The sequence below is a fragment of the Streptomyces sp. NPDC001100 genome (assembly GCF_053598575.1).
Window position 1 is genome coordinate 1 of the sequence record NZ_JBSFKO010000002.1, and the last position, 112,507, is coordinate 112,507.

Consider the following 112,507-nt stretch of genomic DNA (forward strand, 5'->3'; position numbering starts at 1 on the left):
GAAGTTGCCGAGGGAGTAGAAGACCGGGCGGCCCCGGTAGACCTCGATGCCGCGGCTGCGGCTGACCCCGGCCCTGTTCCGCCGGGCGGCCCGAAGTGGCCTTGCGCGCGGGGGCGTTGGACCGGGGGGCGGCCTGCCGCGGGGCGGGCGCCTTGGTCCGGGGGGCGGTGGTCTGCCGTGCGGCGGGTGCCGCGGGCCGGGGAGCGGCCGGCGCGACAGGCCGCGGGGCGGGCTGTACGACGGCCTGTGCCCGCGGTGCCGGCGCCTCCTGCCGCACGGGTGCGGACGGCAGTCCGCCGCCGAAGCCCTGATGCGGGGAGTACGCCGTCTGCCCGACGGGGGCCTGGTATCCGGCCGGTGCGGGATGGCCGACGGGGGCGGCCGTGCCGTCGTCCGGCGCCGGGCGTGCCGGCTGCGTGGACTTGGGTCCCCGTACCCATGACTGCGGGACCGGCTGTGGTGCCGAAGGAGTGCCCATGATGTTTTTCCCGCCCCCTCTTGACTCGTGCTTCCGCTGCTCTGGCTCATCCGGGTTTCCACTGTTTTGAACTTCTTCGCCCCCGGGCCCGTTTCGATCTACCGGGTCTGTCGGACAGCACAACGGGCCATGTGGCCACAGCGGTTCAAGACGAGTCGAAGAAGGCGGAGGACGCGGATGGGTGCGGCAGAGAGCGAGGACGGCGCGGGCTCGAAGGCCGTCATGTACGGCGTGGCCGGTGCCGGCGTGGGCGGCTGCGTGATGATCCCGCTCGCCGTGGCGGGCGCCGTGCCGTTGATCATCATCTTCGGCGGGCTCGGGGTCCTGCTGGCCCCGCTCATCGCGCTGATCCTGCTCTTCGGAGGAGGCGGCGGCAGCGCCGACGACTACAGCAGCGACAACGACACCGCGAACCAGATGATGGTCGTCCTCCAGGGCGACGGGAAGGGCGAGCTGGACACCGCCACCGTCCCCGCGGACCTGGCGGACCCCATCCAGAAGGCCGGCGAGCAGTGCGACGCGATCGGCCCGATCGTGATCGCCTCCCAGCTGGAGAAGGCGTCCGGCTTCAACTCGACCCTGGTCGGCCCGCACGGCGAGACGGGCATCTCACAGCTGACGCCGGACATCTTCGGCAAGTACGGCAAGGACGACGACAACAACGGCAAGACGCAGGCCACGGACAACAAGGACTCGATCCTGGCCCTGGGCCGCTACATGTGCGATCTGGCGGGCCAGGGACAGACGTTGCTCGACAACGGCACGGTCGTGAAGACCACCGACAAGGACGGCAACACCACCAACAGCGTCCTGGACCTCGCCCTGGCCGGCTACGCCATCGGGATGGACGCCGTGAAGGCGGCCAAGGGCGTCCCGCAGTCGAACGACGCCCTGAGCTACGTCCTCGCCATCCGCGCCCAGTTCGCCAAGTACCAGGGCATCGCCGCCCCGCCCTCGGGCGCCACCCCCGGCGTCACGCCCACCCCGACGCCGACACACACGAACTGACACACCCCCACCTCCACCAGACCTGCCGTACGAGGAGGACAGGCATGAACCGCTTCAAGGTGTACGTCTCCGACGAGGGCCTCGCCGAGATCAACGGCGACCCGCTCGTCCCCGCCCCCGGCCAGTCCGTGCACGAGGCCGTGCTCGACCAGTTGCACCGGTACGCCGAGGAGTCCGGCGCGGCCGTGGATGCCACGGTCGGCGACGGCCCCGGCACGGCCCACTTCGTCCTCCGGGTACTGCCGGACGGCTCCAGCCAGGTCCTCGCGTACGAATCCGGGGAAGTGCCGGAGGCCGAACCGCGGCCGGCATCCCAGCCGGAACCCGAACCGGCTCTTGAGCCGTCCCCCGACGGCGCTCCCCCGCCCCCCGTCACCGCGTCCGCGACCTCCGCCATCGCCACCGCGGTCGCCCGCGCCCGCGCCACAGCCGCCACCCGTACCGCCGCGCAGGAATTCGTCCCCGCCGTCGGCCTGCCTCCCGGCGGACTCTCCGAACAGATCGGCCGTATCAACGCGTTGGGGATCGCCGGCCGGCTCGACGAGGCGTTCGCCAGGGCGACCGCGCTGCGCGAGAGCCTGACCGGTTCGGTGGGCGCCGAGCATCCGCACGCGGTGGAGGCGCGGGCCGTGGAGGCGTACCTCGCGTACCTGCGCGGCGACCACCGCGAGGCCGTCGTACTGGCGCTGGCCGTGGCCCGGATCCGGTGCGGGGCCGGGGACGAGCGGGCGGCGACGGACGTGGCGCGGGCGGCGGCGGCCTGGCAGCAGCTCGACGACTCCCGGGTCGCCGTCGCCCACGGACGCGAACTGCTGCACATGTGGGGCATGTTGAACCGTCGGGGTCCGCTGCCGCCCGGCCACACCGAACTCGCCGAACAGGTCCACAGGTACGTGACGGCGCTGGAGGGGGCGTACGCCTGAACCCTCGTGCGCGACCGCGCGCACTCCGGCGCACCTGCGCTGACCGGCCCGTCAATCGCCTCGTACACCAGGCGTCAAACAGACGTGGACCGTCCCTCGGAACACTCCCTTCCCCAGGAGCCCCGCCCCGGCCCGCAATCGGCCGGGGCCGGTCAACCCGAGGAGCAGGAGCACTTCCATGAACGTGACGGCCATCGGATCGGCGAGCGCGGTCTCGCCCGAGGAACGGGCGCTGCGCGACCTCTATCTGGAACACGGGCCCGCCCTGTACTCGTACGTGCTGCGCATGCTGGACGGGGACACGCACCGCGCGGAGGACATCCTCCAGGAGACGCTGCTGCGCTGCTGGAGCAACGGGAACCTGACCGACGACGAGGGAATGGCCGTACGCCCCTGGATGTTCCGGGTCGCCCGCAACCTCGTCATCGACGCGCACCGGACCCGGCTGGCGCGCCCGTTGGAGATCAGCGGCACCGACTGGCTGGGCGACATGTACGCCGAGGTGGACGACATCGAACGGATGCTGTCGTCCATGGTGCTGCACGAGGCCCTGCAGATGCTCACGCCCGCGCACCGCGAGGTGCTCCGGGCGACGTTCTTCACGGACCGCACCACCCAGCAGGCCGCGGACGACCTGGGGATTCCGCAGGGCACCGTGAAGTCCCGCGTGTACTACGCCCTGCGCAGCCTCCGCCTCGCCCTGCGGGAACACGGAGTCGTGGTGGAGGACGTGGTGGAGAAGGTGCGGGAGGAGCAGACGGACGTGGCCTGTTGATCGAACGGGCCGGATCCGTGCAGGCGTCAACCGCCTGTCGGCGCGTCCTGCTCCGGCTCGTCGGTGGCCAGTGCGCGCAGGGTCTCGCCCACGTCCTCGGCGTCCGGGTGGCCCATCTCCTCCAGCAGCGCGAGTGCCGACCGCAGCGCCTCGCGGGCCGCGTCCCGGTCGCCGGTGGCGCGGTGGGTGTCGGCGAGGTGACACAGGACGTCGGCTTCGAGATAGCGGTCGCCGATCGCGGCGAACAGCTGCGCCGACCGCTCGAACTGCTCGACGGCCTCGGTGTACCGGCCGAGGTGGTGGTAGGCGTAACCGATGGTGTCCTGCGTCGAGGCCGCTCCGTAGGGGTCGCCCATCTCGTCGTAGAGGAGGAGGCTCTCGCGGCAGCAGTCGAGGGCCTTCTCGTGGTCGCCGATCAGGATGTACGTCCAGGCGACCTGGTTGAGCACACCCGCTTCGCCATTGCGGTCGCCCTCGGCGCGGAACAGCGCGCGGGCCTGTGCGTAGTGGTCGAGGGCGGCGGTGCGCCGGTTCGTCCGGTTGCCCAGGTAGGCGAGGCCGCGGTGGACCCGGGCCTGCCCGAACGGGGCGCCGACGTCGCGGAACAGCTCCAGCGCGCGTTCGAGACACCTCAACGCGGGCTCCGCGTGGTTGAGTTGGGAGTGGGCCACGCCCAGACCGCACAGGGAGTACGCCTGGCCGAGGGGGTCGCCGAGCTTCTGGGCCGCTGCCAGCGCCGCGCTGTTGATCTTCAGCAGGTCGTGCCAGAAACCGAGCCGGTTGAAGTAGACGTCCAGGGCCGCGGCGGTGCGCCAGGCGTGCTCGTCGTAGCCGTGGGCGGCGGCGTGTTCGACGATCGCGCCCAGGACGTACCGCTCCGTGCGCAGCCAGGCGGTCGCCCGCGCCCGGTCGTTGAACCGAAGGGGCTCGCTGCCCGTTGTGCTCGGCGGCAGGGCGATCGTTTCGCGGAACGGATCCAGGACCGAGGAGGCGTGGTGGGCGGTGCGCAGGAAGTGGTCGTGCATCCTCAGCAGCGCCGCGCCGCGGGCGCTCTCGCTGTCCTCGATCGCGGCGAGTTCGCCGGAGTAGGCGCGCAGCAGGTCGTGGAAGACGAACCGGCCCGGGGCGCGTTCGATGAGCAGGCTCGCCCCGGTGAGCTCGGTCAGCAGGGCGCGGACCCGACGTGGTGGCGCGCCGGTCAGCGCGGTGGCCGCGGCGGTGGTGATGTCGGGGCCGGGATGCAGGGCGAGACGGCGGAAGAGTCCGGCCGCCTCGGGCGACAGTGCCCGGTACGACCAGAAGAACACGGCACGGGCGTCGGTCCCGGCGTCGTCGCCGACGAACGCGTCGAGGCTGCCGTGGTGATACCGGAGCTCTTCTACGACGTCGGCGAGCCGGAAGCCTGGATGGTGGGCGGCGCGGGCCGCCACGATGGCCAGGGCGAGCGGCAGCCGGGCGCACAGATCGGCGATCGCGGCGGCGGCCTCCGGCTCGGCGTCGACGCGGGCGCCGCCCAGCCGCCGGGACAGTAACTCGTACGATTCCGCGGCGCTCAACAGACCCAGCGTGAGCGGATGTGCCCCGTGCCCGGCGACCAGGCCGCCGAGCCGGCTGCGGCTGGTGACGACGACGAGGCTGCCGGGGGTGCCGGGCAGCAGCGGCCGCACCTGCTCGGCGTCCCGCGCGTTGTCCAGCACGATCAGGACACGCCGCTCGGCGAGCACACTGCGATACAGGGCGGCCTGCGCGTCGAGCCCCTCCGGGACGGCCTGCGGGGCCACGCCGAGCGCCACGAGGAACATCTCGATCGCCGAGCCGGGAAGCATCCGGGAGCCGTGCGGATCGTAGCCACGAAGGTTGACGTAGAGACTCCCGTCGGGGAACCGGTGCGCGATCCGATGGGCCCAGTGCACAGCGAGAGCGGTCTTGCCGGTCCCCGCCATTCCGTCGACGACACCGACGACCGCGGCCCCGGGCGGACCGTCGCCCTGGGGCAACAGCGCGGCGACGTAGTCGAGTTCGGCACGGCGACCGGTGAACAGGGGGAGGTCGGCGGGGAGTTGGGCCGGGCTCACGGCCCTGGTCCGGCGGGCCGGGGCGTGGGTTTCCGGTTCCGGAGGGGGACCGGCGCCGGGACGGTACGGGGTGTGGGTGCGCGGTTCCGGAAGAGGAACGGAGCCCGGACTGAGCGTGGCGTGGGTATCCGACTCCGGAGAAGGACCGGCACCGGGACCGTACGGGGCGCAGGCGTCCGGTTCCGGACGAGACCCGGCGCCGGGACTGTGCGAGGTATGCGTACCACCGGTCGGTTCGCGGGGTGTCGGCCGGGCGAGCTCGGGGTCCGCGGCCAGCAGGCGTGCGTGTACTGCGCGTAAGGACGGGCCCGGCTCGATGCCCAGTTCGTCGACCAGCGTCCGGCGCGTCCTCGCGTAGGCCTCCAGCGCCTCGGCCTGCCGCCCGCACCGGTACAGGGCGGTCAGCAGCAGCTCGCTCACGGCCTCACGCAGCGGATGCGCCTCGCGCAACGCCAGCAGTTCCGGCACCACCGCCTCGTGCCGGCCCAGCTCCAGCTCCATGGACAGCCCCAACTCCAAGGCGCCCAGCCGCCGTTCGGCCAGATCGGTCCGCGCGGCCTCGGCGTAAGGACCGGGCACGCCGGCCAGTGCCGCACCGTCCCCGGCGGCCAGTACGGTACGCAGCGACCGGACCGCGCCGGGCCGGTCACCGGCGGCCCGGCGGCGCTCCGCCCGCACCACCGCCTCCTCGAACTCGGCCAGGTCGCTGGAGACCCTGTCGGTCCGCAGGGCGTATCCGTCCCCGAGGGAGACCAGGAGCCCGGACGGCCGCCCCGGCGTCCGCTCGGGTTCGAACAGCTTGCGGAGGCGGGAGACGTAGGTGCGCACCATCGCGACAGCGCCCCGAGGCGGCCGTGCGCCCCAGACCCCGTCCACGAGATCGGCCACACCGACCACCCGCCCCCGGCTCAGCAGCAGCATCGCGAGCACGGCACGCTGCTGCGGGGACCCGAGCGCCAGCTCGACGGAACCCCGCCAGGCCCGCAGCGGGCCGAGCAGGGAGAACCGGAGGGTCTCTGGTCCACTTTCCTCCACGGCCCAGGACAGTAGCCGCCGAGCCGCCGAACGTCAGGGCGAAGTGGTGATTCCGGCCAGACGTCCACACCGAGCTCATACTCCGGAAACCCGCTCACGCGCCCCCGCCGGGACAGCCGGTACCTGAACCGACGCTCAGCGACGGGGCCGGCCCTGAATCCCGGCGACCCCGTCCGGCCTGGGCATCCGCCGGATCAGGACGCCGATGCCAAGGTGTTCTGGAGGGGGGCGTGCGTCCCCGCACGATCCCAGCACGGGCGCTCCGTCCCGGCACCACACAGCTCGAAAGCCGGTCACCCCTTGTACGGCAGCGACGATCCGGCACTCCCCACAGCGTGGCGCGTGACTGTCCGGCGATCCGGCCCCGCTCGACGCCGCCTCGACCACGCGCCGGCCAAGTGGTGTTCCAGCGCCGGCGGCCCGGGCGTGCAGATCCCCGCGAAGGAACCACGCTGACGTCCTCGATGAGCCTGTTGAGATGACCAGGGCACGGTGCCACCGCGCCTACCGCGACTGCACGGCGGAGGTGCGCTCGTCTCCGTCCAGCAGCGGGCCGGGCTCGACAGAGCCCGGCCCCTTCCGAACCGCACGCTCGACCCAATGCGTCACATGCAGTGAACGAACGATCACACGTTGAACCGGAACTCCACCACATCCCCGTCCTGCATCACATAGTCCTTGCCCTCCATGCGCGCCTTCCCCTTGGCCCGGGCCTCCGCCACCGACCCCGTCTCCACCAGGTCGGCGAAGGAGATGACCTCCGCCTTGATGAAGCCCTTCTGGAAGTCGGTGTGGATGACACCGGCGGCCTCGGGGGCGGTGGCGCCCTTCTTGATGGTCCAGGCGCGGGATTCCTTGGGGCCGGCCGTGAGGTAGGTCTGCAGGCCGAGGGTGTCGAAGCCGACGCGGGCCAGGGTCGTCATGCCGGGCTCCTCGACGCCGACCGACTCCAGGAGCTCCATCGCCTCCTCCTCGTCGAGCTCGGCGAGGTCCGCCTCCAGCTTGGCGTTGAGGAAGATCGCCTCGGCGGGGGCGACCAGGGCGCGCTGTTCGGTCTTGAAGTCCTCGTCCACCAGCTCGTCCTCGTCGACATTGAAGACGTAGAGGAAGGGCTTGGTCGTCAACAGGTGCAGGTCGTGGAGGAGTTCCTCCTTGCCCGAGCCCTGGACGATGCCCTGCGAGAAGAGGGTGTCGCCCCTCTCCAGGATCTCCTGCGCCGCCTCGACCGCCGCGACCTTCGGGCCGATGTCCTTCTTGATGCGCGACTCCCTCTGGAGGCGCGGCAGGACCTTCTCGATGGTCTGGAGGTCGGCGAGGATCAGCTCGGTGTTGATCGTCTCGATGTCGTCCTTGGGCGAGACCTTGCCGTCGACGTGGACGACGTTCTCGTCCTTGAAGGCGCGGATGACCTGGCAGATCGCGTCGGACTCACGGATATTCGCGAGGAACTTGTTGCCCAGGCCCTCGCCCTCGGAGGCGCCCTTCACGATGCCCGCGATGTCGACGAAGTCGACGGTCGCCGGGAGGATCTTCTGGGAGGAGAAGATCTCGGCCAGCTTGGTGAGGCGCGCGTCCGGGACGCCGACCACGCCCACGTTCGGCTCGATCGTGGCGAACGGGTAGTTGGCCGCCAGCACGTCGTTCTTGGTCAGGGCGTTGAACAGGGTCGACTTGCCGACATTCGGCAGACCGACGATTCCGATCGTGAGCGACACGTTGCGACTTCCCGTACGTGAGAGGCGTGAGAGCGATGAGGGGGCTCGCGGGGTTGCGGCCCGGGGCCGATCCACCAGTCTACGGCGTGAGCCGCCCCGTCCCGGCTTCGCGTCGAACACCTGGCCAAGCTCTGCTCATCGGCGTGTCCCAGGGCCCATTCGGCACATAAACCGACCTAAGTTGGTCCAGTGGAGCAACACAGGACACGACCCCCACAGCCCGGCGCAAGACGCGGAGCCCCGCCGCTGCCCCCGCAGGCGGGCCGGGGCCCGAACGGCGGCCCGGCCCGTACGCCCCGGCCCGGACCCCAGCCACGCGGCACCGCGCAGCGCCGCCCGGCGGCCGTACGACGCCCCGGTCCGGCGACGCCCCAGTCCGTACGGCCGTTGCCGAACCCCCGGCTCACCGGGCTCGGCGGCGGCCTGTTCTGCGCGGCCGTGATGATCGTGCTCGGGTTCCTCGACCAGCTGCTGTTCGGGGCGTCGCTGACCGTGTACGGCGTGCTGTTCCTGCCGGTGTGCGTGCTGACGGCGGTCTGGATCCGGCGCGGCGACCTGCTGACCGCGCCGGTCGTCGTGCCGATCGCCTTCGCCGCCGGCCTGCTTCCGGTGGCCGACGGCAGCGGCGGCCTCGGCAACCGCCTGATGGGCCTGGTCACCGCCCTCGCCACCCAGGCCGGCTGGCTCTACGGCGGCACGCTCGTCGCGGGCCTCATCGCGACCGTCCGCAGAATCCAGCTGGTGAACCGACGCCGACGGGGGTGACTCGGGAGGGGACGGACGGGAGGCTGGACGGGGGACTAGTCGACCTCCGCCGCATGCATCGCCGCCCCCACGATCCCCGCGTTGTTCTGCAGCTGCGCCGGGACGATCTCCGCCTTGATGTCCTCGATGAAGTGCAGGAACTTGTCGGCCTTGCGGCTGACCCCGCCGCCGATGATGAAGAGTTCGGGCGAGAACAGCATCTCGACGTGGGCGAGGTACTTCTGGACGCGGTGGGCCCAGTGCTCCCAGGTGAGCTCGCCGTCGTCCTTGGCCTTGCTGGACGCCTTCTTCTCGGCGTCGTGGCCGTTCAGCTCAAGGTGGCCCAGCTCCGTGTTCGGGACCAGGAGGCCGTTGACGAAGAGGGCGCTGCCGATGCCCGTGCCGAAGGTCAGCAGGATCACCGTGCCCTTGCGGCCCTGGCCGGCGCCGAAGTGCATCTCGGCGACGCCCGCCGCGTCCGCGTCGTTGACGACGGTCACGGGGAGGCCGCCGAGTCTCTCGCTGAACAGCGCGCCCGCGTCGGTGTCGATCCAGCTCTTGTCGACGTTCGCCGCCGTGCGGATCGTGGCCCCGCCGGTCACCACACCCGGGAACGTGAGCCCGACCGGTCCCGTCCAGCCGAAGTGGTCGACGACTTCCTTCACGCCGTCGGCCACCCCGTCCGGTGTCGCCGGCTGCGGGGTCAGCACCTTGCACCGCTCTTGGGTCAATTCGCCCTTGTCCAGGTCGACAGGAGCGCCCTTGATCCCGGATCCACCGATGTCCACGCCGAAGATCTGCATGGAACCACGCTACGACGAACGACTGACAGTCACTGCCCGGAGGGGGTCGAACGCTCCGCCCCCGTGCGCTCGGCGACCAGCGCCGCCGCCTCTTCGCGCAGGTCACGGCGGAGTTCCTTGGGCAGCGAGAAGGTGATGGACTCCTCGGCCGCCTTCACCAGCTCGACGTCCTCGTAGCCGCGCCCGGACAGCCACTCCAGGACCTGCTCGACCAGGATCTCGGGCACGGAGGCCCCGGAAGTGACGCCGACCGTGGTCACGCCCTCCAGCCAGGCCTCATCGATCTCGTCGGCGAAGTCCACGAGATACGCGGCGCCGGCACCGGCCAGCTTGGCGACCTCGACGAGCCGAATCGAGTTGGAGGAGTTCTTCGAGCCGACCACGATCACGAGGTCCGCCTCCTCGCCCATCTGCTTCACGGCGAGCTGGCGGTTCTGCGTGGCGTAGCAGATGTCGTCGCTGGGCGGGGAGATGAGCTGCGGGAACTTCTCCTTCAGGGCGTCGACGGTCTCCATGGTCTCGTCCACGGAGAGGGTCGTCTGGGAGAGCCAGACCACCCGCGACGGGTCGCGCACCTCGACCTTGGCGACATCGCCGGGACCGTCGACCAGGGTGATGTGGTCGGGGGCCTCTCCGGAGGTGCCGATGACCTCCTCGTGGCCCTCGTGCCCGATGAGGAGGATGTCGAAGTCGTCGTTGGCGAACCGGACGGCTTCCTTGTGGACCTTGGTCACCAGGGGGCAGGTCGCGTCGATGGTGGCGAGGTTGCCCCGCTTGGCCTCGTCGTGGACGACGGGCGCGACGCCGTGCGCCGAGAACATCACGATGTTCCCCTCGGGGACCTCCTCGGTCCGCTCGACGAAGATCGCGCCCTTCTTCTCCAGGGTCTGCACGACGTACTTGTTGTGCACGATCTCGTGCCGGACGTAGATCGGAGCCCCGTACTGCTCAAGGGCTTTCTCGACGGCGATCACGGCGCGGTCCACACCCGCGCAGTAGCCCCGGGGGGCGGCGAGCAGGACACGGCGGCCAGACGAAGCAGTCATGCGTCCCATCGTAAGGCCGCGCCCGACGGGTCAAAGATCGCGACCTTGGGGAGACTGGCCGTGGAGTGGGAGGGGTGGGGCCGGACACTACGTACGGGAGGCGCGAGATGGCCGACACGGACACGGATGCGACGACCACGGCCGGCGAGGGGCCCCAGCTGCGCCGCAGCCTCGGTTTCCGCGATCTCGTCGTCTACGGGCTGCTGTTCATCGCCCCGATGGCTCCGGTCGGCGTGTTCGGCACCCTGGACGCCAAGTCGCACGGCGCGGTAGCGCTCGTCTACGTCGTGGCGACGGTCGCGATGGCGTTCACCGCTTTCAGCTACGCGCAGATGGTTCGGGTCGTCCCCCAGGCGGGCTCGGTGTTCGCCTACGCGCGCGTGGGGCTCGGCAGGGAGGCCGGGTTCATCGCCGGTTGGATGGCGATGCTGGACTACGTCCTGATCCCCGCCGTCGCCTATCTCTTCTCCGGGATCGCCATGAACGCGCTGGTCCCCGAAGTCTCCCGGTGGGTGTGGACCGCGCTGGCGGTCGTCCTCACGACCTGCCTCAACCTCTGGGGAGTGCGGGCCGCCGCGCGCGTGGGCTTCCTCGTCCTCGCGATGGAGATCGTGGTCCTCGTCGTCTTCGTCGTGTCGGCGATCGTCGTCCTCGCGCGCGACGGCGCCGAACGGGGCTGGCTGTCACCCCTCTCCGGGGACGGCACCCAGGGCGCGTTCGCACTGTCGGCGGTGATCGGCGCGGTCTCCGTAGCGGTCCTCTCCTACCTGGGCTTCGACGCGGTCGCCACCTTCGCCGAGGAGGTCACCGGCGGCTCCGAGAAGGTCGCCAGGGCGCTGCTGTTCTGCCTCGCGCTGGCCGGTGTCCTGTTCATCACCCAGACGTACCTGGTCGCCCTCCTGGAGCCGACGACCTCCGCACAGCTCGCGGCCGACGCCGGGAAGCAGGGGTCGGCGTTCTACGACGCGGTGGACGTGTCGGTCGGCAACTGGCTGCACAACCTGGTGGCCGTCAGCAAGGCGATCGGCGCGGCCTTCGCGGCGCTCGTCGGGCAGGCCGCGGCGGGGCGCCTGGTGTTCGCGATGGCCCGGGACCGGCGCCTGCCCCGCGCCCTGTCGAAGACCGACGACGGGGTACCGCGGATCGCGCTGGTCTCGGCGGCCCTGATCACCCTGGTCGCGGCGGTCTGGGCGGCACGGCGCGACGACGGTCTCGACCAGCTGGTGTCGGTCGTCGACATCGGCGCGCTGACGGCCTTCACGCTGCTGCACGCGAGCGTGGTGGGCTGGTTCGCGGTACGGCGCCGGGGTGGGCCCGTGGTGTGGTGGCGGCACGTTCTCGTGCCGGTGCTGGGGGCGGCGATCACGATCGCGGTGATCGTGGAGGCGTCGGGGACCGCACAGGTGGTGGGCGCGATCTGGCTGGCGGTCGGGCTGGTCGTGCTCGCGGTGCAGGGCACCCGCAACAGGGCCGGCACGGAGACCGGTTGACGGTCACGCTGCTCACCTCGACCGCGTTGTCAGAAGCGGCCGTTACTCTCGGGCGCATGGCTCTCAACACGGCTCCGGACGCCCCGCTCCCCGTCGGTGAGGTCTCCCGGCTGATCGGCGGGTGGATCGACCGGCTCGGCGCGGTGTGGGTCGAGGGGCAGATCACCCAGCTGTCGCGGCGCCCGGGTGCCGGTGTCGTGTTCCTGACGCTGCGCGACCCGTCGTACGACATCTCGGTGAGCGTGACCTGCTTCCGGCAGGTGTTCGACGAGATCGCCGATGTCGTCAGTGAGGGCGCGCGGGTGGTCGTCCTCGCGAAGCCGGAGTGGTACGCCCCGCGCGGGCAGCTGTCGTTGCGGGCCACGGAGATAAGGCCGGTGGGGGTGGGTGAACTCCTCGCGCGGCTGGAGCAGTTGAAGAAGTCGCTGGCCGCCGAGGGGCTGTTCGCGGCCGACCGGAAGAAGCCGTTGCCGTTCCTGCCGCAGCTCGTCGGGCTGGTCTGCGGGCGGGCCTCGGCCGCCGAGCGGGACGTGCTGGAGAACGCGCGGCACCGCTGGCCCGCCGTCCGCTTCGAGGTGCGCAACGTGCCCGTGCAGGGCGTGCACGCCGTGCCGCAGGTCGTGCAGGCCGTGAAGGAGCTGGACGCGCTCGACGGCGTGGACGTGATCATCGTGGCGCGGGGCGGCGGCAGCGTGGAGGACCTGCTGCCGTTCTCCGACGAGCAGTTGGTGCGGGCCGTGTCGGAGTGCCGTACGCCGGTGGTGTCCGCGATCGGGCACGAGCCCGACAACCCGCTCCTGGACTACGTGGCCGACCTGCGCGCCTCCACCCCGACCGACGCGGCGAAGAAGGTCGTACCGGACGTGGGCGAGGAGTACGAGCGGGTACGGCAGCTGCGCGACCGGGCGCGGCGGTGTGTGGTGGCGTTCGTGGACCGGGAGGAGCGCGGGCTGGCCCAGGCGCTCGCTCGGCCGTCGATAGAGGATCCGCACCGGATGATCGACGAGCGGGCGGACCATGTCGCCGCCCTCCTCGACCGCGGCCGGCGGACCCTCGGCCACCTCCTGGACCGCGCCGACTCGGAGCTGACCCACACGCACGCGCGCGTGGTGGCCCTCTCCCCCGCGGCGACCCTGAAGCGGGGGTACGCGGTGCTGCAGAAGGCCGACGGGCTCGCGGTCCGGGACCCGGAGGAGGTGACGGCGGACGAGGTGCTGCGGGCGCGGGTCGCCGAGGGTGAGTTCACGGTTCGAGTCGGTACGGCACATGCATAGGGTGGGCGGATGACCAGCAAGGTTGACGAAGGTGCCGGGACGGCAGAGGCGCTCGGGTACGAGCAGGCGCGCGACGAGCTGATCGAGGTCGTGCGGCGGCTGGAGGCGGGCGGTACGACGCTGGAGGAGTCGCTCGCGCTCTGGGAGCGGGGCGAGGAGCTGGCCAAGGTGTGCCGGCGCTGGCTGGACGGGGCCCGGGCGCGGCTGGACGCGGCGCTCGCGGAGGAAGAGGCCACGGAGAGCGACGCCGAGTAGAGGCGCGGAGTACGGGCGCCGAGTACGACGCGCGGAGTACGGGCGCCGTACAGAGACGCCCGGCAAAGGTGCCGAGCAACGGCGGCCGGTAGCGGCAACAGTGGTTCGCTGTGAGGCGGATCACCATGCTCCATTTTTGGTTGAACATTGAACCTCCCGTGTCGTACGGTCGGTCTCGTCAGCTTAACCGGACCCCGGTCCGGTTACCCGCTTCCGGCCCCCGAGGAAGTTCTCGCATGTCTCTCGTTCTTGACCCCGCCGCCCAGGACCTGCTCTTCCGCGAGGCCCGCACCGCCAACACCTTCACCGACGAGCCGGTGACGGACGAGCAGGTGCAGGCGATCTACGACCTGGTCAAGTACGGTCCGACCTCCATGAACCAGTCGCCGCTGCGCATCACCCTGGTCCGCTCCCCCGAGGCCCGCGAGCGCCTTGTGCAGCACCTCGCCGAGGGCAACCAGAAGAAGACCGCCGCCGCCCCGCTGGTCGCGATCCTCTCCGCGGACAACGAGTTCCACGAGGAACTGCCCACCCTGTTCCCGCACTTCCCGCAGGCCAAGGACGCCGTCTTCGGCGAGCGTTCGGTCCGCGAGGGCAACGCCGCGCTGAACGCCGCCCTCCAGGCCGCGTACTTCATCATCGGCATCCGCGCCGCCGGCCTGGCCGCAGGCCCGATGACCGGTCTCGACTTCGCGGGCGTCCAGAAGGAGTTCCTGGACGACGACCACACCCCGTTCGTCGTCATCAACATCGGCAAGCCGGGCGAGGACGCCTGGTTCCCGCGCTCCCCGCGCCTGGCGTACGACGAGGTCGTCACCACCGTCTGAGCCGCGTGACGCACCGAGGACCCCGGCGCGGGCAGCACCCTGGCCGCGCCGGGGTCTTCGGCATCCGGCATTGCCGTGACGCTCGGTGCGGCACTAGGGTCCGTCAGGTGACTGCCGGGTCGGCCATGGGCCATTCACGAGTGGGGCACCCGGCCTCGGCGTGAGCACGAGGCGGGCAAGAGCCCCGCCGTCCCTCCTTGTCTTCCCTCCCAGCGCCCGCACGGGGCGCTCTCGTCGGACCCAAGACTCGGAGACCCGCCCACACATGTCACTTGAACCCGAAATGCCAGCCACCGTCCAGCTGAACCACACCGCCGTCTACGCCGTGGACCGCCACCTGTCGGCCGAGTTCCTCGCCACGATCCTGGGTCTGGAGGTCGGCGCGCCCTTCGGGCCGTTCGTCCCGGTCGACCTGGGCAACGGCGTGACGCTCGACTACTACGAGAAGCGCGACGAGCCGATCCAGCCGCAGCACTACGCGTTCCTCGTGCCCGACGAGCGGTTCGACACCATGATCGGCCGCCTGGAGGTGGCCGGGGTCACCTACTACTCCGACCCGTACCACAAGGACCCCGGCCGGACGAACCACCTCTTCGGTGGCCGCGGCGCCTACTTCGAGGACCCGAGCGGCCACAACATGGAGATCATGACCCGGCCGTACGTCCGGCCGTAGCGCGGGAACACCCGCCGGGCTACTTCGTCCGCAACGCCTTCGCCATCTCGGTCAGTTGGGCGAAGGAGCCCGTGCCCGCCACGACCGTCGTCGAGCCCTTGTCCGCGAGCACGAGGGCGTCGTAGCGGCCGCCGGTGTAGCGGGTCCAGGTGTGGCCGTCGATGGTCTGGGTGGTCTTGGTCGCGGCGGCGCCCTGGCTCGCGGTGTCGACGAAGTCGGACGGCTTCTGAGTCGACTGCTCTATCTGCACGTACTGACCACCGGGGGCACTGAACCCGAGGTGCCAGGCGTTGAACGCGGCGCCGTCGTAGCGGACCGAGGTCGCCTTCCAGGTCGTGGGGAGGCCCTCCGGCGCCGCCACCGGGTACGGCGCCGCGCGGCGTGCGGTGAGCAGCTCCACGCGGTAGTCGACCCGCTTGACGTCCGGAGCGTGGTCGCTGTGCGGGATGAAGATGTAGACGATCGCCGCCGCGATCCCGATCAGGCCCAGGGAGAGAATCATGTCCCGGACCGTCTTCTGCTTGCCGTTCGAACCTGCCACGTCCCTATCGTCGCAGGTGCCCTGGCCCGCTCATCCGTGGGGCCCCCTGCTCATTTTGTCTGCCTGGCGATAGAGTCGTGGCCATACCCTCATCCGGCCGTCGTCGTATCAGAAAGGTGCGCTCCGATGACCGAGCATCATCATCTGCCGTCCGAACTCGAAGTCCCCTCCGAGGCCCCCGACCGCAACCTCGCCCTGGAACTCGTCCGGGTGACCGAAGCCGCCGCGATGGCCGCGGGCCGCTGGGTCGGGCGCGGTGACAAGAACGGCGCCGACGGTGCCGCCGTGCGCGCCATGCGGACCCTCGTCTCCACCGTCTCGATGAACGGCGTCGTCGTCATCGGTGAGGGCGAGAAGGACGAGGCGCCGATGCTCTTCAACGGCGAGCGCGTCGGTGACGGGACCGGGCCCGAGTGCGACATCGCCGTCGACCCGATCGACGGAACCACCCTCAACGCCAAGGGCATGCCGAACGCGATCGCCGTGCTGGCCGCCGCGGACCGGGGTTCGATGTTCGACCCGTCCGCCGTCTTCTACATGGACAAGCTGGTCACCGGGCCCGAGGCCGCCGAGTTCGTCGACATCGAGGCCCCGATCTCGGTGAACGTCCGCCGGGTCGCCAAGGCCAAGCGGGTCACGCCCGAGGACGTCACCGTCGTCGTGCTGGACCGGCCGCGGCACGACGGGATCATCAAGGAGATCCGGGAGACCGGTGCGCGGATCAAGCTGATCTCCGACGGCGATGTGGCCGGCTCGATCCTGGCGCTGCGCGAGGGCACCGGCGTGGATCTGCTGCTCGGTGTCGGCGGCACGCCCGAGGGCATCATCTCGGCCTGCGCCGTGAAGTGCCTGGGCGGTGTGATCCAGGGCAAGTTGTGGCCCAAGGACGACGCGGAGCGGCAGCGGGCACTGGACGCCGGGCACGATCTGGACCGGGTCCTCACCACCAACGACCTGGTCTCCGGCGAGAACGTGTTCTTCGTCGCGACCGGGATCACGGACGGGGAGCTGCTGCGCGGGGTGCGGTACCGGTCGGAGACCGCGACCACCGACTCCATCGTGATGCGGTCCAAGTCCGGGACGGTGCGGCGGATCGACTCGGAGCACCGGCTGAGCAAGCTGCGGGCCTACAGCGCGATCGACTTCGACCGGGCGAAGTAGCCACGCCACAGCGACAGCCACAGCCACAGCAAGAACCACGGCCACACGGTCGTACGTGAAAGAGGCGCCCCCGGTGCGGTGGGGGCGCCTCTTCTACGTCGGTCAGCCTGCCGCTGCTATGCGGCCCGCCGCCCTCGCCTTCTGCAGCTCCACCTCGCGGCGGCGGCGCCTGGCCAGGACCACGCGGCGTTCGGCGGCGGTGAGGCCGCCCCAGACGCCGTAGGGCTCGGGTTGGAGGAGGGCGTGTTCGCGGCACTCGACCATGACCGGACAGCGCGCGCAGACGCGCTTGGCGGCGTCCTCGCGGGAGAGCCGGGCGGCGGTGGGTTCCTTGGAGGGCGCGAAGAACAGGCCGGCCTCGTCGCGCCGGCACACCGCTTCGGTGTGCCATGGAGCGTCTTGGTCCCTGTCTCGCGCAGGCACCCGCTGGGCCGGAACAGCAGCTACCTGCAGGGACGAATGCGGCGGTTGCAGCACGGTCTACTCCTGACGACGGCTTCGCGAGCGAGAGACGATGCAGCAAGGCCTACCCGCTGTGCGCGCGCCTATGCACTGAGTTCCGAACCGCTGGTTTCCGTGTGCTTGTGCGCGATGTCAGGGGCGGACCGGCGCGGACCGATCAGCTCCACATGTGTCCTGATTCACAACCGTCAACGGTCCAGGTGTTTGCGCAAACCCTTGTCGACCTTGCGCTGAACCCGATCGAGAATGTCCGCAACGAGCTTGCCGCGCTTGGGTTTTGCCTCGATGTTTCCCAGTACGGCCCACCCGTCGACGTAGATCACGGGCGCGTCCGGCTCCAGCGAGTCCAGCGTGTCCACCTCGAAGTTGCCGAGGACTCCGCCGCCGGTGCCGCGCAGCGACACGTTCTCCGGGACGCGGATCTCGACGTTCCCGAACACCGAGATCGCCTTGATGACGACCTGCTGGTACTCGAAGATCGCCTCGCTGAGGTCGATCTCGACGTTGCCGAACACGGCGTACGCGTGCATGCGGCGGCCGGCACGCCAGCGGCCCTTGCGCATCGCCGAGCTGAACACCGCCACCACGTTCTCGTCGGCCTCGACCGGGATCGCGCCCTCCGTCGGGCGGTTCGGCGCGGGGCTGTACGACTGGGCCGTCGCCCGGTGGCCGTGGGCGGCCGGCAGATCCTGGATGAAGACCTCCAGCTCACCGACCGTCTTGGCGCTCAGCACCCCCTCGACCCGCTCGGCGTGCTCGTCGGCGCTCAGCCGCCCCTCGGCCAGGGCGTCGCGCAGGATGTCGGCGATGCGGTCACGGTCGGCGTCCGAGGCGCGCAGCGCGGAGGCGACGGGCGCGGGCTGCGGGGCCGTGGGCGCGGATGCGGGCTGCTTCTGAAGGTCCACGGCAGCAGAGTACCGAAACGCGATAGATCGCGACTAGGGGTGTGGACAACGTTGGCGTGGCGGAAGTCCCGGCGAACTGAGCCTTACCTCACAAGCCCGGTGTCAGCGGCAGGTTCTACGCTGGTGAGCGCCCGCCAGTGTCGGCGGGCGGCCGTCTGTCGAGTGAGGAATGGGCTGCGATGCCTGAGTTCGCGTACACCGATCTGCTCCCCATGGGAGAGGACACCACCCCGTACCGGCTGGTGACCTCCGAGGGTGTCTCCACCTTCGAGGCCGACGGGCGGACGTTCCTCAAGGTCGAGCCGGAGGCGCTGCGCAAGCTCGCGGCCGAGGCGATCCACGACATCCAGCACTATCTGCGGCCGGCCCACCTCGCGCAGCTGCGCCGGATCATCGACGACCCCGAGGCGTCGAACAACGACAAGTTCGTGGCGCTGGACCTCCTGAAGAACGCGAACATCGCGGCGGCCGGTGTGCTGCCCATGTGCCAGGACACCGGTACGGCGATCGTCATGGGCAAGCGCGGACAGAACGTCCTCACGGAGGGCGGCGACGAGGCGGCCCTCTCGCGCGGCATCTACGACGCCTACCTGAACCTGAACCTGCGGTACTCGCAGATGGCCCCGCTGACCATGTGGGACGAGAAGAACACCGGGTCGAACCTGCCCGCGCAGATCGAGCTGTACGCGACGGACGGCGGCGCCTACAAGTTCCTGTTCATGGCGAAGGGCGGCGGCTCCGCCAACAAGAGCTTCCTCTACCAGGAGACGAAGGCGGTCCTCAACGAGGGCTCCATGATGAAGTTCCTTGAGGAGAAGATCCGTTCGCTGGGTACGGCCGCCTGCCCGCCGTACCACCTGGCGATCGTGGTCGGCGGTACGAGCGCCGAGTACGCGCTGAAGACCGCGAAGTACGCCTCCGCGCACTACCTGGACGAGATCCCGGCCGAGGGTTCGGAGCTGGGCCACGGGTTCCGGGACAAGGACCTGGAGCAGAAGGTCTTCGAGCTGACGCAGCGGATCGGGATCGGGGCGCAGTTCGGCGGCAAGTACTTCTGCCACGACGTGCGGGTCGTCCGGCTTCCTCGCCATGGCGCCTCGTGCCCCGTCGCCATCGCCGTCTCCTGCTCCGCCGACCGCCAGGCCGTCGCGAAGATCACCGCGGAGGGCGTCTTCCTGGAGCAGCTGGAGACCGACCCGGCGCGGTTCCTGCCGGAGACGACGGACGAGCACCTGGACTCCGCCGAGGAGGACGTCGTCCGCATCGACCTCAACCAGCCCATGGACGACATCCTCGCCGAGCTGACCAAGTACCCGGTCAAGACCCGGCTCTCGCTCTCCGGCCCGCTGGTCGTGGCGCGCGACATCGCGCACGCCAAGATCAAGGAGCGGCTGGACGCGGGCGAGGAGATGCCGCAGTACCTGAAGGACCACCCGGTGTACTACGCCGGGCCCGCGAAGACCCCCGAGGGCTACGCGTCCGGTTCCTTCGGTCCTACGACGGCCGGCCGCATGGACTCCTACGTGGAGCAGTTCCAGGCCGCGGGCGGCTCCAAGGTGATGCTCGCCAAGGGCAACCGCAGCAAACAGGTCACCGACGCGTGTGACGCGCACGGCGGTTTCTACCTGGGCTCCATCGGTGGCCCGGCGGCCCGGCTGGCCCAGGACTGCATCAAGAAGGTCGAGGTCGTCGAGTACGAGGAGCTCGGCATGGAGGCGGTCTGGAAGATCGAGGTCGAGGACTTCCCGGCGTTCGTCGTCGTCGACGACAAGGGCAACGACTTCTTCCAGAACCCGGCGCCCGCACCGACGTTCACGACGATTCCGGTGCGGGGGCCCGGGTTGGCGTAGCGCCGACCGGCCCCGCCTGGGGGCTCCGCCCGCAGACCCCCGATCGGCCCCGAAAGGGCTTCGTCCTCAAACGCCGGACGGGCTGATTTTGTCCCGCCGTACAGGATGTCGTCCCGCTTTGTCCCAGGGATGAACGGGACGGCATCTTCACCCCCTCCTGCGGAAACGCTCCGTACCGACAGGATCACACCCCGTGATCCCGCTCGACTCGGAGGAACCCCCCATGATCCGACGCACCCTGCGTAACGGTCTCGTGGCCGCGTTCGCGGCCGTCGCCCTCTTCCCCGCAGCAGCCGTCGCCGCCCCGGCCGGCCACTCGGCGCCGCACCCCACCCGGCACCACGTCACCCGCCACCACGTCACCGCCCGCGCCTGGGGCAGCGTCACGACCCGCCACCACACCCGGCTGAACCTCCGCTCGGGCCCCGGCACCGGCTACCGGGTCGTCGGCACGCGTCCGGTCGGGCGGGCGCTGCCCATCCTCTGCAAGACGCGCGGTTCCGGCGTCTTCGGCAACCACCGCTGGTACAAGCTCCCGCACCACGAGGGCTACGTCTCCGCGCACTACGTCCGCAACCACAGCGCCGTCCGCTGGTGCTGACCCCCGCCTGACCCGGCCGGCCAACAGCACCGCCCGACGGGACGGTCCCGTACGTCCCGTCGGGTGGTGCCAGGTCAACACCCCTTCATATTCCGGAATATTCGGGGCGATCCGGGTGTGGCCCCGCACCGCCCCCGGGAACGGATCACGGCGGTCACCCCGGTACGGCGAGGGAGCAGGATGGAAAGCCACGTGACGGTCGAGCGGCAGCGGCTCCTGACGGAACGGCTCCGCCTCCTCAAGCAGCGGACCGGACTGAGCCTGGCCGCGCTGGCCACCGTCACCCCGTACAGCAAGTCGACCTGGCACCGGTATCTGAACGGCGACCAGCTCCCGCCCCGGGCCGCGGTCGAGGCGCTCGCTCGGCTCGCGCGCACCGACCCCGGCCCGCTGCTCGCCCTGTGGGACACGGCGGTGCGGGAGCAGCCCGGGCCCGCCGCCGCACCACAGCCACCGGTCCCGCCCGCGGGCCCCCGTCGGCTGCGCGCCCCTGCCCGCGCCCTCGTCGCCCTCGCCGCGATGGCCACCACGGTCGCGGTCACCGCCGGTGCCGCCGACGTCCTCGACCGCGACGGCGGGGCGGAGTGGCACGCGGCGGCCTCCTGCCGGGACGGTGGCTGTCAGGGGGAGCTGCCGTCCACCGGGACCTGTGCCCGGGACGCCCGTACGGAGAGCGTCGTCGCACGGGCCGCCCAGGTCGTACGGCTCCGGTACTCGCCGTCCTGCGCCACCGTGTGGTCCGAGGTGCGCACCCGGGTCGGCGGCGCGCGGGAGATCTCGATCAGGTCGGGCCGGGACGAGCTGTCCGCCGAGTACCCGGGCGACCGCTCGGACGGCTACAGCAGCCCGATGCTGGCCGCCGCGGACCCGCGCGGGGCACAGGCGTGCGCCGAGGTGGCCGGAAGGCCCGTCTGCACGGCCCCGGACCGCTGACCCGGAACATCCCCGCCCTCCCGGTCGATATACAGGTATGAGCGACTACCGCATCGAGCACGACTCCATGGGCGAGGTACAGGTCCCGGCGGACGCCAAGTGGCGGGCGCAGACGCAGCGTGCCGTCGAGAACTTCCCCATTTCCGGCCAGCGCATCGAGCGTGCCCACATCGAGGCGCTGGCCCGGATCAAGGGTGCCGCCGCCAAGGTGAACGCCGAGCTGGGCGTGCTGGACAAGGACATCGCGGAGGCGATCCAGGAAGCCGCCCGTGAGGTGGCCGACGGGGCCTGGGACGAGCACTTCCCGATCGACGTGTTCCAGACCGGGTCCGGCACCTCGTCGAACATGAACACCAATGAGGTGATCGCGACCCTGGCGACCGAGCGGCTCGGGCGCGACGTGCATCCGAACGACCACGTCAACGCCTCGCAGTCGTCCAACGACGTCTTCCCGTCCTCCATCCACATCGCGGCCACCGGTGCCGTGATCCACGACCTGATCCCGGCCCTGGAGCATCTCTCGGGCGCGCTCTCGCGCAAGTCCGTCGAGTTCGCCGACGTCGTGAAGTCCGGGCGGACGCACCTCATGGACGCCACCCCCGTGACGCTGGGGCAGGAGTTCGGCGGGTACGCGGCCCAAGTGCGGTACGGCGTCGAGCGGTTGCAGGCCTCACTGCCCCGGCTGGCCGAACTGCCGCTCGGCGGTACCGCGGTGGGCACCGGGATCAACACCCCGCCCGGTTTCTCCGCCGCCGTGATCGCGGAGGTCGCCCTGGTCACCGGGCTGCCGCTGACCGAGGCGCGGGACCACTTCGAGGCGCAGGGGGCGCGGGACGGGATCGTCGAGACCAGCGGGCAGTTGCGGACCATCGCCGTAGGACTGACGAAGATCGCCAACGACCTGCGGTGGATGGCGTCCGGGCCGCGCACCGGGCTGTCCGAGATCTCGCTGCCGGATCTCCAGCCGGGGTCCTCGATCATGCCCGGCAAGGTCAACCCGGTGATTCCGGAGGCCGTGCTGATGGTCGCCGCGCAGGTCGTCGGGAATGACGCGACCGTCGCCACCGCCGGGGCCGCGGGCAACTTCGAGCTCAATGTGATGTTGCCGGTGATCGCCAAGAACGTCCTGGAGTCCATCCGGCTGCTCGCGAACGTGTCGCGGCTGCTCGCCGACCGGACCGTGGAGGGGATCGTCGCGCACCGGGAGCGCGCTCGTGAGTACGCCGAGTCCTCGCCGTCCGTCGTCACCCCGCTGAACAAGTACATCGGGTACGAGGAGGCCGCCAAGGTGGCCAAGAAGGCGCTGGCGGAACGCAGGACGATCCGCCAAGTCGTGCTGGAGAACGGCTATGTGGAGCGCGGTGACCTGACCGAGGCGCAGCTCGACGAGGCCCTCGATGTCCTGCGGATGACGCGTCCGTAACCAATTGCCGCCATGGCGTGAACCGTGACGCGCGCCGCAGCGTCGTATGCCCGGGGCACCTAATATCTGTCCATGGCAGACGGTGGAGCGGTGGAAGCGGGTACGTCTACGGCCTTCTGGGCGCCCGGGAGTCAGATCCTGTGGCGCTACCGGGAGAACGCCGGACCGCGCTTCCACATCGCCCGCCCCGTCACGGTCGTCCGCGACGACGAGGAACTGCTCGCCGTCTGGATGGCGCCCGGCACCGAGTGTGTGAAGCCCGTGCTCGCGGACGGCACGTCGGTGCACGGGGAGCCGCTGGAGACCCGGTACACCAAGCCGCGCACGGTTCAGCTGGACCGCTGGTTCGGTACGGGCGTGCTGAAGCTGGCGCGGCCCGGTGAGCCGTGGTCGGTGTGGCTGTTCTGGGAGCCGGGATGGCGGTTCAAGAACTGGTACGTGAACCTTGAGGAACCGCTGGCCCGTTGGGCCGGCGGGGTCGACTCCGAGGACCACTTCCTGGACATCACCGTTGACCCCGACCGGAGTTGGCAGTGGCGTGACGAGGACGAGTTCGCGCAGGCCCAGCGGGACGGGCTGATGGATCCCCAACTCGCCGAGCGGGTACGGAAAGCCGGCTGGTCGGCGGTGGAGGTGATCCGCGCGTGGGGTGCTCCGTTCGCGGACGGCTGGCAGCACTGGCGCCCGGATCCGTCCTGGGCTGTACCTTCACTTCCGGAGGACTGGGACCGCACCCCCGCGCACATGTCCACATGAGACCCTTGATGCGCCCCCGGTGCGCAACCGTAGGATCGTCCTCCGCAAGGGCACCGCGACAACTCCCGGGGCAGATACCGGGACTGACCAGATGTCACCGAGGGGCGGCAGGACGTGAGCGAGGGGTACGAGGGCAACACCGGCGACACCGGTCCTGAGGGCCGCCGGTCCACCGGTGGCACAGGAACAGCCTCTGACCACGCGGGAATTCCGTTCCTGGGGCACGTATTCCGGGTATCGGCATTTCGGCGGGACGATCCGCACGCGCGGCGTGCGGTCCCGGACGGACGGATTCGACACGCGTGACGGAGCACCCCACCTCCTTCGAGCGCCCACAGGGCGCCGACCCCACGGACCCCCGTGGGGCGCTTCTGCGTACCTCGACGCCGCCGCCCAGGCCGTCCGGTGCCCCGGCCTTACCGGCTCAGGCACGCACCGGCGAGCCGTCCTCGGCGCCGGGTACGAGCACGTCCCGCGCCAAGGGGAAGGACCCGGCAGGTACCCCTGTGAAGCCCGACACCGCAGGTGGCTCCGAGCACTCCCAGCCCTCGGCCGCCGAACCCGACGCCCACCGTCCGCGTCCCGTGCCCGACGGCATCCCGGCCCAGCCGAGCGGCGGCGAGGTCCCCGATGCCGCCGCCAAGGAGCGCCGTACGGGACAGGGGCTGCCCCCGGGCGGTCCGATGCCGATGCGGCGGGACGGGGACCGGCTGCGCTTCGTGGGCGCCGCGACCCGGCGGATCGCCCGCGGCATCGACCTGGACGAGATCGTGATGGGGCTGTGCCGGGCGACCGTGCCGACCTTCTCGGACGCGATCCTGGTCTATCTGCGCGACCCGCTGCCCGTGGGCGACGAACGGCCCACGGGTCCCGTCGTGCTGCGGCTGCGCCGTACCGACCGGATCCCGGAGGAGCGGGACACGGAGAACGGCTTCATGCCCGCGCTCCAGCCCGAGCAGCCGTCCGAACTGTCGGCGGTCACCGCCGAGTTGTGCGAGGTCAGGCCCGGCGGCGCGCTGAACGAGGTGCTGCGGGGCGTCCGTCCCGTCTTCGCCGACTCCCCGGCCGCCCGCGCCGCACTGCCCGAACTTCTCGGCGAGGGCGGCGAGTTGATCGTCCCGGCCGGACAGCGGGCGATCCTCGCGCCGCTGCGCGGCCGGCGCCGGGTGATCGGCGCCGCGCTCTTCCTGCGCGGCCCCGAGCGCATGGCGTTCGAGGCCGACGACCTCCTGGTGGCCGCCCAACTCGCCACGCACAGCGCCCTGGGCATCGACAAGGCGGTGCTCTACGGCCGTGAGGCGTACATCGCCGACGAGCTGCAGCGCACCATGCTCCCCGAGACCCTCCCGCGCCCCACCGGCGTACGGCTGGCCTCCCGCTACCTCCCGGCCGCCGAGACGGCCCGGGTCGGCGGCGACTGGTACGACGCGATCCCGCTGCCCGGCAGCCGAGTCGCCCTGGTCGTCGGCGACGTCATGGGCCACTCCATGACCTCGGCCGCGATCATGGGCCAACTCCGCACCACCGCACAGACCCTGGCGGGTCTCGACCTGCCCCCGCAGGAGGTCCTGCACCACCTCGACGAACAGGCCCAGCGGCTGGGCACCGACCGCATGGCGACCTGCCTCTACGCCGTCTACGACCCGGTCTCGCACCGCATCACCATCGCCAACGCGGGCCACCCGCCGCCGGTGCTGCTGCATCTGGGCGGCCGGGCCGAGGTCCTGCGAGTGCCGCCCGGCGCCCCGATCGGTGTCGGCGGCGTCGACTTCGAGGCCGTGGAACTGGACGCGCCGGCCGGAGCGACGCTGCTGCTGTACACGGACGGGCTGGTCGAGTCGCGCCTCAGGGACGTCTGGACCGGCATAGAGCAGCTGCGCGAGAAGCTGGCCGCGGTCGCGCAGCTCACCGGACCGGACCATCCGCCGCCCCTGGAAGCCCTGTGCGACGAGGTGCTCGACATGCTCGGCCCGGGCGACCGGGACGACGACATCGCGCTGCTCGCCGCCCGCTTCGACGGGATCGCGCCGAGCGACGTGGCGTACTGGTTCCTCGATCCGGAGGACTCGGCGCCCGGCCAGGCCCGTCGGCTGGCCCGGCGGGCGCTGGCCCGCTGGGGCATGGAGGACATGAGCGACTCGGTGGAGCTGCTGGTCAGCGAGGTGGTGACGAACGCCGTGCGGTACGCCTCGCGGCCGGTCACGCTCCGGCTGCTGCGGACCGATGTGCTGCGCTGCGAGGTCGGCGACGACGTGCCCCAGCTGCCCCGGCTGCGGCAGGCGCGGGCCACGGACGAGGGCGGGCGCGGGCTCTACCTGGTCAACAAACTGGCCCGTCGGTGGGGAGCGACCCGGCTCAGCACCGGAAAGGTGGTCTGGTTCGAACTGAACCGGAATTAGACCTCGTCCAAAAGTTGCCGAGGTCCCGGCGTGGGAGTTGACTGCTGGGGTACGCGAAGCGAAAGCGACCTACTTTCTTCCGAACAGGAGGACGCTCGTGACGCAGTCACCCCAGCACACCCCGTACACCACGAACAACGTCGGCATCCCGGTGGAGAGCGACGAACACTCCCTCACCGTCGGACCCGACGGCCCGATCCTGCTCCAGGACCACTACCTCATCGAGAAGATGGCCCAGTTCAACCGGGAACGGGTCCCCGAGCGGGTGGTGCACGCCAAGGGCAGCGGCGCGTACGGCTTCTTCGAAGTCACCAACGACGTCAGCCAGTTCACCCGGGCCGATCTCTTCCAGCCCGGCAAACGCACCGAGATGCTGGCCCGGTTCTCCACCGTGGCCGGCGAGCAGGGCTCGCCCGACACCTGGCGCGACCCGCGCGGCTTCGCCCTCAAGTTCTACACAGAGCACGGCAATTACGACATGGTGGGCAACAACACCCCGGTCTTCTTCGTCCGGGACACCATCAAGTTCCAGGACTTCATCCGCTCGCAGAAGCGCCACCCGGCGACCGGGCTGCGCAGCAACGACATGCAGTGGGACTTCTGGACCCTCTCCCCCGAGTCGGCACACCAGGTGACCTGGCTGATGGGTGACCGGGGCATCCCGAAGACGTACCGCCACATGAACGGTTACAGCTCGCACACGTACATGTGGATCAACGGGGCCGGTGAGCGGTTCTGGGTGAAGTACCACTTCAAGACCGACCAGGGCATCGAGTACCTCACCCAGGCCGAGGCCGACGAACTGGCCGGGTCCGACGGCGACAAGCACCGCCGGGACCTCTACGAGTCGATCGAGTCCGGGAACGCGCCGAGCTGGAGCCTGAAGGTCCAGATCATGCCGTTCGAGGACGCGGCGGACTACCGCTTCAACCCCTTCGACCTGACCAAGGTCTGGCCGCACGGGGACTACCCGCTGATCGACGTCGGCCGCATGACCCTGAACCGCAACCCGGACGACTACTTCGTCCACATCGAGCAGGCCGCCTTCGAGCCCTCGAACCTGGTCCCGGGCATCGGCCCCTCGCCGGACAAGATGCTGCTGGGCCGGCTGTTCTCGTACCCGGACACCCACCGGTACCGGATCGGCCCCAACTACGCCCAGCTGCCGCCGAACCGACCGCACTCACAGGTCAACTCCTATGCCAAGGACGGCCCGATGCGGTACGAGGCGTCCAACGCGGCACGGCCGTACGCCCCGAACTCCTACGGCGGACCGGCGGCCGACTACGCGCGGTTCGGCGACCCGGCGAGCTGGCAGACCGCAGGTGAACTGGTCCGCGAGGCAACCAAGTTGCACCGCGAGGACGACGACTTCGGGCAGGCCGGCACGATGGTCCGCGAGGTCCTCGACGACGCGGCCCGCGACCGGCTGGTGTCGAACGTCACCGGCCACCTGAAGGCCGACGTGTCCCGCTCGGTCCTCGACCGCGCCCTGCAGTACTGGCAGAACGTGGACAAGGAACTCGGCGACCGGATCGCCGCGAACTTCGAGTAGCGGTACGCGAGTTCACCCAGCGGTACGCGAGAGGGCGCCCGGCGATGTGCCGGGCGCCCTCTTCGTCCGTCCGTCCGGCCCGGCTACTGGCCGAACTGGTCGAGCGGCTGGTCCGTGATGTCGCCGCTCGGTGTCGTCGGCGGATTGGTCGTCGGCGTCGGGGTGGGTGTCGGGGTCGGCGTGGGAGTCGGGGTCGGCGTGGGTGACTCCGTCGTCGGGGTCGGCGAGGGACTCTTCGTCGTGGGAGTCGGGGTCGGCGTGTTCGACACGGTCGCGCTCGGGGTCGGCGTGAAGTCCGGCTCGACGGCCGCGCCCTGGTCGGTCTCCAGGTCGAACTTGCTGTTCGCCTTGGTCACTCCGAACATGTACGTCGCCCAGATCTGCGCCGGGTAGCCACCACCGTTGATACGGCCGCCGCCCGCGGTGATCAGACCGGTCGCACCGGTCAGCGGGACCTGGGCGCCGCTGCCCTTCTTCTCGCCGAACAGGCCCACCGAGGTGACCAGGTCGGGTGTGTAGCCGGTGAACCAGGCCGACTTGTTGTTGTCGGACGTACCCGTCTTGCCGGCGACCTGCTGCCCGTCGCGCTTGCTGTTCTCGGCCACCGACACCTTCGCCGTACCGTCGTCGACCACACCGGTCAGCACCGAGGACACCGTGTCGGCGGCCTCACGCGGGATGACCTGGGCACCGATCGGGTTCGGCATGGTGACCGTGCGCGTGTTGTGCGACACCGACTTGATGATCGCCGGGGTGACCTTCCGGCCGTGGTTGTCGAAGGTGGCGTAGACGCCGGCCATCTCCATCGGACTCGCGCCCATGGTGCCCAGGGTCTGCGCCGGTACGGCCTTCAGGTCGCCGGGGTCCATGCCCAGCTGCTCGGCGGTCTTCATCACCTTGTCCATGCCGACGTCGACACCGAGCTGCGCGAAGACCGAGTTGATCGACTTGTTCATCGCCGTCTGGACGGTGACCTTGCCGTAGTTCTGGTCGTCCTCGTTCTCCGGCGCGAAGGCGATGGCGCTGCCCACGACAGGGCGCTTGCTGGTGCCGTCGTAGAGCGTGTCGGCGGTGATCGTCTTGCCGGACTGCGTCTTGGCCTGGTCGGCCAGGGCCGCGGCGAGGATCACCGGCTTGAAGGTGGAGGCGGGCTGGTAGTCGGTGCGGGTGGCGTTGTTCGTGAAGTGCTCCGTGTAGCCCACGCCGCCGTACATCGCCACGACCCCGCCCGTCTTCGGGTCCACGGACACCGCGCCCGGCTGGACGTTCCCGTCGACCTTGCGCTTCTTGGCGTTGAGCTTGCTGGTCAGCTGGGACTTGACCGACTTCTCCAGCTGGGCCTGCTTCTTCTTGTCGATGTTGAGCGTGATCGTCCAGCCGCCCGCGTCGACCAGCGCCTCGGCCTCCTTGGTGTTGGCGGCCTGGCCGCTGGAGATCAGCTGCTTCTCCAGCGCCGCGTTGGCCTCGGTCACCAGGTAGCCGTTCTGCCCCTCCATGCCGGCCTCGGCCTTGGGCGGCTTGGGGGTCGGGAACGTCATCTTCTGGCGCTCGGCGGAGCTCAGCCAGTTCTGCTTGACCATGTTGTTCAGTACGTAGTTCCAGCGCGCCTTCACCAGCTGCTTGCCGGTGTCGGTGGCTATCGCCCAGTCGTACTGGTTCGGCGCCTGGAGCAGCGCGGCGAGATAGGCGCCCTGCTCGACCGAGAGCTTCCTCGCGTCGACCTGGTAGTAGGCCTGGGCGGCGGCCTGGATGCCGTAGGCGCCGCGGCCGTAGTAACTGGTGTTGATGTAGCCGGCGAGGATGTAGTCCTTGGACTTCTCACGGTCCAGCTTCAGCGAGATGACCAGTTCCTTCAGCTTGCGCGTGACGGTCTGGTCCTGCGTCAGGTAGTAGTTCTTGACGTACTGCTGGGTGATCGTCGATCCGCCCTGCGCGCCCTTGCCGGACAGCGTGTTGAGCAGGCCGCGCGCGGTGCCCTTGAGGTCGACGCCGGCGTCGTTGTAGAAGGTCTTGTTCTCGGCGGCGACGAACGTCTCCTGGACGGGCTTCGGGACCTGCGAGAGGTCCACGTTCTCCCGGTTGACCTGGCCCCTGCGGGTCAGGATCGAGCCGTCGCTGTACTTGTAGACGTTGCTCTGGAGCTTCGCGGTCGCGTTGCCCGCGGGGATGCTGATCATCATGTAGAGCACGATGAACGCGCCGATGCCGAGCAGACAGAAGCCGAGGAACGTGCCGAGGATCTTCTTCCAGGTGAAGAGTCTGCGTATGAAACTCTTACCGCCCTTACCGCCCTTGGCATCCACGCTGCCCGTGCCGGTCGAGGCGCCGCCTGCCGGCCTTGTGGCTGTGGCGGTGGCCCCCGACGAGCGGCGGGTCTTGGGCGCCGCGCGGTGGCCACCGCGTTGGCGCGCTCTTCTCTCTTCCGCTCGTCCCATGAGTCCGTTCCGCTCCGCTTCGCTCTCTTGTGCTCTGGTGTCACACGGGTTCGCCCGTCAAGTCAGCTCAGAAAGCTAACACCAGGAGTTGTGACAAAGGGCTGTCGATCCGGCCCATTACGGACGTGACAATCAGCACCCGTCCTTATGGAACCGACGTACGAAAGGGGTTGAGGGTTGCCATGGAGGGGTAATCTGATATCAGATTGCTAGAACCAAGCTAAGAACCGACACAGGGGGACCACCATGACCACGGACACGCCCGCGGACGTACCCGAGATGCCCGCCCCGCGCGTGCGCGAGTTCGCCGCGCACAGCATCGGCGGCGCGCTGGCGCTCGTTCTCGGACTGGCGGGGCTGCTGCTCGCCGCCGGACTGCTCGCCACCGCCACCGCGGTCACCGCGCCCGGCGGCAAGGCCGCGCTGATCGTCGGCGGCCTCCTCGTCTTCCTGGCCGCGGTCATCGCGATGCGCGGGCTGAACACGGTGGCGCCGGGCGAGGCGCGGGTCGTGCAGCTCTTCGGGCGGTACCGGGGGACGATCCGGCAGGACGGGCTGCGCTGGGTGAACCCGTTCACCGCACGGACGAAGATCTCCACCCGCGTGCGCAACCACGAGACCGCGGTCCTCAAGGTCAACGACGCCTACGGCAACCCGATCGAGCTGGCCGCGGTCATGGTGTGGAAGGTCCGCGACACCGCGCAGGCCACCTTCGAGGTGGACGACTACAGCGACTTCGTCGCCATCCAGACCGAGGCGGCCGTCCGCCACATCGCCATCGAGTACCCCTACGACTCCCACGACGAGGGCGGGCTCTCGCTGCGCGGCAACGCCGAGGAGATCACCGAGAAGCTCGTCGTCGAACTGAGCGCACGCGTCGAGGCGGCCGGCGTCCAGATCATCGAGTCCCGTTTCACGCACCTCGCGTACGCGCCCGAGATCGCCTCGGCGATGCTCCAGCGGCAGCAGGCCGGGGCGGTCGTCGCGGCCCGGCGGCAGATCGTGGACGGGGCGGTGGGCATGGTCGAGGCCGCGCTGGCCAGGATCACCGAGCGGGACATCGTGGAGCTGGACTCCGAGCGGAAGGCGGCGATGGTGTCCAACCTGCTGGTGGTGCTCTGCGGGGACCGGTCGCCGCAGCCCGTGCTGAACACGGGAACCCTGTACCAGTGACGGTTCCCTCCGGGGGTTCGGCCCCTCAGCGTCAGCCGCAGCAGCGCAAGCAGGTGCTGCTGCGGTTGGACCCGTCCGTGTACGAGGCGATCGCCCGGTGGGCCGGGGACGACCTGCGGTCCGCCAACGCGCAGATCGAGTTCCTGTTGCGGCGGGCTCTCGCAGAGGCAGGGCGGCTTCCCGGTGAGGCCGGACCACTGCCTCGTCGTGGCCGGCCTCCCGGGGGCTCCGCCCCCAGACCCCCGTCGGCCTGAAGGACCTCGTCCTCAAACTCCCCCAGAGGGGGGACCCCCAACGGGCTGAGATATCCGCACCCGGCATGTAGCAGAACCGTGACAATCAGCCCCCACCTGCGGGGCCGTACCCCGGGCCATGATCTACACACCGTGCGTATACACACCGGGTATACCCCGTGTGTAGAGTGCTCCGCATGTCCATCGGTCACACCCTTCTGGGGCTCCTTGAGTCCGGCCCGCGCCACGGTTACGACCTGAAGCGGGCCTTCGACGAGAAGTTCGGTCACGACCGGCCGCTGCACTACGGCCAGGTCTACTCCACGATGTCCCGCCTGCTGAAGAACGGCCTCGTCGAGGTCGACGGCATAGAGGCCGGCGGCGGTCCCGAGCGCAAGCGGTACGCGATCACCGACGCCGGGATCACCGACGTACAGAAGTGGCTCGCGACGCCCGAGAAGCCCGAGCCGTATCTGCAGTCGACCCTCTACACCAAGGTTGTTCTCGCGCTGCTCACGCACCGCGACGCGGCGGAGATCCTCGATGTGCAGCGCTCCGAGCATCTGCGCGGCATGCGGATCCTGACCGACCGCAAGCGCAAGGGCGATCTCGCGGACCAGCTGATCTGCGACCACGCCCTCTTCCATCTGGAGGCCGACCTGCGGTGGCTGGAGCTCACCGCGGCGCGTCTCGGAAAGCTCGCCGAGGTGGTGGCCAAATGACGACACATCCCGCCGGTTCCCTGCTCGCGGCCCAGGAGCTGCGCAAGGCCTACGGGCCGACGACCGCGCTCGACGGCGCCGAGTTCTCCATCCATCCCGGAGAGGTGGTCGCCGTGATGGGGCCCTCCGGGTCCGGGAAGTCGACGCTGCTGCACTGCCTCGCCGGGATCGTGCCGCCCGACTCGGGCTCGATCATGTACAACGGGCAGGAGATGGCGACGATGAGCGACGCCCAGCGCAGCGCGCTGCGCCGCTCGGAGTTCGGGTTCGTGTTCCAGTTCGGCCAGTTGGTGCCCGAGCTGACCTGTGTCGAGAACGTGGCGCTGCCGCTGCGGCTCAACGGCACCTCCCGCAAGGAGGCCGAGCGCGCCTCGCTCCAGTGGATGGAGCGCCTTGAGGTCGACGACCTCGCCAAGAAGCGGCCCGGCGAGGTCTCCGGCGGTCAGGGGCAGCGCGTCGCCGTGGCCCGCTCGCTGGTCACCAACCCGCGGGTGCTGTTCGCCGACGAGCCGACCGGCGCGCTCGACTCGCTCAACGGCGAGCGGGTGATGGAACTGCTGACCGAGGCGGCCCGGTCCACCAACGCGGCCGTCGTGCTGGTCACGCACGAGGCGCGGGTGGCCGCCTACTCCGACCGCGAGATCGTCGTACGGGACGGCAAGTCCAAGGACATGGAGCGCATCGTATGAACGGGCGATGGGGGCACCGCCCGCGCGAGCGAAGCCGAGCGTGGGGGAGGGCGGCCGATCTGGCCATGGGGGTGCGGTTCGCCTTCGCCGGCGGACGTGAGGGCTGGGTGCGGGCCGTACTGACCGCCGTCGGCGTCGGGCTCGGGGTGGCGCTGCTGCTGCTCACCACCGCACTGCCGAACGCGCTCTCGCAGCGCGACGACCGCGGCAACGCCCGGCAGGACTTCACCTACAGCGGGAAGGTACTGCCGAAGGCGGACAACACCCTGGTCATCGCCAACTCCGACACCACGTTCCGCAGCAAGGACGTGCGCGGCCGGCTGCTGGAGCCGGACGGCACCAGGGCGCCGCTGCCGCCGGGGCTCGCGAAGTTCCCCGCGACGGGCGAGATGGTCGTCTCCCCCGCGCTCGACAAGCTCCTCAAGTCCGGCTCCGGGAAGCTGCTGCGCGAGCGGCTGCCCTATCGCATCACCGGCACCATCGCGCAGACCGGGCTCATCGGACCCGCCGAACTCGCCTACTACGCGGGCGGCAAGAACCTCCTGCAGCACCAGTCCGGCAGCAACGTGGAGCGCATCAACTACTTCGGGCCCTCCCCCAACAGCACGCCGGACAAGCTCGACCCGATCCTGCTGCTGCTCGTCCTGATCGTCTTCGTCGTCCTGCTGCTGCCGGTCGGCGTGTTCATCGCGGCGGCCGTGCGCTTCGGCGGCGAGCGCCGGGACCAGCGGCTCGCGGCGCTGCGCCTGGTCGGCGCGGACGGGCGGATGGCGCGCCGGATCGCGGGTGGCGAGGCGCTCGCGGGGGCGCTCCTCGGACTCGTCCTCGGTACCGGATTCTTCCTCGTGGGGCGGCAGTTGGCGTCACTCGTCGAAGTACGGGACATCAGCATGTTCCCGAGCGACCTCAACCCCTCGCCGCTGCTCGCCCTGCTCGTCGCCGTCGCCGTGCCGGCCGCGGCCGTCCTGGTGACGCTGTTCGCGCTGCGCGGGGTCGTCATCGAACCGCTCGGGGTGGTCCGCAAGGCGAAGCCGCCGCGGCGCCGGCTGTGGTGGCGGCTGCTGATGCCGCTGGCCGGCCTCGCGATGCTGTACCCGATGATCGGCAAGGGCAACACCAACGGGAACTTCAACCAGTGGCTGGTGATCGGCGGCACGGTCCTGCTGCTCGTCGGCATCACCGCCCTGCTGCCGTGGATCGTCGAGGCCACCGTGGCCCGGCTGAACGCCGGCTCGGTGTCCTGGCAACTCGCCGTCCGCAGGCTCCAGTTGAGCAGCGGTACGGCGGCGAGGATGGTCAACGGCATCGCGGTCGCGGTGGCCGGTGCGATCGCGCTGCAGATGCTGTTCGCCGGCGTCGAGGGCGACTACACCAAGGAGACCGGCAACGACGTGAACCGGGCCCAGATCGAGGTCACCGTCGACGGCGGCACCTCGCTGGCGCAGGCCAACGGGCAGCTCGCCCGGACCAAGGGCGTGCGGCGGACCTCGCCCATCTCGCTCACCTCGGTCGGCGACCGGGCCAGCAACCCGAACGCCGAACTGGAGGTCGCCGTCGGCAGCTGCGCCGAACTGCAGGAGGTGGCCCGTCTGACGGGGTGCCGCGACGGCGACATCTACCGGATCACCGGCGGCGGCACCGACTCCGAACTCCAGACGGCACAGACGGCCAAGGCGGGCAGGACGCTGTACTTCGACCCGTCGTACGACTCGTCACCGGCCCACACCGTGGCCTGGAAGGTGCCCGCGGGTCTGAAGAAGGCGACCCACCGCGAGGACCCGACCGGCTACGCCCGCGACGGACTGCTGATCACTCCGGGCGCGCTGCCCGCGAACGCGGCGAAGAGTCTGAACCAGCATGTGTTCGTCACGGTCGACGCCTCGGTGCCGGACGCGACCGACTATGTACGCAACACCGCCGCGAAGCTCGACCCGCTGTCGGACGTGTTCACCCTGGCGGCCACCCGGCAGTCGGCGCAGTTCACGTCCATCCGCACCGGACTGCTGGTCGGCGCCACCTGTGTGCTCGTCCTGATCGGGGCAAGCCTGCTGGTGTCGCAGCTGGAGCAGTTGCGCGAGCGCAGGAAGCTGCTGTCGGTGCTGGTCGCCTTCGGCACCCGGCGGCGCACGCTGAGCCTGTCGGTGCTGTGGCAGACGGCGATCCCGATCGGGCTGGGCCTGGCGCTGGCCTCGGCGGTGGGGCTGACCCTGGGGACGGTGTTGCTGAAGATGACGGCCACGCCGGTGTCCATCGACTGGGCCAGCGTGCTGACGATGACCGGCATCGGTGGAGCGGTCGTCCTGGCGGTGACACTGCTCAGCCTGCCGCCCCTGCTGCGGATGATGCGGCCGGACGGGCTGCGCACGGAGTAGTCCGTCCGCAGCCGCCCGTCCGCCCTCGTCAGAGTCCGTACTCCCGTACCACCCGGCGGACCTGGGCGAAGAGCATGCCCACGTTCACCGACTTGCGGCAGACCACCACGGCGACGACGTCCTGTTGCTCGGTCATCCGCACGAACAGATGGGTGAGGTTCTCGCTGTTGACGAGGATCTCCTGGAAGAAGTGGTGGTCACTGGTGATCCCGCGACGCTCCTTGAAGACGTCCTCGATCATCACGACCGTCCGGCCCTGGAACAGGTCGAGGGTCGCACCCGCCAGCAGGTCGAGGACCTCTGGCGGGTGGTTGTCGATGGTCTCGTACGACAGCAGCATGCCGGTGGACATGTCGACCACGCCCGAGGCCACACAGTCGGGGGCGTCGGTCCGGAGGGTTTTGACCAGGCCCATCACCTGGTCGGAGAATCCTGGGGTCATACGCTTCGTCGCCATCCCTTCACACTCCTTCTGATGCCTTCTCGGTGAGGATCGACTCGATCCGGTCGAGCGTCGGCCGGGCCGCCAGATGCAGCCGGTCCACGTCCATCCCCTCGTCGCCGAGCACCACCATCAGCGCGGTGTCGCCCACGGCGTAGGTCGCGGCGCAGCCGTGACTGCCGTACGTCACCGTCTGGCGCAGCGTGCCGCGGTCGGTGGCTGCGGCCGTGCGCCGGGCGAGGCCGAGGCCGGCCGCGGCGAGCGCGGCGAGGACCTCCGGGTCGATCGAGTCGGCGGTGTCGGCCGCGATGAGCAGTCCGTCGGCCGCCGTGACCGCGGTGTCGGTGATTCCGGTCACCTGTTCCCGCAGTGTGCGCATTTCCAATGTCAGGGCTTTGTGATCCACTTACTCAACTCCTCCAAAACTGATCACATTTGTCCATCAGGGTCATTTCGAGGTTCCGTTCCGCAGGCGGAAGAACCCTTTCCAGCCCGCCCCGCTCTTTTCGGGGACGAGAGATTCGGTGATGCCGCTGGCTCCCGGATTCCGGCGGGGCAGCGCGGTGGGTGCGGTGGGCGCGACGAACTGCGGGGGCGCGGGCGCCGGTTCGCGACGGCGCAGGGCGGGCCCCTCGGGCGGCACCCGGACCGGGATCGGCACCGGGGTGTCGGAGCACTCCAGCAGTCCTTCGGCGAGCATCCGCGCGACCTCGGCGGTGACCGGGTAGACCCCGCGCCCGGTCCGGAAGGCGAGATCGCGGGCGGTGCGGCGGCCGTCGACATGGGTGAGCAACTCCCGTTGCAGCATGCCGAGTCCGGCCTCGTCGAGGCCGCCGGCCGGGGCCCGGGGGCGTTCCCGGTCGGGCCGTACCGGATACGGGAGCGCGGCGATCGCGGCGAGTCTGCGGGCCCCGTCCTGGAGCAGCCGGATCGGGGGTTCGCCGATGCCGACCGGCGCCAACGGCCTTACGTCCGGGGTGCGTTCGCAGTGGTCGACGTCTCCGGCGACGACCGCGAAGGCCGCGTCGTGCAGGGCCAGCACACAGACGATCCGCAACTGGGCGGCGCCCGCGTACCCGTGGGCGATCAGTCCGGCCACCGGCCAGCGCGAGCCGCCCGACTCCCGTACCAGATCGGCCCATTGCTCGCCGGTGATCCGGCCGGAGCGCAGCAGCAGCGCCTCGGGGCCGGGTGCGCCGGGACTCTCAACCGCGATGACGAGCCCGCCGCGCAGATGGAAGATCCCGCCGGGTCTGCCGGACACCCGCAGTCCCCCGGTGAACTCCTCGCGCCCACAGGCCGAAAGAGCCGCCGCGAGCAGGTCGTGACCGACCCGGCCGAGGGAATCCCGAATGCCCGACATCACTCCCCTAGGCTTTTCGTACACGCACCTGACGTGTAGCGCTGAGGGGTGAAGGTGTATCAGTCCGAGCGCATATTCCGGCGGGATTCTTCCTAGCTGCCTGCGGGTGACGGAAGTTGAGAATTACCGCCGTTCGATTTCCTTTGTCCGACGCTCATTTGACCGAACGGGGACGGGTCGGTTACCGGTCGCGGCGACCCGGTCGCCGGTGCCCAACACCCTGACGGGCAGCGGTCGCAGGGCCTCGCGGAGGGCGGCGGCCAGCTCCTGGTACTCGGCACGGCGGGCGGCTCCGGTGCGCATCGCGAGGGCGATCCGGCGGGTCGGGGCGGGCTCGGCGAAGTAGCCGGTGAGGAGCTGGTCGCTGCGGGTGGTCTCGACGCGTACGGCGGTCCGGGGCAGCAACGTGACCCCGAGCCCGCCGGCGACGAGCTGCACCAGCGTGGCGAGTCCGGCCGCGGTGGTGGTGACGGGGGCGTCCGCGCGGCCCGCCTCCCGGCAGATGTCGAGCGCCTGGTCGCGCAGGCAGTGCCCCTCGTCCAGGAGCAGCAGGTTCAGCTCGCGCAGTGCCTCGCGCGGAATGCCGGTGCGCCCGCCGAGGGGATGGCCGAGAGGCGTGACGAGCACGAAGTCCTCGTCGAACAGCGGGAGTTCGACCACTCCGGGCATCCCGAGGGGCACGGCGAGCAACAGCAGGTCGAGGCGGCCGGTGGTCAGCCCTTCCAACAGGTTCGCGGTCTGCTCCTCGTGCACCTGGAGGTCGAGGGCCGGGTACCGGTCGTGCACCAGCCGCAGCACGGTCGGCAGCAGATACGGCGCGACGGTCGGGATGACCCCGAGGCGCAGCGCCCCGGTGAACGGGGCCCGCACGGCCTCCGCCTCAGCCAGCAGCGCCCCGACCTCCTCCAGCACCGCCTTCGCCCGTACGGCGAGCCGCTCACCGGCGGGCGAGAGCAGCACCTTGCGGGTGGTGCGCTCCAGGAGGGTGACGCCGAGGGTGTCCTCCAGTGCGGCCACGGCTCCGGACAGAGCGGGCTGGCTCATGCCGATCGCGGCTGCGGCGTCCCGGAAGTGGAGGTGTTCGGCGACCGCGGAGAAGGCGCGCAACTGGGCCAGGCTGGGCTGGCGTCTCTTACTCGTATTACTAACGGTCACTGATAACCGCCTCCGATCAACACGCCCCAGTGTAGCTATTTCCACAATCAATGCACGTTGTGCCAGGATCGGGCCCGACCAAACCACGTGAAGCACCCATTCCGTTTGGGTGCTTTCCGCTGCAAGGAGAACCCGTGCTCACTGTCGGTGACAAGTTCCCGTCGTTCGATCTGACCGCCTGTGTCTCGCTGGAGAAGGGCAAGGAGTTCGAGCGGATCACTCACAAGACCTATGAAGGTTGGAAAGTGGTCTTCGCGTGGCCCAAGGACTTCACCTTCGTGTGCCCCACCGAGATCGCCGCCTTCGGGAAGCTGAACGAGGAGTTCGCCGACCGTGACGCCCAGGTGCTCGGCTTCTCCGGCGACTCCGAGTACGTCCACCACGCCTGGCGCAAGGACCACGACGACCTGCGCGACCTGCCGTTCCCGATGCTGGCCGACTCCCGGCACGAGCTGATGCGGGACCTCGGCATCGAGGGCGAGGACGGCTTCGCCAAGCGCGCGGTGTTCATCGTGGACCAGAACAACGAGATCCAGTTCTCCATGGTGACCGCGGGCTCGGTCGGCCGTAACCCCAAGGAGGTCCTGCGGGTCCTCGACGCGCTCCAGACGGACGAGCTCTGCCCGTGCAACTGGACCAAGGGCGAGGCCACGCTGGACGCGGGCGCGCTGCTCGCCGGGGAGTGACCCGAGATGTCACTGGACACCCTGAAGTCCGCCATACCGGACTACGCAAAGGACCTGAGGCTCAACCTCGGTTCGGTCGTCGGCAACTCCGAGCTGCCCGCGCAGCAGCTGTGGGGGACGGTCCTCGTGACGGCGATCGCCTCTCGATCGCCGCTCGTGCTGCGGGAGTTGGCGCCCGAGGCGAAGGCCAACCTGTCGCCGGAGGCCTACACCGCGGCGAAGTCCGCCGCCGCGGTCATGGCGATGAACAACGTCTTCTACCGGACCCGGCACCTGCTGTCCGACCATGAGTACGGCACCCTGCGGGCGGGCCTGCGGATGAACGTGATCGCCAACCCCGGCGTCGACAAGGTCGACTTCGAGCTGTGGTCGTTCGCCGTGTCCGCGATCAACGGGTGCGGGACGTGTCTCGACTCGCACGAGCAGGTGCTGCGCGGGGCGGGGGTCGAACGGGACGTGATCCAGGAGGCGTTCAAGATCGCGGCGGTGGTTCAGGCCGTGGGGGTTGTGTTGGAGGCGGAGGCGGTACTGGAACCTCTCGACCGACGGTGAACGGTGGGTGGGCGGGAAAGGTCCTTACGGGGCCCGGTCCGGCGGTGAGGGGTCGACCGGCGTCGATGACACCGCCGTAGCTCCCCTCGGCTTCGGAGACAGCCGAGGGGCCGGCTCCGTGCCCTGGGCGTACGCCCTCAGGTAGCTCACCACCGTGTTGGTGACCGCGACCAGGGGAACGGCGACCACCGCTCCGCCGATCCCCGCGATCATGCCGCCCGCCGCGACGGACAGGACCACCGCGAGGGGGTGGACCCGGACCGCGCGGCCCAGGATGAAGGGCTGGAGGATGTGACCCTCGATCTGCTGGACGGCGAGGACGACGCCCAGGGTGAACAGTGCCACGACGACGCCCTGGGTGACCAGCGCGACGACGACCGCCAGCGCGCCGGAGGCGACCGCGCCGACCAGCGGGATGAACGAGAACAGGAAGATGAAGACGGCGAGGGGCACGGCCATCGGTACGCCGAGGAAGTAGATGCCGATGCCGATGCAGATGGCGTCGATGAGGGCGACTATCACCGTGCCGCGGACGTAGGCCGTGAGCGTGCGCCAGGCACGCGGGCCCGCGCCCGCCATCGCCGGCCGGGCCGCCGCGGGCACCAGCTTCAGTGTCCACTGCCAGATGCGCGGGCCGTCGTAGAGGAGGAAGAGGGTCGAGAAGACCGTCAGCAGGATGCCGGTCAGCGCCTCCACGATGACCTGGACGCCCTCCAGGCCCGCCGAGGTGATCTGGTCGGTGTTGGCGCCGATGGCCTCGCGGAGGTTCTTCGCGATCTGGTTGATCTGCTTCTCGGTGACGTGGAACGGGCCCTTGAGCAGCCAGTTGCGCAGATCGTCGACGCCGTTCTGGACCTGGTCGGAGAGGTTGTCGATGTTGGCCATGACCTGCCAGGTCACGAACCAGCCGATCAGGCCCATCACGACGAAGCCGAGGATCGCGGTGAGGGCCGTGGCCACCCCGCGCGGGAAGCCGTAGCGGATCAGGCGGGCCACCGTCGGCTGGAGCAGTGCCGTGATCAGGAGTGCGGCGACGAAGGCCAGGACCACGAGTTGTACGGCGCTGATGACCCGCATCAGCACCCAGACCGTGCCGGCCAGGATCAGCAGCCGCCAGCCCGCCTCGGCGGCCACCCGCACACCCCAGGGCACGGCGAGCGCGGGGTCGGGGCGGTCACGGGCGATGGTGACGGGTACCGGGACGGGCTCCGGGATTTCGGGGTCGGCGGCCGGCAACTCGGGCCCGGCGTCGGTGTGTTCCTTCTCCACCTCGGCACGGCGCTCGTCCAAGCGCTCCCCCATCTCGCTCAGCCCGTTGCCGAGCCGACCGAGCCACCCTGGCACTCGCGACATGATCCGCCCTCTTCCCCCGTCTGTCCCCACCCCACTCCCCCTTGGAGCCGTTGCGTGTCCGACCGTACAGGGCGAAGGCCCCTCCCCCTAGGACGGGGAGGGGCCTCGCAAGGTTGAGCGGCCCGGGACGGGCGTACGACCTAGTACCAGCTGTTGGCCTGCCAGAACGACCAGGCCTCGCACGGGCTGCCGTAGCGGCTGTCCATGTAGTTGAGGCCCCACTTGATCTGGGTGGCGGGGTTGGTCTGCCAGTCGGAGCCCGCCGAGGAGTACTTGGAGGCGGGCAGTGCCTGGAAGAGGCCGTAGGCGCCGGAGGAGGCGTTGACGGCGTGGTAGTTCCAGCCGGACTCGTGCGACACGATGTTGCTGAAGCACTGGAACTGGCCGCTCGGCACCATCTGGGCGGCCATGGCCTGGATCTGCGAGACCGTGTACGAGCTCTGCACGGGGAAGCTGGAGGAGGAACGGCTGGCCGCGGACTTCGCCGCGGCGCGCTCCTTGGCCAGCTTCTCCGCCTTCTCGGCGGCGGCCTTCTTGGCGACCGCGGTCTTCGCGGCGGCCAGGCGGGCCGACTCCTCGGCGTCCTTCTTGGCGCTGGCGTCGGCCTGGATCGCCTGGGCGTCGGCCTGCTGCGTCAAGGAGGCGGTCTGCACCTGGGCCTGCTGGCCCGTGGGGATGTCCGCCAGGAGCGTGGTGTCGGCTGCCGTCGTCTCGGCGTCATTGTTCTGCGCCTGAGCGACGCTGCCAGAGGCAACGCCCACGACGCTTCCGACGGCGGTGACCGCGGTGGCCGAGGCCACTGCGAATCCCCGGACCGAAATCCGGCTCACACGGTTTCCTTCCAGCATCGTCCGCTTCGGTGACCCTGGCGGACGCAATCGTGCCCCTGAACGCTGGCCTCCCAACTGCGGGGTCACGGGAGGCACGGGCCCGGTGGGCAACTCCCGCTCGGGGAGCGCCGCGTGGAGAGCGGGCGGCATACGACTTCGCTGTGGAGTTGGCTGTGATGCTCAAGTTGGTGCGTACCGCTGGGGGTACACGTGTGTCGTATGCGGGGCCTGACAGGAATGAGACTCTGCCGTAACCGGACGCCGGGTGGCAATTCTGAGTTGCGTGTGAAAGCTCACATCCCGTTTGCCCCAGGGGATTTGGAGAAACAGCAGGACGTCAAAGCGCCGCCCCGCTAAGCTCCTTGGCTTTGCGGGACGGCGCCAACTGACCTGCAACTACCTCAGATTTGGCCGTCCTCCAGCATTTCGGTCACAAGCGCCGCGATCTGGGACCTCTCGGACCTCGTGAGGGTCACATGCGCGAAGAGCGGGTGGCCCTTCAGCTTCTCCACCACGGCGACGACACCGTCGTAGCGGCCGACCCTCAGGTTGTCCCGCTGGGCCACGTCATGAGTGAGAACCACCCGTGAATTGGCGCCGATTCGGGACAGAACGGTCAGCAGGACGTTCCGCTCCAGGGACTGCGCCTCGTCCACGATCACGAACGCGTCGTGCAGCGAGCGTCCGCGGATGTGGGTGAGGGGCAGGACCTCCAGCATCCCGCGGGCGGTGACCTCCTCGATGACCTCGCGGCTGGTGACCGCGGACAGCGTGTCGAAGACCGCCTGGGCCCAGGGGCCCATCTTGTCGGCCTCGGAACCGGGCAGATAGCCCAGTTCCTGTCCGCCCACCGCGTACAGCGGCCGGAAGACCATGACCTTCTTGTGCTGGCGGCGCTCCAGGACCGCCTCCAGGCCCGCGCAGAGCGCGAGCGCGGACTTGCCGGTGCCGGCCCGGCCTCCCATGGACAGGATCCCGACGTCCGGGTCGAGCAGCAGATCCAGCGCGATGCGCTGCTCCGCGCTGCGGCCCTTGATGCCGAAGGCCTCCCGGTCGCCGCGCACCAGCCGGACGTTGCCGTCGGCGGTGACCCGGCCCAGCGCCTTGCCGCGCTCGGACTGGATGGTCAGCCCGGTGTGCACGGGAAGGTCGGCCGCTTCCGGGACGTAGACGTGGCCCTCCTCGAAGAGGATGTCCACCTGTTCGCCCGGCAGGGTCAGTTCGGACATTCCGGTCCAGCCGGAGGAGCCCGTGATGGCCAGTTCCGCGCGGTACTCCTCGGCGAGGAGGCCGACGGAGGAGGCCTTGATCCTGAGCGGAAGGTCCTTCGACACGACGGTGACGTCGTACCCCTCGGCCTGCAGGTTGCGGGCGACCGCGAGGATGCGGGAGTCGTTGTCCCCCAGGCGGTAGCCGCTGGGCAGCACGCTGGGGTCCGAGTGGTTGAGCTCGACCCTGACGGTGCCGCCGAGTTCCCCGATCGGGATGGGGGCGTCGAGGCGGCCGTGCCGGACCCGGAACTCGTCGAGCAGGCGCAGGGCCTGCCGGGCGAAGTAGCCGAGTTCGGGATGGTGCCGCTTGGCCTCCAGCTCTGTGACCACGACGATCGGCAGCACGACTTCGTGCTCGTCGAAGCGGTTCAGTGCGTTCGGGTCGGCCAGCAGAACGCTGGTGTCGAGAACATAGGTGCGCCGGTCAGGCAGGCGGCGCTTTGTGCTGGTCACCACGGAAGGACGTACCCCCTCGGAAGAGGTCGGGGAGCGACGGAGAGGAGCTGGACCGGTCCGGACCGCAGTGCGCGGGCCGAGGACCGGCCCTCCGTCCCGCCCGTACTGACCGCACGGTCGAACTGGTGCAAAGGGCCTCCCGGGCGGACGGCCCCGTGCCGTCCGCTGAGATACGACACCCGTGGTTCGGGCGTCGACCTGCTTGGCTTATGCCCTCGAACATGCGCCGCCATGCCACGGCATATGACGACGCCCTGGTGAACTCCTTGTTACTTGTGCACCAAACGGGGTACTCGGGGCGCCTTGTCCGTCATCCGCCGTAACGCCGGTGTCGCGCGGCGTAGTCACGCATCGCGCGCAGGAAGTCGACCTTGCGGAAGGCCGGCCAGAAGACTTCACAGAAGTAGTACTCGGAGTGGGCCGTCTGCCAGAGCATGAATCCGGACAGCCGCTGTTCTCCACTGGTACGGATCACCAGATCGGGGTCGGGCTGATCGCCCGTGTAGAGGTGCTTGCCGATGAGTTCGACGTCCACGTCGTCGGCGAGCTCCTCCAGCGAGGTGCCCTTGTCGGCGGCGTCCAGGATCATCGAGCGGACCGCGTCGGCGATCTCCTGCCGGCCGCCGTAGCCGATGGCGACGTTGACGAGTATCCCGTCGATGTGCGCGGTGGACTCCTCCGCCTCCTTGAGGGCGGACTGCATTCCCGACGGCAGCAGGTCGAGGGTGCCGACGTGGTGCACGCGCCAACGGCCGTCCGCGGCAAGGGAAGTGACGACGTTCTCGATGATGCCGAGCAGCGGGCCGAGCTCTTCCTGGGGGCGGTCGAAGTTGTCCGTCGACAGCAGCCACAGGGTGACGACCTCGACGTCCGTCTCGCTGCACCAGCCGAGGAACTCCTCGATCTTGTCGCCGCCGGCCTGGTGGCCCTGGACGGTGGTGGAGCCCGCGGCCTTCGCCCAGCGCCGGTTGCCGTCCATGATGACGCCGATGTGCTTGGGCACCGACGCGTGGTCGAGATGGCCTCCCACCCTGCGTGCGTAGAACCTGACCAGCAGGCGGCGCAGGGTGTCGCGCACGTTCACGTGTTGTCAGCCCCTCCGTGGATGGCAGTCCCCGGCGTCGAAGCCTACCCCCGGTGGAGCCCGGTTCCCCCAAGGGGTGTCTGGGCTCATCCCGGTTCGGCACGAAGGTCGGTCTCGGCGTCGGCCGGTACGGGAGGGTGCGAGGGGGCGCGGGGGTCGTCACCGCGGGGCACAAAAAATCGGGCCGGTCCGTGGGGGGGATACGGACCGGCCCGAGGGGGGGTTTCCACCATAACCCTTCGTAAGTGATGCTGCGTGCATCGGCGTGCCACAACTACTCTCCGAAGTCGGCCGACAACACGTCGAGGGGTCCGGAAGCCCTGATTCCAGCCCTGATCATGGCTGGTTCCCGGCGGATTCCGAGGAGGACGTGGAGGTTTTCCGCCACCCCCGGGCGTGTCGCTCTCAGGGGTGACACCGCCCGCGAACGTCCGCTTGACGGGGCAGGGCACCGCGCAGCCCCCTCCACTGCGCGGTGCCGACCGCGCAGCTTTGCTCACGCGAATTACCTTGGTCCGAACTTACGTGAGGAGATGGCCGGAACGCGAGTCGATCTCGATAACGATGTGGAAACCGCGTGGAGGTGTGGAGGACGTGCGGTGACCTAGTTCGGCCCTAGCGTCGGGGGCATGACCGTGAAGATCACTTGGGAGCGGGCAAGCGCCCGCCGTCTCCAACGGCAGTTCCTGGACACCCCGGCCGGGACCGGCACACCGGTCGCCGACGTGGTGGCGTCGATGCTCGCCGCCCACGCGCAGGTGCTGTCGGCGGCCGAGCTGTCGGTGGGGGTACGGGCCGCCGGGCGGACCCGGACGGACGTGCGAACGGCGTTGTGGCAGGCCGACGGCTCACCCGCCGCCCTGCTCAAGACCCACGGCCCGCGCGGCACCGTCCATCTGCTGCCCGCCCGCGAACTCCCGCTCTGGGGCGCCGCGTTGACCGCGATCCCGGGCACGGGCCGGTTCGCCCCCGACATCCGGCTCACCGACCCACAGGCCGCCGAGGTGGTCGCGGCCGTCGCCGACGCCCTGGACGGACAGACCCTGACCATCGACGAACTCGACGAGGCGGTCGTCGCCCGCACCGGCCCGTGGGCAGGCGACCGGGTGATGCCGGCCTTCCAGGACCTGTGGCCGCGCTGGCGCCAGGTCCTGCACCGGGCCGGCCAGTCCGGCGCCCTGTGCTTCGGCCCGAACCGCGGCCGCAAAGTCACCTACACCCGCCCGCCCCGCTTCACCCCGCTCCCCACGGCCGAGGCCCTGCGCACCCTCGTACGGCGATATCTGCGCGCCTACGGTCCGGCGACCCCACCGGATTTCGCCAAATGGCTCGCGGCGCCCGGGGGTTGGGCGACGGCGCTCTTCGAGACCTGCGCCGCCGAGGGCGGAATCGAGGAGGCCGACTTCGAGGGCACGCGCGCGTGGCTGGCGGCGGGCGACACGTCGTTCCCCGACGAACCGGTCCGGGGCGTGCGCCTCCTCCCCTACTTCGACGCCTACGTCATCGCCGCCCAGCCCCGCGAGACGCTGTTCCCGGGTGCCGCGTACCGGCGGGCGCTGGCGGGCGGGCAGGCCGGCAACTACCCCGTGCTGCTGGTCGACGGGGTGGTGGCCGGGGTCTGGCACCAGCGCAGACGAGGACGGCGTACGACCGTCACCGTGGAGCCGCTGGGGAAGCTCTCGGCGCGCCAGGAACGGGAGTTGGGCGAGCGGGCGGAACGGGTGGGCGAAGTGCTGGAGGCGCGGGCCGAGTTGGTGATCGGGGAGGTGGCCTCCGGACCGCACGCCTGAATCAGGCGGATGTCACGCCAGCGGCTTGCGTACGTCGAAGAGGTGCCGGGAGCTGTGGGCCACGAACGGGCCCGTGGCCTCGATCTGCTCGTGCAGGGAACGGAGTTGGGGCTCGTAGGCCTCGACCGTGAAGTCCGGGACCATCCAGATCACCTTGCGCAGAAAGTGCACGACGGCCCCGACGTCGTTGAACTCCATGCGCAGCCGCTCGGCCCGCAGGTCGACGATCTCCAGCCCCGCGGCCTCGGCACCGGCCCGCTCGCGCTCGGGGTCACGGGCACCGCTCACGTCTTCGGGCTGGGGGCCGAGGAAGTGCTCGACGAGTTCGAACGCGCTGCGGGGACCCACGTGCTGGGCGAAGTAGGTGCCACCGGGGCGCAGCACGCGGGCGATCTCCGGCCAGTGGGCGCGGACCGGATGGCGGCTCAGGACGAGGTCGAAGGCGGCGTCGGCGAAGGGCAGCGGGTCGTCCTCGGCCGCCGCGACCACCACGACCCCGCGCGAGCGGAGCAGGGCGGTGGCCCTGGCGACGTTCGGCGGCCAGCCCTCGGTGGCGGCGACCATCATCGGGGGCTGGACGGCGGCCCGGCTCAGGGCGAAGTCGAAGACCTCCCCTCCCCCGGTCTGGACGTCCAGGGCGGTGTTCGCCCAGGTGAGCCGGTCCCCGGCCGTGCGCGCGTACCCCCACGACGGACGTGCCTCCGTGGCCCGCCCCTCGAACCACGAGAAGTCCCAGCCCTCGGTGGGGACGGCGGCCCCTTCCGCGACAAGATCCTCAAAGCTCCTGCTGTTGCCCATGGGGCGATGGTCGCAGGGCGGTGTCAGTGGGCGCTGCCGATTTCCGAAGCAGCGCGGGACGGTCAGGGGACGAGTGCCCTGACCTCCTCCGACGCGAAGCGTACGAAGGCCTCCGGGTCGGGTTCGTCGCCGGTGGGCTGGAGGACGACCGTGTCGGCGCCGGCCTCGGCGAGACGCTGGACTGCCTTCGCCACGGCGTCCGCGTCGCCGGCGACACCGAGGTCGGGGACCGACTCCAGGCCCTCTTCGGCGAGTTCGGCGCGGAGTCGGGCGGCGGCGCCGGGTCCGGTGGCCGTGAGGAGATAGACGACGACCTGGTGCGCTTCGGTACGGCCCGCCGACTCCCGTCCCTCGTCGATGAGTCGGCGGGCCCGCCGGACGCCGTCCGGTGCGGTGGACGCGGTGAGGACCGTACCGTCCGCCGCCGCGCCGGAGAGCCGGAGGGTGCGCGGGCCGCCGGCGCCGGCGAGGATCTCGACGGGACCGGCCGGCGGCCAGTCGAGGCCGACGTCGTCGAGCTTGACGTAGCGTCCCTGGGTCGTGAGCCGTTCCCCGCGCAACAGGGCGCGCAGCGCGTCGAGATGCTCGCGGAGCAGGGTCACCGGGGACTCGGCGCGTGCGCCGACCTGGCCCATCCAGTCCTGTACGCCGTGTCCGACGGCGAGGATCGGGCGCCCCGGGAACAGCCGGTACAGCGTGGCGGCCTCCATCGCGGTGATGGCGACGTTCCGCAGCGGGACCGGGAGCAGTCCGACGCCGATCCGCACCCGCTCGCTCCAGGCGAGCGCCGCCGCGGCGGCCGAGATCCCGCCCTCGCGGAAGCAGTCCTCCCAGAGCCAGAGCTCTTCGAGCCCGGAGGCGTCGGCGAGTTCGACCACCGCCCGCAGGCGCTCGGGGGGAAGTTGGGGCCGGAACACCGCGCCGAGTCCAGTCATGGTTTCTTCCTATCCGGTGGGAGCACGGCCGACAACGGATTTACGGGGCGACCCGCTCGTAGCGCAGCAGGACGACCCCGTTGCCGAAGGCGCGGTTCTCGACGAGGCGGAGCGCGGTGTGGGTGTCGGCCTCGGGGAACATCCGCTTCCCGCGGCCGATGAGGACCGGGTGGACGTACACCTTGATCTCGTCGACGAGGCCGAGCCGGAGGAAGGTGGCGGCGAGGTCGGCGCCGCCGAGGCAGAGGTCGCCGCCGGGCTGCTCCTTGAGGGCGCGCAGTTCCTCGGGGACGACCTCGGACACGATGGTCGTGTTCCACTCGGCGGGACCGCCGGGCAGGGTCCGCGAGTACACGATCTTCGGCTTGTCCCGCCAGATGGCGGCGAACTCGGCGGTGACCGCGGAGGCGTCCGGGTCGGCGTCGGCGGTGGGCCAGTAGGCGGCCATCAGTTCGTGGGTGACCCGGCCGTCGAGGAAGGCGCCCATGGGCCTGAGGGTGTCGTTCATGTGCTGGTGGAGTTCTTCGTCGACCAGATGCCAGCTGATGTCCCGGTCGGGGCCCTCCAGGAAACCGTCGAGGGACACGGACATCATGTAGGAGATCTTCCGCACGGGTACGGCACCTCGTTCGTCGTCGGTCCCCTGGTTTCCCGGGTTCACCACCGTTGGTCTCCCGGGTTCACCACCGTTCGTCTCCCGGGTTCACCACCGTTCGTCTCCCGGGTTCACCACCGTCTCACGCCACCGCGAACGCTCCCAGCACCACGCCCGTGAACGCGCCGCCGAGCATGAACGGCCCCAGCGGAATCGCCGTCTTACGGCCCGCCCGGCGCAGCGCGACCATGCCGAGGCCGTACAGCGCGCCGTACAGCACCCCCGCGAAGGCCCCCGTGCCGAGCACCGGCCAGCCGTACCAGCCGAGGGCCGTGCCGAGGGCGAGGGCGAGCTTCACATCGCCGAAGCCCATGCCGGCGGGGTTGATGAGATACAGCACCAAGTACCCGGCGCCGAGGGCGAGTCCACCGAGCAGGGCGGTGAGCCAGGAGCCCGCGCCGGCGGGCAGCAGGGCCGCGACACCGAGGAGGGCGAGGGTGGCGGCGGCGAGCGGGAGGGTGAGGACGTCGGGGAGGCGGTGCACCCGGTGGTCGACGAGCGCGAGAAGAACGGCCACGGGGGCGGCGAGCAGCCACACGACGAGTTCGGGGTGGGGGCCGGTGGCCGCGGCGAGGGCCGCGCAGACGAGGGCGGTCGCGGTGGATACGACGGGGGTGCTGGGGCCGTAGGGACCGCACGGGTGTGAGCCGTTGATGCCGTTGATGCCGTTGATGCCGTTGATGCTGTCGATGGTGGTGTCGATGCCGCCGGTCCCGTTGCAGCGGGCGCGGCCCAGCCAGCCGTCGAACGGGCCCTTGATCGGGTGGCCGTCGGGGCAGTGTCCGTTCCAGGGGTCCTCGGCGTCCACGGAGAGGCGGTGGGCGGCGCGGGGCAGCAGGAGGCCCGACCACGCGCCCCACAGGGCACCCACGACGATCAGAATCAGGCGCACGCGGGGACGATATCCGGGTGGCGGCGGGCGGGGCATGGGTCCGTGGGCCCATGTGGGGCCCAGTCAGGGATGGATACGGTCGATCGACACCGGAGGGACAGGGGACAGCGGACAGCGGACAGCGGACAGGGATATGGATCCGGAGTGGCGGCGGAAGGTGGCCTGATATGGGACGACGGTGGAGTGACGGGCGGGGGAAGCTGGTCGTGCGGGGGGCCGCGGGGGCGGTCGCCGTTCCGCTGGAGTTCGCGACCTCCTACTGGGCGCGGACGAAGGGGCTGCTCGGCCGGGACGGGATCGAGGGGGCGATGCTGCTCTCGCCGGCGAGCAGTGTGCACACGTTCCGGATGTGCTTCCCGATCGATGTGGCGTACCTGAACCGGAAGTTGGAGGTCGTCGCCGTCCACACGATGAGGCCGGGACGGCTGGGCCTGCCGCGGCTCCGCTCCCGGCATGTGCTGGAGGCTGAGGCGGGGGTCATGGCGGGGTGGGGGCTGGAGGTGGGGGTCCGGGTGGCGGTGGAGACGGAGTAGGGGGAACCGGGGGCAGGTCCGGTACCTGTGCCGTCACGTCGTAGACACGGAACGGGTAGAGGTCGGCGTCCGCGCCGTAGCCCGTCTCGACCGACTCCATGCTGCATCGGACCCTGCGGCCGTCGGGGACCGCCGCCCAAGTGGCGCTCGGCGGGTAGGACTCGGCGGGGTAGAGGACCGAGCTGCCCACCCTGGCCGCGATACCGAGGGCGAGGTCCGCTTCCGTGAGGTCGCCGGCTGCCGGGGCGGTGACGGTGATGTCGAGGGAGAGCGCCAGGTCGCCCGGAGGCAGCGGGCAGTAGGTGCAGAGCACCGGGGCGGCCCAGTTCCGGTCCTCCTGGTCCCCGCCCTGGTGCGCCACGTCCACGGCCTCCTCGGGGAGGTCCAGCAAGTCCGCCAGGGCGCGCCGGAGTTCGGCGGGTCGCGGCTCCGTCACGACGAAGAGGTTCGCGAGCAGCATTCTCAACCTGGCCTGCTTTCCCGCTCGTTCACGGCGGCAGTGTGCCGTCCGCCGTCAGGCGGGCGAGGGTTTCGCGGCTTCGGGGGACCGTGCCGTGCCAGTGGAGCATCGACACGGCCTGTTCGGTGGCGACGCCGAACCGGGCGTACCGCTCGGCGAGTTCCATCGCCCACGGGGTCACCAGGGTGTCGTCGTCGACGCACATGCCGAGCCAGGTGAAGACCTCGCCGGCGATCCAGCCGCCGATCCAGGTCACCCACCGCCGGACGAAGCGCTCCGCCTCCTCGCCGTCCGCGTCCGCGGGTGCACCGGGGATGCCGAGCAGCGCGCACTCCCGCATCGCCTCCGTCATGCGCTCCTGGGTGACCTGGCCCGCGTAGGGCATGAACTCCCGCAGCACGACACGGATTTCGAGCCAGGCGGGCTCCTCTTCCTCGTCCTCGTCGCCGGTCCGATCGGGGGCGGGGACGGGGTCGGGCACCGGGGCCGCGGGGGCGCAGGCCTCCAGGACCGCCCGTGCGCGGGCGATGTTCGCCTCGGTCTCCGGGAGTTCCCGGGGCCAGATGAAGCCGGTGTCCCAGCTGTAGGGGAGTTCTCGTACGACGGCGGGCAGCAGCGGGTGTTCTCCCGGCTCCTCCAACTTCCGCTTCCTTTCCCGGGTCAGATCGTTCCGGGGTGGAGGGTCTCCGCGTTCGGGCCGGTGTCCTGCCCGTACTCGGACTCCCAGCGGCGCATGTCCTCGGCATTGCCGATTCTGATGCCGAAGGGCCATGTCGGATCGAAGAAGAGCCAGTAGCGGGACTCCAGTTCGAGGGCGAGGCACTTGACCACACCCTCCCCTGGATTGGAGCCCGCGTCCGTGAAGGGGCGGACGGCCGTGCAGCGGAGGCGGTCCCAGCTGTCGCCGAAGAGCTGCTCGCCCTGGGAGGCCAGGGCGAGTTCGTCCCCCTCCTCCTCGATGGCCGCGTAGAGGTCGACGCCGCCCAGGGTGACCCTGTCCACCACCCGGACCTCCAACTGGCCGTACCCGCCGACCGATTCCAGACGCAGGGCCCCGTCGTCGAGAAGGACGAAGACGACGAGCGGCTGGGGGACGAACCGGGACATCGTCTCGTCCCGGTCGATCCGGCCCGGCACCAGGACATCCGTGACGCACCGCCGGCGGAGCACCTCCTCCGTGCTGCTCCAGGGAGTCGGCCCCGAAGGGGACGGGCTTGCAGGCGGCACAGCTGCTCCTGTCATTCGGTCACTCGGCCTTCTTGGTGATCTGGAGGGATGTGTCGAGGCCCTCGCCGGACTTCAGCACGGTCCAGAAGTCGCCGTTCTCGTGCAGGACGACGGTCACGCCCCTGCCACGGTAGATGAGACCCTCCGCCTCGCCCTTCTTCAGCGTGCCCTTGCCGACGAGCTTGAACGTGCCGTTCTTGATGTTGGCCTCGACGTCCTGCAGGAAGCGCGGGCCGTCCTCCTTGAGCTTCTTGTACTTGGTGCCCAGCGCGTCCTCCAGCAGCTTCTTGTGGCGCAGGAAGTGGTCCTTGAACTTCTTGGGGTCGCCCTGGTTCACGGTCGGCTTCTTGGCCGCCTCGACCTCTTCCTTGGTCATCCGCCCGGCCGCCTGGTCGGCCTCGTCCGCCTGCTTGCGGGCCTCCTCGGCCTCCTTCTCGGCGTCCTCGTCGCAGTCCTTGCCCTGGGCGAGTACGACGTACGGCGAGCTGCCGGCGGCCAGGACCGTGGTGCCCGTGCCGCTGCCTCCGAACGTGGGGCCGTCGCTGTCGCCGTACGGGATCCGACGGCGGGGTGCGCCGACCAGGCAGCCGGTCTGCCGGGCCTTCTTCTCGGCTGCCTCGGCCGCTTCGTCGGCCTCCTTGGCCGCCTTCTCGGCGCCCGCCACGTCACCGGCCTTGGCCGCCTTCTTCGCGTCCTCCGCCGCCTTGGCCGCCTTCTCGGCGAGTTCGCCGAGCTTGCCCAACTTGCCGATCTTGCCCAGGTCGCCGACCTTTTCGACGATCTTGGCGCCGTCGTAGCCCGGGATGAAGAGCGAGCCGACGTTCCACAGGACGTGGGTGACGGCGCGGGTCTTGTCGCCGTTCTTCCAGTCCTTGGCTACGTCGTCACCGATGAACACGTCGTAGAGGACCGTGCCGCCGGTCTTCACGGAGGCGCTGCCCCAGTCCCACAGGGCGCCGCCGTAGTCGCCGTCGGACCACTTCTTGCCGGCGTCCTTGGAGTTCTTGGACCAGTCGTCGCCGAGCTGTTTGCCGTAGTCGCCGATGCCCTTCACGGTGTCGATGGGGTGGCGGACCATGTCGTAGATGCCGGTGAGGTCGCCCCAGACGCCGTCCACGAAGAGGCCCTGGCCGACTTGCTTGACCTGGTCGCCGGCGCAGCCGAAGAAGGCGCCCACGCCGGAGAAGCAACCGTCGTCGTTGCCCTTCTCATCTGCGGCGGCGGGGACGGGCTTGTCGGCGGCAGGGGCGGGCTTGTCGGCGCCCGTCGTGTCGGTCCCGGTGGTTGTGGTGCCGGTCCCGGTGGTGGAGGTGGCGGTCCCGGTGGTTGAGGTGCCGGTGCCACAGGCCATGCCGGTGACCTTGCAGACCTCCGACTGGATGCCGCTGAAGATCTGCGTGCCCAGGCCGGTGACCAGCAGGGCGGTGATGATGGCGGCGACGATCGCGATGAATCCGGCGTACTCCACCGCCGTCTGCCCCTCGTCCCGGCGCCAACGGATCAGCCGGGCAAGGGAGAAGGGGCGGCGCTCGACGCGTTCCAGTCCGGCGAGGCCGTACCACTGGCGGCTCTCCGGGCGGAACAGGAGGAAGAGGATGACGATCGGGAGGAAGAGCTGGAGACCGCCGCGGGCGGACCCGGAGGTGAGGTTGACGACACCGCCGAGGATCAACCAGCCCTGTACGACGAGGAGTCCGAGCCTGATCCTGGTCCCGCCCTCCCAGCTGCGGCGGGCCAGCCACCAGCCGAGGACGCCCGGCGCGGCGGCGTAGGCGACGAGCGCGACGACCTGGCCGTCGAGGGTGTCGTACGAGGCGGCGGTCAGGAGGACGCCGAGTCCGCCGACCACGGTGACCGCGAAGAGTGCGTGGACCAGCACCAGTGCGGTGGCGAGCGGGGTGGGTATCTCGCGCCGCCCGCTCGGTCCGCTGCCCACCCCGACGACTCCCCCGCCCGTTCCCCCCATCGAGGTCATGTCTCCCCGTCCCCCGTCGTCTGTCGCTCAACTCCACTGGAGCTTCCAGAGGTTAGGGACGGGGCGGGCGCCCGAGATGGGCCCGTGGGCCCAAATCGGTACCCAAGTACCGGGTGGGGACGGCGTCTGTGGTGTCGCCGGTCCCGGGGCAGGACTTGCGGGAGGCATTGCTCGGGCTCAACCGGCCCGAGGTTGCCTACGTCGTCCGCTGCGGCGGCGGTGAGGGGTGCGTGGGGGTGAGTCGGGCCGGTACTCCGACGAGGCTCCGGATGACGTCGGAGTACACGCGCGGTCCCAGTCGGACCGTCAGCCGTCGTTGAACCCCGGCGCGTGGGCCCGGCGGTGGCCTTGAGGCGACGAGCGAGGCGCTGTGCGGCACCGTCCTCACGTCCGGCCGGACCTGGTGGGGAGTGGCCTCACCCTCTGCCGACTTGAGCGGTGTGGCCCTCTGTCGGTGTCCACCAGGGGCACCTCCTCCGCGAAAGCGTGACGCTTTGGCGAAACATGTCACACTTTCGCGCCACCCTCCCTGTCAGCGGTACCCCGGGCGCCGTTCGACTTCAAAGATCCTCGACCCCACCGTCGTCGTCGGCCTCCGAGTGCGGCGGCCCCAGGCGCGCACCCCGCGACTCGGCCTTCCGAGTACCGCCCAACACGTCCACCGCCAGCGCGAGTTGGGTGGCCTGCGTCTCGTCCGCGAGGCGCGACAGGTACCCGCCCTCACTGCCGGTCGACAGGTAGCAGGGCTTGAGATCGATGCCGAAGTCGGCCGCCAGGACCAAGGAGATCCGGCGCCGCCGCTGAACGCTCTTCAGGTCACACTCCCGTTCGGCCAGCAGTGCGGCACGTACCCGCTGGGCCGCGCGGTACCCGGTGTCGACCGGCTGATGCGGGAGTTGGGGCTCGCGCGAGGCACTGCCCGCAAGACGCTGGTCCTGCCGGCCGAGTTGGGCAATGTGCGGACGGTCCTCGGCAAGGCGCCGCTCGTCATCGAGCGCGAGGCCAAGGATCCGCCCGCCGACGCGCTCGAAGGCAACGAAACCGCGGACCGACGACCGTGAGCCCGCCCCGCCTGGTATCGCGCGGAGCGGGCCGGTGTTTCATCTCGGTCGGTCGGTCAGCTCTCCGTGCGCGGGAACGTCACCTCGACCCTGCGGTTCTTCTTGCGGCCGGCCTCCGTGGAGTTGTCGGCGATCGGGTACTGCTCGCCGTAGCCGCGTACCTCGAAGGTGATGTTCGGGTCGTTCAAGTCGGCGTCCAGGACGGCCTGTACGGCGTCGGCGCGCTGCTTGGAGAGGACGTCGCCGTGTGCGGAGGAGCCGAGGTTGTCGGTGAAGCCGAAGACGCGGACCGTGGTCGCGTTCTGCTTCTTGATCTCCGCGGCGATCGCGTCGATACGGGACTTCGCCGCGGCGCTCAGCTTGGAACTGTCCTTACTGAAGAGGACCTCGGCCTGGAGGGCGAAGGTCACGTCCGAGTTGGTGTCCTCGCGGCGTTCCTCTCCGCCCTGGTCCTCCACGACGGACTTGATGTCCAGGACCTTGGGGGCGGCGAGCGTGGCGCCTTCGGGGAGCTTCAGGTCTGGGTCGTTCGGGTCGACCCGCACCGGGGCGGAGGCGGAGGCCTCGGTGCCCGGCGGGACGCTGGGGCTCGGGGTGTCGTCGGCGTGGGCCGTGACCGCGCCGACGATGTTCGCGGCGACCATGAGGGCGGCGGCGGTGACGACTAGGGGGAGGCGGAGAGTGGTGGTCACTGTGGCCTCACCCGGAGATCTTGATGGTGCCGCTGGCGAAGGTGGGCAGTTGCAGGGTGACTTCGGACGTGGTCGACGGCGGAGCCGGGAACTGCATGAAGACCGGAAGGGTCTGACCGGCGTTGAGGGACCCGAAGTCCGTCGTCGTCAGCGGTCGTCCGTCCGTGTCGCGCAGCACGTAGTAGCGCTTCTTCGCCGTGGAGTCCACGAGGGTCGCGCCACCGAGCGACGTGCCGTGCCGCAGGATCTCGGTCTCGTCGCCGCGCAACGCCACAGGAATCGCCACGGACTTGTCGCCGTCGTTCTTGATGACGCCGTTCACGGTGAGGAATCCGCCCGAATCACGAGCGGCGGAGGTGACCTGGAGCAACAGCCCGTCCGGGCCGGTGAGTTCGGCCAAAGGCGCCTGGGACTGTCCCTCCTGAGCACTCGGCTGGGATCCACTGGTCTTCGAGGGGGACGCCGAAGTGTCAGGCTTCTTGGCGTCGTTACCGCTCCCGCCGCAGCCGGCCACACCGAGGGCCAGGCCCGCCGCAACGGTCAACGCCACCATCCCCCTGCGGGCCTGCGCAGTGAACCGAATGCTCATCACTCTGCTTCCTTCGTCACTCGTCGTTCGTTTGTCAGTCGGCCAGATGGACGTCGAAAAGGTCCTCGGGTCCCGGGAGACCGGTGGGGTCGGTCGGGTCGGGGTCCCACTTCCTGCCGTCCTTGCAGGTGAGTTCCGGCAGCACGGTGCCCCCGGCACCCGCGCCGGGGAGTTGGAAGGTGCAGAGCGGCTCGATGACCGCCGCGGCGGAGGCGTTCGACCTCTTGCCCTCCGTGACGGGGACGATCGACTTTCCCATCGTCTTCCTTGTCTGCACAGTGACGTCGTAGCGCATGCGGAAGGCGTTCGGGGCGCATCCAGTCACATCGGCGTCGTTCTGGGCCGCGAGTTGGGCGGCCCGTCCGCATCCGCCGAAATCCACGCCCTTGCCGTCGAAGACGTCCTGCCACTTGATGGGGTCAAGTACGTCGGTCACCCACAAGTCCGCGAGTTGCTTCCGGGTGTCCTGCGCCGCCGCGAGCGCCGCCGCATCGGCGGCCGTCTGGGCGCCACTCCGGTTCACCGTGGCCTGGCCGACCGCGAAGTACACCAACGCAAGGAAGAGCAGACCCCCCACCACCGTGATGTAGATGGGGAAGGCCTGCCCTGCGTCTCCGTATTGGTGTGGTCGTGTCAGCCGCCGACCTGGTTGATCAGACCGGTGATCTTCGTCATGATCGTCGTACCGATGCTGGTACCCGTGATGGCCAGCACGATCGCCACGACCACCGCGATGATGCCCAGGTACTCCACCGCGGTCTGCCCCTCGTCGCCGGCGCGGCGCCGAACGGCCGCGACGGTCGTGTTCTTCCAGTTGTTCACGCGGACCTTGGTCGCGACGGCGGTCTTCAGCATCAGGTCGCTCATGGTGTTCCCCTCCGAGTGACGCGTTACCGGCTTCCTCGTCGCCGGTGCCGCTTTCGACATGAGAACGGTATGCCCGCAACAGCGGTACGTCAGAGGGTCCCAGGGCCCAATCCCGGGCCCAATCGGAGTCCCAACCGTTCACCGCAGTCACCCCAGCCCTCGGGTCGAACCCGGTGCCGTGCCGAGCCACTTGGCCGCGGCCTCGGAGCGACTCGTGCTGTGGAGTTTGGCGAAGATGCGGTTGATGTGGTTCTTGACGGTCTTCTCGGAGATGAAGCAGGTGGCGGCGATCTGCTGGTTGGTCATGCCGGACGCTATGTGGTCCATGATCTCCGCCTCCCTCGCGCTCAGTTGGAACCGTGACCTGTCCGGCGTCAACTGTCGCACATTCGGTTGCAGTTGCGAAAGCCCTTTGGGTGAAGTCGTCGGTGGCAAGGGTGGAGAGGGTTCCATCGCATGTGCAGTTGCACTTAGTTGAGGCTCGTAGGAGCCCAGGCCCTCCGGCAGTGCCGGGCCTGTCCGTTCCTGGCGCAGCTGGGCCAGGAGGGCGCCCGCCGCCGACGGTGTGAAGTGGGCCCTGCCCTGCTTGATGTCCCTTACGGCGGCGACCAGTTCGTCCGCGGTGAACTCGCCGTGGACCAGATAGCCGCCCGCCCCTCGGCGCAGCGCCTCCTGGACGATCTCCGACTCCCTGCTGTACGTGAGCATCACGACCGGGGCGATCCCCACCAGGTACGGGAGCGCGGAGATGCCGTCCACGCCGGGCATGCGTACGTCCAGGAGGACCACGTCGGGGCGGTGCAGCCGGGCCGCCTCGTAGGCCTCGCGACCGTCCGTCGCCTCCGCCACGACCGTGATGTCCGCGCGGCCCGACAGCAGTGCCGTGAGGCCGGCCCGGACCACGGGGTTGTCGTCCGCCACCACCACCCGAAGGGGTGAAGTCGGCGCGGGCTGCGGGAAGTTCGGGAACGGGTTCGGCTGCGGCGCGCCGGGGTGGGGCGTCGTGTGGTCCGGCATGGCTGCCTCCTCTCGGGTCGTCGGGTGGGGGGATGGAGAAGCTTCGCGTCTCGCTACGTCTTCGCGGTCAGGGCTTCCAGCGGGAGTTCCAGGCGGACTTCCGTGCCCTTGGGGTGGCCGCCCCGGCCGATGCGGATGCGGGCGCCCACCGATGCCGCCCGCTCCACCATGCCGACCAGGCCGAAGTGGCCTGCCCTGCGCAGCTGTTCGAGGGTCGTGCCGGGAGGGAGGCCGCGGCCGTCGTCGTAGACGCTGATGCGGAGCAGGCTGTCGTGGACTCCGGCCCGTACGTCGACCTTGGTGGGGGCCGCGTGGCGGTGGGCGTTCTCCATCGCCTCCGTCGCGATGGTGAGGAGTTGGCGGGCCACGGCGGGCGGGACCGGGGGGACGCCGTGTTCGCCGGTGGGGCGGTAGGTCGTGGGCAGGCCGGTTCTGGTGCTGAAGTCCCTTGTACGGGCGGCCAGTTCGACCAGTACGTCCGTGCCCTCGTCCGGGTCGGACTCGCGGCGCAGGTCCGCCAGGAGTTCGCGGGACTCCGCGGCGGCCCGGCGCGCCGAGCGGGCCACCAGTTCCGCCTGCTGTTTCACCAGGGCCGGGTCCATGCGGTCCGCGCCCGCCGAGCCGACCAGGCCGTCCGCCGCGAGGGCCACGCCGTGCAGGGTCTTCGCCACCGAGTCGTGCAACTCGCGTGCCAGGCGGGCCCGTTCGGCGCCCACCGCCTCGGTCACGGCCAGCCTCGCCTGGACCGTCGTCAACGCCGTCGTCGCTTCGCCGAAGCGGAGCATCAGGTTGCGCAGGGTCACTCCCACCGCGCCGGCGATCACGCACAGGCCGGGGAGGAGGGAGGCTTCCGCGACGCCCCGGTGGGCGTCGGCCGCCGCCGTCTGCGCCAGGAGCAGGATGACCGCCTGGAGACCTGCGAAGCAGCCGGCGCCGCGCCAGCCGTAGACGATGCCGGCGAGCAGGGGGGTGCAGACGCTGACGTAGGCGAGGGTGCTGGTGGGGCCGGCGGAGATGAGGAGCAGGGCGGCGAAGAGGGTGTCCAGGGCGAGGAGGGAGGGGTGGCGGAGGAGGAGGGGGCCGAAGCGTTCCCAGTCCCTGAACAGGACGTAGGAGGCCATGAAGGTGACGACGACGGCTGCGCCTACCAGGCGGGTGGCTACGCCGGGGTTGGCGTTGAGGAGGGCGGAGGGGGCGGCCAGGGCGATCATCGCGAGGCGGAAGCCGAAGACCTGCCGGCACATTGCCTGGAGGGCGCTGATCTGGATGGGGAGAGCCACGACCCGGCCTTCGGCCGGGACCTTGCTCCCACCCGCACCACCCGTTGCACTTTCGTTGTCGGGTGCGGGTGGCCCCTGTGGGGCGCCCTCGCCGTCGGCGGCCAGCCGTACGTCGTCGGCCTGCCGGGCCGCCTTCGGCATCCCCGACACCGCCGACACCGCCGACACGACCGAAACCGCCGGCCCCGGCTGCGTCGGCACCCCTGGCAACCTCGCCCCCGACCCACCCGGCCCATCCAGCCCCGCCGACGCCACCGACCCCACCGGCGTCCACCCCGGCGGCAGCGCAGGCGTCACCGTCGTCACCGGTATGTCCGTTGCCCCGGACCGCACATGGTCCGGCAGGACCGTCCCCGCCGGCGGAGTCGTGATCTCCGCCGGCTTCGGGCGTCGTCGTAGTCGTCCCGTTCGTTCCTCCGTCGTCGCCATCCGCCCCTCGCCCCCGTCCCCTACTTGCCCGTGATCGTGCTGAAGTCCGTGCCGGAGCCGAGGAGGAGGCCCGCGCCGAGGAGGAGCATCGTGGCCGGGACCATGAACGTGGTGATCATCATGGTGGCCTTCGGGACCGCACGGGCCGCCTTCCTCCGCGCGTTCTGCGCGTCCGTGCGGCGCATGTCCTTCGCCAGGGCGACCAGCGTGTCGACGATCGGCGCGCCCAGCTCCTCGCCCTGCTGCAACGCCGTGACGAACATGGCCACTTGCTCGCTGTCGTTGCGCCGGCGCAGTTCCGTGAAGGCCGCGCGGCGGCTCATGCCCAGGTCCATCTGGCGGAGGGTGATGCGGAGTTCGTCCGCCCACGGGCCCTCGTACTTCGACGCCACCCGGTCCAGCGCCTGGCGGAAGCCCAGGCCCGCGCTCACCACCACCGCCAGCACGTCCAGGAAGTCCGGCAGGGTCCGTTCGATCACGTCCTTGCGGATCCGGATCGCCGACCAGATGCCGACCTCCGTCCAGAACGCGCCGAAGGCGAAGAGGATGATGGCGAGGAGATAGTTCCCCTTCAAGAGGAACACCAGACCACCGAAGCCGCCGAGGAAGCCGTAGACCGCCCGGCGGGCCGCGTAGCGGTCGATCGTCAGGCCGCCCGGATTGCCCGCGAGGTCGATCTTGCGCCGGTACTTGGCGACCTGCTTGGGGCCCATCAGGCGCAGGACCGTGGGGGCGTAGCGCATGCCCAGGCGGTCCACGACGGAGTCGACCGCGCCGGTGCGGGTCGCGCCGACCTCAAGGGCCAGGACCAGGTCGGTGGGGAGTTTCGCGTCCGCTCGGTACATGCGGATGCCGGCGAAGATGCCCCACACGCTGAGGCCCATGACCAGTCCGAGGACGAGTGCCGTCATCAGGTTCCCCCCTCTCAGACGTCGATGCGGGACAGGCGGCGGATGAGGACGAAGCCGACCGCGTACAGCCCGAACGCGATGATCACGCAGGCCTGGCCGATCGGGGAGCCGGTCATCCGGTCCAGGGCGCCGGGTTTCACGCCGTTCATCAGGAAGAGGGCGCCCACGCCCATCACCGGAACGGCGTACGAGGTCATGTTGACCTGGGAGAGCTGGGTGCGGACCTCGCGGCGGGTCTCCTTGCGTTCCTCCAGGGTCTCGGTGAGGTTGCGCAGGGCGCTGACGACCTGGCCGCCGGCCCGGTTGGAGAGCACCAACGTCGTGACGAGGACGACCAGTTCGCGGGAGGGGAGGCGGTCCGCCAGCTCGCTCAGCGCGTCATCCATCGAGGCGCCGACCGCCAACTGGTTGGCCACCTTGGCGAGTTCCTCCCCGGCCGGTGCCTCCAGCTCCTCCGCCGCCATGCTGATGGAAGTGCGCAGGGCGAGTCCCGCGTGGGTGGCGTTGGCCATGATGCGGGCCAGTTCGGGGAGTTGGTTGATGAACTTCTCGATGCGTTTCTGGCGCTGCCAGTTGAGGAACTGGATCGCCACCCCGATGCCCAACAGCCCCGCGATCGGCCCGAAGAAGGGTGCCAGGGACGCCTGGCCGATCAGCCAGAGGGCGGCCACCGTGGCCAGCATGTAGACGAAGAACTCGCCCGGTGTCATGTCCAACCCCGTTGCCGACAGGCGTAGTTCGAGCTTGCGGCCGAGTCGGGTGCGGCGCAGTCTGCGGTCCAGGCCGCGGAAGCGGCGGGCGCGGCCGAGCTGGATCTGTCCGGTCGACGACAGCCGGTCGACCAGGGCCGCGCGCTGTGCCCTGCCCGTGGCGTAGGCGTGCACGCCGGCGACACCCAGGACGCAGGTCAGCAGGGTGATGCCGATGGTGAGCGTGACGATCGTCTGGAGATCCATGGGGTCGGTCCCTACCTACTGGCTTCTCTGAGGGCTAGGTGTTCCGTGCTCTGGGCGACGCCGAAGGCCTGCGGCAGCGGCTGGCTCGCCATGTAGAGGCGGTCGGCGGTGCGGCGCGAGAGCGGGAAGTACTCGAAGACGCCGTAAATCCGGCCGTCGGCGGCGATGGGCTGCGGGCTGAAGCGGGCGACCGTGGCCAGGCGGTACGGCTCGCTGCCGTGGCTGTCGAGGAGGGCGATCTCGGTGATCCGGCGGGCGCCGTCGGCGAAGCGGGTGAGCTGGATGATGACGTCGATCGCGCTGTTGATCTGGTCGTGCAGCGCCTCGAAGGGGATCTCCACCTCGGACATGGACGCCAGCGTCTTGAGGCGCATCAGCGCGTCCTCCGCGCTGTTGGCGTGGACCGTCGCGAGGGAGCCGTCGTGGCCGGTGGACATCGCCTGGAGCATGTCGAGGGACTCGCCGCCCCGGACCTCACCGACGACGATCCGGTCGGGGCGCATCCGGAGGGAGTTGCGGACGAGGTCGCGGATGGTGACCTGGCCCTTGCCCTCGACGTTCGGGGGGCGGGCCTCCAGCCGGATCACGTGCGACTGCTGGAGCTGGAGTTCGGCGGAGTCCTCGATGGTGATGATGCGTTCGGTCTCCGGGATGAGGCCGGAGAGGGCGTTGAGGAGGGTGGTCTTCCCGGTGCCCGTGGCGCCGGACACGATGATGTTGAACTTCGCGTGCACCAACCCCGCGAGCAGGTACAGCATGTGCTCGTCGAGCGAGCCGAAGCCGACCATCTCCTGGAGCGTGAAGGAGCGCGGGAAGCGGCGGATGGTGAGCGTGGCGCCGGTCAACGACAGGGGCGGGATGATGACGTTGACGCGTTCGCCGGACGGCAGTCGCGCGTCGACCATCGGATTCGACTCGTCCACGCGGCGGTTGACGGTCGACACGATCCGCTCGATCGTCTGCATCAGCTGGTCGTGGGAGGGGAAGCGCAGCGGCAACTGCTCGACCCGGCCGCCGCGTTCGACGAAGATCGCGTCCGGGCCGTTCACCATGATCTCGGTGATCGACGCGTCTTCGAGGAGCGGTTCGAGGATGCCGAGGCCGAGTGCCTCGTCGACGACCCGGCGGATCAGCTGCGAGCGCTCGACCGTCGAGAGGACCGGGCCCTCCCGGCTGATGATGTGCCCGAGCACCCGCTCCAGGCGGGCCCGTCGCTCGGCGGCGGCCAGCGCGCTCATCTCCGCGAGGTCGATCTCCTCCAGGAGTTTGGCGCGGTACGAGGCGACCATGTGGCCTTCCTCGCCCCGATGGCCGTTCTCCTCGGGATGGTTGACGCGTTCCCGCAGACCCATGAGTGCTGTGCTCCTCGCTCCTTGTTCAGTCGAGCCGTGTGGTTCGGTGGTGATGGTCGTGTGCCAGTGGTGCTGTGTCAGTGGTCGAGCGGCATGGTGGCGGTCTTGCTGGCGTTGCCGAAGCCGTCGTAGCCGGGGATGACGGACGGGATCGCGATGGAGGCGGTGACGGTGACCGTGTCCACGCCGAACGTGGCCGGGCAGCCGACGACCGTGAGCCCGGCGCTGACCGCGTCACTGCACGCCGGCTGGGAGCCCTGCCGCAGCGAGGCGCTGCGCGCGCCCGCCCGGGCCGCCGTCCCCGCCTGCTCCGCGGTGTAGGCGATCAGCCCCAACTGCACCGCGGCCAGGGTGACGAGGATCAGGATCGGGATGAACCCGAGGTATTCGATGGCGACTTGACCGCGGTCGCGCACCTTACGGTCGTAGGACATCTCAGTTCGTCGCCTCCTCTACGGCGCCCGCGTGGGCGTGGACCGTGAAGGGGAAGGCGATCGAGCCGGGGAAGAGGACGGGCACCTGGAGCCTGACGTCGGCCGTGACGTAGCCCGTGCCCTGGCAGGTCACCTCGGCGTCCCCCCTCCACGCGGCGGACAGCTTGCTGAGGCCCGCCTGTTCGCAGGCGGCCTGGCGTTCGCCCCGGGTGGCCGCCGTGCCGGCCCGTACCGCCTCGTCGGCAGCATTCCCCGCGAGGGTGTAGGTGTACCCCACCAGCACGAACTGCCACATCAGCACCAGCGTCAGAATGATCAGCGGGGTCATGCCGAGGAACTCGATGGTGACCTGGCCCCGGTCTCTCCGCAGGACGGACATCCGCATCCCCCTCACTCCCTACGGCGCCGGAAGCTCACCGAGCCGCGATCGCCGCCGCCCCGGGTCCGGCCGCCCTTCTGGGCGACTTCGGGGACCTTGACCAGTCCGAGTTCGCCCGCGAGACCCCAGAGGGCCTGTTTGACCACGCTCTTGTTGTCGAGTTCGTGCAGGCGGCCGGCGTCCACCGCGCCCTGGAGTTCCTTGAAGTTGGCGGGGATCGCGGTGGCGGCGACCGCCGTGCCGGTGATCCGCTGGATGAGGGCGGGCTGGATCTCCGTACCGCGGGTGTGCCGGTTGACGACGATGGTCGTCTCCTCCGCCTTGCGGATCTGCAGCCGGTCCCACATGCGGACGGTGCGCTTCGCGGCGCGTACGGCGACCACGTCCGGGGTGGTGAACAGCAGGGCGGTGTCGGCCATTTCGACGGCCGCCGCGCTCGCGCCGCTCATCTGGGCGCCGCAGTCGATGACGACGACCTCGTAGCGGGAGCGCAGGGCGCTGACGATCTGGCGGGCGGCCCGGTCGGTGACCTCCTCGCCGCGTTCGCCCTCGCCGGGGGCGAGCAGCAGCGCCATCCCGGTGTCGTGGCGGAACACGGCGTCGGCCAGGACGCGCGGTGAGATGTCGGTGATGGCGGCGAGGTCGACGACGGAGCGGCGGAACTGGACGTCCAGGTAGGAGGCGACGTCGCCGGTCTGGAGGTCCATGTCGACGAGCGCGGTGGTACGGCCCGAGGTCTGGGCGGCGAGGGCGAGTTGGATCGCGGCGAGGGTGGCGCCGACCCCGCCCTTGGCGCCGCTGACCGTGACGACGGTGCCGCCGACGCCGGTGAACACGTCGCCGCCGTGGCCGAGATGACGCCGTACGCCCACGGACCAGGCGGCGACGGCCTGGACCCGGGTGGCCAACTCCTCGTAGCTCAGCGGCAGGGCGATGAGGCCGCGCGCGCCGGAGTCCATGGCGGCCTGGAAGAGGCCGGGGCTGGCGTCCGTGGTGACGAGGATGACACCCACCGCGGGGAAGCGCAGGGCGACCTCGCGGACCAGCTCCAACGCCGGGACGGGACCGATGCGTTCATGCACCACCACGACCTCGGGCAGCTCGTCGACGGACTCGGCGGCGAGCCGGGCCAGGGTGTCGATGAGCTGCGTCGAGTCGGCCACCGGGGCCACCGGGTCGGCGTCCGGGAGCTGGCTGAGCAGGGTCGTGATGGCGCGGATGGCGTCCGCGTCACCGACCGCCGGGAGAATCCTGGTGGGCATGCGGGCCTCTCACTTGTCCTTCGCGAGTTCGTACGTCCGGTCCTGCTCGGGCACGGTCGTACCGGTGCCGGGCGCCACCAGTGCCAGCCGCACCCGCTCGGCGAACGACTCGGCGTAGGTGATGCGCTGGGCGTCCAGCGTGGACAGCGCGAAGGTGATGGGGACGGCGTTGGTGGACTGCTGCTGGTTCTTGTCGCTGTTGCTGCCCGGGTCGAGGGCGGTGATGTGGCCGACGTCGATGACCTTCGCGTTGGTCACAATGATCTTCGACTGGTCGGGGTCGCCCTCTTTCGCGCCCGCGAAGGTGGCGTACACGTTGACCGTGGAGCCCGGGGTGATCTTGCCGGCCACGCCGGTGGCCGCGTCGATCATGATGGCGACCTCCTGCTGCCCGGGCTGCAGGGCCGGCTGGTCCACGATCATGTCGGTCTGCAGCAGGGATCCGCTCCGCAGGGTGGTCACCGCGATCTTGCCCTGGATCTGCCGGAGATCGGTCACGGCGTTGTCCGACAGCCACCGCTTGGGCATCTCGATCTTCTTGAACTGCGCGGCGGAGAGGGTCGTGTAGGGCGCCACGTCGTCCTTGACCTGGTAGGCGGCGACTTCGGGGCCGACCTTGGACTTCACGTCGCTGATGACGGAGAGGACGCCGGCGAACGCGCCGAGGGCGCAGAGGACCGACAGGAGCAGGAGTATCACGCCGCGGCGCTGACGGGAGTTCATGAACCGTACAACCTCATTGGGGATATCGGTCGAGCGGAAATGAGCGGATCGAGCCGGGTCGAGCGGGACCAGGTGCTGTAAGCGTGTCCTGTGAAGGGATGACTTATCCGCTGGGCGTTTGGTTCTCGTGAACGGGCGGTGTTGCCGAGCAGAAGACACAACGGTCGCCGATGACGTCGATACCGCACCAATGGCACACGGACTGCCGTACCGAGGTGACCAGTTGGTACAGCACCGACAGGTCGGGCAGATACGTACAGAACTCGATCAGCTTGCCCGTACCCCACCAACTCGCCGACTCGGCGGGCAGGGTGACCTCGCGCAGCCCCATCGCGTTCCAGGCCGGGGCGAGGGTGGTGCCGATCCAGTCGGACTGCAGCTGGCCCTTGGCGACCAGCATCCAGGTGCCGAACTCCGGCCCGGCGAGGGCGACTCCGGGGCCGACCCTGACGAGTTGCGGCTCGGGATGGGCGATCACCGCGAACTGACTGCCGGGCACCCAGGACTTGGCGTGCGACTTGAGGCCGACGGGGACCCGGTCCAGCCTGGTGACCGAGCCGAGGACGGCGCCGGCGTGGATGTAGTGGGTGAGCAGCCGGCCCGCCGAGGCGAGCACTCCGGGGCTGAGGTCGCAGGACGCGAGCTGCCTCAACTGGCGGGCCAGGACGGCGAGTCCAAGTGGGGGGAGATTCGGACGGAACAGGGCGATCCGGTCGGTCTCCAGGATGGACCGGATGGTGTGCAGCCGTCGGTCGACGCCCTCGGACACGGCCTGCGAGGACACGACGACGACATGCCCGTGCTGGTCGATGAGGCCCTGCATCTCCGACAGCGCCTGGTCCAGCGGCCGTTGATCCAGGTCCCGCAGCACGACGGCGGGCACGGTTCGTTCGTCCTGTGGCGGCAGCGCCATGTCGGCGCTGGTCACGGCAATGGCAGTTGGCACGCGCAGCTCCCCGTCTCACGCCTGTCGGCTTTCCGGTATTACTCCGGTACGCCGAGTTGACTTCACTGCGTGACTACCTCAGCACTGTATCCACGCCCCTGTGACCGGAGAACAGCGTTTCGGTAGCTGTCCCGCAACTGTCATTGCGCACAACACGCCAAAACGGGGCAGGTCGAGCAGCTGATCGTGGCCGGGGTGCCGAATCCACCGCCGGACAAGTTGGTCTGGACCTCTTGACAGCCGATTGGTCTGGACCAACTCTGGACTCCACGGTGGCCACCGTCGACAGCCCCAGTCCCTCCAACTCCCCCACCGGAGGCATCAGTGGACCGCGCACCAGGCATGCCCGTACTCAGGAACAGACGTCTGTGGGCCGGGGTCGCCATGGCCGTCCTGGCCCTCTCCTTCGCGGGCACCGGCCAGGCGTCCGCCGCCGACATCAACAACGCCAAGAACGCCGGCTTCGAGTCGGGCCTGACCAACTGGACCTGTACGGCGGGCAGCGGCACGACCGTCTCCTCCCCCGTGCACAGCGGCGCGGCGGCCCTCAAGGCCACGCCCGCCGGGCAGGACAACGCCCAGTGCAGCGAGTCGGTCGCGGTCAAGCCCAACTCGACGTACACGCTGAGCGCGTGGGTCCAGGGCGGCTACTCCTACCTGGGCGTGACGGGCACCGGCACGACGGACGTGTCGACCTGGACCCCCGACACCACATCCTGGAAGCAGCTGTCGACGACGTTCACGACGGGCGCCTCGACGACCTCCGTCTCGGTGTACACCCACGGCTGGTACGGACAGGCCGCGTACTACGCGGACGACATCTCGGTCTACGGCCCCGACGGCGGCGGTGGCAGCGACCCGGCCCCGACGGTCCCCGCGACCCCGACGGGCGTCTCCGTGTCCTCCACGACGTCCTCCTCGGTCTCCCTCGCGTGGAGCGCGGTGTCGGGAGCGACGGGCTACAACGTCTACCAGAACGGCACGAAGATCACGGCGGTGACCGGAACGTCCGCCACGGTGACCGGACTCACGGCTTCGACCTCGTACTCCTTCCAGGTCACGGCGACCAACTCGGCCGGTGAGTCCGGGAAGTCGACGGCGGTGACGGGCACGACGACGGCATCGGGCGGGAACGGTGGCACGGGTCTGCCGAAGCACGCGGTGACCGGCTACTGGCAGAACTTCAACAACGGCGCGACCGTCCAGAAGCTCTCGGCCGTCTCCTCCCAGTACGACATCATCGCGGTGGCCTTCGCGGACGCGACCTCGACCCCGGGCGCGGTCTCCTTCACGCTCGACTCGTCCGGGCTCGGCGGCTACACGGTCGACCAGTTCAAGGCCGACATCGCCGCCAAGCACGCGGCCGGCAAGAAGGTCGTCATCTCGATCGGCGGCCAGAACGGCACGATCTCGGTCAGCGACTCGGCGTCCGCGACGAACTTCGCCAACTCGGTCTACTCCCTGATGCAGACGTACGGCTTCGACGGCGTCGACATCGACCTGGAGAACGGGATCAACGCGACCTACATGACACAGGCGTTGAGGTCCCTGTCGTCGAAGGCGGGCTCCTCTCTGATCATCACGATGGCGCCCCAGACGATCGACATGCAGTCGACGTCGAACGCGTACTTCCAGACCGCGCTGAACGTGAAGGACATCCTCACGGTCGTCAACATGCAGTACTACAACAGCGGCACGATGCTGGGCTGCGACGGCAAGGTCTACGGCCAGGGCACGGTCGACTTCCTGACGGCTCTCGCCTGCATCCAGCTCCAGGGCGGCCTCGCCCCGTCCCAGGTGGGCCTCGGTCTCCCGGCCTCCACGAGCGCGGCCGGCAGCGGCTACGTCTCCCCCACCATCGTGAACAACGCCCTCGACTGCCTGACCGCCGGCACCAACTGCGGCACCTTCAAGCCGTCGAAGACCTACCCCGACCTCCGGGGCGCGATGACCTGGTCGACGAACTGGGACGCGGCGGCGGGCAGTTCGTGGTCGAACTCGGTGGGAGCGCATGTGCACGCGCTGCCGTAGCGGATCGTGGTGAACGGGGGTGCGACCGGGCTGCCCGGTCGCACCCCTCCGCGTTGCGCCTACTCCGCGGGCCGGTCCTTGCCTTCGGAGTTCCCCGTCCTCCCCGCGTTCCCCGCGTTTTCGGCGAGCCTGTCCAGCAGTGCCTGCGCCTTGTCGACCGCGCCGTCGATCTGCTCGCTGTGCCTGCCGCCCGTCTTCTCGTCGACGAGCTCACCGGCCTTCTCCAGCCCGTCGGAGATCGTGTCCCCGTGCTCCCCGGCGATCTCCTCGGCCTTGTCCTTGAGCTTCCCCAGGTCCCCCAGGTTGTCGAACACGGCAGATCCCCCTCGCTGCAACGGCCGTACACGGTCAGGGACATGGTCCTCACGGCAGCCCGCGGAGAACAAGACGGCTCCGGCGCGACCGCCCCGGCGGACGGAGGCGCGGGGTGGGCGTGTTCGGGGCGCGGTCGCATCGCCGGGACCCTCCGCGCGGGGCCCGGGCTCATCCGGCCCCGGCCTGGACCGGAGATGATGGGTCCATGCCGCCCGTGCCCGTCGACCCCCGTGCGCTGAACGACTCCGAGCGAGCCGTGCTGGAGTGGATCCTCTCGGCCGACTTCGCCGGCGCCCCCGCGCTGCGCGGCCAGGTGGAGCGGACGGAGGTGGTGGCCGTCCGGGGGCCAGGGTCGGTGAGCGTCGACCTGCGGGTCCGCGAACCCTCGCGGCACGCGGCGATGGCGTCCGAGCTCGTCCCCGTCGACGCGCACGTCCACGGACCGGACGGCGAGTACGTCGGGGAGTTGCTGGTGTGGACCGACGAGGGCGCCACCCTGGCGGCCCTGGAGTACGCCTGGGTCACCGACGGGATGCCGACCTCCCTGCCGGCCACCGATGCCGTACGACTCTCCGTGCGCTGATCGGCCCCGTCTGAAACATTCCTGTGGGTCCACCGCATCAATGAAGTGAGGGCGGTGCGGGCAACAGCCCGCGGGGGCAGGGGGAAACGGTATGAGACGACAGGGACGCGCCGACGAGTACGCGGAGTTCGCCGCCGCACGCGCCGGGCATCTCTATCGGTCCGCCTGTCTGCTGACCGCCGGGGACACGCATCTCGCCGAGGACCTGGTGCAGGAGACCCTCGGCAAGCTGTACGTCGGCTGGGGGCGGATGTCCCGGATCGGCAACCCCGCCGGGTACGCGCAGACCGTGCTCACCCGTACGTACCTCGCCCACCAGCGGCGCCGCAGCAGCACCGAGCGCGCCACCGACGTCCTGCCCGACCGGCCCGACCCCGGCGGCACCGCCGGTGACACACCCCTGCGGCTGACCCTGCTCCAGGCCCTGTCCCGGCTGCCCGCGAAGGACCGGGCCGTGGTCGTCCTGCGCTACTGGGAGGACCGGTCCGTCGAGGAGACCGCCGACGTCATGCACGTCAGCTCCGCCGCCGTACGCACCCGCTGCGTCCGCGCCCTGGGCCGGCTGCGGGAACTCCTCGGCGAGAACCTCGACGAGTACGCCCGCCCCTGACCGCCCCGCCGGCCTCTCCCGCCCCTCCCGCCCCTCCCGCCAACTCCCCTATGCGAAACGGTGGTTCGCCATGCCCGACGCACACTCCAGCGACAGCGCCGACCCCTTCGAGACACGGCTCGCCGCCGGCCTCCGGGAGGCGGGGGGCGCCTTCGAGACCGACCGGGCCGCGCTCGTCACCGCGGGTGCCCTCAAGGGCCGACGGCGGCTGCTACGGCGCCGGAACGCGGCGGTGATGAGCGGCGCGGCCGGTATCGCCCTCGTCGGCGTCGGCACGGCGGTGCTCCTGCCGAGCGGCTCCCCGGACGTACAGGGTTCCCCGGCCACGTCCACCCGCGCCTCCGCCACCTCCGCTCCCGCCCCCGTCTCCGGCAAGGACCTGTTCATGACGCTCGGGCACCTGATGGGCAACGGCTCGTACACCAGGATCGAGACCCGTGGCACGGACGAGGGACCGGGGCCGTACGTCCATGCCGTCTACGACGACGGGAAGGGCAAGTCGGCCGTCGAGCTGAGCCTGGGCCGACTGGAGCCGGGGAGCGACGAGGCGCGGCAGGCCACCACGTGCCCGGCGAAGGTGTTCACGCACTACGACGCGTGCCGCACGAGCCGGCTGGCGGACGGGTCGGTGGTCATGGTCCTTCAGGGGTACGAGTATCCCGACCGCCGGGTGGACACCAAGTTGTGGAGCGCGGAACTCGTCACCCCGCAGGGGCAGCACGTGAGCGTGAGCGAGTGGAACGCCGCCGCCGAGAAGGACTCACCGATCACCAGGCCCCAACCGCCGCTGTCTCCCGCCCGGTTGACGAAACTCGTGGCTTCGGAAGCGTGGCGGCGGGCCATCGACGCGATTCCCGAGCAGACGCCGACGGCGACCCCGGCACCGGGCGACACCGCTTTCGGCGCTCCCGTCGCCCCGACCCTCAGGAGCCTGCTGCCGAAGGGACTCACCGTCTCCGACAGCAGCGGTGACGACACCGGATTCGGCTATCTCGTCGTCGACGACGGCAAGGGAAAGAGCTTCGTCCAGGTCAACGTCCAGGCGAACATGTCGGACGCCGAGGGCGACCTCTTCGGCTCGGACGCCGAGGTCCTCTCCGACGGCACGAAGGTCGCCGAGCACCAGGGGCCCGGCGAGAAGGGCGGCTCGGGTGTCGTGATGTGGACCGTCGACACCATCCGCACCGACGGCACGCGCGTGGTGATCAGCGCCTTCAACTCCGGTGCCCAGGACACCCCTTCGACCCGCAAGACCCCGGCCCTGACGATGAAGCAGCTCCGGGCGATCGCCCTGAGCCCGAAGTGGCGGTGATCCGGCCACCGACTTGGGACGCACTTGACCTGACCATGCCAACACATCAACATAGGCGCCACACAGGAACACCCGGAGGAACCCGCACAGGAACTCCCCACCCGCACGCCGTACTTCACGCACGTCGCACTGAAACACCCCCCAACTCCAGCAAGGAGATTTCATGCGACTTCGCATACGCGGCTCAGGCGCCCGGAGCGGCAGACGCACCGCCGCGCTCGCCGCCCTGATGGCCCTCGCCCTCGCCGCCCCCGTCGCGGAGACGGCCACCGCGGCGAAGGCCACCGCCGACAGCGCACGGCAGGCCTCCCCGACCGCGGACGACATCCGTCAGTACGAGATCCACGTCGACCACAACACCCCGGTCACCCGGACGGCCATCGCGGCGGCCGGCGTCACCGTGGACGAGTCCGACGGGGAGACCGTGGTCGTCTCCGGCCGCGCCGCCCAGATCAAACAGCTGCGCCAACAGGGCTACGACGTCTCGCTGTTGGGCTCGGCCCCGGACCGCTCGACGGCGGCGGACGGCGCACGGCTCCTCGACTTCCCCTCGGCCGACTCGAAGTACCACAACTACGCCGAGGCGAACACGGAGATCGACCAGCGGCTCGCCGCCTACCCGGGCATCATGAGCAAGAAGGTGATCGGCAAGTCGTACCAGGGCCGGGACATCGTCGCCATCAAGGTCAGCGACAACGTGGCCACCGACGAGAACGAGCCCGAGGTCCTCCTCACCTTCCACCAGCACGCGCGCGAACACCTCACGGTAGAGATGGCGTTGTACCTGCTGCGCGAGCTGGGCGCGGGCTACGGCACCGACTCCCGCGTCACGAACATCGTCAACAGCCGCGAGATCTGGATCGTGCCCGATCTCAACCCGGACGGCGGCGAGTACGACATCGCGACCGGCGCCTACCGGTCGTGGCGCAAGAACCGGCAGCCCAACTCCGGCTCCTCCAACGTCGGTACGGACCTCAACCGGAACTGGAACTACAAGTGGGGCTGCTGCGGCGGCTCTTCGGGCTCGACCTCGTCCGAGACCTACCGGGGCGCGTCCGCCGAGTCGGCGCCCGAGGTGAAGGTGGTCGCGGACTTCGTGCGGAGCCGGGTCGTCGGCGGGAAGCAGCAGATCACCGCGGGGATCGACTTCCACACGTACAGCGAACTGGTGCTGTGGCCCTTCGGCTACACGTACTCCGACACCGCCACCGGGATGACCGCGGACGACGCCGCCGCGTTCAAGGCGGTCGGGCAGAAGATGGCCGCGAGCAACGGCTACACGGCCGAGCAGTCCAGCGACCTGTACATCACGGACGGTTCGATCGACGACTACCTCTGGGGCACCCAGAAGATCTTCGACTACACCTTCGAGATGTACCCGACGTCCAGTTCCGCGGGCGGGTTCTACCCGCCCGACGAGGTCATCGAGCGGGAGACCTCCCGGAACCGGGACGCGGTGTTCCAACTGCTGGAGAACGCGGACTGCATGTACCGGTCCATCGGCAAAGAGGCCCAGTACTGCGGCTAGCCGGCCATCTGTCCGGCTAGTCCTTGCGGACCTCGGCCTCCGCCTCGGCGAGCGCGGCTTCGTCCACCTCGGCGGACTCGTCGTCCGCGTCCTCGTCGCCGTCCTCGAAGTACGCGTCGAGGACGGCGTCGAGCTGCGTCTCCCACTCGGCGAACCGGCTCCTGGCCGCCGCCTCGATCTCGATCGGGTACCAGCGGCGGTCGGGAGTGTGCACCGTGATGGTGAACCGCTTGCCGAAGCGCGGGGTCTCGGTCTCGACGGCACCGATCTCGTCCCAGCGGAACTCGCACGCCTGGTCGTCCAGGCGCAGTCGTACGCCCTTCTCGTCCGCGACGATCTCCGCACGACGGTCGGAGGCCTCGAAGACGGGCCCTTCGGACTCGTCGTCGGAGCCGGTGTCACCCGCCTCCTCCTCGGAGTCGTCCGCGTCGGAGTCATCGGCCTCGGCGACGGCCTCCTCGGCCTCCGCCTCCCCGTCCGACGGCTTCCCGCCCTCGGGCTCCTCGGTCTCCGGCTCCTCCGCCTCGGTCTCCACGTCCTCCGCCTTCTTGTCCTCCGGTTCGTCGGAGGACACGGCGGGTGCGGTGAGCCCGGGAATGAAGGCCGGGTCGAATCCGGCGCCCGTCACGGGCTCGCCCTTCAGGGGCTGGCTGCTCGAACCTATGCGCTGCTCCACAGCGGGCAGTATGGTCGACGATCCTGTGTCGCACACAGCCAGCCCCAACTTTGTTATCAGACGCCTACAAGCGGCTTACACGAACACACTGAGCACAGCCGCCACCGCGAACCCCGCCACCGACAGCACCGACTCCAGCACCGTCCACGTCCTCAGCGTGTCCCGCTCGCTGATCCCGAAGTACTTGGCCACCATCCAGAAGCCGCCGTCGTTGACGTGCGAGGCGAAGATCGAGCCCGCCGAGATGGCCATGATGACGAGCGCGACGAAGGCCTGGGAGTGGTCGCCCTCGGCGAGGAGGGGGGCCACGATGCCCGCCGTCGTCACGATCGCGACCGTCGCCGAGCCCTGGGCCACGCGCAGGACCAGGGAGATCAGGTAGGCGAGGACGGCCACCGGGAGGCCCACGTCGTGGAAGGTGTCCGAGAGGGCCTGGGCGACGCCGCTCGCCTTGAGGACGGCGCCGAAGACCCCGCCCGCGCCGACGACCAGGATGATGTTGCCGACGGGCTTGAGGGACGCGGTGGAGACGGTCTCCAGGGACTTGCGGGACCAGCCCCGGCGCAGACCGAGGAGGTAGTACGCGAGGAGGAGCGCGATGGTCAGGGCGACGAAGGGGCTGCCGAAGAACTCCACCACCGAGCGGCCGGTGGACGGGTCGAAGGCGATCGACGAGAAGGTGGCCGCCAGGATCAGGACCAGGGGCGTGCCGATGATCGCGAGGACCGTGCCCAGCGCCACCGGCTGCTCCTGCGGTACGACACCGGACGCGCGCTGTTCCTCGATGACCGCCTGCTTCGCCTCGGCCGCCGCCTCGACCATGTCCTGCGGTACGGCGACGAAGATCCGCTTGCCGACCCAGGCCGCGTAGGCCCACGCGGCGAGCACGGCGGGGATGCCGACGACGATGCCCATGAGGATGACCCAGCCGAGCTGGACGTGGAGGAGCCCCGCGGCCGCCACCGGGCCGGGGTGCGGCGGGAGGAAGGCGTGGGTCATCGACAGGCCCGCGAGCAGCGGCAGGCAGTAGAGCAGGATCGACTTGCCGCCGCGCTTGGCGGCCGCGTACACGATCGGCGCGAGGACGAAGATGCCGACGTCGAAGAAGACCGGGATGCCGAAGATCAGACCGGTGAGGCCCATCGCGAGGGGCGCTCGCTTCTCGCCGAAGAGATTGAGCAGCCGGGACGCCAACACCTCGGCGCCGCCGCTGACTTCGAGGATCGCGCCGAGCATCGTGCCGAGGCCGATGATGATCGCGACATGGCCGAGGATGCCGCCCATGCCGGACTCGATGGTGGAGACGGCGTCGGAGCGCTGGACCGTGCCGAAGAGTTCGGTGACGGACAGGCCGGCCAGCAGGCCGACGGTTATGGAGACGGCGAGGAGGGCCACGAAGGGCTGGAGTCTGACCTTGATGATCAGGAAGAGGAGGAGCGCGATCCCGATGGCGGCGACCGTGAGCAGGCCTGCCGTGCCGTCGAGGAGGAGGAGCAGGCCTCCGGTGTGGGGTGGGGTCGCGGGGGCGGTGGCGGCGAGCGGTAGGGACATGGTGGGGGTCCTCTTGATCGTCGTAAGAACATGGGGCTTTCGGGCAGGGGGAATCGCGGCACGGCACCCCGGGGGGCGCCGAACCGTCGTACGGTGTGCGGGAGTTGAGGCGGTGTCAGCTCAGAGCGCGGTCAGCCCAGGACGGCGAGCGCGTCGATCTCGATGAGCAGGCCGGCGGGCAGGCCGACGTAGACCGTCGTGCGCGCGGCGGGGACCTCGACGAGGCCCTCGAAGTACTCGTTGTAGATCGCGTTCATCTCGGCGAAGTGGTCCACGTCCGTCAGATAGACGCGGATCATCATCACGTCCTCCCAGCTCGCGCCGCCCTCCTCCAGGATCGCCCGGACGTTGGCGAGGGTCTGGAGGGTCTGCTCGCGCAGGGTCGGGCCGGCCGGTGTCGGGGGTTTGCCCTCCTCGGCGGGGAGGAAGCCGACCTGCCCGGCGACCTGGAGGATGTTCCCCTTGCGGACGCCGTGCGAGAACTTCGCGGGCGGGATGGTGTGGGTCTTGGGCGTGAGCGCGATCTTGTCAGTCATTCGGGTCCTTTGCTGAAGTCACTGGAGTCCTGCCGGAGTACTCGCCACTGATGGCGTCCGCCGTACGACGGACCAGCGGGAGCAGGGTGAGGAGTTCGTCGGCGGTGACGACGACGTTGGGCGCGGAGACCGACATCGCGGCGACCACGCGTCCGTCGGCGCCCCGGATCGGCGCGGCGACGCAGTTGATGGATTCTTCGTGGCCGCCGAGGTCGGTGGCCCAGCCCTGTTCCCGCACCTTCTCCAACTCCCGCAGGAATGCGGGGGCGTTGGGGGTGGAGCGGGCGGTGTACATGGGGTAGTCGAGCTTGTCGGCGAGGGCCCGCCGCTCGGTCTCCGGGAGGTCGGCGAGCAGCAGCTTCGCCACACCCGCGACCGTGATCGCGACGGGCTTCCCGATCCGCGAGTACATGCGCACCGGGTAGCGGCTCTCCACCTTGTCGATGTAGAGGACCTCGTTCTCCTCGTACACCGCGAGGTGGACGGTGTGACCGCACTGCTCGTTGAGTCGTACGAGATGGGGGTGGGCGATCTCGCGGATGTCGAGGTTCTCCATCGCCTCCTGGGCGAGGGCGATGAGTCGGGCGCCGAGGCGGTAGCGCTGGTCGGACTGCCGGTAGACGAGGCCGTGCTCGTGCAGGGTGCGCAGCAGGCGCAGGGCCGTCGACTTGTGGACGTCGAGGCGCTCGGCGACCTGGCCGAGGTCGGCGGGGCCCTCGGCGAGCAGCGGCAGGATGCTGAGGGCGCGGTCGACGGTCTGACTCATGGTGTACGTACCTCCTCGTCGGCCCGGTCGGCGGCGTCGGTCCAGCCGGGGCCGAGTCGAAGTCTCCCCCACGCCCGGTCGTCGAGGGCGACCAGGCGGTCGGCGTGGTCGCGGGCCGGGGGCGCGGCGAGGTCGCCGGGGACGGTGAGGGCGGCGGCGGCCGTGAGATGGGCGTGCCGCAGCCGGTCCCGTACGGGCAGTCCCCGCAGGGTCGCGGAGAGGAACCCGGCGGCGAAGGCGTCCCCGGCTCCCACCTCGGCGACGACGTCGACGTGCGGCGCGGGCACGAAGGTGACGGAGTCCTTGTGGAAGACGGTGGCCCCGCGCCCGCCCTGCTTCACGACGAGCGTCTCGGGGTCGGGGAACGCGGCCCGTACGGCATCGGCCCCGACCAGCCCCCAGACCTCGGCGGCCTCGTCCTCGCCGACGAAGACGAGGTCGGCGCCGCGTGCCAGCTCCAGCAGCACGCCCGGTCCGTCGGCCGAACGTCCCAGCGCGGGGCGGTGGTTGACGTCGAAGGAGATCAGCGGCCGGTGCGCGCGGAGCGCGGTCAGTTCACGGACCAGGCCGAGGCAGCCCTCGGAGAGCATCGGGGTGATCCCTGACAGGTGCAGCACCCGTCCGGCCCGTGCGGCGGCCAGGTCCACGTTCGTCGCGGCCATCGCGGAGGCGGCGGATCCGGCCCGGTAGTACGCCACCTCGTGCGCGTCGGTGGCCCGGTCCCCGGCGGTACGGAAGTAGATGCCGGTGGGGCGCACGGGGTCACGCTCCACGGCGGACACGTCCACCCCGTACCCGCCGATGGTCTCGACGAGGTGGTCCCCGAAGCCGTCGGCCCCGACCCGGCTGACCCAGCGGACGCTGTGCCCGGCGGCGGCCAGTACACAGGCTACGTTCGACTCGGCGCCGCCGATGGCGCGGTCGAAGGTCGGTACGTCGGCGAGGCGGCCGGGACGGCCGGGCAGGAAGGTGACCATGGACTCGCCCAGCGCTACGACGTCGACGACGTCACGGGCGACGGTGGACTGTCCGTCGGCGGTCACGATGGTGATGGCTCCTCGTCGGTGCACCGGTTTGCGGCGGCTCCGTTGACCCGGTGTTGGGCGAGATGTTAGACAGCGGTAAGCGATATACGCAATGAAGGTTGCAGAGATTGCAACACTCCAGCTCAGGGAGGCCTCATGGTCCGCGACACCGGTACCGAAGCGCTCGCCCGGCTCGCCGGGGAACGCGTCGACCACCGTTTCAAGGGCCTCCCCCCGGACGCGGACGGCGTCACGGTCGCCGAACTGGCCGCCCAGCGCCGCAACCTCTTCACCGGCGGCTTCACCACCCCCGTCCTCGCCCTCTCCGCCGAGCGCCTGGAGCACAACCTCCGCCTCATGGAGACCTACGCGACCCGCCACGGCCTGGCCTTCGCCCCGCACGGCAAGACCTCGATGGCCCCCCAGCTCTTCCACCGCCAACTCGCCCACGGGGCATGGGGCATCACCCTCGCGGTCCCCCACCAGGTGCGCGTGGCAAGGGAGTTCGGGATCGACCGCATCTTCCTCGCGAACGAACTCGTCGACGCGGCGGCCCTGAAGTGGATCTCGTCGGAACTGGACACCGACGACGACTTCCGTTTCATCTGCTACGTCGACTCCGTGCGCGGGGTCGAGCTGATGGACGCGGCTCTGCGCGGCGCCGCCCGCCCGCTGGACGTCGTCGTCGAACTGGCCGCCGGCGAGGGCGCCCGTACCGGTGTGCGCACGGAGGCGGAGTGCGCGGCCGTCGCGGACGCGGTGGCCGCCGTAGGGACACTGCGGCTGGTCGGGGTCGCCGGGTACGAGGGCGAGGTGCCGCAGGCGGACCCGGAGCGGGTGCACGCGTGGCTGCGCCGACTGATCGCGCTCGCCGTGGAGTTCGACAAGGGCGGCCGTTTTCAGGGAGTTGAGGAGATCGTGGTCAGCGCGGGCGGCAGCGCCTGGTTCGACGCGGTGGCCGACGTCCTCGCCGAACTGCCCGAACTCTCGCTCCCCGCGCTGAAGTTGCTGCGCTCGGGCGCCTACGTCTCGCACGACGACGGCCACTACCGCAAGCTGACCCCCTTCACCCGGGTGCCCGAAGAGGGCGCCCTGGAGCCGGCGTTCCGGCTCTGGGCGCAGATCGTCTCCCGCCCCTCGCCCGAGCAGGCCTTCGCCAACGCGGGCAAGCGGGACGCGGCCTACGACCTCGACCTCCCCTTCGCCCAGGTCGTCCGCCGCGACGGCACCGAACGCCCGGCGACCGGCGTCGAGGTCACCGGCCTGTCCGACCAGCACGCCTGGCTGCGGACGACGGCCGGGGCGGACCTGGAGGTGGGCGACTGGCTCGGGATGGGCCTCTCCCACCCCTGCACGTCCTTCGACAAGTGGCAGCTGATCCCGGTGGCGGAGGTGGACGGGACGGTCGTCGACTACATCCGTACGTTCTTCTAGAGGGTCCGACTTCTGGCGGCCCCTGGGAGGCATCGCATGGAAGAGCTCGTCATCCGGGACGCGGACGTCGTCGACGGCAGCGGAGATCCTTCGTACCGCGCCGATGTGGTGGTCGACGGCGGCCGGATCGTCTCGATCGTGCGGGAGGCCGCGCAGGCCGGCTGTCAACGCCCCAAGGCGCGGCGGGAGTTGGACGCGGAGGGGCTGGTCCTCTCCCCCGGCTTCATCGACATGCACGCCCACAGCGACCTCGCCCTGCTCCGCGACCCGGACCACAGCGCCAAGGCCGCGCAGGGGGTGACCCTCGAAGTCATCGGCCAGGACGGGCTGTCGTACGCCCCCGTCGACGACCGCACCCTCGCGGAGGTGCGCCAGGCGATCGCCGGGTGGAACGGGTACGGCGACGACATCGACTTCGACTGGCGGTCGGTGGGCGAGTACCTGGACCGGCTGGATCAAGGCATTGCGGTCAACGCGGCCTACTTGATCCCGCAGGGCACGGTCCGGATGCTCGCCGTCGGCTGGGAGGACCGGGAGGCGACGCCCCAGGAGCTGGACCGGATGCGGCAGTTGGTCGCCGAGGGCATGGAGCAGGGCGCGGTCGGCATGTCGTCCGGGCTCACCTACACCCCCGGCATGTACGCCAAGGACGCCGAACTCACCGAACTCTGCCGGGTGGTGGCCTCGTACGACGGCTACTACTGCCCGCACCACCGCTCCTACGGCGCGGGCGCGCTGGAGGCCTACGCGGAGATGGTGGAGCTGACGAGGGAGGCCGACTGCTCGCTCCATCTCGCCCACGCCACCATGAACTTCGGCGTGAACGAGGGCCGGGCACCGGAGCTGCTGGCCCTCCTGGACGAGGCCCTGGCCACCGGCGCGGACATCAGCCTGGACACCTACCCCTACACCCCCGGCTGCACAACTCTCGTGGCGATGCTGCCGAGTTGGGCGAGCGAGGGCGGCCCGGAGGCGATCCTGAAGCGGCTCGCGGACGACACGACGGCCGACCGTATCCGCCACCACCTGGAGGTGATCGGCTCGGACGGCTGCCACGGGGTGCCGATGGAGTGGGACACGATCGAGATCTCGGGGGTCGCGGATCCCGCGCTGGCGGACCATGTCGGCCGCCGCCTCGACAGCTGGGCCACGGCCCGGCACCTGCTCCTGGCCGACCGGCTCGCCCCGTCGATCCTCCAGCACGTGGGCCACGAGGAGAACGTCCGGCAGATCATGCGGCACGGCGTCCACACGGGCGGCTCGGACGGCATCCTCCAGGGCGCCAAGCCGCATCCGCGGGCGTACGGCACGTTCCCGCAGTATCTGGGCCGGTACACGAGGGAGTTGGGCGTGCTCTCCCTGGAGGAGTGCGTGGCCCATCTGACGTCCCGCCCGGCGGCCCGCCTGCGTCTGCCGGACCGGGGTCTGGTCAAGGAGGGCTACAAGGCGGACCTTGTCCTCTTCGACCCCCTGACGGTGGCGGCGGGTTCGACGTTCGAGGAACCGCGCGAGCTGCCGCGGGGCATCCCCCACGTCCTGATCGACGGTCGCTTCGTGATCGAGGACGGCCGGCGGACGGACGTACTGGCGGGCCGGTCGGTCCGTCGCAGTCCCGTGCGACGGAACGCCAACCCCCGCGACTGACCTACGGCTTGGGCAGCGTGCAGCCCGTGTTGCTGAGGGCGAGCACGTTGGCCGAGGTGAAGCAGGCCGGGATGTTGTAGGTCTCCTCGGCGTAGTTGATGCCCTCGCGGACCGTCACCGTGCCGTTCTCGTCGACCTCGCACGGGTTGTCGACCGTGCAGGTCTCGCCGTCCTCGTTGCCCGTGTTGTTGACGGCGACGACCTGCCCGGTGCTGGTGTCGATGACCGGGGAGCCGGAGGTGCCGCCGATGGTGTTGCAGGCGGAGGTGTAGCGGACCGAGTCCTTCCAGGTCCAGGAGCCCTCCTTCAGCCGGTACACGAACCCGTCGATGTTGCAGCTGTAGATCGTCTTCCAGTAGCCGGAGACGACCTTGATGGCGGTGCCGGCGGTCGGGTGCGTGGCGCTCACGGTGAGCGGGCTGATGCCGTACGCGCTCTTGATCGCCGCGTACGTGGTGGTGGTGCGGTAGATCGTCACGTCCGTGTCGGTCATCGTCGAGTAGACGACCTGGTTGGCGCGGAGCGTGGCGACCTTGGTGCCGGCCGAGTTCAGCAGCCCGAAGGTACGGGTGGAGGACTGGCCGGTGATGACCTGGCCGGCCGCCGGGAACCCGGTCTCCAGGCAGTGGCCGTTGGTCAGCACGAGGGCCGGGGAGGTATCGGTCGAGTTCGGGAAGCGGATGACCGAACCGGAGCAGTTGCTGAGCGAGACGGTGCCGGCGAAGTCGACGGTCACGGCCGCCGCCTTCGGTGCCGCCTGCGGTGCGGCGACGGCGGGCACCACGCCCGCCCCGGCGATGGCCAGGCCCGAGAGTGCGGCAAGGAGAGGCTTGTTCATGTGGGGGTCCCCTCTGGAGACGTGAGCGAACGGAGATCTTCCGGCCGCTTCTTGTCTTGTCATGTGCATTGTGATGGCGTGGATGCACGAGGGGCAAGGAACTGTTTCCGGCCGCAGGTCACGGCCGCGCGCCCAACTCGGCGACGCGGCTCGGTAGATGACTTACTTGGGGTGCTTGGTCGCTCCGCGGCCGTGGCCGGGGTTGCCGTGCGCGGGGGTGGCCGTGGTGGCGGTCGCGGAGGGCGCGGCCGACGTGGCGGCCGGAGCGCTGGTCGTGGACCCCGTGGTCGTGGGGGTGGCCACGGCGGAGGCCGAGGGCCGCGCGGACACCGGCGAACCGGCGGCGGGCGCACCGGTCACAGAACCCCCGGGCGAACCGGTGGCGGACTCCCCCACCGTCGACGTTCCGGCCGTCGAACCCGTCGTGGCACTCGTCCGGTCACCCTTGCCCGGCGATCCGTCCGAGGAGGTACCGGAGACGGCGAAGCCGACGACGAGGGCGGCGACGGACACGGTCCCCAGGGCACCGACGGCGACCACGCCCCGGCGCGACCGCCGGGCCCCCCGCCTCCGCAGCTCGGCCCGGCCCACGCCCACGCCCACGCCCTCGACCCCCGCCACACCGTCGTCCCGTACCGGCGGCAGCTCGCGGGTCTCGTCGTACGCGTTCTGCCAGCCGTGGGCGGCCGCCGGATCGACGTAGCCGTCGTACGACGGAACCGCCGCGTCGACACGCGGGAGGTACACGTTCGGCGGGGCGTCGGACTCGCCGAACGCGCCGTTCTCGTCGTGGATCGGGCTGGACATGGCGGCAGAGTGTAGGGACTGGACCTGCGTCGGAGACAGCTACCGGCGATAACAGCCCAAACCGACGCGTCTCACGTGGTGGAAAACACGGCCCGCACCGCGTTACCGGGCCGTAAGCTCACCGACATGCAGGTGATCCAGTCGACCAAGCTCTCCAACGTCTGTTACGAGATCCGGGGCCCGGTTCTCGAAGAGGCGATGCGTCTGGAAGCGGCAGGCCACCGCATCCTGAAGCTGAACACGGGCAACCCGGCGGCGTTCGGGTTCGAGTGCCCGCCCGAGATCCTGGAGGACATCCTCCGGAACGTGTCGTCGGCGCACGGGTACGGCGACGCGAAGGGCCTGCTGGCCGCCCGCCGCGCGGTCGTCATGCACAACCAGACCCTCGGCATCGAGACGGACGTCGAGCACGTCTTCATCGGCAACGGCGTCTCCGAACTCATCGTCATGGCGATGCAGGGCCTCCTCGACGACGGCGACGAGGTCCTCGTACCGTCCCCGGACTACCCCCTGTGGACCGCCGCCGTCTCGCTCTCCGGCGGCACCGCCGTCCACTACCGCTGCGACGAGCAGTCCGACTGGATGCCCGACCTCGCCGACGTGGAGCGGAAGATCACCGACCGCACCAAGGCGCTCGTCATCATCAACCCGAACAACCCGACGGGCGCCGTCTACGACGAGGCGATGCTGCGCGGCCTGACCGACATCGCCCGCCGCCACAACCTCCTCGTCTGCTCCGACGAGATCTACGACAAGATCCTCTACGACGGCGCCACGCACACCCCGACTTCGAAGATCGCCCCGGACCTGCTGACGCTCACGTTCAACGGGATGTCGAAGGCGTACCGGGTGGCCGGTTACCGGGTCGGGTGGATGTCGATCTCCGGGCCGCGCGCACACGCCGAGTCGTACATCGAGGGTCTGACGATCCTCGCCAACATGCGGCTCTGTGCCAACATGCCCGGCCAGCACGGGGTGGTCGCCGCGCTCAGCGGGCGGCAGACCATCAACGACCTGGTGCTTCCGGGTGGCCGACTGAAGGAGCAGCGGGATGTCGCCTACGACCTGCTGACCCAGATCCCGGGTGTGACCTGCGTGAAGCCGAAGGGTGCGCTGTATCTGTTCCCGCGGCTCGATCCGCAGGTCTTCAAGGTCAAGGACGACCGGCAGATGGTGCTCGACCTGCTGCGCCGCGAGAAGATCATGGTCGTCCACGGCACCGGGTTCAACTGGTCCGAGCCCGACCACTTCCGGGTCGTGACGCTGCCGACGGTCGGGGATCTGCGGGACGCGGTGACCCGGATCGGGAACTTCCTGGACGGGTACAGCCAGCCGTAAACCTCGTGGACCTGGTTTCTTTCGGTCATTTTTTCGGCCAGCACAACTTTAGACGCAATCTAAGCTAGGATGGTTTCCTGTCTGAGCACAGGAGACCATGCCATGTACGAACCGATCCGCACGAAGTCGGTCCACAGCACGGTGGCCCGCACTCCGTCCGACTTTCCTCACCGGTCGCGCGAGGAGGAGCTGGACATTCAGCTGGCGGGGCATCTGGCCGCACTGCTTGCGGTGACCGACGAGTTGCGGGCGCTGGCACCTTCCGCCGAGCTGGATGTCGCCGCCGAGCGGCTTGCCGGGCAGTTGACGCGCTTGCGGGGGGCTTCGCCGAGCCGGGCGGGTGCGGCCGCGCCCGCGTCTGCCACGTCCCGTCTCGACGCCCTGCATCAGCGGGCGCATGCGCTGGCCGGGCGGGCGTTGGTCGTTGCGGCGTCCCGGGCGGATACGGCCGCGGCGATCCTGTCCGCCGAGCGGATGGACGCGCATGCGGTGACCGCGGTCGCCTGATCGCCGTAGGGGTTCCGTGCTGGTGCGGGTGACGGTGCGTCGTGGCCTGTCGCGCAGTTCCCCGCGCCCCTGAAGGGGCGCTCCCCTCAACCGTGTTGATCCGGGACCCGTCCGACACCTTCCGTTCATCCCATTCCTCGGGGAATGTTGGGTTCCGCGAGCACGCTGCCCCTCGTGAGACGTATCGCAGGAATCGTCCTCGCGGTGCTGCTGATCGGCGGAGTGGTGGCAGCCGTCGTAGCGGGCCGGGACAACGGGGACAAGGGCACGGCAACGAAGACCGTGCGTGGAGTGATCGGTTCGGAGAAGGCGGACTTCTTCGCCGATCCCGATGTGGTGAAGGCCCTCGCCGCCAAGGGCTTCACCGTGAAGACGGAGACCTCCGGGTCCTGGGCCATGGAGGGACTCGACCTCAAGGGGTACGACTTCGCCTTCCCCTCCAGCCAGGCACCGGCCGACGCGCTCGCCGCCAAGTACGCGGTGCGGCAGCCCCTGCCGCGGCCCTTCTACTCGCCGCTCGTCGTCGTGGCCCATCGCAGCGCCGCCCAGGTCCTCGCGGACAACGGGCTCGCCACGCTGGACAAGGGCCAGGACCGCGGCACCCTGAAGATGGGCGCCTATCTCGACTCCGCCCAGCGGGATCTGACCTGGCAGCGGCTCAAGGGGGCCGACAAACAAGGGGAGTTGACCGGCACCCTCTATATCGCGACCACCGATCCGGAGACCTCCAACTCCGGTGCCCTGTACCTCGCCGCGGCCTCCTACGTCGCCAACGGCGGGCGGGTCGCGGCCAGTGGCGCCGATGTCGCTCGCACCGCACCCCTGATGCGCAAGCTGATCAGTGTGCAGGGCGCCCAACAGTCCAGCTCGGACGCGCCGTTCAGGGACTTCATCAGCGGCGCCGGCAATCCGCTGGTGCTGGTGTACGAGTCGCAGGTGGCCTCGCTGCTCCTGGAGAAGCAGCCGGTCGGCGACCTCGTCGTCCTCTACCCGGACACCACGGCCAACAGCGACCACACCGTCGTACCGCTCACTCCGGAGGGCCGGGCGCTGGGTGAACTCCTCAGCTCCGACCCGGCGTTGCGGAAGCTCGCCGTACGGCACGGGTTCCGGCCGCAGGGCGACACCGCCGAGTTCGTCGCGGCCACCGCCGCCCACTCCAGTTATCTCAACCAGACGCTGACCGGTGTCCGGCAGGCGCCCGTGCCCACCTCCTCGGTGCTGCACGACATGGCGCGCCGGGCACGCGGTTGACCGGGGGGACCACATGAGCAGCAGCTTCAACACCAGCCAGAACAGCAGTGAGCACACGCTCAGCGGTGACGACGTCTTCACGCTCACTCCGCCGGAGGCCGTGAAGCCCGTTCCGAGAGAGAAGGCCGGCGGGCTCGTCCCGGTCGACGACTCCGTCCGTACGGACATGGAGCGCAAGGCCTCCGCCTACGTGGAGGGGCTTGCAGCGCTGGACGCCCGGTCGCCCGAGTTCGCGGGCAAGGTCGGCGAGATCACCGCGCTCGGCGCCGGGGAGATGCGCAGCGCCACCGCGCAGTCCAACCGCATGCTGGAGCGGACGGTGCGCAGTCTGCCCTCCAAGGGTGGGGACGCCCAGTCGCAGGTGGCGGGATCGCTCGTCGAACTCCGGCGCGTGGTCGAGGACTTGGACCCGCGCGACCTGCCCGCGTCGAAGGGGCGGAAGTTCCTGTCCCGGCTGCCCGGCGGCAACAAGCTGCGCGACCACGTCGCCAAGTACGCCTCCGCACAAGGCACATTGAACAAGATCGTGGGCTCGCTGCGCGGCGGCCAGGACGAACTGCGACGCGACAACGCGGCGTTGCAGACCGAGCGGGTCCGCCTCTGGGAGACCATGGGCAAGCTCCAGGAGTACGTGGTCCTCACCCAGGCCCTCGACTCGGCCGTCGAGCAGCACATCGCCGGAGTCGAGGCCACCGACCCGAGCCAGGCCGACACGCTGCGCGCGGACGTCCTCTTCCCGGTCCGGCAGAAGCACCAGGACCTGCTGACCCAGCTCGCGGTGTGCGCACAGGGCTACTTGGCGATGGACGTCGTACGGCGCAACAACGACGAACTCGTCAAGGGCGTGGACCGGGCGGCGACCACGACCGTCTCGGCCCTGCGGATCTCGGTCATGCTCGCCTCCGCCCTGGAGAACCAGCGCAAGGTCGTCGACCAGGTCAACGCGCTGCGCGGGACCACCGAGGACCTGATCCGGGGCAACGCCGAGATGCTCGCCACCCAGAGCGGCGAGATCCAGCGCATCGCGGCCGACCCGGCGGTGGGCGCGGAGACATTGCGCACCGCCTTCCAGCAGATCTACCGCACCCTCGACGCCATCGACACCTACAAGGTCCAGGCGACCGAGGTGATGGCGGCGACCGTGGAGTCCCTGACGTCCGAACTCCAGAACGCCAGCTCGTACTTGGAGCGGAGCCGCTCGCAGAGCGCGCTGGAAGGAGGCCTCGGATGAGACGCCTCCTCGCCCTCGCACTCGGCACGGCCGCCCTGCTGACCGCCTGCACGTCGACGCAGGACACGAAGACCGAGACCGACAACGCACCCCGACCCGGCACCCTCCGCGTCCTCGCCTCCAGCGAACTCAGCGACATGACCCCGGTGTTCGACCAGGTCCGCAAGGACACCGGCATCACGATCCGCCCCACCTACATGGGCACCCTCGACGCGGTGGACCTGCTGGCGAAGGGCAAGGTCGACGGGCGGTACGACGCGCTGTGGCTGTCGTCGGACGACTATCTGCGGCTGCGGCCCGACGCGGCGAAGAAGGTCGTCTCGGAGACGTCGGTCATGACGAGCCCGGTCGCGATCGGGGTGAGGACGGCCACCGTCACGGCACTGGGCTGGCAGCCGGACAGGGTCACCTGGTCCCAGATCGAACAGGCCGTGCAGGACGGCAGGTTGACGTACGGCATGACCGACCCCGCCCGCTCCAACTCCGGCTTCTCCACCCTCATCTCGGTCGCCTCCGCGCTCTCCGGCGCGCAGTCGGCGCTCACCGACGCGGACGTCACCAAGGCGACTCCCCGGCTGAAGGAGTTCTTCAAGGGGCAGGAGCTGACGTCGGGTTCGTCGGGCTGGCTGGCCCAGGCGTACCAACGCCGGGGGAACGTCGATGCGTTGCTCAACTACGAGTCCGTCCTCAAGGGCATCCCGGGGCTGACCGTGATCCGCCCGAGCGACGGGGTCGTCACCGCCGACTACCCGCTGACCTCGCTGGCCTCGACGGACGCGACGACCCGCGAGAACGTCCGCCGGGTGACGACGGACCTGCGCACGGACGCCCTGCAGAAGCTGATCACCACCCGCACGCACCGCCGCCCGGTCGTCACCTCCGTACCGCCGGCGTCCGGCCTCGACACCGGCCGGCGGCGTGAACTCCCGTTCCCCGGCAGCCGGTCCGTCGCCGACAGCCTCCTCGACTCGTACGAGAACAAGCTGCGCCGGCCCTCGCGGACCGTGTACGTCCTGGACACCTCGGGGTCGATGGCGGGCGACCGGCTGTCCCGGCTGAAGAAGGCCCTCACCGCTCTGACCGGCGACTTCCGGCAGCGCGAGGAGGTCACGCTGATGCCGTTCGGGTCGGGCGTGAAGAGCGTGCGGACGCATGTGGTGAGCCCGGGTGATCCGCGGGCCGGGCTGGACGCCATCCGCGCGGACACCAAGTCGCTGAGCGCCGACGGGAGCACCGCGATCTACACCTCGCTGGAGAAGGCGTACGAGCATCTCGGCACCGGCGGCGACACGTTCACGTCGATCGTGCTGATGACGGACGGCGAGAACACCACCGGCGCGAAGGCCAAGGAGTTCGACGGCTTCTACGGCCGACTGCCCGCCGCCCAGCGGGAGATCCCCGTCTTCCCCATCCTCTTCGGCGACTCGGACAAGGCGGAGCTCCAGCACATCGCCGACCTGACCGGCGGCCGTCTCTTCGACGCCCGGAAGGGCTCGCTGGACGGCGCCTTCGAGGAGATCCGTGGCTACCAGTAAGTTCCTCGGCTACGTGGAGTCCCGCAAGAACCTCACCGGCAGCGCGTGCGGGTTGGTGGGGCTGGTGCTGACGTTCGCGGGGGTGGCGGGCCCGTACTGGCCGGTCGTGGTCGTCGGGCTGTACGGCGCGGGTGCGCTGATCGCGCCGCCGGAACGGCCGCCGCTGCCCGACTTCCCGGATCCGTCGGCACAACTGGCCGAGCTGCGCGACGACTTCGAGAAGCTGGGCGGCTATCTCACCGCGATCGAGCTGCCGCCCGCCGCCGACGGCCGGCTCACCGAGCTGACCCAGCTCCTCGCCGGGTTGCTCGATCCGCGGGTCACCCAGGATCTCGCGCAGGATCCGGAGGGCGTGCACATCCTGTCGCGGGCGATCCGGCAGGACGTACCGGAGGCGGTCGACACGTTCGTACGGACGCGGTGGTGGACGCGGCTGGCGCCGGGCACCGAGCCGCCGGAACGCCATCTGGAACGGCAGTTGACGGTGCTTCAGGAGGAGGCGCGGCAGCTGGCGGCGAACCTGCGGGAGGCGGAGGCGCGGCGGCAGGAGTCGCACACGCGGTATCTGGAGGACCGGGGGCGTTCCACCTGACGTGGATCAACGGTTGCCCAGCGCGATGAGCACGATGAGCACCAGGACGACGGCGAACAGCAGGCCCGCCACCTTCAGCGGGCCGAAGCGGTGGCTCTCCGGCACGGCCACCGGCGGCACCGGAACCGGGTCCGGCTGTCGTAGCGGCGGGTTGAACACGTCGTGTCCGGTCACCGCGGCACGGATGCACCACGGGCAGGTCGGGAGGTGGGAGCCGTAGGTGTGCAGGGGGCGGGTCGGGCAGGCCTGGACGCGGGAGCGTTCCTGGTCGAGGGCGCGCAGCCAGACCTCCGGTGTGGGGCGGGCGGCGGGGGCGTGGACGCCCGGGCCGAAGGCGGTGTGGGCCAGGGTGAGGAGGCCGGGCGGGAGGACCGAGGGGTCCACGGTGCCGCGCGGGACGACGACCGCCTCGGGGCGGACGACGTAGGAGACGCTCGCGGCGATGTTGTCCTTGACCGTCGACTCGGAGGTGCTGTCGTGCGGGACGCCTCCGAAGGGGTGGTTGCCGGCCGTGAGGAGCTGGTAGATGAGCACCGCCAGCGCGAAGTTGTCGCTCTCCTGGGTGGCCGCCGCGCCCGACTGGCGTTCCGGTGAGGAGTAGTCGGTGGTGTGCATCAGGCACGGGAAGTGCTCGTCGGTGACCGGGTCGGTGAAGGCGATGGAGTCGCAGTCGAGGAAGGTGACGAAGCCGTTGGCGTCGACGACGACGTTGCTCGACGAGAAGTCGCCGATGACGAGGCCGTCGTAGTGCATGCGGGCCGTCATGAAGGCGAGGTTCCAGGAGACGCCGAGCAGGAAGCGCCAGTCCGCGCGGTCCGGGAAGAGCCGCAGGCGCTGGGCGCGGGTGAACAGGCCGACCAGCTGGACGTGCTGGGGTTCGCCGAAGCGGCGCATGGCGTAGCCGAGGAAGGTGTCGTCGGCATCGCGGGCGACGGCGGTGGGCCAGGCGAGTTCGGGGGGCTGGTTGGCGTCGGTGGGGCGGGCCGCGAGCGGGGACATGGTCAGCATGCGGGCGAGGCGGCGCTCCAGGTCCGGTCCCGGGCGGTCCCGGTAGAGCTTGACGACGATCGTGTCGTCGCCCTCGACGGGGTAGACGGCCGCTTGGCCGCCGCCCTTGAGCGGGAGTTCGGCGAGGGTGACGGGCTTGCCGTCCAGGTGGACGGTGCGGCCGGTCACGGGGTCACCGTGCGCACGGCCCGCAGCAGGGTCTTGTCGTCGCCGTTGAGACTGTTCAGCCGGTCGGAGCGGAGGAGAGCGGCGATGTTCTCGCTCGCGCTTTCGGTCACCGGCCCAGGGGTGTCCAGGGAGCGCAACACCGCTTCCACGAAAGAGGTGTTGGGCTGCGGCGGGCCGCCGCCGGGGGTGGAGAGAGCGGCTTGGGCGAGACCGTCGGTGGACAGCAGCACGCCGTCGACGCGCGGGTCCGCCACACAGTCGGTGTGCAGTCGGCGGGGCGCGTCGGGTGAGGTGAGGAAGACGGTCTCGTTGCTGTACTCGCTGACGGCGGGCGGCTGCGGGAGGAGGTGGAACTGCCGTTGCCCGTCCTCGGTGCCGGCCCGTACGACGACGAATCCGTCGCCGACGCTGAGATGGCCGAGCCAGCCGGGGGTGAGGACGACGACGGTGAGGGTGGTGGCGTAGTCGGGGGCGGCGGCGCCGTAGGTGTCCAGGAAGATCTTCGCCACGTCGTGGAAGGCGTCGGCGAGCAGGTCGTGGACCTCGGCGCCGGGCGGGCAGCCGGACGCGGCGGCGGCCCGGCGCCGGAAGTGCTCGGCCGCCAACTCGACGGCGTGCAGGGCTCCTTGGTCGGAGTGCGGGCGGCTGCCCGCGCCGTCCGCGACGGCGAGCACGGTCACCGGCGCGGACGCCACATAGGTGCACGCGTCCTGGCAGGGGGTCCCGGTGCGGCGGTGGCGGTAGCCCTCGACGCTCAGGCCGTGGATGCGCCAGGGCGACGCGGCCACCGCTCAGCTCTCCCAGGCCGGGCGCTGGGTCTTGAACTGGCTGAAGATCTTCTCGAAGACCTCGTCGCCCGCGCCCTTCTGCTCGGCGTTGGCGCTGGCCGACATCATCTGGAGCAGCTCGCGGAACGGGAAGCCCTGGATGCGAGCGTTGAACTTCGGCGCGAACGCCTGCAGCACCTGCTCCCCGCGGTCGGTGATGCCGCCGACACCGATCGCGTAGAGCCGGAAGCGGCGGGCCTGCTGCTCCTCGGCGAGGACCGGCAGCAGGCGGTGCCAGGAGTCGGTCATATGGCCGGTGCCGTCGGTGGGGAGGCCGTCGGTGACCAGGCAGATCTGCGGGCGGTAGTACTGGAGTCCGGAGGCGCGCAGCTCCGCCTTGCGGGCCGCCACGACATGCATGGCCAGTTCCAGCGCCTCCGTCATCAGCGTCACGCCGGACGCGGTGAAGCGGGGTGCCTGGAAGGCGTGCGCGGGCACGAAGGGGCTCACCGGGGTGCGCGCGTCCAGGAGTTGGGGCCCGCGCCAGGCGCCGACGCCCCGGCCGCCGAAGGTGATCACGGCGACCTCGACGCTGTAGCTGAGGGAGACGTCGTCGTGGAGTTCGCGGGTCCAGTCGGCGAGCGCGTCGTTGAGACTCTGGATCGGCGCCCCCGCCATGGAACTCGACGTGTCGAGGCACAGCACCAGCGGCAGCCGTTGCGCGTTGTTCTCGAACTCGATGTCGGCGTACTCCGCCGGCAGCGTGGGCGGGTATTCGCTGTGCATGACTTCTCCTGGTCGACCGGGCGGTAGTACGGGGATCACGAGCTGCCGCGGGCGTGGTGTCTGGCGGCGGGTGGGAAGGCGTACAGGACGTCGGAGTCGGGTTCGCGGGCGTCGGTGACCTCGACCTGCGCGCCGGGCTCGGGCGGGGTGCGGTCGGGTTCGGCCCACACCGCCCGGTACAGGACGTGGTCGAGTTCGACGTAGCCCTGCGGGTGAAGTGCCGTACGGACGACGGCCGTTCGGGACGGGCCGGGGCGGGGGCCGACCCGGCGGCCGGGGGACGGGGGCGGCGCGGGGGCGGGCGGGACGGGGCGGAGTCTGGCGGTGGTCTCCGCGGGTTCCGGGGCGGCGTCCGCCGCGGCCGTGGCTGTGGCTGTGGCTGTGGCTGTCGCCGGGGCGCGGGAGCGGCGGACGGCGAGGAAGAGGCCGAGGAGCAGCAGGAGGAGGACGGCGGTCAGGGCGGTGAGCAGGGGGAGCGGAAGGTTCCTGGACTTGTGCGGGTCGAGTTCGGTGACGCCCAGCTTCTTGTCGATCAGTTGGCCGCCGGTGAGCGAGGAGTTCTTGAGCGCGGTGCACAGGTCACTTGTGCAGGCGCCGAGTTGGTTCAGCGCCCTGGTGTCCAGCCGGTCGATCCGGGCATCCCGGTCGACGAGTGCGTGGCCGGCCAGGAGGATCAGCGCCGTGCCGCCCTGGCCGGTGTGGACGCCGGCCGGTACCTGTACCCGAAGGTTCTTGAGGTCCCGGCGGACGGCGGCCTGGTCGACCTTCCGGCCGGTGTCGAAGGCCAGCGGCCTGTTCAGCGTGACCGTGACCTCGGCCCCGTCGCCGAGCGCGTCCCGCCAGCAGCCCAGGCGCGTCGGAAAGTCCTTGCCGCAGTCCGCGCCGGCGGCGGCCGCCGACCCCGCCGGAATCACCGCGATCAACAGGCCGAAGAGCAGACCGAACAGCACGGCAGTGCACAACGTACGTCTCATGACGACCCCCCGTTGCCGCCCATAGTGGAGGCAACAGGGCCGTGGCCGAAAGGGGTTGACTGAGAATGCTCAATTCACTTCTACAGCTGGAAAACCTGATGGCAGCGGGTGAACATCTGTCGCGCCCGTTCCACCCAATCACTGGCCAGAGCATCGAAGTCGGCCTGCGAGATCCGGCAGGTCAGCGGGAGGTCGCAGACTCCGGCGAGGCAGGGGCTGGGTCCGCGCACGTCCCACACGGACAGCATGGGATTCAGCTGTTCGGTGTTCCACGCGTTGGACGCGGCGGCGGCGATCGCCAATTGATCCTTACGCAGAGAATGACCGTCGGTGACAAAAGCGACGAGAAGTCTTTTCGTGGTCATGAAACGCACGGTGAGCGTGCGCCCCGATTCCTCTAGATCGAATTGCAGGGAGAGGGAATCGACCTCGCTCTCGACGTGGTAATTCCGGCGGGCGCCCCAGGTGTGCGTCAACTGCCGCCAGGACGAGGCGATGTCGTAGTCCCGGCCGGGCGGGATCGAGGCCTCAGGCGTCGCCACGGACCACCGCCCGCGTGACCATGTCGTCGGTGAGACCCGCGTCCAGCAGGGCCTGCGCGTGCAGCAGCAGACAGGACGGCACCGGCAGACTCGTACCGCCCCCGCGCCGGGCCGCCAGTTCGCTGCGCCGGACCTCGATCGTGCGGGCCACGGCGGCCGGCGGCCAGACCGCGGTGCGCGGCTGGTCCAGCAACTCCCCCAGCAGGACGTCCAGTCGGGGCCGGTCACCGGGCCGCTTGGCAAGACACCGCGCGAGCAGCGGCCGTAGCCCCGCCGGTACGCCGTCCAGGTCGGGTTCGCGGTGCACCACCCGCAGGCTCACCCCCTCGCCCGAGCCGAACGGTGGGCGGCCGGTCAGCGCGTGGACGAGGACACCGCCGAGGGAGAACACGTCCGTGGGCGGGCCGACCGGCGCGGCCGTCATCTGCTCCGGTGACATGAACGGCGGGGTGCCCACCACGATTCCGGCCCGGGTGAGGCCCGGGGCGCCCTCGACGCGGGAGATGCCGAAGTCGATGACGCGGGGGCCGTCCGAGGCGAGCAGCACGTTGGCCGGTTTGAGGTCGCGGTGGACCAGGTTGGCCGCGTGGATCGCCTGGAGCGCCTCGACGAGGAACGCGCCCAGCCTGCGGACCTGGGCCTCGGGCAGCGGGCCGTCGGCGCGGACGGCCTCGGCGAGGGAGGGCCCGGGCACGTACATCGTTGCCAGCCAAGGGAGTTCGGCCTCGGTGTCCGCGTCGACGACCGCCGCCGTATAGGCGCCGCTGACCAGCCGGGCGGCGGCGACCTCGCGGGCGAAACGCTCGCGGAACTCGCTTTCGGCGGCCAGTTCGGGCCGCACGACCTTCACCGCCACCTCGCGGCCGGCCGGGGAACGGCCGAGATACACCCATCCCATTCCGCCGGAGCCGAGCCGCCCGGCGATCCGGTACGGCCCCACGCTCAGCGGATCGCTGACCGGAGTGCGCACCCCGCTCACCTCACTTCGGGGTTCGTTGCAGGTTGTCCCGAGTGTCCCCCGAAATGCCGTTCTGGGCAGAGGTGATGGAAGAATTGGAGGCCAACGGGTAAGGGCCCGCACGCCGTTGTGCGGGCCCTTACCCGTTGTGCCGTCACCGCGGCCGGCCGTGACGATCTGCTGGTCAGGGCACATTCGGTGCGACCGGCCGCGGAGTCTCACAAGGGACTAGCCCAGGCGCTGCACCAGCGCGCGGTACTCGTCCCACAGTTCCTTCGGGGTGTGGTCGCCGAAGGTGTTGAGGTGGTCGGGGACCAGGGCCGCCTCCTCGCGCCACACGTCCTTGTCGACGGTGAGCAGGAAGTCCAGGTCGGCCTCGGAGAGGTCGAGGCCCTTGGTGTCGAGGGCGCCCTTGGCCGGCAGCACGCCGATGGGGGTCTCGACGCCCTCGGCGCGGCCGTCGAGGCGGTCGACGATCCATTTCAGGACCCGGCTGTTCTCGCCGAAGCCCGGCCACACGAACTTGCCCGCGTCGTTCTTGCGGAACCAGTTCACGTAGTAGATCTTCGGGAGCTTGGACTGGTCCCTGCCCTTGGCCACGTCGATCCAGTGGCCCATGTAGTCACCCATGTTGTAGCCGCAGAACGGCAGCATGGCGAAGGGGTCGCGGCGCAGTTCGCCGACCTTGCCCTCGGCGGCGGCGGTCTTCTCGGAGGCCACGTTGGCGCCGAGGAAGACGCCGTGGTTCCAGTCGAAGGACTCCGTCACCAGCGGTACGGCGGTGGCACGCCGGCCGCCGAACAGGATCGCCGAGATCGGCACGCCCTTGGGGTCCTCCCACTCGGGCGCGATGATCGGGCACTGCGAAGCGGGCACGGTGAAGCGGGCGTTGGGGTGCGCGGCGGGAACGTCCGAGTCGGGCGTCCAGTCGTTGCCCTTCCAGTCCGTGAGGTGGGCCGGGGTCTCCTCCGTCATGCCCTCCCACCAGATGTCGTTGTCGTCGGTCAACGCCACGTTGGTGAAGACGGAGTTGCCCCACAGCGTCTTCATCGCGTTGGCGTTGGTGTGCTCGCCGGTGCCGGGCGCGACGCCGAAGAAACCGGCCTCGGGGTTGATCGCGTAGAGCCGGCCGTCCTCGCCGAACCGCATCCAGGCGATGTCGTCACCGATGGTCTCGACGGTCCAGCCGGAGACGGTGGGCTCCAGCATCGCGAGGTTGGTCTTGCCGCAGGCGCTCGGGAAGGCGGCGGCCACGTACTTCGACTCGCCCTGCGGGGGCGTCAGTTTGAGGATCAGCATGTGCTCGGCGAGCCAGCCCTCGTCCCGCGCCATCACGGAGGCGATGCGCAGGGCGTAGCACTTCTTGCCGAGCAGCGCGTTGCCGCCGTAGCCGGAGCCGTAGGACCAGATCTCGCGGCTCTCGGGGAAGTGCGAGATGTACTTGGTGGAGTTGCACGGCCACGGCACGTCCTGCTCGCCCTCGGCCAGCGGCGCTCCGAGCGTGTGCACAGCACGCACGAAGAATCCGTCGGTTCCGAGTTCGTCCAGGACGGGCTGTCCCATACGCGTCATCGTGCGCATGGAGACGGCGACGTAGGCGGAGTCGGTGATCTCGACGCCGATCGCGGAGAGGTCCGAGCCGAGGGGGCCCATGCAGAACGGGACGACGTACATCGTCCGGCCCTTCATGGAGCCGCGGAAGATGCCCTTTTCTCCCGCGAAGATCTCCCGCATTTCCGCGGGGGCCTTCCAGTGGTTGGTCGGTCCCGCGTCCGCTTCCTTCTCGGAGCAGATGAACGTCCTGTCCTCGACCCGGGCGACATCGGTCGGGTCGGAGGCGGCGTAGTAGGAGTTGGGGCGCTTGATCGGGTCGAGCTTCTTGAAGGTGCCCTTTCGGACGAGCTCCTCGCTCAGCCGCTCGTACTCCGCTTCGGATCCGTCACACCAGACCACGCTGTCCGGCTGGGTCAGTTCTGCGATCTCGTTCACCCACGAGACCAGTTCTTTGTGCTGGGTGGGGATGACGGGGGGAGCCGCGATGTCGCGCGCCACGATTGCTCCTATGGTGAGGGATTTTGTCCTTGTTGCCCCGTGGGGGCCGCGACCCGGATGCTTCACGATGGTCGATCTTGGCGCTCATCCGGTGCCGACCGCACTCATTTGATCATCCGACTCGCCCGCCCATCTGTCCAGAGGGCCTCACAGACGAGCGACGTGAGGATCGCCACGTATCGAGATGTTTTCCGTGCGTCACCGTCGGTTCACCCCGGGTACCCGCACGTCGGCGGGCCATGAGAGAGTGGCCACTTCTGGACCCTCATCTCGCCGCACTGACACGTAACTTACGGTTCCGTAGGTACGATTGAGGGCATGACAGCGTCCGTCCCCGACGCGCCCACGGACAGGCCGATCACCGGCCAAGCTCCCTCCGCGCTCTCCCTCCCCGAACATGTGAAGCCGAAGCTGCGCGGCTGGCTGCACCTCGGCATGTTCCCGGCCGTTCTCGTCTCCGGCCTGGTGCTCACCGCTCTCGCCGACTCGGCCCGGGGCCGCATCGCCTGCGGGATCTTCGCCCTCACAGCCTGCCTGCTCTTCGGGGTCAGCGCCCTGTACCACCGGGGCAACTGGAGCCCGCGCATGGACGGCATCCTGCGCAGACTCGACCACGCCAACATCTTCCTGATCATCGCGGGCACCTACACACCCCTGACGATGCTGCTGCTCCCGGGCGCCAAGGGCCAGTGGCTGCTGTGGGGCATCTGGGGCGCGGCGCTGGCGGGCATCGCCTTCCGGGTCTTCTGGGTCGGCGCCCCGCGCTGGCTCTACACCCCCTGCTACATCGCGATGGGCTGGGCGGCCGTCTTCTTCCTGCCCGACTTCATGCGCACCGGCGGCATCGCCGTCCTGGTCCTGGTCATCGTCGGCGGACTGCTCTACAGCGCGGGCGGCGTGATCTACGGCATCAAGCGCCCGAACCCGTCACCGCGCTGGTTCGGCTTCCACGAGGTCTTCCACTCCCTGACGGTGGCGGCCTTCCTCGTGCACTACGTGGGGATCTCCCTGGTGGCGTACCAGCACGGATAGCACCTGGGACACCCCCTGTTCATGGCCACGGCTCACAAGCCGTGGCCATTTTTCATGCTCTGAAAGTCGATCCCCATTGACATCAACCACCTTTTGACAGCTACTCTCATTTCATGGCTACTGTCACTGTCCTGGAGAACAACGAAGCGCGGCGCGACCCGCGCCGCTGGTGGGCCCTCGCGGCCCTGGTCGCGAGCATGCTCACGCTCGGCTTCGACACCACGATCCTCAACGTCGCCCTGCCCACGATGGCCGGCGACCTCGGCGCCACCACCGGCCAGCAGCAGTGGATGGCGGACTCCTACGTCATCGTCTTCGCGGCCCTGATGCTCCCGGCCGGACTCCTCGGCGACCGCTTCGGACGGCGCCGGATGCTGATCGTCGGGCTCGGCATCTTCCTCGCCGGTTCCGTCGCGGGCGCGCTGGCGGGCGACGTGAACTGGGTCATCGCGGCCCGCACGGTGATGGGCGTCGGCGCGGCCCTGGTCACCCCGCTCGCCCTGTCCGTGCTGCCCTCGCTCTTCGGCCCGGACGAGCGCACCAAGGCCGTCGGCATCATCTCCGCGGCCTCCTCGCTCGGACTGCCGCTCGGCCCGATCATCGGCGGCTGGCTGCTCAACCACTTCTGGTGGGGCTCGGTCTTCCTGGTCAACATCCCGATGGCCGCGATCGGCATCACCGCCTGCGTCTTCCTGCTCCCCGAGACCCGCGACCCCGCCTCCCCCAAGGTCGACACCCTCTCCACCGCGTTCACCGCGGCCGGCCTCGGCTCCCTCATCTACGCCATCATCGAGGCGCCCGGCCGCGGTTGGGGCGACCCGCTGATCGTGGGCATGCTCATCGGCGCCGCGGTCCTCATCGGCGCCCTGGTGCTGCGCGAGCGGCGTATGGAACGCCCCATGCTCGACATGACCCTGCTCCGCCACCGCGGCTTCCTGTTCAACTCGATCGCCGCGACCCTGGTGATGTTCGTCCTGTCCGGCCTGCTGTTCGTGCTGCCGCAGTACCTCCAGGCGGTCCTCGGCAACGACGCGCTGGGCACCGGCGTCCGCCTGCTGCCCATGATGGGCGGCCTGATCATCGCGGCCCGCGCCGCGCAGCCGCTCGTCGCCAGGTTCGGCTCCCGTGCCGTGGTCACCGCGGGCCTGGTGGTCCTCGCCTTCGCCGCGGTGCTCGGCAGCCGTACGACGGTCGACTCCGGCTACGGCTTCACCGCGCTGTGGCTGTCCGTCACCGGCTTCGGTTTCGGCTTCTCGATCGTCCCCGCGATGGACGGCGCCCTCGGAGCGCTGCCCCGCGACCGGGCCGGCAGCGGTTCCGGGCTCCTGATGACCATGCGCCAGGTCGGCGCCGCGATCGGCATCGCCCTGCTCGGCAGCCTGCTCGCGAGCACCTTCCGGGACCGCCTCGACGTCACCGGCCTGCCCGCCAAGGCGGCCGACACGGCCGGGGAGTCCGTGGTCGCGGCCCACATCGTCGGCCAGAGGACGGGCTCGGCGGACCTCATCGCCTCCGCGAACAGCGCCTACGTCCACGGCATGGGCCTGGTCCTGCTGGTGTGCGGCGCCGCGGCCCTCGTCACCGCCCTGCTGGCGGCGGCGTTCCTGCCGAACACCCCGGCCGCGCCCGCGGCGAAGGAGGAGGAAGACCCCGCCACGGCCGTGGCCGTCGCCTCGGCGGATGCCGGACAATGAACACCATGACGGCCGCACCCTCCCCCTTCAGCCCCGCCGACCGCCCTCAACTGGGCCTCCGCGAGCGCAAGAAGATCAAGACCCGCGAAGCGATCCGCACCGCGACGTACGCGCTCGTCAAGGAGCAGGGCTACGACGCGACCACGATCGAGCAGATCGCCGAGCGCGCCGAGGTGTCGCCGTCGACCGTCTTCCGCTACTTCCCGACCAAGGAAGACATCGTCATCACGGACGAGTTCGACCCGATCATCATGGAGGAGCTGCGGGCCCGCCCCGCCGACGAACCATGGATGGTCACCCTCCGCTACGTGATGCAGAAGGCCGTCAGGTACGGCATGAAGGAGGACGACGAGACCTCCCGCCTCCGCACCCACCTCATGGTCCAGGTCCCGGCGGTGCGCTCCCGCATGATGGAGAGCATGTCGGTCACCGGCACCATGCTCTGCGAGGCCATCGCCACCCGCACCGGCCGGGACCCGGACAGCCTGGAGGTCCGCGTCTACGCCATGTCCCTCGTCGGCGGCCTGATGGAAGCGTCCCTGTACTGGGCGGAGAACGGCCACCGGGACGACTTCTCGGTGCTGGTCGACCGCACGATGGATGTACTGGAGCACGGGCTCACCGAGTGAGGCCGTGCTCCAGCGGCAACTACCGCTTCTTCTCCACGGTCTTCACGTCACCCTTCCCGCAAGCAACCCCGTCCCCGTTCGGGTCGAGCCGCAGCGGATCGTCCTTGCCGTTGACCTCCAGGCGGCCGTAGTCGTTCTGCCGGAGCCAGGAACAGCGGGCCGCGGTCGTCGACCTGACCTCCGTCGGGAAGACCGTCGGGACGCAGACGTTGATCGTGCCGTAGTGGCGGTCGCAGCCGGAGATGGTCGGGCTGACCTTCTGCGAGGTGCGCTTCTTGCCGGGCCCGGTGACCTTGCCCGTCAGAGAGTCCGCGAAGGAGTGGACATGGGCGGAGGCGGTGTCCGTGGTCAGGGCCGAAGGGCCCTGCAGATGGACCCACTTGGCCACGGACGGGACACCGTTGGCGTCGACCGCGAAGAGCATGTACCAGCCGGGCGGTGCCAGGTCGGGGTTGCTCGTCACGTTCAGGTCGACCGTGTTGCCGTTCACCGAGAGCGGCAGGTCCACGAACCGCTGGTTCGGGTCCGAGGAGTGCGTGACCGCCGCCGGGCGGATCAACTCCGCCTTGGCGATGGGCCGGTCGACGGTGATCGTCTGGGTGTCGCCGTACTCCCACTCGTTGTCGATCACCGAAGTGATCGTCGGCCGCGTGCCCTTGAGGAGATACGGCGGGGTGTAGATCGAGACGTTGTGGTTCCAGGTGCCGTTGCCCGGGTTGTCACCGGTCGACATCACCCGCCCGTCCGGCAGCAGGAAGGACGAGGAGTGGTAGCCGCGGGCCTCGGGGTCGGCGGCCACCGGGTCGAACGTCGTCGTCGCCGGGTCGAAGATCGACGCCTCGTAGACGGGGTTCGCCCGGTTGTGCAGCGCGCCGCCGGTCTCCAGCACCGTGCCGTCCGGCAGCAGTACGGCGGACACGTACATCTTGCCCTGCGCGCCGGTCTCGGCCACCGGACCGTTCCCCAGGTCGACGGTCCCCTGCGGGATCTGGGGGCCGACCGTGTAGACCGGGTTGGCCGCCTTGAGGTCGATGATGTCGGTCAGCCGGTTGGCGTCGGGGTTGGAGTCGATGTTGCCGCCGCCGATGGTGAGGACCTTCTGGTCCTGCGCCGGAGGCAGCAACACGCTTGCGGACTGGTCGCGTTGGTCCTTGTTCTGGAGCCCCGGGACCGACGTGACCGTGTTGGCGGAGTAGTCGTAGATCGCGCTGCCCGTCCCCGGGATGTTGTTCCCGAAGACATGACTGCCCGTGTAGAAGAGCCGGCCGTCCTGCATCAGGACCATCGACGGGTACAGCCCCCAGTACGACCAGGTCTGGTTGACCTGCGACAACGGCAGCCACTTCTGCTGCGCGTCCGACCAGTACTCGGCCGTCACCGACCCCGTCGAGTCCTCCCGCAGCCCGCCGAAGGAGACGACGTCACCGTTGCCGAGCTCGGTCGCCGACGGGTACCAGTGCCCGTCGTTGAGGTCGTTGGTCTTGCTGTACGTCTCGGTCACCGGGTCGAAGATGTACGAGTCCTTGTACCCCTCGTAGCCGTGCGAACCGTCCGCCGCCGGGAACGCCTTGTTGCCGCTCAGCACCAGCACCCGGCCGTCCTGCAGCTGGATGTGCCCCGAGCAGAACATGTCCTTCGGCGTCGGGATCACCTTGTACGTCCCGGCGACCGGGTCGTACACCGCACTCGTGAACGTCCCCGCGTCGAACTGCTCCTGGCTGTTCCCGGAGCCCGCGATCAGCAGCACCTTGCCGTTGTTGAGGACGACGGAGTGCATCGAGCGGACGGGGTTCTGCGTCGGGAGGACGTCCCAACGCCCGTTCGCGCACTCCTCCGCCGTCGCCGTACAGGTCGCGGGCGGGAGCGTGTCCGGGACCTGGTCCATCGTGTAGTCGTCGGTGGTCGCGGACCCGGTGCCGTAGACCGAGACACCCCAGGTAATCCGGTCGGTACCGGCCGGGACCTCCGGTGTGCGGACGCTCGCCTGGGTCCAACTGCCCTGCATCTCCAGGGTCTTGAGGTCGGTCCAGTACTGCCAGCCGGCGGTGGTGTCGTGCCGGAAGAGGGTGATGTTCGCGTCGGGAGTCGTCGTCTTGTACCAGAGCCCGAGGTCGTACTGCCTGCCCGCCGTCACCACCGGCGCGCAGGTCGTGGACTCGGTGATCAGCGCCTTGCGGTCACCGTCGACGCGCCGCGTGACGGTGACCTTCATGGCCTTGGAACCGGAGTGCGCGTCCGAAGTGGTCGTGAAGTCGAAGTCGTTGTCGCCCCAGCCGGACTTCTCCCAGCAGGACGGCATCCCGTCACCGCCCGCCGTCTCGAAGCCCGGGTTGAGGACGAGGTTCGCGGCCTCGGCGGACTGCGGCGAGGTCAGCAGCAGTCCGGCGGTCAGCGTCCCCACACCGGCGAACGCGGTTCTTCTGCGGTACTTGTTCACGCGCCTCTCCTCGGTTCCGTACAACTCCCCTTGCTGCGCGGGAGATAGACCAGTGCTTCGGTGCCGACGAAGCGCAGGACGAACGTGGCGACCAGCGCGAGCGCGGTCGCCGACACGGCGCTCATCCCGAACCGGTGCACGAACAGGGCGATCAGCGGGATGCGCAGCACCAGGTCGGCGTTGGCGAGCAGTGCGAACCGGCCCGTCCGGTCCCACCAGTTGCGGTGCATCCGGCGGTCGCGGAACAGGAGGTGCTCGATGAGCAGGAAGTTCCAGGCCACACCGAACTGGTTGGCGAGGATCTCGGCGGGGACGTAGTGCATGCCCGCTTTCGTGAGTGCCCAGAGGCCGGCCAGGTTCGGGAGGAATCCGGTGGCGCCGATCAGGCCGAAGACCAGCATGCGGGCGACCGGCGACGCGGTGCGCAGCCCGAGCAGATGGCGCAGGAAGCGAAAGCCTTCCCGCGCGGTCGACTTGGACTCGCCGGCGAAGCGGTCCTGGAAGACGAACGGCACCTCGGTGACCGTGTGCGGGCGGCTGCGGACGGCGAGTTCGAGCAGGATCTTGTAGCCGAGCGGCTTGAGCGCCTCAGCCGTCACCGCGCTGCGCCGGATCGCGAAGAAGCCGCTCATCGGGTCGCTGATGCCCCGCAGTCTGCGCGGGAAGAGGCCCTTGGTGAGCCAGGTCGCCGCACGGGAAACGGCGATGCGGTAGCCGCCGGCCAGTCCCTCGCGGCTGCCGCCCTTGATGTACCGGGAGGCTACGACGAGCCCGGCGTGCGCCCGCTCCCCCGTACCGACCAACTCCGGTACCAGGGACGGCGGATGCTGGAGATCGCCGTCCATGACGACGATCCAGTCCGACGACGCCCTCCGCATCCCCTCGACGACCGCGCCCCCGAGCCCGCCGGCCGGCTCCTCCCGGTGCAGCACGGTCACCGGGAACGGGCAGTTCCGCGCGGCCGCGGAGATCACCTCGGGGGTGTCGTCGGTGGAGTCGTCGACGAAGACGACCTCGCAGGGCAGCCGGGTCGGCACGGACTCGGTGATCCGGTGCAGCAACTCCCGTACGTTCCCGGACTCGTTGAAGGTCGGTACGACGATGGTGACGGCACCGGGCTCGGCCAACTCCGCGCCCTGTAGGGCCGGTTCACCCAACTCCCCGGGAACTGTGGACTCTTGGCTCATCGCTGGGCTCCCACGGTCTCGGACCGGACCTGCCGGATCTCGATGCGGTCGTCGCCGGTCCCGAAGGTGGCGACGGGTGTGGAGTGCTCGATCGCCGCCTTGACGTTGGGCAGGTCGACCGCGTCGCGCCGTACCGTCGGGGAGGCCACCACGTAGTCGATGTCCCGCCAGCCGTGGGGCAGTGTCTTGGTGACGGCCGGGTCGAGGTCGGCCTTGTAGAACCAGACGACCCCGAGCCCGGGCCGGTACCCGGCGTGCACCAGGTCCAGCCAGAGCGCGTCGTCGACGAGGACCCGGGTGTCCTTCGGGTCCTTCACCTCGGTGGACAGCCACCTGGAGGCTGCCCGGTAGGGGGCGTTGGCATCCGCGGTCACCGCGGTGCGGTCGCCGTCATACCAGTGCGGTACGACATAGGCGCCGGCGGCGAGGGCGAGGACCACCGCGAGCGCGTACCGGCCTCCGGTGACGTACCGTTTCTCCCCCTCGCGCCGCCGTCTGCGCAGCACCGCGTGGGCGACCGAGGCGGTGCCTCCGGCGAGGACCAGGGCGAGGAAGGGCAGTGCGCCGATGACGTACATGGCGGGCAGATAACCGCCCGGCCGGAGGGCTACGGCGGCGAGGATCGCCACGGTCAGCGCCGGTCCGGCGAGCGAGCGGGCGGTGACCGACCAGCGCCAGGTGAGCAGCAGGAGCAGCGCTCCGGCGAGGCCGCCCAGGGGCAGGACTCGGTCGTAGTAGAGCCACGAGTGGAGTACGCCGTAGGAGCCCGAGCCCTGGTCGAGGATGAAGCCCGAACCAGGCCTGGTCATCTGGTACTTGAGGCCGTCCCAGAGGGAGACATGGCCGCTGCCGGGCAGCAACTCGCCCTTGAGCAGGGCCAAGAGAGGGTACGCGCCGCCGATCAGGACGCAGGCCGTGATGGCGCCGGTGAGCGCGAACTTCCTGGTGTCGCGGTGTCCGTGGCGCCACATGGTGACCACCAGCGCGGGCAGGACGACGACCATCGTCTCCTTGGTGAGGACCGAGGCCGCGGCTGCGAGCCCGGCACCGAAGTGGTGCCAGAGATGGCGACTTGGGGACGCGGCCAGGCAGAACGCGAGCAGCATCCACATCACGGCGATGTTGTCGAGGAAGATCTCCCGCTGGAGGATCACGGACAGCGGGGAGAGTCCGAAGAGCAGCATGGCGAGTCCGCCGGCCCAGCGGGGCAGGGACAGGCGGCGGGCGAGGACGTAGACGAGGACCGCGCTGATCGCGCTGATCGCCAGCATCGCGAGGCGCATGGTGCCGACGGTCATCGAGTCGGGGCTGAGGTGTGCGGGGATCCAGGTGAGCAGGGCGATCTGGATCCAGCCGAGCGGCGGGTGGTCGTACCAGTAGGTGTAGTGGGCGAGGCCGGTGCCCTGCTGGACGGCCCAGGCCTGGGCGAGGTAGGTGCCCTCGTCGTCGCTGAGGGTCGGGTAGTCGGCGATGTTCCAGCCCTGCACGACCAGGATCGCGGTGAGGAGCAGGCCGCAGAGGAGGAGGTCGGGGCGGGAGGAACGGAGTCTGCTCGGGGGTGTCGTTCGACCCGCCGAACCGGTTTCAGGCGCAGGCTGCCGCTGCGCGGGGACCGTGGTGGTCGCCGCGGGAAGGGTGGAAGTCACGCAGGAACGTCCTCTCGGATCACTGCGGGTTCGGTGAGGTGCGCGCCGACATGGGAGGTCAACTCCCAGTCGTTTCGGCCACGTTGCTCACGCCACACTGCGCGGATCGCGGCTCCGGCCAGGAGGACCTGGTAGAAGGGGCCGCCCACGACGAGCTTCAGATAGTGGACGGCGCGGACGCGGAGTCCGTACTGCTTGCCGAAGTCGTGCAGTCCGACGACCTCGAAGACGAAGGTGACCGCGGCGGTGACCAGCGGCAGGAAGGTGAGGAAGGCGATGCCGACCGGCACGTCCAGGAAGAGCGCGACCGCCGCGTTGAGCGGGATGATCACCCCGGAGAAGGCTTGCAGGAACGGGGTCATCAGCGTGTAGCGGGCGAGCAACCGCTGCCCGAAGCCCGGGAGTTGCTTCCAGTCCTTCTTCCGGTAGACCTGAAGGAAGCCCTGGTTCCAGCGGGTTCGCTGCTTCAGCAGGGACATGAGCGAGCCGGGGGTCTCCTCCCGGGTCACCATGTCGGAGTCGTAGGCGACGACGACCTTCTTGCCGACACTGGACAGCCGGACGCCCAGGTCGCAGTCCTCGGCAAGGCAGTCGGGGTCCCAGCCGTCGGCTTCCCTGAGCACGTCCGTCCGCACGAAGACGGTGTTGCCGCCCAGCGGGATGAACCCTTTCTGCGCGTGCAGATGCAGCCGGGAGCGGAACCAGAAGAAGTACTCCAGGCAGTTGCGCAGGCTGTACCAGCTGGAGTGGAAGTTGATGAGCTGGACGCCCCCTTGGACGACGTCCGCGCCCGTCGTGCGGAACGCGTGGTCGACATGGGCGAGCAGCTCAGGATGGACCTGGTCCTCGGCGTCGAAGACCCCGACGACATCGCCGCGGCAGTGCGGCAGCGCCGTGTTCATGGCCTTCGGCTTGTTCTTCTTCTCGTGCGTGTCGACGACGACCCGGACGCGCGGGTCGCGCTCGGCGGCGCTGTGGGCCACCGCCGCTGTCCCGGGGTCGTCGTGCCCCACGATCACGATGATCTCGAAGTCGGTGTGCGTGGACTCCAGCAGGCGCTGGATGGTGTGGTCCAGCACGGCCTGTTCGTGCCGGGCCGGCAGCAGCAACGAGAACGAGACGTGCTCGTCCCCGTCCGGGCTGCTGAAGCGGGTGGAGGCGAGCACTTCGGGCGTACGCCACGCGTGCATCTGCCACCACAGAGTGAAGGCCGCCATCCAGAACAGGGCAAGCGAAACGGCAGCGACGAATACGGACGTCAGCACAGCAGATCCCCCCAGATCCCAATTCCCCCCGGCGCGACGGGTAGTTACCTCCGTCGCGTCACGGGGCCGAGACTATGGGCGGTCTGTGAAGTGGACAGGTGATTTCAGTGAAGAGCGTGTTTCCTCACAATGCGACCCACGAATGAGCATTTCGCTCGCTGGTCGCGTTTGGGGTGGTTACGACTCTGCCGTTTCACCTGCTCAGCGCGGTGCGCAACTGCTCGGGATCGGTCGTCGGCGCGTCACAGGTGAAGTTACGGCAGACATACGCGGCCGGTTCACCACCCACCAGCGGCCGGTCCGCGAGCAACGGCAGTTCCTCACTCTCCGCGACCCCGAAGGCGACCACCGCACCGGGCGCGGTCCCCAGAAGCGCCGTACGGTGCAGGGCTTTTGCCGCTTCGTCATCGAGCGAGGGCGCTACGACGGCGACCTCGCGCGGCCCGTCGAGGTACGCCTCGGCGACCGCGAGCCCCCACCCGATGAAGCGGGGAACGCGCGGCCCGAGCGCCTTCACGACCCCCAACGCCCGCTCGGCGGCGCTGCGATGGGGCTCGGCACCGGTCTGGGCCGCGTAGCTCAGCAGGGCGCCCGCGGCGGCGGTCCAGCCGGAGGGCGTGGCGTTGTCGGTCGGATCCTGCGGCCGGCGGATGAGCCGCTCGGCGTCGGCGGCGGTGTCGTAGAGCGCCCCCGACTCGTCCACGAACCCGGCGAGCACATGGTCCAGCAGGAACCCGGCGAACTCCAGCCACACCCCCTCCCCGGTGACCGACGCCAGCGTGAGGAAGCCCTCCGCGACATCGGCGTAGTCCTCCAACACCCCCGCGTTCGAGCCGACTTGACCGTCCTTGCTGGTGCGGGCGAGCTTGGCGTGCTCGTCGAGATGCAGCCGTACGAGGAGATCGGCGGCGGAGACGGCGGCCTCGACCAGGTCGGGCCGGTCGAAGTAGACGCCGGTCTCGGCGAGCGCGGCGATCGCGAGCCCATTCCAGGCGGCGACGACCTTGTCGTCACGGCCGGGGGCGGGACGCCGCGAACGGGCCGCAAGGAGGCGGCTCCTGACCGACGCGATCTTCTCGGCGTCGAAGACCCCTTCGGTCTGCGGGAGTTGGAGGACCGACTGCCCCTCCTCGAAGGTGCCCTCGTCCGTCACGCCGAAGTACTGGGCGGCGAGTTCCGCGTCGTCCGCGCCGAGCACCTGGGCGAGCTGCTCGGGCGTCCAGACGTAGTAGGCACCCTCGACATGCCGGCCGGTCCCGGTCCCTTCGTCGCTGTCGGCGTCGAGCGCGGAGGCGAACCCGCCCTCGGCGGTGCGGAGTTCACGCACCATGAAGTCGGCGGTCTCCACGGCGACGCGACGGGCGAGTTCGGATCCCGTGCTGCGCCACAGGTGGGCGTAGACACGGCAGAGCAGGGCGTTGTCGTAGAGCATCTTCTCGAAGTGCGGCACCACCCACTCGCGGTCGACGGAGTACCGCGCGAACCCGCCCCCGAGCTGGTCGTAGATACCGCCGCGCGCCATCCGCTCACAGGTGTCCTGCGCCATCTCCAGCGCACCCTCGGAACCGGTGCGGGCATGGTGCCGCAGCAGGAACTCGACGACCATGGACGGCGGGAACTTGGGCGCACCCCCGAATCCCCCGCGCTGCGGGTCGTACTCACGGGTGAGCCCGAGCAGCGCCTGCGCCAGCTCCTCCTTGCCGGGCGCCTCGGTGCCGCCGTAGTCGATCTCCCGCTGCGACAGATCCCGGGTGATCTTTCCGGCGACCTCGGCGACCTCGTCCCGGCGGTCGGCCCAGGCACTGCGCACCCCTTCGAGCACCTGCCGGAAGGAGGGCATGCCGTGACGGGGGGAGGGCGGGAAGTAGGTGCCGAAGTAGAAGGGTTCGGCGTCGGGCGTGAGGAACACGGTCATCGGCCAGCCGCCCTGGCCGGTCGCCGCCTGCACGGCTTCCATGTAGACGGCGTCGACGTCCGGGCGTTCCTCGCGGTCGACCTTGATGCTGACGAAGTGCTCGTTGAGGTAGTCGGCGGTGGGGTGGTCCTCGAAGGACTCGTGGGCCATGACGTGACACCAGTGGCACGCCGAGTATCCGACGGACAGCAGCACGGGTACGTTTCGCCGCTTGGCCTCCGCCATCGCCTCCTCTCCCCATGGCCACCAGTCCACCGGATTGGAGGCGTGCTGGAGCAGGTAGGGCGACTGCGAGTCGGCCAGTCGGTTCATACCGGCATCGTCGCACAACCGGGGAAACCGCATCGGCCGCCGGGATCCCGGGCGACGTGGCCGGCCCGGAACGCTCCGTGTGCCGATGTGCACAAACGGCTACTTCCAGTCAACCTCTGGAAGGCACACAGAAAGCCTGCGCCACCTCCACACCGGTGACCTAGCCTGATTGGCCGGGCTTGCGTGTGTCAGCGGCCCGCAGGTGAAAAAACGGGGGAACGAGATGGATCCGGTGACGGCTGTCGCAGCCGCAGGTGCCGCGCTCGTGGTCAAGGCGGCACTGGAGAGTGCCGCCGAGGAGGCCGGGCGCTCGGGGTGGAACGGCGGTGCCCGGCTGGTCGCGCGGGTTCGCGCCCGGTTCCGTGGCGACTCCGCGGCCGAATCCGCGCTCGCGGCGGTCACCCGGTCCCCGGACGACGAGAGCGCGCAGCAGGCCCTGGAGCGGCTGATCGCCGCCCACATGCTGCTCGATCGCGGCTTCGAGGACGACATGCGCCGCCTGGTGGACGAGGCCGTCGCGGCCCAGGGCAGGGGCGCGCAGGTCACCGCGGCGCTGATCAAGAACTCCCAGGTCTTCAACGAGAAGGTCGAGATCAAGGGCGACTGGAACATCTCGTAGGCGCCCGAACGCCACCCCGCGTGGTTCGTTCCGCGCCACCGCCAAGCCCGGAAGACTCAGGTCATTGAGCGAGGAAGCAACGCCGGCGACACGGTCGCCCGGCGGCACATCTGCGGCCGAAAGCGAGCCGCCGGACACCGCGGCGTCCAGCGAAAAGCCGCCGAAAGAGGAACCGCGCCCGTTCGACGAGGAGCAGGACGGGCCCGTCAGTGAGTCGGACGCGCTGCGCTCACTCACCTCGGGCGTCGGGCACGACGCCGCCGAACGGTCGGAGGCACGGCAGGCGTCCGCCATCGCCGACCTCATCGCCGCACGCCTGAACGCCGACGCGTCCGGAACCAGCATCGGCACGCTCGCGCTCTTCAACGAGACGGTCAGCTTCGGCGGTGGATTCAACACCGGGGGCGCGCACGGCACGGGCGCGCCCCGGCACTCGGGTGCGGTGGTCGCCCTCACCGGCGTCGAACTGGTCGAGTACACCGAGCTGTTCGTTCAGCCCGACGGCTACGACACGGCTCTCGACGACCTGTGCGAGCATGCCCTGCTCGTGCTGACCGGGCCACCCGGCAGCGGGCGCGCGGCCACCGCCGTCAATCTGCTGTCCGAGGCCGCCGCCCTCAGCGGCGCCGAGGACGGTGGCTGTCACCGCCTGCTCGATCCGTCCGCTCTGGCCGAAGCCGGTTGGGAACCCCCCACGAAGAACTGCGGGTATCTCGCCGAAATCGGCGAAGGCCCTTCGGAGGCCCGGGAGTTCGGGGTGCGGCAGCTGGCATCCGTCGCCGCCGCACTGCGTGCGGCCGGCTGCCGGCTCGTCCTCACCGGCGGCCAGGACCTCGCGCTCGCCGCGACCAGCCCGACCGGCAGCGAGACGTTCGCCCGGCACGAACTCGTGCCGCCCGACCCGCTGGTGATCCTGGAGCGCCGGGTGCTCGGGCACGCGCCGGAACCCGATGCGCTGGTCCGGCTGCACACCCTCCTCGATGCCGGCAACGCCCTCAGCGCGCTGCGGGAACAGCCCGCCGCCCGGCATGCCGCGAACCTCGCGTCGGTGATCACCGCGGAGGGCGACCTGGCCGCCGCGGTCGCGGCCCTGCGCGATCCGAGCGACCAGGTCCGTTCCTGGTTCCAGCAGCACCGGGCGCCCGAGCCGGTCGCTTTCGCCCTGGCCGCGGCCGTGCTTGAGGAGAGCAGCTACCTCACCGTCGCCGAGGCCGCCGTAAAGCTGCACTCCGCCCTGACTCCGCCCGAACCGGCCCCGCCGGACCTGCGGTTCGCCGACCGGCTCAGCCATGAACAGCAGTGGATCCGGCTGGACTCCACCGGACCTGGACCGCATGGGGCAGGCGGTCCGCCCCGGGTCCGGTTCCGGGGCGCGCTGCTCGGCCAGGCGGTCCTGGTCCATGCGTGGAGCACGCTGGACGGACGCCGCGATGCCGTCCTGGAGTGGCTGCGACGGCTGCTCGGCCACCGCGACCTGGAGGTGCGGGCCCGCGCCTCCGTCGCCGCCGGGGTGCTCGCCTGGGCGGACCACCACTACGCAGTTCACCGGTTCCTCACCGGCTGGGCGGGCAGCACGTCGTGGCCGCAGCGGCAGGCCGCGGCGACCGCGCTCGGGGTGGCCGGCAGCCGCCCCGAATCGGCCGAGGCCGTCTGGGACCTGCTGGACGAATGGGCCAGGGGCGGCAGCTCCGCGTACCAGCGACGCCTCGCGGGCACCGCGGCGAACGCGGTCGGCGGGATCCTCGGACGCGGCGCCCCCGACCGGGCCGTCGGTGTGCTGCGCGCCGCGCTCGACCGCGGCGACGACTGGGGCACCCTGCCGGCCGTCGCCTGGGGCGGCGTCCACTTCGTCCACCAGGGACAGGCGGCGGTGCTTCTGGACGCCTACCTGGACTGGTCCACGCCCCAGGACCTGTCCCCCATGGTCGTCAAGACACTGTCCGCCTTCGTCTTCGCGGTCTCCCAGCCGTACGAGCGTCCGTCGGCCGGGACGGAGACGCCGGGTGTCACGGGCGTGCCCCTGCTGCTCAGCTCGCTGCCCGAACACGCCGAACAGGTCACGGAGTTGTGGGCGCGCGCACTCGCCAGGCAACCGGTGCAGGATTCCGCGCTGCCGGCCCTGCGGGCGTGGATCGACACCTACGCACCGCTGTGCCCCGGGAGCCTCGACCGTATCGCGGACCTCCTCGCCGACGTGGCGCGCAGACCCGGCAAGCACCGCGAACGGCTTCTGTGGTGGCTCGACAAGTGGGCGGCCGACCGCGACCGCCCGTCGGCGAACGCGGCGTGGCTGCGCCGCCGCATCTGATCCCTGGACGTACGAGAGCGAGGTGGCGGACAACATGCAGGAACAGACGTACGATCCGGTCCTTGAAGTCGCGGAGCTGCCCAAGTGGCGGCTGACGAGTCCACTGCGACCGCCGGACCCCGGCCGCGCCCTGGTCCTCGTCCGCGACAGCGGCCCTTCCCTGACGATCCGCAGCGGCGAGGAGATCCCGTCCGCCCGGTACGGCAGTTACAGCTCGGTGTTCACGGTGGACCTCGGAGAGCACCGGCTCGTCCTGGACATACCGCTGCTCAGTCGCGACCCCACGTTCTCCTTCCGCAGCCGCGTCGACCTGGTCTGCAAGGTCGCCGACCCGGCGAAGGTCGTCGCCCGCGGCATCCGTGACATGAGCGGCGCCCTGCACGGGTACTTGCGCAGGACGCTGCGGGAGGTGGCCCGGGACTACGACATCGCCGAGTTCCACGAGGCGGAGCGGGCGCTCAACACCGCGCTCGCCTCGTTCGCCGGCGACGACGCGATACGGCTGCGCAACATCCACGTCGAGCTGCTGGTCGACGAGGACGAGATCGCCGCCAGCGGTCGCGAGTTCAGGGACGTGGTGCGGGAGACCAGGCTCTCCCGCATGCGTCGCACCCGGCATGTCGAGATGATCCGCGAGGAAGGCGTCGACGGCCTCATCGCCGAGATCATGGAGAAGGAGGGGCCGCGCGCCGCACTCGCCTGGATCGAGAAGGGCGAGGCGGAGAAGCGCGAGGTCAAGCGCGAGGTCATGCGGATGATCCTGGAACGCGGCGACAGCGACCGGGAGCCGTTCGAGCAGACCGAGTTGGAGCGCGCGGTCCTGGCGGAGGTGCTGCGGGACGGGGACGGCCTGTTCGACACGGCGACCCGGCGGGGACGACTGAGCGGTTCGCTGTCCCGGGCTCTCGGACCGGGTGCGCCCGAGGACGCCGGGGAGGAGCCCGAATCCGCGCCTCTCCGGGGCGAGACGCTGCGCAAGGGCCCCGAGGCGCCCGGTACCGGCCGGGTCTCCGGAATCCGTACGGCCGGCGGCCGACGCGAGCCCGGTACGGACCGCGCCCCAGGAGGCGCGCGGGACGCCGGCCGTGACGCACCCCGTCGGCGTCCGGCGTTCTCCGACGCACCGCCCGAGGACGAACCGCTGCCATCCACGGGCAGCGCTCCCGAGCGCCCCGCCGCTCCCCCCGAGGCATCGAAGCCGAGGGTGAGCCGGGTACGTGGAACCGCCAAACGCAGGCCCACCGATTCCGGCGGGGAGCCGCGATGAACCATCCCGGCCAGGACAGCTCCGGCCAGGCCCGTCCGCCCCTGCCCTCGTCGACAGGCGCCGGGTCGGCGACGCTCACCCCCGGGCCCGACCCGTCCACCGGGCCGTCGGGGGCTCCTCGCACGCCGCCCCGGCCGGCCTG

Annotated in this window: 106 protein-coding genes (1 of these 106 cut by a window edge); 47 read left to right on the forward strand and 59 right to left on the reverse strand. The window is 70.2% G+C overall.

The genetic code is table 11. The features are described 5' to 3' along the window. Positions 1 to 655: 655 nt before the first annotated feature. The 3 genes from ACWDEW_RS02220 to ACWDEW_RS02230 all read left to right on the forward strand — a co-directional run bounded on the left by ACWDEW_RS02220 (position 656) and on the right by ACWDEW_RS02230 (position 3,184). On the forward strand, positions 656 to 1,486 hold the full coding sequence (locus tag ACWDEW_RS02220) for a lytic transglycosylase domain-containing protein (protein ID WP_450508764.1): 831 nt from the start codon (positions 656 to 658) through the stop codon (positions 1,484 to 1,486). 44 nt (positions 1,487 to 1,530) lie between these two features. Further along, positions 1,531 to 2,409, forward strand: coding sequence for a hypothetical protein (locus ACWDEW_RS02225; RefSeq protein WP_450508766.1), 879 nt, complete (start codon positions 1,531 to 1,533; stop codon positions 2,407 to 2,409). A gap of 178 nt (positions 2,410 to 2,587) precedes the next feature. Next, complete coding sequence (locus ACWDEW_RS02230; RefSeq protein ID WP_450508768.1) at positions 2,588 to 3,184, forward strand: sigma-70 family RNA polymerase sigma factor; 597 nt, start codon at positions 2,588 to 2,590, stop codon at positions 3,182 to 3,184. Positions 3,185 to 3,210: 26 nt separating this feature from the next. Here ACWDEW_RS02230 and ACWDEW_RS02235 read toward each other — a convergent pair whose 3' ends face one another. Continuing rightward, positions 3,211 to 6,294: an AfsR/SARP family transcriptional regulator gene (locus tag ACWDEW_RS02235; RefSeq protein WP_450508769.1), complete on the reverse strand. Its 3,084-nt coding sequence runs from the start codon at positions 6,292 to 6,294 to the stop codon at positions 3,211 to 3,213. A 626-nt stretch (positions 6,295 to 6,920) separates the two neighbouring features. After that, the gene (gene ychF / locus ACWDEW_RS02240) at positions 6,921 to 8,009 is read right to left on the reverse strand and encodes a redox-regulated ATPase YchF (RefSeq protein ID WP_450508771.1); all 1,089 of its coding nucleotides are present in this window, start codon (positions 8,007 to 8,009) and stop codon (positions 6,921 to 6,923) included. 189 nt (positions 8,010 to 8,198) lie between these two features. Here ychF and ACWDEW_RS02245 point away from each other — a divergent pair, with 189 nt between their 5' ends. Continuing rightward, positions 8,199 to 8,774: a DUF6542 domain-containing protein gene (locus tag ACWDEW_RS02245; RefSeq protein WP_450508773.1), complete on the forward strand. Its 576-nt coding sequence runs from the start codon at positions 8,199 to 8,201 to the stop codon at positions 8,772 to 8,774. 35 nt (positions 8,775 to 8,809) lie between these two features. On the opposite strand, the gene ppgK is transcribed toward ACWDEW_RS02245, so the two are convergent. Together ppgK and ACWDEW_RS02255 are read right to left on the reverse strand one after the other, a co-directional pair. Continuing rightward, entirely contained in the window at positions 8,810 to 9,556 is a 747-nt protein-coding gene (gene ppgK, locus ACWDEW_RS02250) for a polyphosphate--glucose phosphotransferase (protein ID WP_450508775.1), read from the reverse strand. A 29-nt stretch (positions 9,557 to 9,585) separates the two neighbouring features. Next, a complete protein-coding gene (locus ACWDEW_RS02255) occupies positions 9,586 to 10,611 on the reverse strand; it encodes a 4-hydroxy-3-methylbut-2-enyl diphosphate reductase (protein WP_450508777.1) in 1,026 nt (341 codons plus the stop codon). 98 nt (positions 10,612 to 10,709) lie between these two features. Between ACWDEW_RS02255 and ACWDEW_RS02260 the strand changes: the two genes are divergently transcribed. From ACWDEW_RS02260 to ACWDEW_RS02280, 5 genes are all read left to right on the forward strand, one after another. Then, positions 10,710 to 12,092 (forward strand): APC family permease, encoded by a 1,383-nt coding sequence (locus ACWDEW_RS02260; RefSeq protein WP_450508779.1) that lies wholly within the window; start codon positions 10,710 to 10,712, stop codon positions 12,090 to 12,092. 56 nt (positions 12,093 to 12,148) lie between these two features. Further along, positions 12,149 to 13,366 (forward strand): exodeoxyribonuclease VII large subunit, encoded by a 1,218-nt coding sequence (xseA, locus tag ACWDEW_RS02265; protein WP_450508781.1) that lies wholly within the window; start codon positions 12,149 to 12,151, stop codon positions 13,364 to 13,366. Between the two features lie 9 nt (positions 13,367 to 13,375). Further along, positions 13,376 to 13,621, forward strand: coding sequence for an exodeoxyribonuclease VII small subunit (locus ACWDEW_RS02270; protein WP_450508783.1), 246 nt, complete (start codon positions 13,376 to 13,378; stop codon positions 13,619 to 13,621). Positions 13,622 to 13,857: 236 nt separating this feature from the next. Then, positions 13,858 to 14,448, forward strand: coding sequence for a malonic semialdehyde reductase (locus ACWDEW_RS02275; protein ID WP_450508785.1), 591 nt, complete (start codon positions 13,858 to 13,860; stop codon positions 14,446 to 14,448). Between the two features lie 283 nt (positions 14,449 to 14,731). Continuing rightward, complete coding sequence (locus tag ACWDEW_RS02280; protein ID WP_450508787.1) at positions 14,732 to 15,121, forward strand: VOC family protein; 390 nt, start codon at positions 14,732 to 14,734, stop codon at positions 15,119 to 15,121. 19 nt (positions 15,122 to 15,140) lie between these two features. Here ACWDEW_RS02280 and ACWDEW_RS02285 read toward each other — a convergent pair whose 3' ends face one another. Beyond that, on the reverse strand, positions 15,141 to 15,662 hold the full coding sequence (locus ACWDEW_RS02285; RefSeq protein ID WP_450508789.1) for a DUF4245 domain-containing protein: 522 nt from the start codon (positions 15,660 to 15,662) through the stop codon (positions 15,141 to 15,143). A gap of 126 nt (positions 15,663 to 15,788) precedes the next feature. On the opposite strand from ACWDEW_RS02285, the gene glpX reads away from it, so the two are divergent. Next, positions 15,789 to 16,823, forward strand: coding sequence for a class II fructose-bisphosphatase (gene glpX, locus ACWDEW_RS02290; RefSeq protein WP_019072737.1), 1,035 nt, complete (start codon positions 15,789 to 15,791; stop codon positions 16,821 to 16,823). Between the two features lie 102 nt (positions 16,824 to 16,925). On the opposite strand, the gene ACWDEW_RS02295 is transcribed toward glpX, so the two are convergent. Further along, complete coding sequence (locus ACWDEW_RS02295; protein ID WP_427920211.1) at positions 16,926 to 17,300, reverse strand: WhiB family transcriptional regulator; 375 nt, start codon at positions 17,298 to 17,300, stop codon at positions 16,926 to 16,928. Between the two features lie 173 nt (positions 17,301 to 17,473). Next, positions 17,474 to 18,190 (reverse strand): DUF1707 SHOCT-like domain-containing protein, encoded by a 717-nt coding sequence (locus ACWDEW_RS02300; protein ID WP_450508791.1) that lies wholly within the window; start codon positions 18,188 to 18,190, stop codon positions 17,474 to 17,476. Positions 18,191 to 18,369: 179 nt separating this feature from the next. Here ACWDEW_RS02300 and ACWDEW_RS02305 point away from each other — a divergent pair, with 179 nt between their 5' ends. From ACWDEW_RS02305 to ACWDEW_RS02335, 7 genes are all read left to right on the forward strand, one after another. Further along, positions 18,370 to 20,040 carry a fumarate hydratase gene (locus tag ACWDEW_RS02305; RefSeq protein WP_450508793.1) on the forward strand — a complete coding sequence of 557 codons (1,671 nt, stop codon included), beginning with the start codon at positions 18,370 to 18,372 and terminating at the stop codon, positions 20,038 to 20,040. Between the two features lie 223 nt (positions 20,041 to 20,263). Further along, on the forward strand, positions 20,264 to 20,641 hold the full coding sequence (locus ACWDEW_RS02310; protein ID WP_450508795.1) for an SH3 domain-containing protein: 378 nt from the start codon (positions 20,264 to 20,266) through the stop codon (positions 20,639 to 20,641). A gap of 180 nt (positions 20,642 to 20,821) precedes the next feature. Beyond that, a complete protein-coding gene (locus tag ACWDEW_RS02315; RefSeq protein ID WP_450508797.1) occupies positions 20,822 to 21,574 on the forward strand; it encodes a DUF2690 domain-containing protein in 753 nt (250 codons plus the stop codon). A 37-nt stretch (positions 21,575 to 21,611) separates the two neighbouring features. After that, positions 21,612 to 22,997 carry a class II fumarate hydratase gene (locus ACWDEW_RS02320; RefSeq protein WP_450508799.1) on the forward strand — a complete coding sequence of 462 codons (1,386 nt, stop codon included), beginning with the start codon at positions 21,612 to 21,614 and terminating at the stop codon, positions 22,995 to 22,997. A 72-nt stretch (positions 22,998 to 23,069) separates the two neighbouring features. Further along, positions 23,070 to 23,753, forward strand: coding sequence for a cytidylyl-2-hydroxypropylphosphonate hydrolase (gene fomD / locus ACWDEW_RS02325; RefSeq protein ID WP_450508801.1), 684 nt, complete (start codon positions 23,070 to 23,072; stop codon positions 23,751 to 23,753). A gap of 302 nt (positions 23,754 to 24,055) precedes the next feature. After that, positions 24,056 to 26,152: a SpoIIE family protein phosphatase gene (locus tag ACWDEW_RS02330; protein ID WP_450508803.1), complete on the forward strand. Its 2,097-nt coding sequence runs from the start codon at positions 24,056 to 24,058 to the stop codon at positions 26,150 to 26,152. Positions 26,153 to 26,249: 97 nt separating this feature from the next. Continuing rightward, complete coding sequence (locus ACWDEW_RS02335) at positions 26,250 to 27,707, forward strand: catalase (protein WP_450508805.1); 1,458 nt, start codon at positions 26,250 to 26,252, stop codon at positions 27,705 to 27,707. A gap of 83 nt (positions 27,708 to 27,790) precedes the next feature. Here ACWDEW_RS02335 and ACWDEW_RS02340 read toward each other — a convergent pair whose 3' ends face one another. Further along, positions 27,791 to 30,142: a transglycosylase domain-containing protein gene (locus ACWDEW_RS02340; RefSeq protein ID WP_450508807.1), complete on the reverse strand. Its 2,352-nt coding sequence runs from the start codon at positions 30,140 to 30,142 to the stop codon at positions 27,791 to 27,793. Positions 30,143 to 30,388: 246 nt separating this feature from the next. On the opposite strand from ACWDEW_RS02340, the gene ACWDEW_RS02345 reads away from it, so the two are divergent. The 5 genes from ACWDEW_RS02345 to ACWDEW_RS02365 all read left to right on the forward strand — a co-directional run bounded on the left by ACWDEW_RS02345 (position 30,389) and on the right by ACWDEW_RS02365 (position 35,331). After that, entirely contained in the window at positions 30,389 to 31,315 is a 927-nt protein-coding gene (locus tag ACWDEW_RS02345) for an SPFH domain-containing protein (protein ID WP_450508809.1), read from the forward strand. Continuing rightward, complete coding sequence (locus ACWDEW_RS02350; RefSeq protein ID WP_450508811.1) at positions 31,312 to 31,569, forward strand: hypothetical protein; 258 nt, start codon at positions 31,312 to 31,314, stop codon at positions 31,567 to 31,569. Before ACWDEW_RS02345 ends, ACWDEW_RS02350 begins: the two co-directional genes overlap by 4 nt. A gap of 176 nt (positions 31,570 to 31,745) precedes the next feature. Further along, a complete protein-coding gene (locus ACWDEW_RS02355; protein WP_450508813.1) occupies positions 31,746 to 32,270 on the forward strand; it encodes a PadR family transcriptional regulator in 525 nt (174 codons plus the stop codon). Further along, positions 32,267 to 32,959 (forward strand): ABC transporter ATP-binding protein, encoded by a 693-nt coding sequence (locus ACWDEW_RS02360; protein ID WP_450508815.1) that lies wholly within the window; start codon positions 32,267 to 32,269, stop codon positions 32,957 to 32,959. The genes ACWDEW_RS02355 and ACWDEW_RS02360 overlap by 4 nt, the downstream gene beginning before the upstream one ends. Positions 32,960 to 33,024: 65 nt before the next feature. After that, positions 33,025 to 35,331: an ABC transporter permease gene (locus tag ACWDEW_RS02365; RefSeq protein ID WP_450508817.1), complete on the forward strand. Its 2,307-nt coding sequence runs from the start codon at positions 33,025 to 33,027 to the stop codon at positions 35,329 to 35,331. Between the two features lie 28 nt (positions 35,332 to 35,359). On the opposite strand, the gene ACWDEW_RS02370 is transcribed toward ACWDEW_RS02365, so the two are convergent. The 4 genes from ACWDEW_RS02370 to ACWDEW_RS02385 form a co-directional block, all read right to left on the reverse strand. Beyond that, on the reverse strand, positions 35,360 to 35,788 hold the full coding sequence (locus ACWDEW_RS02370; RefSeq protein WP_019072752.1) for a hypothetical protein: 429 nt from the start codon (positions 35,786 to 35,788) through the stop codon (positions 35,360 to 35,362). A gap of 4 nt (positions 35,789 to 35,792) precedes the next feature. Further along, a complete protein-coding gene (locus tag ACWDEW_RS02375; protein WP_019072753.1) occupies positions 35,793 to 36,152 on the reverse strand; it encodes a roadblock/LC7 domain-containing protein in 360 nt (119 codons plus the stop codon). A gap of 69 nt (positions 36,153 to 36,221) precedes the next feature. After that, positions 36,222 to 37,136: a MarR family transcriptional regulator gene (locus tag ACWDEW_RS02380; RefSeq protein ID WP_450508818.1), complete on the reverse strand. Its 915-nt coding sequence runs from the start codon at positions 37,134 to 37,136 to the stop codon at positions 36,222 to 36,224. Positions 37,137 to 37,259: 123 nt separating this feature from the next. Continuing rightward, positions 37,260 to 38,291, reverse strand: coding sequence for a LysR substrate-binding domain-containing protein (locus tag ACWDEW_RS02385; RefSeq protein ID WP_450508820.1), 1,032 nt, complete (start codon positions 38,289 to 38,291; stop codon positions 37,260 to 37,262). Between the two features lie 134 nt (positions 38,292 to 38,425). Here ACWDEW_RS02385 and ACWDEW_RS02390 point away from each other — a divergent pair, with 134 nt between their 5' ends. Together ACWDEW_RS02390 and ACWDEW_RS02395 are read left to right on the forward strand one after the other, a co-directional pair. Then, on the forward strand, positions 38,426 to 38,977 hold the full coding sequence (locus ACWDEW_RS02390; protein WP_450508822.1) for a peroxiredoxin: 552 nt from the start codon (positions 38,426 to 38,428) through the stop codon (positions 38,975 to 38,977). A gap of 6 nt (positions 38,978 to 38,983) precedes the next feature. Next, positions 38,984 to 39,529 (forward strand): alkyl hydroperoxide reductase, encoded by a 546-nt coding sequence (locus ACWDEW_RS02395; protein ID WP_450508824.1) that lies wholly within the window; start codon positions 38,984 to 38,986, stop codon positions 39,527 to 39,529. 24 nt (positions 39,530 to 39,553) lie between these two features. Here ACWDEW_RS02395 and ACWDEW_RS02400 read toward each other — a convergent pair whose 3' ends face one another. From ACWDEW_RS02400 to ACWDEW_RS02415, 4 genes are all read right to left on the reverse strand, one after another. Continuing rightward, positions 39,554 to 40,882: an AI-2E family transporter gene (locus ACWDEW_RS02400; RefSeq protein ID WP_450508826.1), complete on the reverse strand. Its 1,329-nt coding sequence runs from the start codon at positions 40,880 to 40,882 to the stop codon at positions 39,554 to 39,556. A 140-nt stretch (positions 40,883 to 41,022) separates the two neighbouring features. Next, complete coding sequence (locus ACWDEW_RS02405; RefSeq protein WP_431252701.1) at positions 41,023 to 41,712, reverse strand: aggregation-promoting factor C-terminal-like domain-containing protein; 690 nt, start codon at positions 41,710 to 41,712, stop codon at positions 41,023 to 41,025. Positions 41,713 to 42,113: 401 nt separating this feature from the next. Next, a complete protein-coding gene (locus ACWDEW_RS02410; RefSeq protein WP_362975463.1) occupies positions 42,114 to 43,439 on the reverse strand; it encodes a PhoH family protein in 1,326 nt (441 codons plus the stop codon). A gap of 310 nt (positions 43,440 to 43,749) precedes the next feature. Next, a complete protein-coding gene (locus ACWDEW_RS02415) occupies positions 43,750 to 44,523 on the reverse strand; it encodes an isoprenyl transferase (protein ID WP_450508827.1) in 774 nt (257 codons plus the stop codon). A 629-nt stretch (positions 44,524 to 45,152) separates the two neighbouring features. Between ACWDEW_RS02415 and ACWDEW_RS02420 the strand changes: the two genes are divergently transcribed. After that, positions 45,153 to 46,313 carry a winged helix DNA-binding domain-containing protein gene (locus ACWDEW_RS02420; protein ID WP_450508829.1) on the forward strand — a complete coding sequence of 387 codons (1,161 nt, stop codon included), beginning with the start codon at positions 45,153 to 45,155 and terminating at the stop codon, positions 46,311 to 46,313. A gap of 12 nt (positions 46,314 to 46,325) precedes the next feature. Here the strand turns inward: ACWDEW_RS02420 and ACWDEW_RS02425 are convergent, their stop codons facing one another. The 4 genes from ACWDEW_RS02425 to ACWDEW_RS02440 all read right to left on the reverse strand — a co-directional run bounded on the left by ACWDEW_RS02425 (position 46,326) and on the right by ACWDEW_RS02440 (position 49,593). Further along, on the reverse strand, positions 46,326 to 47,111 hold the full coding sequence (locus tag ACWDEW_RS02425) for a class I SAM-dependent methyltransferase (RefSeq protein WP_450508831.1): 786 nt from the start codon (positions 47,109 to 47,111) through the stop codon (positions 46,326 to 46,328). 62 nt (positions 47,112 to 47,173) lie between these two features. Then, on the reverse strand, positions 47,174 to 48,046 hold the full coding sequence (locus tag ACWDEW_RS02430; RefSeq protein WP_450508833.1) for an LLM class flavin-dependent oxidoreductase: 873 nt from the start codon (positions 48,044 to 48,046) through the stop codon (positions 47,174 to 47,176). A 40-nt stretch (positions 48,047 to 48,086) separates the two neighbouring features. Then, positions 48,087 to 48,659 (reverse strand): dihydrofolate reductase family protein, encoded by a 573-nt coding sequence (locus ACWDEW_RS02435; protein ID WP_450509462.1) that lies wholly within the window; start codon positions 48,657 to 48,659, stop codon positions 48,087 to 48,089. A 124-nt stretch (positions 48,660 to 48,783) separates the two neighbouring features. Then, positions 48,784 to 49,593 (reverse strand): prepilin peptidase, encoded by an 810-nt coding sequence (locus ACWDEW_RS02440; RefSeq protein ID WP_450508835.1) that lies wholly within the window; start codon positions 49,591 to 49,593, stop codon positions 48,784 to 48,786. Between the two features lie 167 nt (positions 49,594 to 49,760). Here ACWDEW_RS02440 and ACWDEW_RS02445 point away from each other — a divergent pair, with 167 nt between their 5' ends. Next, positions 49,761 to 50,126: a DUF192 domain-containing protein gene (locus tag ACWDEW_RS02445; protein ID WP_450508837.1), complete on the forward strand. Its 366-nt coding sequence runs from the start codon at positions 49,761 to 49,763 to the stop codon at positions 50,124 to 50,126. Here the strand turns inward: ACWDEW_RS02445 and ACWDEW_RS02450 are convergent. From ACWDEW_RS02450 to ACWDEW_RS02470, 5 genes are all read right to left on the reverse strand, one after another. Next, positions 50,071 to 50,562, reverse strand: coding sequence for a hypothetical protein (locus tag ACWDEW_RS02450; RefSeq protein ID WP_450508839.1), 492 nt, complete (start codon positions 50,560 to 50,562; stop codon positions 50,071 to 50,073). The genes ACWDEW_RS02445 and ACWDEW_RS02450 overlap by 56 nt on opposite strands. A 52-nt stretch (positions 50,563 to 50,614) precedes the next feature. After that, positions 50,615 to 51,226 (reverse strand): hypothetical protein, encoded by a 612-nt coding sequence (locus ACWDEW_RS02455; RefSeq protein ID WP_450508841.1) that lies wholly within the window; start codon positions 51,224 to 51,226, stop codon positions 50,615 to 50,617. A 20-nt stretch (positions 51,227 to 51,246) separates the two neighbouring features. Beyond that, positions 51,247 to 51,813, reverse strand: coding sequence for a hypothetical protein (locus ACWDEW_RS02460; protein WP_450508843.1), 567 nt, complete (start codon positions 51,811 to 51,813; stop codon positions 51,247 to 51,249). Between the two features lie 19 nt (positions 51,814 to 51,832). Then, entirely contained in the window at positions 51,833 to 53,788 is a 1,956-nt protein-coding gene (locus ACWDEW_RS02465; protein WP_450508845.1) for a hypothetical protein, read from the reverse strand. A 560-nt stretch (positions 53,789 to 54,348) separates the two neighbouring features. Next, positions 54,349 to 54,570: a hypothetical protein gene (locus ACWDEW_RS02470; RefSeq protein ID WP_450508847.1), complete on the reverse strand. Its 222-nt coding sequence runs from the start codon at positions 54,568 to 54,570 to the stop codon at positions 54,349 to 54,351. A gap of 105 nt (positions 54,571 to 54,675) precedes the next feature. Between ACWDEW_RS02470 and ACWDEW_RS02475 the strand changes: the two genes are divergently transcribed. Then, positions 54,676 to 54,849, forward strand: a complete 174-nt coding sequence (locus ACWDEW_RS02475) for a hypothetical protein (protein ID WP_450508849.1) — start codon at positions 54,676 to 54,678, stop codon at positions 54,847 to 54,849. Positions 54,850 to 54,905: 56 nt separating this feature from the next. On the opposite strand, the gene ACWDEW_RS02480 is transcribed toward ACWDEW_RS02475, so the two are convergent. The 14 genes from ACWDEW_RS02480 to ACWDEW_RS02545 form a co-directional block, all read right to left on the reverse strand. Next, positions 54,906 to 55,493 carry an OmpA family protein gene (locus ACWDEW_RS02480; protein WP_450509463.1) on the reverse strand — a complete coding sequence of 196 codons (588 nt, stop codon included), beginning with the start codon at positions 55,491 to 55,493 and terminating at the stop codon, positions 54,906 to 54,908. Between the two features lie 55 nt (positions 55,494 to 55,548). Beyond that, complete coding sequence (locus tag ACWDEW_RS02485) at positions 55,549 to 56,130, reverse strand: hypothetical protein (RefSeq protein ID WP_450508851.1); 582 nt, start codon at positions 56,128 to 56,130, stop codon at positions 55,549 to 55,551. 34 nt (positions 56,131 to 56,164) lie between these two features. Further along, a complete protein-coding gene (locus ACWDEW_RS02490) occupies positions 56,165 to 56,767 on the reverse strand; it encodes a pilus assembly protein TadG-related protein (RefSeq protein ID WP_450509465.1) in 603 nt (200 codons plus the stop codon). Then, the gene (locus ACWDEW_RS02495; RefSeq protein WP_200717293.1) at positions 56,764 to 56,997 is read right to left on the reverse strand and encodes a Flp family type IVb pilin; all 234 of its coding nucleotides are present in this window, start codon (positions 56,995 to 56,997) and stop codon (positions 56,764 to 56,766) included. Before ACWDEW_RS02495 ends, ACWDEW_RS02490 begins: the two co-directional genes overlap by 4 nt. 147 nt (positions 56,998 to 57,144) lie before the next feature. Further along, positions 57,145 to 58,014, reverse strand: coding sequence for a response regulator (locus tag ACWDEW_RS02500; protein ID WP_450508853.1), 870 nt, complete (start codon positions 58,012 to 58,014; stop codon positions 57,145 to 57,147). 53 nt (positions 58,015 to 58,067) lie between these two features. Continuing rightward, positions 58,068 to 59,435 (reverse strand): sensor histidine kinase, encoded by a 1,368-nt coding sequence (locus tag ACWDEW_RS02505; RefSeq protein WP_450509467.1) that lies wholly within the window; start codon positions 59,433 to 59,435, stop codon positions 58,068 to 58,070. A gap of 308 nt (positions 59,436 to 59,743) precedes the next feature. Beyond that, positions 59,744 to 60,634: a DUF5936 domain-containing protein gene (locus ACWDEW_RS02510; protein ID WP_450508855.1), complete on the reverse strand. Its 891-nt coding sequence runs from the start codon at positions 60,632 to 60,634 to the stop codon at positions 59,744 to 59,746. Between the two features lie 14 nt (positions 60,635 to 60,648). After that, positions 60,649 to 61,590: a type II secretion system F family protein gene (locus ACWDEW_RS02515; RefSeq protein ID WP_450508857.1), complete on the reverse strand. Its 942-nt coding sequence runs from the start codon at positions 61,588 to 61,590 to the stop codon at positions 60,649 to 60,651. An 11-nt stretch (positions 61,591 to 61,601) separates the two neighbouring features. Beyond that, positions 61,602 to 62,942 (reverse strand): CpaF family protein, encoded by a 1,341-nt coding sequence (locus ACWDEW_RS02520; RefSeq protein ID WP_019072776.1) that lies wholly within the window; start codon positions 62,940 to 62,942, stop codon positions 61,602 to 61,604. 77 nt (positions 62,943 to 63,019) lie between these two features. Beyond that, positions 63,020 to 63,376: a TadE/TadG family type IV pilus assembly protein gene (locus ACWDEW_RS02525; RefSeq protein ID WP_450508859.1), complete on the reverse strand. Its 357-nt coding sequence runs from the start codon at positions 63,374 to 63,376 to the stop codon at positions 63,020 to 63,022. Between the two features lies 1 nt (position 63,377). Continuing rightward, positions 63,378 to 63,761, reverse strand: a complete 384-nt coding sequence (locus tag ACWDEW_RS02530; protein WP_450508861.1) for a TadE/TadG family type IV pilus assembly protein — start codon at positions 63,759 to 63,761, stop codon at positions 63,378 to 63,380. Between the two features lie 5 nt (positions 63,762 to 63,766). Further along, positions 63,767 to 65,017, reverse strand: a complete 1,251-nt coding sequence (locus ACWDEW_RS02535) for an AAA family ATPase (protein WP_450508863.1) — start codon at positions 65,015 to 65,017, stop codon at positions 63,767 to 63,769. 9 nt (positions 65,018 to 65,026) lie between these two features. Beyond that, positions 65,027 to 65,740 carry a Flp pilus assembly protein CpaB gene (gene cpaB / locus ACWDEW_RS02540; protein WP_450508865.1) on the reverse strand — a complete coding sequence of 238 codons (714 nt, stop codon included), beginning with the start codon at positions 65,738 to 65,740 and terminating at the stop codon, positions 65,027 to 65,029. Positions 65,741 to 65,843: 103 nt separating this feature from the next. Then, positions 65,844 to 66,686 (reverse strand): hypothetical protein, encoded by an 843-nt coding sequence (locus ACWDEW_RS02545; protein WP_450508866.1) that lies wholly within the window; start codon positions 66,684 to 66,686, stop codon positions 65,844 to 65,846. A gap of 342 nt (positions 66,687 to 67,028) precedes the next feature. Between ACWDEW_RS02545 and ACWDEW_RS02550 the strand changes: the two genes are divergently transcribed. Next, positions 67,029 to 68,717 carry a chitinase gene (locus ACWDEW_RS02550; protein ID WP_450509469.1) on the forward strand — a complete coding sequence of 563 codons (1,689 nt, stop codon included), beginning with the start codon at positions 67,029 to 67,031 and terminating at the stop codon, positions 68,715 to 68,717. Positions 68,718 to 68,776: 59 nt separating this feature from the next. Here ACWDEW_RS02550 and ACWDEW_RS02555 read toward each other — a convergent pair whose 3' ends face one another. Then, complete coding sequence (locus tag ACWDEW_RS02555) at positions 68,777 to 69,031, reverse strand: antitoxin (protein WP_450508868.1); 255 nt, start codon at positions 69,029 to 69,031, stop codon at positions 68,777 to 68,779. A gap of 206 nt (positions 69,032 to 69,237) precedes the next feature. Here ACWDEW_RS02555 and ACWDEW_RS02560 point away from each other — a divergent pair, with 206 nt between their 5' ends. The 4 genes from ACWDEW_RS02560 to ACWDEW_RS02575 all read left to right on the forward strand — a co-directional run bounded on the left by ACWDEW_RS02560 (position 69,238) and on the right by ACWDEW_RS02575 (position 73,065). Next, on the forward strand, positions 69,238 to 69,615 hold the full coding sequence (locus ACWDEW_RS02560) for a hypothetical protein (protein WP_450508870.1): 378 nt from the start codon (positions 69,238 to 69,240) through the stop codon (positions 69,613 to 69,615). Positions 69,616 to 69,706: 91 nt separating this feature from the next. Next, positions 69,707 to 70,225 (forward strand): SigE family RNA polymerase sigma factor, encoded by a 519-nt coding sequence (locus ACWDEW_RS02565; protein WP_450508872.1) that lies wholly within the window; start codon positions 69,707 to 69,709, stop codon positions 70,223 to 70,225. A gap of 70 nt (positions 70,226 to 70,295) precedes the next feature. After that, complete coding sequence (locus ACWDEW_RS02570; RefSeq protein WP_450508874.1) at positions 70,296 to 71,537, forward strand: hypothetical protein; 1,242 nt, start codon at positions 70,296 to 70,298, stop codon at positions 71,535 to 71,537. 163 nt (positions 71,538 to 71,700) lie between these two features. Further along, entirely contained in the window at positions 71,701 to 73,065 is a 1,365-nt protein-coding gene (locus ACWDEW_RS02575) for a M14 family metallopeptidase (RefSeq protein ID WP_450508876.1), read from the forward strand. 16 nt (positions 73,066 to 73,081) lie between these two features. Here the strand turns inward: ACWDEW_RS02575 and ACWDEW_RS02580 are convergent, their stop codons facing one another. From ACWDEW_RS02580 to ACWDEW_RS02600, 5 genes are all read right to left on the reverse strand, one after another. Further along, positions 73,082 to 73,741 carry a hypothetical protein gene (locus ACWDEW_RS02580; protein WP_450508878.1) on the reverse strand — a complete coding sequence of 220 codons (660 nt, stop codon included), beginning with the start codon at positions 73,739 to 73,741 and terminating at the stop codon, positions 73,082 to 73,084. A gap of 75 nt (positions 73,742 to 73,816) precedes the next feature. Further along, positions 73,817 to 75,292: a GntP family permease gene (locus ACWDEW_RS02585; RefSeq protein ID WP_450508880.1), complete on the reverse strand. Its 1,476-nt coding sequence runs from the start codon at positions 75,290 to 75,292 to the stop codon at positions 73,817 to 73,819. A gap of 131 nt (positions 75,293 to 75,423) precedes the next feature. Then, positions 75,424 to 75,828 carry a RidA family protein gene (locus ACWDEW_RS02590; RefSeq protein ID WP_450508882.1) on the reverse strand — a complete coding sequence of 135 codons (405 nt, stop codon included), beginning with the start codon at positions 75,826 to 75,828 and terminating at the stop codon, positions 75,424 to 75,426. Beyond that, on the reverse strand, positions 75,821 to 76,594 hold the full coding sequence (locus ACWDEW_RS02595) for an IclR family transcriptional regulator (RefSeq protein WP_450508884.1): 774 nt from the start codon (positions 76,592 to 76,594) through the stop codon (positions 75,821 to 75,823). The genes ACWDEW_RS02590 and ACWDEW_RS02595 overlap by 8 nt, the downstream gene beginning before the upstream one ends. Continuing rightward, complete coding sequence (locus tag ACWDEW_RS02600) at positions 76,591 to 77,637, reverse strand: sugar kinase (RefSeq protein ID WP_450508886.1); 1,047 nt, start codon at positions 77,635 to 77,637, stop codon at positions 76,591 to 76,593. The genes ACWDEW_RS02595 and ACWDEW_RS02600 overlap by 4 nt, the downstream gene beginning before the upstream one ends. Positions 77,638 to 77,775: 138 nt before the next feature. Here ACWDEW_RS02600 and ACWDEW_RS02605 point away from each other — a divergent pair, with 138 nt between their 5' ends. Then, complete coding sequence (locus ACWDEW_RS02605; protein WP_450508888.1) at positions 77,776 to 79,053, forward strand: amino acid deaminase; 1,278 nt, start codon at positions 77,776 to 77,778, stop codon at positions 79,051 to 79,053. 36 nt (positions 79,054 to 79,089) lie between these two features. Beyond that, positions 79,090 to 80,697 (forward strand): N-acyl-D-amino-acid deacylase family protein, encoded by a 1,608-nt coding sequence (locus tag ACWDEW_RS02610; protein WP_450508890.1) that lies wholly within the window; start codon positions 79,090 to 79,092, stop codon positions 80,695 to 80,697. A 1-nt stretch (position 80,698) separates the two neighbouring features. Here ACWDEW_RS02610 and ACWDEW_RS02615 read toward each other — a convergent pair whose 3' ends face one another. Beyond that, positions 80,699 to 81,535: a trypsin-like serine peptidase gene (locus tag ACWDEW_RS02615; protein WP_431252673.1), complete on the reverse strand. Its 837-nt coding sequence runs from the start codon at positions 81,533 to 81,535 to the stop codon at positions 80,699 to 80,701. Positions 81,536 to 81,697: 162 nt separating this feature from the next. Further along, a complete protein-coding gene (locus ACWDEW_RS02620) occupies positions 81,698 to 82,342 on the reverse strand; it encodes a hypothetical protein (protein WP_450508892.1) in 645 nt (214 codons plus the stop codon). A gap of 126 nt (positions 82,343 to 82,468) precedes the next feature. Between ACWDEW_RS02620 and ACWDEW_RS02625 the strand changes: the two genes are divergently transcribed. The 6 genes from ACWDEW_RS02625 (at position 82,469) to ACWDEW_RS02650 (ending at position 88,799) form a co-directional block, all read left to right on the forward strand. Next, complete coding sequence (locus ACWDEW_RS02625) at positions 82,469 to 83,680, forward strand: pyridoxal phosphate-dependent aminotransferase (protein ID WP_450508894.1); 1,212 nt, start codon at positions 82,469 to 82,471, stop codon at positions 83,678 to 83,680. A 102-nt stretch (positions 83,681 to 83,782) separates the two neighbouring features. Continuing rightward, positions 83,783 to 84,187, forward strand: a complete 405-nt coding sequence (locus tag ACWDEW_RS02630) for an SCO4983 family protein (RefSeq protein ID WP_450508896.1) — start codon at positions 83,783 to 83,785, stop codon at positions 84,185 to 84,187. A 174-nt stretch (positions 84,188 to 84,361) separates the two neighbouring features. Then, positions 84,362 to 85,441, forward strand: a complete 1,080-nt coding sequence (locus ACWDEW_RS02635) for a substrate-binding domain-containing protein (RefSeq protein ID WP_450508898.1) — start codon at positions 84,362 to 84,364, stop codon at positions 85,439 to 85,441. A 13-nt stretch (positions 85,442 to 85,454) separates the two neighbouring features. Next, positions 85,455 to 86,672 (forward strand): toxic anion resistance protein, encoded by a 1,218-nt coding sequence (locus ACWDEW_RS02640; protein WP_450508900.1) that lies wholly within the window; start codon positions 85,455 to 85,457, stop codon positions 86,670 to 86,672. Then, positions 86,669 to 88,207, forward strand: a complete 1,539-nt coding sequence (locus tag ACWDEW_RS02645; protein WP_450508902.1) for a substrate-binding domain-containing protein — start codon at positions 86,669 to 86,671, stop codon at positions 88,205 to 88,207. Before ACWDEW_RS02640 ends, ACWDEW_RS02645 begins: the two co-directional genes overlap by 4 nt. Next, positions 88,194 to 88,799 (forward strand): hypothetical protein, encoded by a 606-nt coding sequence (locus tag ACWDEW_RS02650; RefSeq protein WP_450508904.1) that lies wholly within the window; start codon positions 88,194 to 88,196, stop codon positions 88,797 to 88,799. The genes ACWDEW_RS02645 and ACWDEW_RS02650 overlap by 14 nt, the downstream gene beginning before the upstream one ends. 6 nt (positions 88,800 to 88,805) lie before the next feature. On the opposite strand, the gene ACWDEW_RS02655 is transcribed toward ACWDEW_RS02650, so the two are convergent. From ACWDEW_RS02655 to ACWDEW_RS02685, 7 genes are all read right to left on the reverse strand, one after another. Beyond that, on the reverse strand, positions 88,806 to 89,975 hold the full coding sequence (locus tag ACWDEW_RS02655; protein WP_450508906.1) for a hypothetical protein: 1,170 nt from the start codon (positions 89,973 to 89,975) through the stop codon (positions 88,806 to 88,808). Beyond that, entirely contained in the window at positions 89,972 to 90,763 is a 792-nt protein-coding gene (locus tag ACWDEW_RS02660; RefSeq protein WP_450508908.1) for a PP2C family serine/threonine-protein phosphatase, read from the reverse strand. Before ACWDEW_RS02660 ends, ACWDEW_RS02655 begins: the two co-directional genes overlap by 4 nt. 3 nt (positions 90,764 to 90,766) lie before the next feature. After that, positions 90,767 to 91,528 (reverse strand): vWA domain-containing protein, encoded by a 762-nt coding sequence (locus tag ACWDEW_RS02665; protein ID WP_450508910.1) that lies wholly within the window; start codon positions 91,526 to 91,528, stop codon positions 90,767 to 90,769. 35 nt (positions 91,529 to 91,563) lie between these two features. Further along, complete coding sequence (locus ACWDEW_RS02670; RefSeq protein ID WP_450508912.1) at positions 91,564 to 92,502, reverse strand: hypothetical protein; 939 nt, start codon at positions 92,500 to 92,502, stop codon at positions 91,564 to 91,566. Between the two features lie 80 nt (positions 92,503 to 92,582). Continuing rightward, a complete protein-coding gene (locus ACWDEW_RS02675) occupies positions 92,583 to 93,044 on the reverse strand; it encodes a hypothetical protein (protein ID WP_450508914.1) in 462 nt (153 codons plus the stop codon). Continuing rightward, positions 93,031 to 94,014: a serine/threonine-protein kinase gene (locus ACWDEW_RS02680; protein ID WP_450508916.1), complete on the reverse strand. Its 984-nt coding sequence runs from the start codon at positions 94,012 to 94,014 to the stop codon at positions 93,031 to 93,033. Before ACWDEW_RS02680 ends, ACWDEW_RS02675 begins: the two co-directional genes overlap by 14 nt. Before the next feature lie 216 nt (positions 94,015 to 94,230). Then, positions 94,231 to 96,054: a phosphoenolpyruvate carboxykinase (GTP) gene (locus ACWDEW_RS02685; protein WP_450508918.1), complete on the reverse strand. Its 1,824-nt coding sequence runs from the start codon at positions 96,052 to 96,054 to the stop codon at positions 94,231 to 94,233. 318 nt (positions 96,055 to 96,372) lie between these two features. Between ACWDEW_RS02685 and trhA the strand changes: the two genes are divergently transcribed. From trhA to ACWDEW_RS02700, 3 genes are all read left to right on the forward strand, one after another. Next, the gene (trhA, locus tag ACWDEW_RS02690; protein WP_450508920.1) at positions 96,373 to 97,086 is read left to right on the forward strand and encodes a PAQR family membrane homeostasis protein TrhA; all 714 of its coding nucleotides are present in this window, start codon (positions 96,373 to 96,375) and stop codon (positions 97,084 to 97,086) included. 113 nt (positions 97,087 to 97,199) lie between these two features. Beyond that, positions 97,200 to 98,780 (forward strand): DHA2 family efflux MFS transporter permease subunit, encoded by a 1,581-nt coding sequence (locus ACWDEW_RS02695; RefSeq protein WP_450508922.1) that lies wholly within the window; start codon positions 97,200 to 97,202, stop codon positions 98,778 to 98,780. 5 nt (positions 98,781 to 98,785) lie between these two features. Beyond that, positions 98,786 to 99,409 (forward strand): TetR/AcrR family transcriptional regulator, encoded by a 624-nt coding sequence (locus ACWDEW_RS02700; protein WP_450508924.1) that lies wholly within the window; start codon positions 98,786 to 98,788, stop codon positions 99,407 to 99,409. Positions 99,410 to 99,428: 19 nt separating this feature from the next. On the opposite strand, the gene ACWDEW_RS02705 is transcribed toward ACWDEW_RS02700, so the two are convergent. The 5 genes from ACWDEW_RS02705 to ACWDEW_RS02725 all read right to left on the reverse strand — a co-directional run bounded on the left by ACWDEW_RS02705 (position 99,429) and on the right by ACWDEW_RS02725 (position 108,171). Beyond that, entirely contained in the window at positions 99,429 to 101,846 is a 2,418-nt protein-coding gene (locus tag ACWDEW_RS02705; protein WP_450508926.1) for a galactose oxidase-like domain-containing protein, read from the reverse strand. Beyond that, complete coding sequence (locus ACWDEW_RS02710; protein ID WP_450508928.1) at positions 101,843 to 103,033, reverse strand: glycosyltransferase; 1,191 nt, start codon at positions 103,031 to 103,033, stop codon at positions 101,843 to 101,845. Before ACWDEW_RS02710 ends, ACWDEW_RS02705 begins: the two co-directional genes overlap by 4 nt. Continuing rightward, positions 103,030 to 104,679 (reverse strand): ArnT family glycosyltransferase, encoded by a 1,650-nt coding sequence (locus ACWDEW_RS02715; RefSeq protein ID WP_450508930.1) that lies wholly within the window; start codon positions 104,677 to 104,679, stop codon positions 103,030 to 103,032. Before ACWDEW_RS02715 ends, ACWDEW_RS02710 begins: the two co-directional genes overlap by 4 nt. Beyond that, positions 104,676 to 105,944 carry a glycosyltransferase gene (locus tag ACWDEW_RS02720; protein WP_450508932.1) on the reverse strand — a complete coding sequence of 423 codons (1,269 nt, stop codon included), beginning with the start codon at positions 105,942 to 105,944 and terminating at the stop codon, positions 104,676 to 104,678. The genes ACWDEW_RS02715 and ACWDEW_RS02720 overlap by 4 nt, the downstream gene beginning before the upstream one ends. Positions 105,945 to 106,137: 193 nt before the next feature. Then, positions 106,138 to 108,171, reverse strand: a complete 2,034-nt coding sequence (locus ACWDEW_RS02725; protein WP_450508934.1) for a thioredoxin domain-containing protein — start codon at positions 108,169 to 108,171, stop codon at positions 106,138 to 106,140. A 223-nt stretch (positions 108,172 to 108,394) separates the two neighbouring features. On the opposite strand from ACWDEW_RS02725, the gene ACWDEW_RS02730 reads away from it, so the two are divergent. The 4 genes from ACWDEW_RS02730 to ACWDEW_RS02745 form a co-directional block, all read left to right on the forward strand. Then, a complete protein-coding gene (locus ACWDEW_RS02730) occupies positions 108,395 to 108,790 on the forward strand; it encodes a hypothetical protein (RefSeq protein ID WP_450508935.1) in 396 nt (131 codons plus the stop codon). Between the two features lie 64 nt (positions 108,791 to 108,854). Next, positions 108,855 to 111,098, forward strand: a complete 2,244-nt coding sequence (locus tag ACWDEW_RS02735) for a hypothetical protein (RefSeq protein ID WP_450508937.1) — start codon at positions 108,855 to 108,857, stop codon at positions 111,096 to 111,098. A 34-nt stretch (positions 111,099 to 111,132) separates the two neighbouring features. Next, the gene (locus ACWDEW_RS02740) at positions 111,133 to 112,365 is read left to right on the forward strand and encodes a hypothetical protein (RefSeq protein ID WP_450508939.1); all 1,233 of its coding nucleotides are present in this window, start codon (positions 111,133 to 111,135) and stop codon (positions 112,363 to 112,365) included. Further along, positions 112,362 to 112,507 carry the beginning of a serine/threonine protein phosphatase gene (locus ACWDEW_RS02745; RefSeq protein WP_450508941.1) on the forward strand. Its footprint extends 1,024 nt past the window's final position, so the window shows 146 of its 1,170 coding nt (coding positions 1-146); the start codon lies at positions 112,362 to 112,364; the stop codon falls past the right edge of the window. The genes ACWDEW_RS02740 and ACWDEW_RS02745 overlap by 4 nt, the downstream gene beginning before the upstream one ends.

What these genes read in the sequence shown, in the direction of transcription:
- ACWDEW_RS02220 (WP_450508764.1), top strand. Translation starts at nt 656, where the DNA reads ATGGGTGCGGCAGAGAGCGAGGACGGCGCGGGCTCGAAGGCCGTCATG.
- ACWDEW_RS02225 (WP_450508766.1), top strand. Translation starts at nt 1,531, where the DNA reads ATGAACCGCTTCAAGGTGTACGTCTCCGACGAGGGCCTCGCCGAGATC.
- ACWDEW_RS02230 (WP_450508768.1), top strand. Translation starts at nt 2,588, where the DNA reads ATGAACGTGACGGCCATCGGATCGGCGAGCGCGGTCTCGCCCGAGGAA.
- ppgK (WP_450508775.1), bottom strand. Translation starts at nt 9,556, where the DNA reads ATGCAGATCTTCGGCGTGGACATCGGTGGATCCGGGATCAAGGGCGCT.
- ACWDEW_RS02255 (WP_450508777.1), bottom strand. Translation starts at nt 10,611, where the DNA reads ATGGGACGCATGACTGCTTCGTCTGGCCGCCGTGTCCTGCTCGCCGCC.
- ACWDEW_RS02260 (WP_450508779.1), top strand. Translation starts at nt 10,710, where the DNA reads ATGGCCGACACGGACACGGATGCGACGACCACGGCCGGCGAGGGGCCC.
- xseA (WP_450508781.1), top strand. Translation starts at nt 12,149, where the DNA reads ATGGCTCTCAACACGGCTCCGGACGCCCCGCTCCCCGTCGGTGAGGTC.
- ACWDEW_RS02270 (WP_450508783.1), top strand. Translation starts at nt 13,376, where the DNA reads ATGACCAGCAAGGTTGACGAAGGTGCCGGGACGGCAGAGGCGCTCGGG.
- ACWDEW_RS02275 (WP_450508785.1), top strand. Translation starts at nt 13,858, where the DNA reads ATGTCTCTCGTTCTTGACCCCGCCGCCCAGGACCTGCTCTTCCGCGAG.
- ACWDEW_RS02280 (WP_450508787.1), top strand. Translation starts at nt 14,732, where the DNA reads ATGCCAGCCACCGTCCAGCTGAACCACACCGCCGTCTACGCCGTGGAC.
- glpX (WP_019072737.1), top strand. Translation starts at nt 15,789, where the DNA reads ATGACCGAGCATCATCATCTGCCGTCCGAACTCGAAGTCCCCTCCGAG.
- ACWDEW_RS02305 (WP_450508793.1), top strand. Translation starts at nt 18,370, where the DNA reads ATGCCTGAGTTCGCGTACACCGATCTGCTCCCCATGGGAGAGGACACC.
- ACWDEW_RS02310 (WP_450508795.1), top strand. Translation starts at nt 20,264, where the DNA reads ATGATCCGACGCACCCTGCGTAACGGTCTCGTGGCCGCGTTCGCGGCC.
- ACWDEW_RS02315 (WP_450508797.1), top strand. Translation starts at nt 20,822, where the DNA reads ATGGAAAGCCACGTGACGGTCGAGCGGCAGCGGCTCCTGACGGAACGG.
- ACWDEW_RS02320 (WP_450508799.1), top strand. Translation starts at nt 21,612, where the DNA reads ATGAGCGACTACCGCATCGAGCACGACTCCATGGGCGAGGTACAGGTC.
- fomD (WP_450508801.1), top strand. Translation starts at nt 23,070, where the DNA reads ATGGCAGACGGTGGAGCGGTGGAAGCGGGTACGTCTACGGCCTTCTGG.
- ACWDEW_RS02340 (WP_450508807.1), bottom strand. Translation starts at nt 30,142, where the DNA reads ATGGGACGAGCGGAAGAGAGAAGAGCGCGCCAACGCGGTGGCCACCGC.
- ACWDEW_RS02345 (WP_450508809.1), top strand. Translation starts at nt 30,389, where the DNA reads ATGACCACGGACACGCCCGCGGACGTACCCGAGATGCCCGCCCCGCGC.
- ACWDEW_RS02355 (WP_450508813.1), top strand. Translation starts at nt 31,746, where the DNA reads ATGTCCATCGGTCACACCCTTCTGGGGCTCCTTGAGTCCGGCCCGCGC.
- ACWDEW_RS02360 (WP_450508815.1), top strand. Translation starts at nt 32,267, where the DNA reads ATGACGACACATCCCGCCGGTTCCCTGCTCGCGGCCCAGGAGCTGCGC.
- ACWDEW_RS02365 (WP_450508817.1), top strand. Translation starts at nt 33,025, where the DNA reads ATGGGGGTGCGGTTCGCCTTCGCCGGCGGACGTGAGGGCTGGGTGCGG.
- ACWDEW_RS02370 (WP_019072752.1), bottom strand. Translation starts at nt 35,788, where the DNA reads ATGGCGACGAAGCGTATGACCCCAGGATTCTCCGACCAGGTGATGGGC.
- ACWDEW_RS02375 (WP_019072753.1), bottom strand. Translation starts at nt 36,152, where the DNA reads ATGCGCACACTGCGGGAACAGGTGACCGGAATCACCGACACCGCGGTC.
- ACWDEW_RS02380 (WP_450508818.1), bottom strand. Translation starts at nt 37,136, where the DNA reads ATGTCGGGCATTCGGGATTCCCTCGGCCGGGTCGGTCACGACCTGCTC.
- ACWDEW_RS02395 (WP_450508824.1), top strand. Translation starts at nt 38,984, where the DNA reads ATGTCACTGGACACCCTGAAGTCCGCCATACCGGACTACGCAAAGGAC.
- ACWDEW_RS02400 (WP_450508826.1), bottom strand. Translation starts at nt 40,882, where the DNA reads ATGTCGCGAGTGCCAGGGTGGCTCGGTCGGCTCGGCAACGGGCTGAGC.
- ACWDEW_RS02420 (WP_450508829.1), top strand. Translation starts at nt 45,153, where the DNA reads ATGACCGTGAAGATCACTTGGGAGCGGGCAAGCGCCCGCCGTCTCCAA.
- ACWDEW_RS02425 (WP_450508831.1), bottom strand. Translation starts at nt 47,111, where the DNA reads ATGGGCAACAGCAGGAGCTTTGAGGATCTTGTCGCGGAAGGGGCCGCC.
- ACWDEW_RS02430 (WP_450508833.1), bottom strand. Translation starts at nt 48,046, where the DNA reads ATGACTGGACTCGGCGCGGTGTTCCGGCCCCAACTTCCCCCCGAGCGC.
- ACWDEW_RS02445 (WP_450508837.1), top strand. Translation starts at nt 49,761, where the DNA reads ATGGGACGACGGTGGAGTGACGGGCGGGGGAAGCTGGTCGTGCGGGGG.
- ACWDEW_RS02465 (WP_450508845.1), bottom strand. Translation starts at nt 53,788, where the DNA reads ATGACCTCGATGGGGGGAACGGGCGGGGGAGTCGTCGGGGTGGGCAGC.
- ACWDEW_RS02475 (WP_450508849.1), top strand. Translation starts at nt 54,676, where the DNA reads ATGCGGGAGTTGGGGCTCGCGCGAGGCACTGCCCGCAAGACGCTGGTC.
- ACWDEW_RS02480 (WP_450509463.1), bottom strand. Translation starts at nt 55,493, where the DNA reads ATGGTCGCCGCGAACATCGTCGGCGCGGTCACGGCCCACGCCGACGAC.
- ACWDEW_RS02485 (WP_450508851.1), bottom strand. Translation starts at nt 56,130, where the DNA reads ATGAGCATTCGGTTCACTGCGCAGGCCCGCAGGGGGATGGTGGCGTTG.
- ACWDEW_RS02495 (WP_200717293.1), bottom strand. Translation starts at nt 56,997, where the DNA reads ATGAGCGACCTGATGCTGAAGACCGCCGTCGCGACCAAGGTCCGCGTG.
- ACWDEW_RS02500 (WP_450508853.1), bottom strand. Translation starts at nt 58,014, where the DNA reads ATGCCGGACCACACGACGCCCCACCCCGGCGCGCCGCAGCCGAACCCG.
- ACWDEW_RS02505 (WP_450509467.1), bottom strand. Translation starts at nt 59,435, where the DNA reads ATGCCGAAGGCGGCCCGGCAGGCCGACGACGTACGGCTGGCCGCCGAC.
- ACWDEW_RS02510 (WP_450508855.1), bottom strand. Translation starts at nt 60,634, where the DNA reads ATGACGGCACTCGTCCTCGGACTGGTCATGGGCCTCAGCGTGTGGGGC.
- ACWDEW_RS02515 (WP_450508857.1), bottom strand. Translation starts at nt 61,590, where the DNA reads ATGGATCTCCAGACGATCGTCACGCTCACCATCGGCATCACCCTGCTG.
- ACWDEW_RS02520 (WP_019072776.1), bottom strand. Translation starts at nt 62,942, where the DNA reads ATGGGTCTGCGGGAACGCGTCAACCATCCCGAGGAGAACGGCCATCGG.
- ACWDEW_RS02525 (WP_450508859.1), bottom strand. Translation starts at nt 63,376, where the DNA reads ATGTCCTACGACCGTAAGGTGCGCGACCGCGGTCAAGTCGCCATCGAA.
- ACWDEW_RS02530 (WP_450508861.1), bottom strand. Translation starts at nt 63,761, where the DNA reads ATGCGGATGTCCGTCCTGCGGAGAGACCGGGGCCAGGTCACCATCGAG.
- ACWDEW_RS02535 (WP_450508863.1), bottom strand. Translation starts at nt 65,017, where the DNA reads ATGCCCACCAGGATTCTCCCGGCGGTCGGTGACGCGGACGCCATCCGC.
- cpaB (WP_450508865.1), bottom strand. Translation starts at nt 65,740, where the DNA reads ATGAACTCCCGTCAGCGCCGCGGCGTGATACTCCTGCTCCTGTCGGTC.
- ACWDEW_RS02550 (WP_450509469.1), top strand. Translation starts at nt 67,029, where the DNA reads ATGCCCGTACTCAGGAACAGACGTCTGTGGGCCGGGGTCGCCATGGCC.
- ACWDEW_RS02560 (WP_450508870.1), top strand. Translation starts at nt 69,238, where the DNA reads ATGCCGCCCGTGCCCGTCGACCCCCGTGCGCTGAACGACTCCGAGCGA.
- ACWDEW_RS02565 (WP_450508872.1), top strand. Translation starts at nt 69,707, where the DNA reads ATGAGACGACAGGGACGCGCCGACGAGTACGCGGAGTTCGCCGCCGCA.
- ACWDEW_RS02570 (WP_450508874.1), top strand. Translation starts at nt 70,296, where the DNA reads ATGCCCGACGCACACTCCAGCGACAGCGCCGACCCCTTCGAGACACGG.
- ACWDEW_RS02575 (WP_450508876.1), top strand. Translation starts at nt 71,701, where the DNA reads ATGCGACTTCGCATACGCGGCTCAGGCGCCCGGAGCGGCAGACGCACC.
- ACWDEW_RS02585 (WP_450508880.1), bottom strand. Translation starts at nt 75,292, where the DNA reads ATGTCCCTACCGCTCGCCGCCACCGCCCCCGCGACCCCACCCCACACC.
- ACWDEW_RS02590 (WP_450508882.1), bottom strand. Translation starts at nt 75,828, where the DNA reads ATGACTGACAAGATCGCGCTCACGCCCAAGACCCACACCATCCCGCCC.
- ACWDEW_RS02595 (WP_450508884.1), bottom strand. Translation starts at nt 76,594, where the DNA reads ATGAGTCAGACCGTCGACCGCGCCCTCAGCATCCTGCCGCTGCTCGCC.
- ACWDEW_RS02605 (WP_450508888.1), top strand. Translation starts at nt 77,776, where the DNA reads ATGGTCCGCGACACCGGTACCGAAGCGCTCGCCCGGCTCGCCGGGGAA.
- ACWDEW_RS02610 (WP_450508890.1), top strand. Translation starts at nt 79,090, where the DNA reads ATGGAAGAGCTCGTCATCCGGGACGCGGACGTCGTCGACGGCAGCGGA.
- ACWDEW_RS02615 (WP_431252673.1), bottom strand. Translation starts at nt 81,535, where the DNA reads ATGAACAAGCCTCTCCTTGCCGCACTCTCGGGCCTGGCCATCGCCGGG.
- ACWDEW_RS02620 (WP_450508892.1), bottom strand. Translation starts at nt 82,342, where the DNA reads ATGTCCAGCCCGATCCACGACGAGAACGGCGCGTTCGGCGAGTCCGAC.
- ACWDEW_RS02625 (WP_450508894.1), top strand. Translation starts at nt 82,469, where the DNA reads ATGCAGGTGATCCAGTCGACCAAGCTCTCCAACGTCTGTTACGAGATC.
- ACWDEW_RS02630 (WP_450508896.1), top strand. Translation starts at nt 83,783, where the DNA reads ATGTACGAACCGATCCGCACGAAGTCGGTCCACAGCACGGTGGCCCGC.
- ACWDEW_RS02640 (WP_450508900.1), top strand. Translation starts at nt 85,455, where the DNA reads ATGAGCAGCAGCTTCAACACCAGCCAGAACAGCAGTGAGCACACGCTC.
- ACWDEW_RS02645 (WP_450508902.1), top strand. Translation starts at nt 86,669, where the DNA reads ATGAGACGCCTCCTCGCCCTCGCACTCGGCACGGCCGCCCTGCTGACC.
- ACWDEW_RS02665 (WP_450508910.1), bottom strand. Translation starts at nt 91,528, where the DNA reads ATGCACAGCGAATACCCGCCCACGCTGCCGGCGGAGTACGCCGACATC.
- ACWDEW_RS02670 (WP_450508912.1), bottom strand. Translation starts at nt 92,502, where the DNA reads ATGAGACGTACGTTGTGCACTGCCGTGCTGTTCGGTCTGCTCTTCGGC.
- trhA (WP_450508920.1), top strand. Translation starts at nt 96,373, where the DNA reads ATGACAGCGTCCGTCCCCGACGCGCCCACGGACAGGCCGATCACCGGC.
- ACWDEW_RS02695 (WP_450508922.1), top strand. Translation starts at nt 97,200, where the DNA reads ATGGCTACTGTCACTGTCCTGGAGAACAACGAAGCGCGGCGCGACCCG.
- ACWDEW_RS02700 (WP_450508924.1), top strand. Translation starts at nt 98,786, where the DNA reads ATGACGGCCGCACCCTCCCCCTTCAGCCCCGCCGACCGCCCTCAACTG.
- ACWDEW_RS02710 (WP_450508928.1), bottom strand. Translation starts at nt 103,033, where the DNA reads ATGAGCCAAGAGTCCACAGTTCCCGGGGAGTTGGGTGAACCGGCCCTA.
- ACWDEW_RS02725 (WP_450508934.1), bottom strand. Translation starts at nt 108,171, where the DNA reads ATGAACCGACTGGCCGACTCGCAGTCGCCCTACCTGCTCCAGCACGCC.
- ACWDEW_RS02730 (WP_450508935.1), top strand. Translation starts at nt 108,395, where the DNA reads ATGGATCCGGTGACGGCTGTCGCAGCCGCAGGTGCCGCGCTCGTGGTC.
- ACWDEW_RS02740 (WP_450508939.1), top strand. Translation starts at nt 111,133, where the DNA reads ATGCAGGAACAGACGTACGATCCGGTCCTTGAAGTCGCGGAGCTGCCC.